This window comes from Flavobacterium columnare (assembly GCF_014844295.1).
GTDB classification, from domain to species: domain Bacteria; phylum Bacteroidota; class Bacteroidia; order Flavobacteriales; family Flavobacteriaceae; genus Flavobacterium; species Flavobacterium columnare.
The window spans coordinates 1,901,101-2,016,443 of record NZ_CP054494.1 but is presented as its reverse complement, the minus strand read 5'-3'; the positions used below and the strand labels follow the sequence as shown (position 1 = coordinate 2,016,443).

Sequence of the window (115,343 nt, the reverse complement as noted above, 5' to 3'; positions counted from 1 at the left end):
TGAACAAGCTTCACCAAACATTACACTTTTTGCTACTTTTTGTAATTGTGTAATGGCCATAATGTATGCTTCTTTCGGAACAGGCTTTCTTGAGCAACCCTTCAAAATTACTGGTTTATCAAGGTATTTACTGAAATCCATTCGTAGAATTTCTTCTATATATAAATTAACATCAATTTTATTTATATCACCAAGGATAATTTTTTTAGCGTATTTATCTAAGTAAGAAGCAACTAATATGGGGGCCCAAGTAGGTAAAATAGCATCCGAACTACAATAAATAGCGCAGTAATGATCTTTATATTGAGACCAATCGTGATTTTTTAAAGTTTCTCTAAAATCTTTTTCTTTTAACAAAAACCCTTCTATAAGCCATTGACTTAAATCAATCCCTGTTCTTACTCCATCGGGATAAAAATCCTCAAGATCAAACACTTCTAAGGAGCTATTAGTTACTTTATTTACAATTTCTTCCATATTTAGTTGCTGTGTTTAGTTTTCAGTCATCGTAAAACTGTCTACTACAACTGAAAACTAAATTTTTAATTAAAGCATTCCTAATTCTAACTTTGCTTCTTCACTCATTAAATCTTTACTCCAAGGTGGGTCAAAAGTAATTTCTACTTCACAAGACTTAACGGCTTCTAATTTTTCAATTTTTTCTTTTACTTCATTAGGAAGTGTTTCTGCTACGGGGCAGTTTGGAGATGTTAATGTCATAAGAATCTTTACATCCATATCTTCATTTACAAAAACATCATAAATTAAGCCTAATTCGTAAATATCTACGGGAATTTCAGGATCGTAAATTCGTTTTAACACTTTTACGACTTCTTCCCCTAAATTAATGTTATCGTTAAATTCTTCCATTTTTATTTCGTTTTGACTCTCATTTTTTCGAGTTTCAGTTAAATACTTTGTATTGGCACTACCTAGCCTAGCTGTGGCTTTAAAATTATTTTTTACTTAAAAATGCTAAAGCGTACATTTTTATTTGTTTAATCATAGATACTAAACCATTTGCTCGTGTAGGCGACAAATGTTCTTTTAAACCTATTTCGTCTATAAAATCTGTTTTAGCATCTAGGATGGCTTGTGCTGGTTGATTTGAAAATGTTCTAATTAATATTCCAATAATTCCTTTGGTTAAAATAGCATCGCTATCTGCTGTAAAAACGATATTCCCTTCTTTTTCTTCCGCATGAACCCAAACTTTAGATTGGCATCCTTTGATTATATTCTCCTCTGTTTTGTATTGTTCTTCGATTAGAGGCAATGATTTTCCTAGCTCAATTATGTATTCATAACGTTGCATCCAATCGTCAAACATTGAAAACTCATCTACAATTTCATTTTGAATTTCTTCTATGGTCATTCTTAATAGAATTTATTTCTGTTAATTATTCTTTGTTTATGTAAGAAACTAATTTGGATACAAATTTTTCAATTTCTACAGGTGGATGTCCATGATCAAATCCTGTTGATTGATATTCTTCTCCCTTTTTTGTTATTTTTAAATCAGCATGGGGTGCTCCATCGTGGTAACGCAATTCGGTAGGCGCTTTTATTTTTTCTAATTCTTTTAAATTAATTTGATCGAATAAGGTTTGCAACTCATCTATTTGTTTCGCCGTTAATTTGACCTCTTTAAAGTCATCTGCATCGCGATTTTCTGTATAACTTAAAGATTTTTGGGTCAGTTTGATTCTTAAACTATACCCTCTTGTATTAGCTGTGTATTCTACAAGCATTTCTTCTTGTTGATTCTTTTTTATTACACTTTCGGTGGATTCTGACGTTATATTGAGTTCTTTGTTTTTTTCATCTGTTATAGCAATTGTTTCAGATGTGGTTAGAGCTGTATTTTTACTTTTACAAGAAACTAGTAAAACTAAGATTGAAAATAAGGTGAGTGCATTTTTTTTCATCTGTATAAAGTTTTTAAGATAACATTATTTTTGCTTTTTTTACAGCTTCTACAAAGATATCTATCTCTTCTTTTGTATTATAAAAAGAGAAACTTGCTCTTACAGTACCTGGAATTTGAAAAAAATTCATGATCGGTTGTGTGCAATGATGACCTGTGCGAACGGCTATACCTAACTTATCTATAATTGTGCCAATGTCGTATGGATGGATTCCTTGAATATTGAAAGAAATTACAGAAGTTTTGTTTACTGAGGTTCCAAATATCTTTAATCCTTCTATTTTTAAAAGTTTTTCAGTAGCGTATTCTAAAAGTTCTTTTTCTTGTTTTTGAATGTTTTCAAAACCTATTTGGTTTAAATAATCAATGGCTGTACCCAAAACAATTCCATCGGCTATATTGGGTGTTCCTGCCTCAAACTTGTGGGGTAATTCAGCGTAAGTAGTTTTTTCAAAAGTTACTTCTTTAATCATTTCACCGCCTCCCATATAAGGAGGTAATTGGTTTAACCATTCTTCTTTTCCGTATAAGATTCCAACGCCGGTTGGTCCACAAATTTTGTGGCCAGAAAACACATAAAAATCGCAGTCTAGTGCTTGAACATCTGGTTTCAAATGAGGAGTCGCTTGTGCTCCATCTATTAAAACAGCAGCTCCTACTTGGTGTGCTTTTTCAATGATATATTCAATAGGATTTATCGTTCCTAAAGCGTTTGAAATATGATTAACTGCAACTATTTTTGTTTTATTAGAAAGGAGCCTGTCAAATTCAGACAAGATCAACTCTCCTTTTTCATTCATTGGTATTACCACTAATTGAGCCCCTGTACGTTCACATAACATTTGCCAAGGCACTATATTACTATGATGTTCTAATGCAGAAACCATTATTTCATGCTCTGAATTTAATAATGTTGTAAAACTACTGGCTACCAAATTAATTCCTTGGGTGGTTCCTGATGTAAATATGACCTCGTAATTATGTTTTGCATTAATATGCAATTGGATCTTATTACGAGATTCTTCATAAGCATCTGTTGCTAACTGACTCAAAGTGTGCACTCCACGATGAATATTAGCATTGATTTCGTTATAGTACTTCGAAATAGCTTCTATAACTACCTCTGGTTTTTGAGCAGTCGCTCCATTATCGAAATATATTAAGGGTTTTCCGTTTACTTTTTGATTTAAAATAGGAAAATCTTCTCTAACTTTTTGGATATCAAACATATTATTCAGAAAAATTCTAAAAGCAAAATTAGTTAATTAGTTAGGATATTTTATTAAAGTTTTCAAAAAGTTTCACCGCTCCCACTTCCACTAAATCCTCCTCCTCCAAATTCAACAGGGTCTTTTTGAATCGTATCAACTGTTGTATTCACTTGGGCATTCACTAAAATTACTTTTATTAAGTCAAAAGCCTTTGGATTTATACTTTTATCCTCTTTAAAAGTTATCCCAATCGTATTGTTTTTAATTTTTTGAATGAAAAAATAGACTATTGCAAACAATATTCCTCCTGCCAATAATAGAGCATATTCCATGGGTAAATAATCATGATAATATCTAATAGTTGCAAAGCTTAATCCAAGAGTTAATAGTCCTATCCATAAAAATGTTCTCTCTTTTTCTTTTAATCCATAAAAGATATAAAAAATTGGGATAACAAAAGTAGTAATGTAAAACAAGGAAGCTAAAGGGATCTCTTGGAGCTTAGAAAAATCGTCTTCTAATAAAATTTTGGATAATTCTCTAACTGAAAAATAGTTAAGTGATAGGTAAGCTAACAGTATACTAACTATTTTTGCTGTAAAAAACACATTTTTATAGATATAATAGTTTATGTATTGTGATATTTTTAATTGTATGCAGTAAATCCCTACTGCTGCAATAAAAAACAATAGAGCCAGTATAAAGGAAGAAATATTTTTTTGTATAATTGCCCAATATCCTACGTAACTTACTAAACTTACTAAAAAAATAAGAATAGATGGGGTATGCACATAACGTATAGTTGTAAAAGCGGTCGTTAGAATAATAGTTATAAAGATACAGTTTATATTTTCGCTAAATATACTTGTAGCAATTCCAAAGAATAATGTTATAGATACTATAAACGAATCATCTAATCCGTAGGAAAAATATTTTTGGTTGCGTAAAAATTCAGAAATGACAATTGTTATAATTCCTGCAATAAAAGCACACGCACCAAGCATTCTTGTGTTTTCTATAAACGAAAAAGCCAAACAAAACAAACCAAAAATAGAAGATAGTAAAAAGTTTCCTAGTATAAAAAATCCTATTCTAAGTAAAATATTAGAATTGGTTTTAGTTGTAATAGTTTTTTTTTCGAGTTCTTCAAACTGATTTTGATTGATAATTTCTAATTGGACTAATTTTCGTGTTTCTTCTAAAAGAAAATGATTTTGGATCGTATTGAAATTACTTGCTAGCATAAGCTTTCTTTTTAAAATTACGAATTTGTTTGATAAAAAACAGTATTGATCCCAGTACATAAAATGGCGTAAAAAGGGTTAAAAAAGTCGTAATTTGATCTAAATCAAAATAATATATTATTCTAAAAAATAATATATCAAAGCCTATATAACCATAAAACAAGGTAAATATATACCAAGAAATTGTTGCATATTGCAGACTTTTCTTGTAAAAAAAACAAGCCACAAACACTAAAATAAATGAATATAAAAACCAAAAGTTTTTTTGTGCAAACCCTATTAAACCAATTAAAAAAAGTAAATGCAATGCAAAAGTTAGGAAGACAGTACTAAAATGAACCTTTAAGTTGTTTTTTTCTGAATAATATTCCCAAATAAGTAAAAGACCTCCAAATATTAATCCAGAACTAAGTAAAAGGCTATCATTTAAAAAATCGTTTTCAAATAACGTTTGAATCTTTAAAGTTAATCCTATAAAACTTCCTAAAGCAGTAATACTTATTACAAGCGCGTTTTTATTATCAAAGTAATAAGCCATTCCTAAAGCTATAAATCCAGATATTAAGGAGGTTAAACTATAATCTGTATTCTTTATATGAAAATGATATTGAGCATACCCTATTAAGGTACATATCAGAATGGTTGTAAAAAGGACTAGATAATCATATAGCGGATTTTCAAAGGAAATTTTTTCTTTTGAAAATCCTTTAGCTTTTCTATAACTAAAACAGAAACATACTAGTGTAACAATGGCTAGCAATAGAAGCAAAATAGTATGCCCTATAGTATTAATATTCTTATATATAATAATTCCTATTCCACTTGTAAAAAATAAAATGGATAGATAAACCAAAAATAACAACTCATTTCTAACAGAAAAAATACCTAGCTTGTAATATTCTTTTATTGCCTGATACTGTTCTTGTTTGATAAAATTTTTCGTAAAAAGCAAATCAAAAATTTTAGTCATAAAAATCTATTTTTCCAAATATAAAGAAGAATCGATCTATTTTTATATAATCCTAAAAAACTTTATCTTGCAATAAATAAACATTTTTATGAAATACCCGTTAATAGAAGTGGCAAGCCCACTGAAAAGAGATAAAAGGGTATTCTATCTTCCTTAATTTAAACTATTATATACAGATGAAAAAAATACTAGGTATTATTACTTTAGTTCTTATAGGTATCATAGGGACTTTACTATTTCAAAATTACCCTAAACTGGATTTAATTTCTGGCTTTTCGGCAAAGAGTGTAGCTTCGGGTTATTTTCTAGAGAATCGTTCTTTATCTATTATTGAAAAAACCGACAATGATATTAATCTGATTGATTTCGCTAAAAATGAAATTAATGATCAAGGTAAATTTGCAGAGGCATCAGTCTATGGATTTAAAAAACGAAAAGCTATATATAGAGAAGGTCTAGGAGCTGTATTAGTAAATGATGATTACGATCCAAACCAACCTTATTTAGTTCCTAAAAGAATTTTTACGGTTAATAAGAACATTCCTTTCCCTTATGGTAATGGAGAACCTTTGAAACCCTTTTTTGCAAACATTGATTACGATCAATTAAACAAAGCTGTTTCTCAAGCATTTGAACCTAATAAAAAAGGGAAAAGATGTACTCGCGCGGTACTTGTGGTATATAAGGATCAAATTATTGCTGAAAAATACGCTCCAAATTTCACAAAAAATTCACGATTACTGGGTTGGTCTATGACTAAGAGTATTACGGGAACCTTATTTGGAATTCTTCAAAAACAAGGTAAATTAGATATTAATCAACCTGCTCCTATTACTGAATGGAAAAATGATGCGCGCAAAAACATTACCATTCATAATTTATTGCAAATGAACTCGGGTTTAGAATGGGATGAAAATTATGATAAGATATCAGATGCCACCAGAATGCTATTTCAAGAAAGTGACATGACAAAATCCCAAATAAAAAAGCCTTTGGTAGGTAAACCCAATGCCTCTTGGAATTACTCTTCAGGTACTACCAACTTACTTTCTGGAATTATTCGCAACCAATTTAAGACACATCAAGAGTATTTAGATTTTTGGTATAGTGCTTTAATTGACAAAATTGGAATGCATTCAATGATCATTGAAACTGACTTAACAGGTCATTATATAGGATCTTCTTATGCTTGGGCTACTGCTCGTGATTGGGCTAAATTTGGTTTATTATATCTACATAAAGGGAATTGGAATGGCCAACAGTTGTTTGATCCTAGTTGGTCTCGTTATGTGGCTACTCCTACTCCTACTTCCAATAATAAATATGGTGCTCAATTTTGGTTAAATGCCTCTGGAGCATTACCTGACTGCCCTAAAAACATTTATTATGCTGATGGTTTTCAAGGCCAACGTGTATTTATTATACCTTCCCACGATATGGTAATTGTTCGCCTAGGTTATGGTCATATTGATTTAAATGCTTTGGTAAAAGAAGTTTTAGGAAGTATAAAATAATTCAATATAAATAGAACTGCTCGAAAATTTAGAATATTTGTTATAATGATTGTCCAATAATTTTTTCTCGATCAAAGAAATTAAAATACATGTCTTCCTCTTTGATCGAGAGAAAACAAGGGATTTTTAAAATAATTTTATCGTATATTCTTTTTCTACACCTATAGATTTGTCTTTTCAATTATATTTATGGATTAGCTTTTTGGGGGGATTTTAACCCCAGATTACGCATTAGAAATTTATTAAAGTAAAATACTTACTCTGAATCTTTTATTTCTTGATTTCTTTTACAACACTTCTATCCAACCAACCTTCTTTTAAATCTGCTATTTGAATTTTATAGTAATTATCTAAGCTTTCAAGAATATTCACTTTGGTTCCAGCATGTAAAATAAAAGCATTACTTGCGGTAGCATTAGGTTCACTTTTTACATTAACTACATCAACAAAAACAATAGCTGGCTTTTCGTTTAGCAAACGATTTTGCTCATAAAAACCTGAAAAAAGGCTTAATAATACAAAAAATAAACCCAATAAAATTCCAGCAAAGAAAATTCGTTTTACAGTAGTTTGATACGAATAATAATAAACTATAAAACACACCAATGCGAAAACAGCTAAAATTATGGATATCCAAGCCCATGTGTCATAATGAAAAATGGAAGTGAAATCTGCTATAATTTTTGAAAAGCCTACTTGTGATACTTGTTGAATATCATCAATTGCCATTTTTTGTGCAAATGCTAAATTATTTTCTATCTCTGTATCATTAGGACTCAGTAATAAAGCCTTTTCAAAGTTAAAAACTGCTGGTGCTACTCTACTTAATTTATAATAACAATTTCCTAAGTTAAAATAAACTTCTGCTGACTCTTGTCCTTGTGCTAAAATAGTTTCATAAGATTGAATGGCATCTTGGTATTTCCCTTTTTGATACAAATCATTTCCTTTTTCAAACGGATTATTTGCCCAAATAAATTGAGAAAGGAACAGGAATATGTAGGCTATTTTTTTCATTTTATTTAACCACTAGGAACAATAAACAAACACTAAAGACATTGTTTATGTTCGTTATTTTAATTTATTTTTCAACTGTTTAAGAAAACAAAAAAATCATCTGTTCTAATAATTTTAATCTTTTTGTTCATTAAGAATTTAAAACTTCTCTTTACTGCTTTTAAGCTATCTGTTTTTCCAAATCAGAAATAATACTTACCGCCAGATTGTAATCATTTTGAATACTCGTATTCGTCGAAGGGGCGTATCGAGCAAACTCACAACTTTCTACCAGAGCTATAAATTGCGCTACGGTATCTTCGGAGGCCTTCTTCTGAACTAATAACTCTCTAATTTTATCTTTACTTATATCCGATGTTTCGATATGTAATTTTGCTTTTAGAAAATTATGCAACGCACGTTCTAAAGCAATATAAAAAGGCTCTTTATTTCCTAACTGCTTTTGAGCTTCGGATAAATATTTTTTAGCTAATTTATTTGATAGCTTAATTTTGTTTCCTATAACGTCTGCATTGCTTTTTTCTCTCTTACGACGGAAAGCTATAATGAGTGGAATAGCTAAAAATGGTGCCATTAACAAACTGTAAAAGAAACCCGAACCTAAGAAATCCGAACTATTTTTTGGTTGTAAATTGGTTTTAGTTTTAATAAATCCAAAAGCGGATACTGCTGTTACTTTTGATTTATTAGAACTCATTGTATTATTTGCCAAGAGGTTTCCTTTTTCTACAAATAGAGTAATTTCTTTGGATGTAATTGACTTATAGACCTTTGAACTCAAATCAAAATATGTAAAAGTCATTGGTTTGATTAAATATTTTCCCTCACTTTGTGGGATAATAGTATATGTATCTTGAATACTTCCTGTCATCCCTGAAAGTGGTGTTTGTACGCTTTCCTGATGTTGTGGATCATAGATTTCTAATGAAGAAGGTACTACAGGTTTAGGCAATGTAAATAACTTTAAATTTCCTGTTCCTGAAACGGCTATTTTAAGATCAATTGACTCGCCTGCTTTTACACTGGTTTTAGAAGGAATTACTTTAAAATCAAAATTTCCTACTGCTCCTGTAAAATCAATTGGTTTTCCTGCTTCAGGAAGAGGTTTGACTGTAACGGTTTTTGCTCCTGCTGAAACTTTTTTATGTCCCATAGTCATAATAGGACGACCAAAAAAATCAACCTCTCCAGAAGGAACCTCTACTTCTACATCTAATGTCAAAGGCTCTATAACTAGCTTGCCTGCTTTTTGAGGATATAAAACCGTTTTACGTAATACGGCATAACGATACATTTCGCCTTTAAACTTTCCTTCTTCTACTTGTAATTGTTTGATATCTATATTCTGACTCCAAAAGTTATTGTACTTAGGATTTTGTGTTTCCTGCCACCCCCCTACACCTGAACGATGACTCACATAGATTTTATAAACTACGGTAATAGGTTCATTAAGATACGGATTAGTATTAGAAATTTCAGCTACTAGGTGTACTCCTTCTTTCCCCATAGCAGCTGACGGTGGTACTTGTTGACGCTGTTGTTGGTAATAAGGACTACTTCCTCCGTAAGGGTCGTAAGGATCCCGTTCTTCAGGAACGGCATTACCAATAGTTATCTTGATTGCATTGGATTTATAAGTCTGTCCGTTTATTTCAACGGAAGCTCCTTTAATAACAAAGGTTCCCTTTTTAGTGGGTTGAAGAAAATACGAATAGGTTTTTTCATAGGATTTTCTTCCATTAATCCATGAATAACTAACTGATTGATTAGGTCCCCCTATTATTCGGAAACCATCAAATGCTGGAGGATCAAAATTATCTCCGTCATCATTCATTGTAAAATCAATTCGTAAACGCTCGTTTATACCCAAATTGTTTTTGCTCACATTAGTTACAAACTGAACTTGAGCAGTAATTTTCACACAAAATAAAATAAGTATAAAAAATAGTTTCTTCATTCTTTTAATTTTCTTTTCTACCAATCTTTTCCTTCCTGTTTTGGAGCTCCTTTTACTTTTCGAGCATTTACTCGATCTTGGATTTTTTTCTCCTCATTATTTACCGCATCTAACAAATTTTGCATCCTATCTTTAGGAACATTATTGGGTTTAGGCTGCGGATTATTCTGGTTTTGATCTTTGTCTTGATCTTTATTGTTAGGCTTTTCCTGTTTGTCTTTGTTTTTATCATTTTGTTTTTTATCCTTGTCTTGATTCTGATCTTGATTAGGCTTTTTATCAGGACTGTCCCCTTTTTTATCCTTTTTCTTGTCATCATTTTTTGAAGGTGGATTTTCCTTCAATAACTTCTTTGCTAAAGCATAATTATAACGCGATTCTTCATCCGCTGGATTATTGCGCAAAGCATTCTTATAGGCTTCAACGGCTTTATCATACGTCTTTTCTTTCATATAGGTATTTCCTAAATTATGATAAGCGTAATGTTTTTCATTTTTTGTTTTAGCAGTTTCGGCTGCTTTAGCATAGGCTGCTTTAGCTTCTGAAACTTGATTTTGTTTGTAAATTGCGTTTCCTAAATTATACGCTGATACTGCTTTTTTAGGATGATTGCTTTTTGAAACTCTAAAATTAGCTTCTGCTTCAACATATTGCTTCTTTTCAAATTGTGAAACGCCCTCTGGTAATTCAAAATCTTTTTTCTGTTGCGCAAAAATACTAACAGAAATTAATAAAACGATATGTAAAATAATTCTTTTCATTGACCCATCTCTAATCCCTCTTAAAAAGGGCATTTATTTTTTACTTTTTTCGTTAAACAAATCTAGTTTTTGTATCCATTTTGTTTTTGTTTCTAGAAGGAATACATCCACTAATAACAAGAAAAACCCAATACCTAAAAACCATTGAAACTGGGACTGAAAATTAGCCATTTCAGTAGCTTCAAATTGTGTTTTTTGAATATTGTTGAGTGATTTTCGCATAAAATCAACTACTTGTTTAGTATTTGTTCCATTAATATAACCTCCGTTAGCTGTTTTAGCAATTGATTCTAAAGCTTCTGGACGTAATTTAGTGGTAACTGTCTCTCCAGTTTTTTTGTCTTTATGATATTCTATCGAATGACCATTTCTAATAGGAATAGGTCCACCGTTTGGAGTTCCTACACCTATAGTAATAATCTTTATTCTTTTTTTACGTGCTTGTGCTGCTGCGTCTTGGGCTTTTTCTGAATGATCTTCTCCATCAGTTACCATAACCAAAAGTTTACTAGTATTCCCGCTTCCTTCAAAGTATTTTTCTGTTAATTGAATTGCTTCATCTAAATTACTTCCCTGCGATGAAATCATTCCTGGATTCATACTCTGTAAAAACATCTTAGCAGCGTTATAGTCAGTTGTAATGGGCAGTACAGGAAAGGCACTTCCTGAATAAGCAATAATCCCGATGCGATCGTTTCCTAAACCATTAATAATCTGAGAAACTAATTGTTTACTTTTTTCTAAACGACTTGGAGCTATATCCTCACAAAGCATACTTTTAGAAACATCTATAGCAAAAACAATATCTATTCCTTCCCGTTTTACTTTTTCAACTTGGGTTCCTATTTTAGGATTTACTAAACCTAAAATCAACAGTATTAATGCAAAAAGCAATATCCCGAATTTTAACGTTGGCTTAAACGTTGACTTTTCTGGGCTTAATTTTTTAACTAGTTCTGAATCCCCAAATTCTTGTTGTTTTTTTCTTTTCCAAAATTGATTCCACAGGAAAAGGCCTACCAAGAAGGGCAACAAGAAAAATAAATACAGATACTTTGATTCGTCTAATTCGTACATTTCTTTTCGATTGCAATTATAAACAACAATTTTTATTATATAAAACCTTTAAAAATTGTTTTTCTTAATATTAATTCAATTAATAACAACAAACCTGCCAACCAAACCCAAGGACGGTATTTTTCGTCATAATTAACAAATTTTAACTCATCAACTTTCGTTTTTTCTAATTTATTGATTTCGCTATAGATGTTTTCTAGACTGGAATTGTTTGTAGCTCTAAAATATTTTCCCCCTGTTTTTTGAGCGATATTTTTCATTAATTTTTCGTCAATCTGAACAGGCATCATTTTAAATAAAAACCCTCCATTAGGAGCATACGCATAGGGGAATAATGCATTTCCGTTTGTTCCTATTCCTATGGTATAAACTTTTATTCCTAAATCAGCTGCAATTTCAGCTGCAGTTTGAGGATCTAAAAGGCCTGCATTATTTACTCCATCTGTCATTAAAATGATGACTTTACTCTTGGTTTTGCTGTCTTTTAAACGATTAACAGCAGTAGCCAATCCCATGCCTATTCCTGTACCGTCCTGTAAAACATTATCGTATTTAATATCATCAATAGCTTGTAATACAACTGCTTTATCGCTTGTTACGGGTGTTTTTGTATAAGCTTCTGCTGCATATACAACCACTCCAATACGATCATTTAAACGTTCTTTGACAAAGTTTGAGGCTACTTGTTTTAACGCTTCCATTCGGTTAGGCTTTAGATCCTTAGCCAACATACTTCCTGAAACATCGGAAGCAATAACAATATCAATTCCAAAAGTACTATTGGTTTTATTACTGACATCTACTACTCGGGGTCTTGCCATGGCTACTATTAAGGCTCCTAACGCCAATAACCGCATAGCAAAAAGCAGAGGTTTTAACTTAGGCAAGACGGAGGTTGTATTTTGAAAACCTTTTAATGAACTTATTTTTAGTATTGGTTTTTCTTTTTTATTCATAAAGAAATACCATATTATTGTTAAAGGTAATAGTAAAAACAACCAAAAAAATTCGGGGTTTAAAAATGTTACATTCTTCATTATGGTGCTTTTTTAAGTTCAACAGATTGCAACATACGATTTGCTATTTTTTGCCCATTTTCATCTCCTTCTCTAAAGGCTACCATTAGTTGTTGCACTCCCCCATCTTGGCTAAACAATAGTATTTGATAAATCATTTGCTCTCCGTTTTTGATCAAACTTCCATATCCTTTTAGACCTTGTAATCCTTCTTTAGTTTTAAAATCTTCTTGTTTCACTACTACATTTTCACACTCTTGATTTTGTAACGTTTGAATCATTCCTGTCAAGGCTTGCCCTAAATCTACTTCTTTTTTTTGTTTGAATTCAGTTGATGAAATAGCCATATAAAAACCTTGTATTAAACTTCCGTAATCAAACATTTGAGTACTTTTTACGATTCCTGCTGTATCATTTGGAATGGCTTTAGAAACATCTGTACGTTTCAATACCTCTGGAGTTTCTACCACAATAGCAGGATTTCCGTATTCTGATTTTATCCAATCTGCATGAACTAATTCTTTAGTAGATGGACCTGTAAAACCATTTTTAATAAAATCAATCCCTTTGGTAATTCCAATAAAGATGAATGCTGATATGATTAAAAAACTTACAATTCCTGCAATGGCTGTTGTCTTTTTTTTGCGTTCTTGCTTTTTTCGAATTTCTTCTTGTTCTTTTTTCCATTTTACACTTGTTTCATCTACTACTATCGGTATGGATTTATGAATGTTGATGATACTTGATTCTATTTTTTTTCTGTCATCTGCTATTTCAAAATCCAAAGGTTTCGATTGAGCAAACTTTACTAAATCTGCTTGTTTTAACACTTTTTCTAAACTTTTAACCGTTTCTTGAGAAAGTTTTAATTTTCTTTTTTGAGCGGCTTGTTGTAACCCTAGAATAAGCTCTGAAGTCGTACTTTCTTTTGCTGGAATTTCAATTGCTTCTTCTATATATTCACGCACAATATCTGTTAACTCTGAATAATAGGCTTTAATTTCTCCTTTTGCTAAAAGTTCTTTTTTTTCTAGTCGTTGTAATAGGTCTATAGATTTTTCTATGGGTGTACTATATACAGGCTCTATTTCTGCTGTTTTTTGATATTTTTTATACAATTTGTATCCCAAAAATCCTAAACCAATTAAGGTTAGTAACCCAAGCAAATATTTCCACCAATTGCCCAGTGGTCTTTCTGCCTCAATAATGGGTTTAATATCATACATTTTTTGTTTTAAAGTATCTACTTTTACGTTAAATACTTCTACCTTGATACTCTCTGAAAAATAGGGTTTGTTATTAATTAGAATAGGCATTTTAGGTATTACAAACTTACCTGAATCGAATTGAACTAAACCGTATTTTTTTATTAGTTCCATTTTTGATTCTGCTTTTATGGTATCAATAGGATAGGACTCTACTACCTCGAAGGAACCAAAATTTTTATCTTTTGGAAAAGTAATATGCCTTTTTGTATTTGATTTGACTTTTAAACTTAAAGTGAATTGCTCTCCAATTTTGTTTTGTTTTCTATCAATAGTAGTTTCTATCTTTTGTGTAAAACCAAATGATGAAAAAAGCAATAATATGTATAGTTTCGCATTCATTAATTAACAGTTTTTGATTTCTGAATTATCTTTAGCAGTAGGAATACTTACAACAACTATTGAAATCAATTGATTTGATTCATTTTTTGTTTGATTCACTTCTAAATCAAACAGGTATGATTTTGGTTTTTCTATAATTCTTAAACAATGACTAGTTTCTCTTATTTCTTTCAAACAAAGTCTTTTTTTGTTTACAAAATCTTTTTTACTTTCAACGTCACCGTAATTTAATGCTGGTGAGCTGGGGAAACGAATAATCTGATCTAAGAAATGATTTGCTATATAATTGTGTTCCACTTTTTAATAAATAAAATGATACTGGATACAAAATGTATTACTCTTTTTGCTAATTTCTTGTTGTTTCTTTTAGAAAGAACAATTTTTCACTTATCTTGATTTGAAATAACCTAATAGTTTTGTTACATAACTTTCGTCTACTCTTGTGTGTACTGTACCAGCACCACATTTTGAGAAAATGTCCTTAAAATAATTCACTTTTTCTTGATAGTATTTTTCATACTGCAAGCGAACGTTTTTAGAACTTGTATTTATCCATTGTATAGCATCTGTTTCAGCGTCTTGCATGGCTACTAAACCGATATCAGGTATTTTTTCTTCACGGATATCAAATACTCTTACCCCTGTTATATCGTGTTTTTTACTGGCAATTTTCAATATTTTCTCATAATTATCATCTGTTATAAAATCTGAAATCATGAATACAATAGCTTTTTTCTTTTGGGTTGCGGAAAGAAACTCCAGAGCATTTCCTATATTAGTCTGTTTGCTTTTAGGTTCGAATTCAATTAATTCACGAATAATACGTAATACGTGTGATTTTCCTTTTTTAGGTGGAATGTATAATTCTATTTGATTCGAGAATAAGATTAAACCTATTTTATCATTATTTTGAGTTGCTGAAAAAGCTAAAGTTGCTGCTATTTCTGTTACTACTTCGCTTTTTAATTGATTTTTAGTACCAAAATTTTCTGAACCTGAAACATCAACCATTAACATCATGGTTAATTCTCGTTCTTCTTCAAAAACTTTTATGTAAGGTTCTTTATATTTAGCCGTAACATTCCAATCAATTGCGCGTACATCGTCACCATACTGATATTGACGTACTTCCGAAAAAGTCATCCCACGTCCTTTAAAAGAGGTATGATACTCTCCCGAGAAGATATGGTCACTCAGTCTTCTGGTTTTTATTTCTATTTTACGAACTTTTTTGAGTAAGTCTTTTGTTTCCATTTTTTAGGCAATAGGCAACGGTCATAGATTAATGGTAATTATTTATATAGTTCCTTTTTATGGCACTTCTATTTCGTTTACAATTTTATTGATAATATCTACTGTAGTTACGTTTTCTGCTTCAGCTTCATAAGTAATACCAATTCTGTGACGTAACACATCGTGTACTACCGCACGTACATCTTCTGGAATAACATAGCCCCTGCGTTTAATAAAGGCATAACATTTAGCTGCTACAGCCAAGTTAATACTCCCACGTGGTGAAGCTCCAAAACTAATTAAAGGTTTTAATGATTCTAATTTATATTTTTCTGGATAACGTGTTGCAAAAATGATGTCTAAAATATATTTTTCAATTTTTTCATCCATATATACTTCACGAACGGCTTCTTGAGCACGCAAAATTTGTTCTATAGACACTACTGGTTTTACTTTATCGAAACCTCCTTTTAGGTTCTGACGAATAACCATTCGTTCTTCTTCAATTTTAGGATAATCAATTATCGTTTTTAACATAAAACGATCTACTTGCGCTTCAGGTAGTGGATATGTTCCTTCTTGTTCTACTGGATTTTGTGTCGCTAATACTAAAAAGGGTTTATCTAATTTAAACGTAGTATCACCAATTGTTACTTGCTTTTCTTGCATTGCTTCTAATAAAGCTGATTGAACCTTTGCGGGCGCACGGTTGATCTCATCTGCCAAAACAAAATTGGCGAAGATCGGTCCTTTTTTAATTGAAAAGGCATTATCTTTAATATTATAGATCATGGTCCCTACTACATCCGCTGGTAATAAATCAGGAGTAAACTGAATGCGACTAAAGCTCCCGTAAACTGCTTGTGATAAAGTATTTATTGCTAATGTTTTTGCTAATCCAGGTACTCCTTCTAGCAAAATATGTCCTTGCCCTAAAAGTCCGATCAACAAACGTTCTACCATGTGTTTTTGTCCTACGATGACTTTGTTTATTTCCATCGTTAATAGATCAATAAAAGCACTTTCTCTTTCTATTTTTTCATTAATTGCCCTAATATCTAAAGTAGTGGTATTCTCTTCCATCGATTGTTTTTTTAAAGTCGTGAAATTAATATCTTATTCAATATGATGCAAATTGAAAATTTAATTGATTTTAGGGTGTTAACAATCAGTTAAATATTTTTTTTACCCCCTTATTAAGACTCATTTTATGAAAGCTTTTAGTATTTTTAAGTGATTTTTGAAAAATTAGAGATATGATTAACAAAAGACTCCTTATAAAAAACTTATTAGCTCATAACGACGAAAATAGCTTTTATGATAAAAAGAGACAGCTAAATCTTCATAATAAAGAAGGAAAGGCTAAATTTTTGAAACATATCTGTGCGCTATCTAATTCTAATCCGAATAATAATTCGTACCTAGTCATAGGTGTTGAAGACGAAAGTAACGAAATTGTAGGTGATGATTTTTTTGACGACAGTAGAATACAAAATTTGGTAAATGCTTTTCTTCTAAATCCTCCACAAATACAATATGAGAACATTCCTTTCCCTCATTTGCCAAAAGAAAAAGTGGTAGGATTAGTTACTATTAAGCCCAATCATAAAGTCTCTTATTTTAAGAAAGGAATAAACACAATAGAAACAGGAAGTACGTTTAAAAGAATTGGAAGTAATACAATCCCTACCCTTGATAAAATAGGCTATAGTAAACAAAATACGCAAACGGTTATCAGTATTGAAAACAATTCTAGAAATAGCATTGAACACACTTTAGAAGCCGTTTTAGATTTCATGAATGTTAAACATAAAGACATGGAAACTCAATACAAAGTTTTTAAAGAGCTTTTTATTGTTTGTTGGGCTGGTAATAAAAAGGAATGGAAAGGTAAAACCTATTTTTCAAGGGTAGACATTGAATTAATTAATGAGCAAATTAAACTCTTTTATTCTACACTAGACGAAGTTATTATAGAGTTTTCAGAAAATAATTTTACGATTACTGAATTTATACAATTAGGGCTTAATGATAAAACCAGTTATTATCCACTTGAAAAGGTTTATATTACATTTTTTGACAACGGGTATTATAAAATAGAAAATGAGATTCTTTTTGAACCCCCTCAGTTTAATAAAAAGTTATTATATCATATCTATAAAACAAACCTATTACTACTGGATAAAGTAAATCAAAAAGCCTCTCTTACAGATAGGGACCTTAAGAATCTTGAAAACCTACCACATACACTGATGCTCTGCTATTTGAATGGTTTTAAAAACGCAAAAGAGAAACTTATTGAGTCTAAATTTCTTTTAAAACCCTATCATAAAGTTTATATTTCTTTTAAAGAAGCTTTAAGAGTATTACGAAAAATGAAATATAGTCATTAGCTTATCTTATTTGTTGTCTATTTGTGATTGAAAAACAAAATAAGCTCTCTTAGAAGCTATTTCTTCCGCTTTCTTCTTAGAGGTGGCACGAGCTTTCGTTATAACCTCTCCGTTTAAATGTAACTTTACTGCAAAATATTTTACATTTCCAGCAGCATTATCATCATAGGTTTCATAATGGAAAGATTTTTTTTCTTTCTGACACCACTCAATAAAAAGACTTTTATAACTTATTACTTTGCCTTCTAAACGATCAATATCTACGTAGGGTTTTATTATTTTTTTTTGAATAAATTGTTCACAAAAATCAAATCCTTTATCCAAATATATTGCTCCAATAAAAGCTTCAAAAATATTTCCGTGTACATTTTCGCCAAAATGTTGTGCGGAAACTTTCGTTTCTACGAACTCAATTAATTTAAAATCTTTTCCTAATTCATTTAAATGTTCGCGTGAAACTATTTTAGAGCGCATTTTAGTCAAATACCCCTCGTCTCCATTAGGAACCTTACTAAATAGATGGGCAGCTATCACAGAACCTAACATTGCATCTCCTAAAAATTCAAGTCGTTCATAATTTATTGGATAACCGTTTTCATCTGTTTTATTCATAGATCTATGAGTAAAAGCGCGACGATAATGCTCAATATTTTCAGGTTTAAAACCTAAGATGAAAGTAATTTTTTTAAAAAAATTCCCGTCTTCAGGGTTCTGAAAACGGTTTTTTTTAAATATTCTCTTAATAATTCTCATACTATAGAATTATTCTATTTTTTTAAATAAAACACAAGCGTTATGACCACCAAAACCAAAAGTATTACTCATAGCCACTTTAATATCCCGTTTTTGAGCTTTATTTAAGGTAAGGTTTAAGTTTGGATCAATATTTTCATCCACTACATTATGATTGATTGTAGGAGGAATAATACTGTTTTTAATAGCTAAAATAGAAGCTATTGCTTCAATAGCTCCAGCAGCACCTAATAAGTGCCCTGTCATAGATTTAGTTGAATTGATATTAATATTTTTAGCGTGTTCACCAAAAACAGAACTAATTGCTTTTAGTTCCGCTACATCTCCAAGAGGAGTAGATGTACCATGTGTATTGATGTGATCTACATCTTCGGGCCTTAAACCTGCGTCTTGTAGTGTATTATTCATTACTGCTATAACTCCAATTCCTTCTGGATGAGGGGCTGTTAGGTGATAAGCATCAGAAGACATTCCGCATCCTCCTACTTCACAATAAATTTTAGCGCCACGTGCCTTTGCGTGTTCATATTCCTCTAACACCAATGCTCCTGCTCCTTCTCCTAAAACGAATCCATCACGAGTGGCATCAAAAGGCCTAGAGGCCGTTTCTGGACTTTCGTTTCTTGTTGATAATGCCTGCATTGAATTGAAACCTCCCATACCTGCGATAGTCACAGCTGCTTCGGATCCTCCTGAAACGATTACATCACACATACCTAAACGAATGTAATTGAACGCATCAACTAAAGCGTTAGCTGAAGAGGCACAAGCAGAAACCGTGGTGTAGTTAGGTCCCATAAAGCCATTTCGCATAGAGATATGTCCTGGAGCAATATCAGCAATCATTTTAGGGATAAAGAAAGGATTAAAGCGCGGCGTTCCGTCACCTTTAGCATAACTTAAAACTTCTTCTTGAAAAGTTTCTAGTCCTCCAATTCCTGCTCCCCAAATAACTCCAACACGATATTTATTAATTTTATCTAATTCCAAGCCAGAGTCTTTAATGGCTTCATCACTTGCTACAATGGCATATTGAGCAAATTTATCCATTCTTCTAGCTTCTTTTCTATCAATAAACTCCTCTACCTTAAAGTTTTTTACTTCACAAGCAAATTTTGTTTTGTGTTTTTCTGTGTTATAATAAGTAATGGGAGCCGCACCGCTTCTTCCATTAATTAGACCTTCCCAGTATTCTTGAAGGTTATTTCCAATAGGAGTTAAAGCTCCTAATCCGGTTACTACTACTCGCTTTAGTTGCATAGTTTAGCTGGTTTTGTTTTAATATAAAAAACCCCAAAGCACTTTTAATAATAACTAAAAGAAACAATGGGTATTACAGAATATGCTATATGATTGTAATACAATCAATGTTTGTACAAATCTAAAAAAGATTTTGATAAAGACAGTAAAAAATAAGAACATCTGTAAGCTTTTTTACTTACAGATGCCATTATTTATTATTTTTTAGCTTCTTCGATGTAAGAGATAGCTTGACCTACAGTAGCAATGTTTTCAGCTTGGTCATCTGGAATTTGAATATCAAATTCTTTTTCGAATTCCATGATTAGCTCAACAGTGTCTAATGAATCAGCTCCTAAATCGTTAGTGAAGCTTGCTTCAGAAACTACTTCGTTCTCGTCAACACCTAATTTGTCCACGATAATCGCTTTTACTCTTGATGCAATGTCTGACATAATCTTTAATTTTAAATTTTAATTAGTTGGCAAAAATAAAAAAATTATTTAATTACTCCTTTTTTGTTTCATAAATCTAACTACGAAATTATAAAATTAATTTTACAAAGAGGATGGTTTTTTTATTATTTCTCCTGAATTATTCTTTTTTTTGCAACTTTAAATATTTTTTAATTTCTGAAAGCCTATTTTTACTGCTATAACAACACATAAAAATATCATGAAAAAAATTGTACTATTTGCTTCTGGTTCAGGATCTAATGCTGAAAAAATCATATTGCATTTCAAAAGCAACCCAAAAATAACCGTAACACAAGTTTATTCTAACAATTTAAATGCTAAGGTTTTAGAACGAGCTAAAAATCATGGTATTCCAACGCTAACTTTCACAAAAGAAGATTTGAACTCAGGTTTTGTTTTGAATCAGTTAAACGAATCTACTCCTGATTTAATTGTTTTGGCTGGTTTTTTACTAAAATTCCCAGAAAACATCATTACTGCTTATCCCAATCGAGTTATTAATATACACCCAGCTCTTTTACCTAAGTATGGAGGCAAAGGAATGTATGGTATGAATGTACATCAGGCCGTTTTAGAAAACAAAGAAAAAGAAACAGGTATTACAATTCATTATGTAAATGAGCACTATGATGAAGGGGCTATTATTGCACAATATGCTACTAATATTGAAAATTGTAAAAAAGCAGAAGAAATAGCCACAGCAGTTCATCTATTAGAACACACTTATTTCTCTATTGAAATAGAAAAACTTTTAAATTCTTAACTCATAAAACATATACAACATGTCATACCAAGTACATATTTATACTGATGGAGCAGCAAAAGGAAATCCTGGACCTGGCGGCTATGGCTTGGTAATGGAACTGGTTGGAAGTTCTTATAAAAAAGAATTTTACGAAGGCTTTCGATTGACTACCAACAACCGAATGGAACTTTTAGCGGTCATTGTAGGGCTCGAAAAACTAAAACAACCCAATCAGCGTGTACTTGTCGTTTCTGATTCAAAATATGTAGTAGATGCTGTTGAAAAAAATTGGGTAATAGGCTGGGAAAAAACAGGTTTTAAAGGCAAAAAAAACCCAGATTTATGGGTTCGCTTTTTAAAAGTATACCGCCAACATCAAGTAGATTTTAAATGGATAAAAGGTCATAACAATCACCCACAAAATGAACGTTGTGATCAACTAGCGGTAATGGCATCGCAACTGAAAACACTCTCTATCGATCGTTTTTATGAAGGAGAAAGTAATAAATTAGTTTGAATGAGTCCGATTGGCTAATCAAAAGAGCAAAATATACTCTATTCATATTAGATAAATTAATTGTAAAATGATAGAAAGAAATTATGTTACTTGTTGTACAAAATTTCATCTTAAACCTTGCCTTAAATCCAGATTACACATTAGAAGTTTACTACAGATAAAATGACTTTCTTTGTTCTTTGAATCTAAAAAGTCTCATTTTTTGCCCTCAATGCGTCAAAACTACGCTGGCATAAAATAATGGCTCAGATTAATTTTTTGGGGATTAAGCAAAAAGTTTCTCCATTCTAAAGAGGAAGAATTTAGTATCCATCACACCTCTTTGATTAGCTCTGAAGAGTTTTATTTTTGAGTTAAAGGATTCAGCATTTGCGTTTGTATGTCTTTTTATGAAGAAGTTTACAATTGTTTCCAAATGATAATTTAAACTATTGGCAACGGTATTAAAGACAGTCATTTTTAATTCTTTGGTTTTGGATATCCAATTCAATATTTTTTGTTTAACCTCTTCTTTTGAGGTGTATTCATAAATATTTCTAAACTCTTGGGTGTGTTTATATGCCTGATGTATTAGAGGATAATGTTGGAACAATATTTGGGCTCGCACTTTTTGGGTTTCTGTCCATTGGTTGGGTTTCTTGGCAATGATATAACGACATCGAGCCAATAGTTGTTTGGGTGTGTCTTGGTTTTCAAAAGTTATTGGAATGTATTTTATTGCTTGCTCCTTTGCTTTTTTGATAGCTTGATTCTCTTTTTCAATCTCCTCCCAGCGATATTTTATCCTTAAATGCTGGAGAGCTTCCATTACCAACTTTACCACATGGAAACGGTCTGTGACAAGGTAACTTTCAGGAAAACACATTCTTGATGCTGATTGCATATTGTTTGCCATATCAAGTGTTATCGATTTTACTTGTTTTCTATGCGAAAGTGGAATTTTAGTAACCACATCAATAATGTCCTGACTTTTGGTGCCTTTTATAACCGCCACTAAGGATTTCTTTTTGCCTCTTCCTTGTTTATTGGTTACAAAAGTATACAGTTCACCTTTTGACAATCTTACTTCATCAATACTTAAATTCTCCCCAATATTTTCGGGGTAAATCAGATAATTTTCGGCATGTTCTAACTGTTTCCAACTTGTAAAACCACTGATTCTTTTTTTGTAATGTCTTCGCAGTAAATCAGCTTTAATGCCATAATAACTGGCAATGTTACTTATCGTATCTTCTCGGGTCTCTACCTGTACCTTTTAAAAAATCCGAAAGTTCAACAGTTAATTTGGAACCTTCTGCAATAAAAGAATAATCGCTTTTAATTTCTGACTTATCTACTGTATTTCGCCACCTACGTCTTCTGATACCTAAATAAACAGCCTTTCCTCGTATTGGAAAATCTTGTATCAAAGTACGCTCACAAAAGCCTTTTGACTCATATTCCTCTGAAATGAAACCTTCGGGAATAATGTTCTTTTCATCAAGATAGATATAAAAGCAATCCTTTTTTGTTTGAATATCTCCTAATTCTATAAAATCAACAATATCAAAATGACATAATAATTCTTCGGGTAGAAAAGCAGAAAGTATCGAAAAATCCATTTACTTTTTTTGTCGCAATTTACAATTACTCCCCATATTTTTTATGTGAGCCAAAATAATTCCGCGTCTTTTTATCTTATTTTCTCTTTTCATCTTCATCACAAAATACACCCCATAATCTGTTTTAAAGATATTTACTAACACATTTAGAATCAATCTATTTCTTTGAGTGATTACATACTACATCCCCAGAGAAAGAATAGATAAATGATCTCTAAAACGTATAAAGAAAATCTTCTTCTAGATAATTTTTAGAAAAAACTAAAACACAACACTAGGATACCTACTTCAGACTTAAATTGCAAATCTAGTATTCAAGTCTTTAGCTTTCCTTTTTTAGAAACTTTTAATAATAAATAATACCCTCTTATATAAAAAAGAAAGAGTATGTCCTAAAATTTTTCAATCTTTTCGAACCAAAGGAAGGTTCGAACAAAGCGAATAGTCGAAGCAAATCACATAACACTGATTCTGACTTCCCCTGTCGTCAAAAAGGACTAAACGTTAAGCTATTACTTCTTAAACACCGATAATTAATAACGTTTTGGATAATCTTTATTTTCCGAATACTTTTTTATTAAAAACAATCAATATCCCTACTCCTGTAGAGATGGCAATATCTGCTACATTAAAAATAGCGTTGAAAAAGGTAAAGTATTTTCCGCCAAAAACAGGCAGCCAAGACGGTAACTTGCCTTGCCAAATGGGAAAATAAAACATATCAACAACTTTCCCATACAACCAAGTGCCGTAAGGTTTATCTGAAAAAGGAATTGCTAATTGACCTTCGCTATGATCAAAAATAACACCATAAAAAACAGAATCTAGGATATTACCAAAAGCACCCGCTAAGATTAGCGAAATGGCTATAATTAATAAATTAGAAGCTTTTTCTTTTACTGATTGCCACAACCAATAACCAATTCCAAAAACTGCAAAAATTCTAAAGGTGGTAAGAATCAATTTACCGTAAATCCCTGGCAATTCAACTCCCCATGCCATACCTTCATTTTCTACAAAAAGAAATTTAAACCATTTAGCTACAACAACTTCTTCATGTAACATGAAGTTTGTCTTTACATATATTTTTGATATTTGATCTGTTAATAAAACTAGGAAAACTATTAAATAGGCTTTTTTTAGATTCATTTTTAAACTTTTGATGGGCAAAAATAAGGAATATTGTAATACAAAATAAGGAAACTTAAAGAAGATAAAAAACGCTCCATTAGGGAGCGTTTAGTCATTTGTTTTCGATATGTTATTTTTGCAAATTTTTAGCTTCGATACTCATCGTAGCATGTGGGACTAATTTCAAACGCTCTTTTGCAATTAATTTACCTGTTACTTTACAAATACCATACGTTTTGTTTTCGATACGAATTAAAGCATTCTTTAAATCTCGTATGAATTTTTCCTGACGAATGGCCAATTGAGAGTTAGCTTCTTTACTCATAGTTTCGCTTCCTTCTTCAAATGCTTTGAATGTAGGTGAGGTATCATCTGTACCATTATTCAAATCATTTAGATAAGCACTTTTTATAAGTTCTAAATCTGCTTTGGCTTTTTCTAATTTAGTCTGGATTAACTCCTTAAATTCCGCTAAATCTGAATCCGAATATCTAATTTGTTCTTCCACCATAATCTAATGTGTTTTGGGTTAATATCTGGTTTAGTTTGTTTCCGAAAAACTATTTTTATTTTGTTATATGAATTTTTGTTTTAAGGTTATCAAATTCAATTTCTGTGCCATTTTCTATGCTTTCAGCAAAAATTAATTCTTCTGTTAATGTTTCTGCTTGAATATAATCCAAATTGTTTGCTACAGCACTTTCTATTTCGTCTTGGTTTACCATTGTAACCTTAATTTTGTCTGTTACTTCAAAACCAGAATCTTTACGAATATTTTGGATACGATTTACTAATTCCCGTGCGATTCCTTCTTTTCTTAATTCATCGGAAATGGTAATATCCAAAGCTACTGTAATTCCTCCTGAGTTAGCCACTAACCACCCTTCTATATCCTGAGAGGTAATTTCTACATCTTGAATTGTTAAGATAACATTATTTCCGGAAATAGCAATACTTATTTCTCCTTTTGTTTCTATCTCTACTATTTGTTCTTGTGAAAAACCTTGTATTTCTTTAGAAATCAAACCCATATCTTTCCCAAACTTGGGACCTAAAGCTTTAAAATTAGGTTTAATCTGTTTAACTAAAACACCAGAAGCATCGTCTAAAAGTTGTATTTCTTTTACATTTACTTCTGCCTTAATCAAATCAGATACTGCTTCGATTTCCGCACGTTGTACTTCATCTAATACAGGTATCATTACTTTTTGAAGCGGCTGACGAACTTTAATCATTTCTTTCTTACGCAAAGACAATACTAAAGAAGAAACGGTTTGCGCCTTTAACATTTTGCTTTCTAACGATTTATCAACACGGTTTTCAACGTAAACTGGGAAATTTGCAAGGTGTACACTATCAAAAGTTTCTTTTTGTGTTGCCGCATTTAAATCTTTATACAAGCGATCCATAAAGAACGGTGCAATAGGTGCCGCTAATTTAGCTACAGTTTCCAAACAAGTATATAAGGTTTGGTATGCTGCTATTTTATCTGTTCCGTAATCACCTTTCCAAAATCTACGACGGCATAGGCGCACATACCAATTACTCAAATTTTCTTGAACGAAATCAGAAATGGCACGAGCTGCCTTTGTTGGCTCATAATCCGCATAGGCTTCATCTACTAATTGAATTAAGGTATGCAACTCCGATAAAATCCAACGATCAATTTCTGGTCTTTCTTCCAATGGAACTTCTGCTTCTGAATATTTAAATCCATCAATATTAGCATATAACGCAAAGAATGAATACGTATTGTACAACGTACCGAAAAACTTACGACGTACCTCAGCTACACCTTCAATATCAAATTTCAGGTTATCCCAAGGATTTGCATTAGAAATCATATACCAACGTGTAGCATCTGGACCATATTCTTTTAATGTTTCAAATGGGTCTACAGCATTACCCAAACGTTTCGACATTTTCTGCCCGTTTTTGTCTAATACCAATCCGTTAGAAACTACATTTTTATAAGCTACTTTGTCAAAAACCAAAGTTCCGATAGCATGCAATGTATAGAACCAACCACGTGTTTGGTCAACTCCTTCTGCAATAAAATCAGCGGGGAAGGATTGGTTTCCGTCTATCAATTCTTTGTTTTCAAATGGATAATGCCATTGCGCATAAGGCATTGCACCTGAATCGAACCAAACGTCAATCAAGTCTGTTTCACGATTCATAGGTTTTCCTGAAGGTGAAACTAAAACGATAGTATCTACTACATTTTTATGCAAGTCAACTAAGTCGTAATTGGTTTCTTCCATAGTTCCAATTTGAAAACCTTTGTATGGATTTTCTGTCATTACTCCAGCCGAAATTGCTTTTTCAATTTCATTGAACAACTCTTCCACTGAACCAATGCAAATTTCTTCTGTTTTGTCTTCCGTTCTCCAGATAGGTAATGGAATTCCCCAATAACGCGAACGTGAAAGATTCCAGTCGTTAGCATTTTTCAACCAATTTCCAAAACGCCCTTCACCCGTGGCTTTAGGCTTCCAATTGATGGTTTCGTTTAGCTCGAACATTCTATCTTTTACCTCCGTTACTTTGATAAACCAAGAGTCTAATGGATAGTACAAAATAGGTTTATCGGTTCTCCAACAATGTGGGTAACTGTGCACATATTTTTCTACTTTGAACGCTTTATTTTGCTCTTTTAATAAAATCGCTATTTCTACATCTACGGATCTTTCAGGAGCTTCGCCTTCGTTGTAATATTCATTTTTAACGTATTTGCCTCCAAATTCTCCTAATTGTGCTACAAACTTACCTTGTAAATCCACTAAAGGAACGGGATTCCCGTTCTCGTCTAACACCAACATAGGTGGCACTTCAGGAGTCGCTTCTTTAGCCACTTTCGCATCATCAGCACCAAAAGTAGGAGCGGTATGTACTATACCCGTACCGTCTTCGGTCGTAACGAAATCACCTGCAATTACTCGGAACGCGTTTTCGGGCGTTTGGTATGGTAATGCCCAAGGCAATAATTGCTCGTATTTGATTCCAACTAAATCGGCACCTTTACATTCTGCTAAAATTTGATAAGGGATTAGCCCCCTAGCTCCCGAAGGGGGAACATGTAGAAACTTATCTTCTAACTCTTTAAATTCATCATTAGTTTCTACCGACTTATATTTTTTATCAAATTGTTTTGAAACCAAGTTTTTAGCTAATATCACATTAACCGGTTCAAACGTGTATTGATTGAAGGTTTTTACTAAAACATAATCAATTTTAGGTCCAACGGTCAATGCAGTGTTACTTGGTAACGTCCAAGGAGTAGTTGTCCAAGCTAGGAAGAAAGCCTCCCCCATTCCTTCCGAAGAAGAAGAGCTCAAACCGAACGCATTTAACACGCTGTTTGTCCCCTCTTCGGGGGTTAGGGGGCTCTTGAATTGTGCTACAATAGTCGTATCGGTCACATCGCGGTACGAACCCGGTTGGTTTACTTCGTGTGAAGATAATCCTGTTCCTGCTTTTGGCGAATACGGCTGGATCGTATAGCCTTTGTATAATAAATCTTTAGTATAGATTTGTTTTAGCAACCACCAAACCGATTCCATGTATTTGGATTTATAAGTCACATACGGGTCTTCCATATCTACCCAATACCCCATTTTTTCGGTAAGGTCATTCCAAACATCGGTATAACGCATCACAGTACGTTTACAAGCTTCGTTGTATTCGGTTACCGTAATTGTTTTCCCAATATCTTCTTTGGTAATGCCTAATTCTTTTTCGGTTCCTAATTCTACCGGAAGTCCATGAGTATCCCAACCGGCTTTACGCTTTACTTGGTATCCTTTTTGAGTTTTATAACGACAGAAAATATCCTTAATCGCACGTGCCATTACGTGGTGAATACCTGGTAATCCATTTGCTGAAGGGGGGCCTTCAAAAAACACATACGGGGTAGCTCCTTCTCGTGAAGTTACCGATTGTTTAAAGACATTGTTTTTTTTCCAAAAATCAAGTACTTCAGAGGCCACTGTAGGCAAGTCAAGTCCTTTGTATTCGTTGAATTTCATATCGCTATTCTCTATATTAAAAAATCAATCGGCGAATGTAATGATTTATAAGGCAATAGCAAAAAAAAAGACATAATTAATACGATATATAGAATAATTACTAGCTCAAAAATTAAAAAAAATGTATTTTTACATTCATACTTAATGAGCTCCTAAATGATGAAAAAAAATATACTCTTTTTTCTTTGGTTGTGTACAATCATTTCCTACGCTCAATCAAACGTTGGGATTAACACCACAACTCCTACTGAAACGTTAGATATTAATGGTGATCTAAGAATAGAGAACTTACCTGATGGAAATAATGCGAACACTTATTCAAAAACATTGGTAACTAATAGCTCCAATACGATACTAATGGATGGAGGAGCCTATACTGACGGGCATGTGTTTTTAGATGTTTTATCTACTTTAGCGGTCTATTACTGGAATACGACAAGTACGGCAGGTTTTGATATGATTACACAAAATTTTACTACTATAAAACCCAATCAAGTTGTTGACATTAATTTAGACCTTCCTTTTAGAATTTCTGCGTTTGCATCAACTACTCCACCTGGGCACAACGGAACACCTTTAATTTTTAGCGCGGATACTCGTGTTGTAAAGACTTTTATTTACCTAAATGGGGGCTCTTATATCAATAAATTAATTGCAGCAAAAACTCAATATCTAAGTGGAAGTTTCAAAGAAACTGGAATTTATGGTACTAATTTGAGTTCTCAGATTTCATTACCTACACTGGGTACATATACAATTACGGTTCGTGTAGAGACTAATTGTATAAACGGATCTTCATTTAGAATAAACTACAATCCTAGTACTGTAGGAAAAACAAATTATTTAAAACTAACCTCAGTAAATTAAGAGACATGAAAAATATTATAAAAACAATTATTATTTTGGTTTCTAATTTTTCGATAGCACAAGTTGGAATTGGAACAGACACACCAACAGCAACTTTAGATGTTAATGGAACGACGAGGATTAGAACTTTAAATGATGGTTCTAACAGCACTACCTATCCTTATTTTGTCGTAGCAGATGCACTAGGAAATCTCGCAAAAGCAGACAGACCGTCTAAATTATTCACCTCTTTAGAGCCTACTTTTACTTTGGATACAAATATAACAAGCGATACGCAAATTACTAGTACTTTGTATAGTGCTACTGTAACTACAAGTGTAGCTAATCAGGTATTACAAATTAGCTGTTTAATTCCTTATCGTCTTTGTGATAATACCATAACCACTAACCCACCATTATATCATGCTTCTACTAGAGCCTTAACCTATGAATGTATTTTAAACACTGGGACTGACAATACAATTGCACATGAAACGGTTTTCTTTAGTGGAGGAAATCGTTTGAAAGAAACCCATTACTGCAACCTATCAGGAAATATCACAATTACCACACCCGGCACCTATACCTTACGAATAAATATAAAAGCCGACGCTCCAAGTGGTGCAGCTTATCGAGTTGAACACAATATAAGTAGTACCACAGGCAGGGTTTTTATTTACTCCAGTAATTAAATTAATCAGGTATGATAAAACTCTTTTAAAACCTCTAATGAATAAGGCTTTCTGAAATTTTCTATATGCAAGGCGTAAAAATCTAAGAGAACTTCTAAAAGCCTTTGACGTTTTAGATAATCCAATTTAAAATCGGTAGTATCATCAAAACTTGAACACATAAAAAGTTTTAAATTTTGCGAAGTTTCCTCATCTACAACATAAGACGTAACCTCTGAAACAAAACACCCTTCATTCAAATCAAAAAAAGGGAAATCATCATTAATTAAGTATGGATAAAATCCTAAAAACTTAGTTAATTCTATTAAAAAATTAAGATGGAAATTGACTGCATGATCGTGAGTATCCAGCCACACCATGGCCGTTTCTAAAAACAAATAAAGTGGTTCATTGCCTTCTTCTTCCTTAATCACATGATGCAATACTTCTGACAAAAACAAAACAATAGTACTTTTAACAATATCAAAAGGAATACTTTTATAGGGCACAGCTATCTTAATTTCTTTAAAATACTCTAGCCCTCCTTTATTTTTATGATCAGCCTCAATTTCAAGAATTGTTAAAGGTTGAAAGTAAGCAATACGCTGACTATTTTTTTTAGTAGAGAAAGCGGAAGGTACAAAATATGAAATTACACCTTGGCTTTGTGTAAAACATTTTACAATCAAAGATTTTTCTTGATATCGAATAGCACTTAAAACAATTGCTTTAGTTTTGGTTAGCATAAATTTTTACTTTCGATTTAAAAATTTTTTTTCTATTAAATGCCATGATAGATAAGCACATACATAGGTTGTTAACATTGTTATTATCCCCACAAACAAAGGGTTGTATTTTTGAAAATATTCAAAATACACAAACAGTTGTATTATGGGAAAATGATACAGATAAATACCATACGTATAATCCGCTTTTAGACTAAAGTTGTTTAAAAGAGGGAGCGAATACGCAAGAAACAATACCGTAACGCCTAACACAAAAGGAAAAAAGAGATCAATGTCTAAACCATACATTTGAATTAAAAATAAAAACCATGCTCCTATTAGAAACTTCCATTTGTTCTGAATAAAAAAATCAAAGTTCAGATAGATATAGATCCCCATAACAAAATAAGCTAATTTTCCTGGGAGTTGCTTTTCTAGTAATGGTAAATGCAAAAATTCTAACATTACATGAGAATATAAAATAGAAGCCAAGTAGATAAAGACTAATACTGTGTTTTTATTTTTGAATTTATTGATTAGATAAAACAGCATAGGTAGTACAATATAAAAACCTTCTTCTATTTTCATAGTCCATAAAGAACCATTTATAAAAGGAATCGGATTTGTAGTAAAAACACTTGGAAGGCACGGTTCTACAAAATTCAAAAAAAACAGATTCCAAAAAAAATAACGATAGGTCCTCCTATTGGTAAAATAATCCTGATAGGAAAGAGTGGAAAGAGCGGATAGAATTATTACAGAAAGGATTATTATTGTAATGTATGCTGGTAAAATTCTTTTGGCTCTTTTTAGAAAATACATTTTTAAATTAGGAGTATTCACTAAACTTTTAGTTACCAAAAAGCCACTTAAGATAAAAAAACCACTAACGGCTAAATTGGATTTACAAAAAAGACTTAAAAAATGCAATGATTTATCCTTTGTTAGCTCAGCTAAATGAGCCAACAGGATTATATTGGCCATTAGAAAACGAAGGAAATTAATACTATTCTTCCTTAGCATTATTTATCGAATAATTAAAAGTTTTTTAACAACGGTATCTTCACCTTCTTGATCTGAAACTAATACTACATAAACTCCTGATGATACTTTTGTTTTAGCAAAAGACAGGGTGTCCCACTCGATAGTTCCTCCTTGTGAGATGTTTTCAAAAACTAGATTGCCTTCTATATCGGTAATTTTAACATTGCTTTTATCTTTTAATCCTGTAATTCTAACCATTCCTTTATGTTCTGGTCTATAGGGATTAGGATAAATATAGGTATTAGAATAATCTTTAGTTCCTACTGTTGCTAAACTCTGATAAGAAACAGTTCCATTATTAGTTACAAAATAGACTTTACCTGTTGTTTGATCTATTTCAATATCATCTACTATATTACTGGGTAAAGGCGAATTTTCTTTTGTAAAATGTAATTTGGTCTGTTGCCCGTCTGGCGAAATTAAAAAAACACCTGATTCTTCGACTGAAACCCATTTGTTGTTTGCTCCATCTACTTCTATATCTAAAATATTAGATTGATAAAAAAGTTCTTGAGCGGTGCCGTCTTCTAATAAAATAATTTGTTTTGTATCTAGACTGGTATCCGTCAAAAAGGAATTAATATTTGGCAAATAACGCAAGCCATTAAAGGTGCCAATCCATAATTGATTATTGTTATCAAGGGCTAAAGAGCGAATATCATTATCTGGTAAACTCCCTTTTCCTTTAACATTGTTAATAATTATATTTTTGTTTAATTTTTCATTAAATCCTATCACTCCTGTTTTTAGCGTTCCCAACCATTTAGTTCCATTTTTATCAATTTTCATTGAAGAAAAATTTTCTTCTTTAGGGTTTACAGAAATGTTTTTAAATGAATAGCTTTTCCAATTATCATTTTTATCAAGACTAAAAAGCGCATTTTCTGCTCTGCTACTGGTAATCCATAAATTTCCATTTGAATCAAAGCTAGGTGTATTTACAAGAAGAACGTTAGGAATTAGTTCGTCTTTTAGTGGGGTATTTTCTTTATTATATAATTTAGTGGGAATAAAATTATCTAGTTTTAATAATCCGCTAAAAAAAGAACCTATAAATACTTCATTTTTATTTTTAGGGTTAAAAACAATACTCGACAGAGCTCTTGCCTCTAATAGATCTTTATAAGGTAGGTTTATCCATTTTTCATTAGAATAAACACTAATTCCTGATTTACTAGGACCTCCACAACAGTACCCATAAGGATTGTATTGGTTAGTATACCCTCCAAAAACTGCAAAAAGAGTACCGTCATTAACTTTTATTCTAAAAAAACGATTTTTTTCTGGGCAACTCGGTGTTAAATTAGCTACAAGTTGGGGATTATCGAAGTCTACTGAATACAAACCATTACTTTCTGTTCCTACATAAATTTTGTTGTTTCTAATAGATGAACTTGTAAAAAGTGATTGGAATTGATCTCTCCAAGCTAATTGCTTTATTACACTTCCATTTTCATCAAAAACATCAACATAGTTAGAGGAACTTATAATTAGTTTATCCTCGTTATAATGAACGTCTTTAGGTTTTTGTAGAACAGAGGTTATATAAGAAAGTGAATTATCTGACTTTAATTCATGTATAGCTCCTGTTTCTGAGACTATAATCTTTTTGGTTTTGGTGGATTTTAAAAAAAGCCAACTACCTGGTTGCAGCATACTCCATTGATTAAAATCAATCAAGAAAGGGTTACTTAACTTAGCAGTATAAAGACCCTTTGATTTTACAATTGCATAAATGGTATCATTAATTATTGAAGTGCTTACAATATCCTGTTCTGTCCCTCCTGTCCCTATAAAAAATGTATCTCCAAATTGGGAATTATCCATATCTAAAACGGTAATACCATATCCTGTTGATATATATATTTTGTTTTTGTATTCTTCAAAATGATTGATTCTTTTTTTGCTTGCTAAAATATTAGATTTTTCTTTTATTCCTTTTAAATAAAACATTGAACCATCTGTTTCATTGACAATAATAACCAACCCACTCAAGTGTCCCACAATGGTTTTATTATAGGTTGGACTGAAATGAATTTGCGTGATAGGCTCCCCTGATAGGCCTTCTATTGTTGATTTTTTTTCAGATTGGTTGGTATCTAAATTAGATGAAAAATAGGTGTTATCAGCAGCTATTAGTATCTTGTTCCCTACTAATTCAAGATCTTTAACTGCATTATAGGAATAATATCCGCTCCAAGGGTTGATTTCTTGAGCAAAAACGTGAGGAAAGTTTAAGAGTATAAATAAAAATGCAGTACAATTCTTCATGTCTTTCTGATTTCTTGCGACAAATATACTTTAAAAACAAGTTTTTTTGGGGTATAAATAAAAAAAGGCACTTGAAAAACAAGTGCCTTAAAATTATATAAAATTCAGGACTATACTACTCCTTGTGCTAACATAGCATCTGCTACTTTTACGAAACCAGCAATATTTGCACCTTTTACATAGTCTACAAAACCAGATTCATCTTTGCCATAAGTAACACACGCTTCATGAATATCACTCATAATACGTTGTAATCTTTGGTCTACTTCTTCTCTAGTCCAGCTTAAACGTAAAGAGTTTTGTGACATTTCAAGACCTGAAGTAGCTACACCACCTGCATTAGAAGCTTTTCCTGGAGCGAATAAAATTTTGTTTTTGATAAAAATTTCAACAGCTTCTGGGGTAGAAGGCATATTAGCTCCTTCAGCCACACAGATACATCCGTTATTTACTAATAACTGAGCCTCTTCTCCATTTAATTCGTTTTGAGTTGCACATGGCAATGCAATATCACATTTTACTTCCCAAGGACGTTTTCCTTCTACAAATTTAGCGTTTGGATACTTAGCTACATATTCATTAATTCTAGCGTATCTTACATTTTTAATTTCCATGATGTAAGCTAATTTGTCTGCATCGATACCATCAGCATCATAGATATATCCAGAAGAGTCAGAAGCTGTAACTACTTTAGCTCCTAATTGAGTAGCTTTTTCGATAGCATACTGAGCCACATTACCTGATCCAGAAACGACCACTGTTTTACCTTCAAAGCTTTCACCTTTTGTAGCTAACATATTTTGAGCAAAATATACATCGCCATAACCTGTAGCTTCAGGACGAATTAATGAACCTCCAAAAGTAATTCCTTTTCCTGTTAATACTCCTGTGAATTCGTTACGTAATTTTTTGTATTGACCGTACATATAGCCTACCTCACGACCTCCAACACCAATATCTCCAGCTGGAACATCTGTATCAGCACCAATATGACGTGATAATTCAGTCATGAATGCTTGACAAAAACGCATAATTTCGTTATCTGATTTTCCTTTAGGATCAAAGTTTGAACCTCCTTTTCCTCCACCCATTGGTAAAGTAGTTAAAGAGTTTTTGAAAACTTGTTCGAAAGCTAAGAATTTTAAAATACTTAAGTTTACAGAAGGATGGAAACGCAATCCTCCTTTGTATGGTCCGATAGCCGAATTCATTTGAATACGATATCCTTTATTAACTTGTGTTTGACCTTTATCATCTACCCACGCTACTCGGAACATAATTACGCGTTCTGGCTCTACCATACGCTCTAATAGTGTTTTTCCTTGGTACTTAGGGTTTGATTCAATAAAAGGTATAACTGTTTCTGCAACCTCTCTTACAGCTTGTAAGAATTCGGGTTCGTTTGGATTGTTTTTTGCAACTGCTTCAACAAAAGCTTCGATACTTTGCGACATAATTTTATTCTTTTATTTTCGTTTTAATATAAAAAAACGTTTTTCTGTTTGGTGAGCAAATATACATTTATCTGAATAATTTACATAGTAAAAATTTAATAAACTTCAAGCTTTTTTTTTAATATTTTCAGTAATTTATCTAGAAAGTGGATGATGTTTTTATATATTTGTCTAATCAAGTTAAAAATAAGTCTATGCAAAAAATATATCGTTTTGTTTTATTTTTTCTTTTAGGAATGAACTCTAATCTATTTGCTCAGTCTGGTTTTTCCAGTGAGCTAGGATTGGTGGTAGGACCTGTTGCCTTTCAATCAGATTATGGGGAACGCAATAATTTAGAAACAGACGCTGGAAATACAGGAATAGGGATTGGACTTGCATACTATTTAAATTTTGCCTACCGCTCGGATTGTAATTGTTACACACAAGACACCTACTTTAATGACCACTTTAAAGTAAGAGCCGAGTTATCATACAATAAGACCAAACTAAATCATTTTGGTAAATTAGCAGATAAGACTTCTATTGGTGGTAAACAATTAAATGCAATGGAAGGTTCTTCTTCAATAACCAACATTGGAGCGCAATTAGAATATTACCCCTTAAGCATTCGTGATTTTTCGGCTTATACTGGAAGTTTTGCACCATACATCAGTTTGGGTGCTCAGTATAGCTTTTTCAATCCTCAAGTCAAAACTTCTTATGGAGACGGAGTTCTTTTAAATCAGAACAATATTTTTCCAAAATATTGGAGCCCTTCTGACGGAAAACCTCACGGTTTTTCTAATGATTCTGGAAGTACTTGGTCTATTGTAGGAAGTGTGGGTTCTAGATATAAATTAAATTTAATGTCTGATTTAATAATTGACTTACGTTGGCAATATTTTAATTCAAACTGGGTAGACGGTTTGAACCCAAACCAAAAATTATATCCTGAAAACAAAGCCAATGATTGGTTGGTTTGGTTAAACTTTGGATATGTCTATTATTTAAATTAATAATAATTTGAGAAGCCTAAAAAAAGCCCTTAAAGGGCTTTTTTTAGGCTAATGCTTGTTGCAAATCTTCTATCAAATCTTGAATATCTTCAACACCCACACTCAAACGTACTAAATCGTCTGATATACCTATTTCTTTTCTTTTATCTTCTGGTATTGAAGCGTGTGTCATGAGAGCTGGATGATTGGCCAATGATTCTACACCTCCTAAAGATTCTGCCAAAGTAAACACTTTTAATTTCTTTAAGAAATCAACAGCATCTTGCTTAGCGCCTGATTTGAATGTAAAAGTTACCATTCCTCCAAAGCCTCCTATCATTTGTTTTTTTGCTACTTCATGAAAAGGATGGCTTTCTAAACCTGGATAATATACTTTTTCAACTTTGGGATGATTTACTAAAAATTCAGCAACTTTAACCCCATTTTCACAGTGACGTTGAACGCGCAAATGCAATGTTTTAATTCCTCTTAAAACTAAAAATGAATCATTGGGGCCTAAAGTAGCTCCTGTAGCAAATTGTTGAAAATGCAATTGGTTTCCTAACGCTTCATCTTTTACGATCAAAGCTCCAGCAATTACATCAGAATGCCCTCCTAGATATTTAGTAGCTGAATGCATTACGATATCCGCTCCTAAATCGAGTGGCTTTTGCAAATAAGGTGTTGCAAATGTATTATCAACAGCAAAAAGAATATTAGAATACTTTTTAATTATACCTGCAACAGCCTTAATATCAGCTAATTTCATTAATGGATTAGTAGGCGTTTCTACCCAAACTAAACGAGTGTTTTCATTAATTAATGATTCGAATTTTGGTAGATCATTCATATCTACAAAATGAAACTTGATACCTGACTCTTTATAAATACGGGTAAACATACGATAGGTTCCACCGTATAAATCATCCATAGCAATTACTTCATCTCCTGCTTTTAACCCTCTTAAAACACAGTCAGTAGCTGCTAAACCAGAAGAAAAAGCTAATCCACGTGTTCCGTTTTCTATACTTGCCAAAGCATTTTCTAAGGCTGTACGAGTAGGATTTGCTGCTCTACTGTATTCATATCCGTTATTTGGAACACCTGGATCATGTTGTGCAAAAGTAGAGCTATTATAAACAGGAGGCATAACAGCCCCTGTACTGGGGTCATGTTGTTGACCACCATGTATGGTTTTTGTATTAAATTTCATATATTTAAATTTTATTTTCAGAATAACATCGTATCGTCTTTTATCATTGGTATTTACATAAGCCAACTGCTAGTTTGCGGCAATTTTATCATTTTAGTTTAAAATCAAAAACAAACCGTTTTGTCTGAACAAAAATAATTAATTAAACACTTGTGCACCATTTTTTATAAAGGTTTCTTTTTCTGCAATTCTTTTATTTTATTTATGGAACTGATAAGCAAGCATTACAAACAAATCTTTTAAATACTTCTAAATATCTGAATCCTCTTTCTGAATATCGTCCCATATTTTAGCTTTATGCAAACAGACTTATTTTGGGATAAAACCGTGTGAAGTACAACAACATAATTAGGTTCTAGAACAACGAGAAACTCAAGTCTAATTTAAATGAAATGAGCCCGATAAAATACCGAGCCCATTATCATCAAAATTAAGTTTAAATTTGTCTAAAATTTTGAAACGGTTTATTTTTCGACAATTCTTTAAACATAGTTTGTAAAATCTTACAAATCAAATTTAATCCCTTGTGCTAAAGGCAAATCTGTTGTATAATTAATTGTATTTGTTTGTCTTCTCATGTACACTTTCCAAGCATCAGATCCAGACTCACGGCCGCCACCTGTTTCCTTTTCACCACCAAATGCACCACCAATTTCTGCTCCTGATGTACCGATGTTTACGTTAGCAATACCACAATCAGAACCTGCATGTGATAAGAACGCTTCTGCTTCGCGTAAATTATTTGTCATAATAGCTGATGATAAACCTTGCGCTACACCGTTTTGAATTTCAATAGCATTCATTACGTCTCCCGTGTATTTTAATAAATACAATACAGGCGCGAACGTTTCGTGTTGAACAATTTCGAAATGATTTTGAGCTTCGGCAATTGCTGGTTTTACATAACAACCGCTTTCGTATCCTTCGCCTGTTAATACACCACCAGGAACGATAACATTTCCTCCTTCTGCTACCACTTTTTCTAAGGCTTTATTATATGCTTCAACAGCATCTGTATCAATAAGTGGCCCTACATGGTTGTTTTGATCTAATGGATTCCCTATTCTTAACTGACCATAAGCTGCTACGATAGCATCTTTTACCTTATCATAAATATCCTCATGAATAATCAATCTACGAGTAGAAGTACATCTTTGGCCTGCTGTTCCTACAGCTCCAAAAACAGCTCCGATTACGGTCATTTTAATATCTGCATCTGGAGTAACGATAATTGCGTTATTTCCTCCTAATTCTAATAATGAATTTCCTAAACGTGCGGCACAAGCTTGAGCTACTATTTTCCCCATACGAGTTGAACCTGTAGCAGATACTAAAGGAACTCTTTTATCATGTGTCATTAATTCACCCACTTTATAATCACCATTAATGATACAAGAAATACCTTCTGGTAAATTATTTTCTTTTAAAACTTCAGCGATGATATTTTGGCAAGCTATTGAACATAAAGGCGTTTTTTCAGATGGCTTCCATACACATACGTCTCCACAAATCCAAGCTAAAGCTGTATTCCAAGACCAAACCGCTACTGGAAAGTTAAACGCTGAAATAATCCCTACTACCCCTAGTGGATGGTATTGTTCATACATTCTGTGTCCAAAACGCTCAGAGTGCATTGTTAAACCATGTAATTGACGTGAAAGACCTACTGCAAAATCACAGATATCAATCATTTCTTGCACTTCTCCTAAACCTTCTTGATAAGATTTACCCATTTCATAAGAAACTAATTTACCAAGAGGTTCTTTATATTTTCTTAATTTTTCACCAAATTGACGAACAATTTCTCCTCGTTTAGGAGCGGGCATCATTTTAAAAGTTTTAAACGCGGTAGTAGCCGCTTCCATTACTTTTTCATAATCTTCTTTTGTAGAAGCTTGTACTTTTCCAATTAATTGACCATCTACAGGTGAATATGATTCAATGATTTCACCATTAGCAAACCAATTAGATCCAGTTGATGTTCCTAAATTGATTTCTTTTACGCCTAATTGTTCTAACGCTTCAACAATTCCAAATTGTTGAGCTACTGCTGATTGTGTTATTGTTGACATTGTAACTTTTTTATCAAGTTTTGTTAAAATCGAATGCAAATTTATGATTTATTATCTAAAAAATTGAGTCCGTAATTATTAATCTTCAACAAATCGAGGATCTGTTTTCATAACATGACCACAATTTGTACAGGTTCTTTTTTCTAGGGAAGAATAAAATTCTTTAAAGTGAGTAAGAAAATCTTTTTCAATATCATTTAAGCTAAAATATACCTCGTGTAGTTTTTGGTTACAGTTATCACAAAACCATAATAAACCATCTGTTCCTTGGGGTCTTTTACGTTCTATTACTAGACCTATAGAACCTTCTGTTCGATTAGGTGAATGGGGAATTTTAGCTGGATGTAAATACATATCTCCTGCGGTTAGTATGATTTCTTTTTTTTCACCTTTTTCTTGAATGTAAACTACTATTTCTCCTTCTATTTGGTAAAACAACTCTTCTGTTTCGTTATAATGATAGTCTTTACGAGCATTAGGCCCGCCCACTATCATTACAATATAATCACCTGAATCAACATACAGATTTTTATTAGCTACGGGTGGTTTTAAAAGATGACGATTCTCTTCTATCCACTTTTTTAAATTGAATGGTTGTTGCACTGACATTTTTTATGTAAAATTATGAATAAAAAAATCCCGTTTATTCGGGATTTTATTTTTTTAGAATTCTTTAACTAAGTATATATAAGAAGGAAAGTGATCTGAAAAACCAGGCCCTTCGCTGGTATTTCTAAGAGCATATCCTTTGTATTGTCCTGTTTGTTGGATCATAAATGATTTATTATAAACACCTGCTTTCCAATATTTCCATGTTGAATAATCATTATTATGAGGTAATAAGGCTTCTGTAAAAATAATTTGATCAAAAAAATCCCACGCATCACGATGTGCTAAGGTGCCAATTCCTTTTTTCAACATTTTTTCTGCTGGATTATACAATCCTTGTGGTTTTACTTCTTCTATTTCTCCTTTGGCTCCTAAAATTTCTTTAACACTCTTATTGAATGGCCCGTCATTTAAATCGCCCATTGTAAAGATTTTCGCATTGGGATTAACGGTTTGTAAGGAGTCTATTATTTTTCTGTTTAATGCCGCAGCAGCTTCACGCAATGGACTGCTTGCTTTTTCTCCTCCGCGGCGTGAAGGCCAGTGATTTACTATAAAACTCATTTCTTCGCCATCAAGAGTACCTGTCATCAAAATTTGGTCTCTTGTATAAATTCTTTTCGTTTTAACATCTACACTATTTTCATCAGTATCTCCTTCATTTTTATCCTTATCTTTTGCTTTACTATCTTGTTGATCTTCTGAAATAATCAAAGGATAATTTTGATAGCTACTTGGATTAAAATGTTTTTTTTGATATAAAAATCCACAATCAATACCGCGACGATCTGGGGAATCAAAATGCACAATTCCGTAATTTAAATTAATCAGTAAGGGATGTTTAATAAGATCTTCTAAAACACGACGGTTTTCAATTTCTGCCACTCCCAATACTACAGGTGCATTTGTTTGCTTATCACTTGTACCTAGCTGTGAAATAACACGAGCTAAATTATCTATTTTTTTTGCGTAATTTTCAGGAGAGTAAACAAAGTCTTCGTCATTCGTATTAGGGTCATTTACAGTATCAAAGAAGTTCTCTAAGTTGTAAAATGCTATTGTATTAATAGCTACTCTTTTTGTCTGTGCAACGCCATCAATCGCTAATATCATAAAAAACAGACAAGTAATTTTAGTAAATTTCATACTTTTATATTAAAAAATCATTAAAACACAGAATATTTTCGGCATCAAAAGTAAATAATTATATCAAATGTCATACATTTGTTACCCTATTTTTAACGATTTAAATATAGGAAAAGTAAATTAATTTTTAATTTTATTTATGAAAAAACTAGTTTTTAGTACTTTATTGGTACTACAGGCAGTTTTAGTTTTTGCACAACAACCAACAGGAGTTTCAGGAAAGGTTATTGACTATAAAACTAATAAGCCTCTACAGAATGTAGTAACTACTATTGAAAACACTAATTTATCACAGTTAACCAACTCAGATGGTAAATTTTCTGTTAAAGGTGTTCCAGTAGGTAAACAACTTTTAAAAGTTAAAGGAGATGGCTACAAAGAACAGCTTCTATCTTTAGAAATTATTGCTAATCAAGTTTTAGATTTAGGGGTAATTGTTCTTGAAGATGATTCTCAAAATCAAGAACAACAATTAAGTTTAGTTACTTTAACAGAAAATGATTTGAGTGATGACAACAGCGGTTCGGAAAGCACTTCAGGTCTTTTACAAGCCACAAGAGACACTTATCAACAAGCTGCTGCATTTAACTGGGGAGGGGCTCGTTTTAGAATTAGAGGATTAGATAACGAATACGGGAATACTATGATAAATGGTGTTTCTATGAATAAATTATTCGACGGTCGCCCGCAATGGAGCAACTGGGGTGGTCTTAACGATGCCACTAGAAATCAAGAATTCACTATGGGAAGCACCGCTTCCGACTATACATTTGGTAGTATATTAGGTACTCAAGAAATAAATACTAGAGCTTCTTTGTACAGACCTGGAACACGAGTTTCGTTTTCAGGAACTAACACTAACTATAACTGGAGAGCAATGGGTACTCATGCTTCTGGTCTAGACAGTAAAGGGTGGGCTTTTGTTGTATCTGCTAGTAGAAGATGGGCTCAAGAAGGACATTTTGAAGGAACGGATATGGCGGCCAATTCATTATTTGCAAGTGTTGAAAAAAGATTTGGTAAAAAACATGTTCTAAACTTCACTTCTATTTATGCTCAAAATAGAAGAGGCCGAACTTCTCCTAATACGAACGAGGTAACTGATATCAAAGGATATAAATACAATTCATATTGGGGTTGGCAAGAAGGAAAAAAACGCAATAGTAGAGACCGTATCATAAATGAGCCTATTATGATGTTAAATCATTACTGGAAATTTAACGACAAAACGAGATTAAATACTAATTTAGCATTTCAATCGGGTTCTATTGCCAATGCAAGACTAGAATATCCAGGGGGTAATAATCCTGATCCTACATACTACAAAAAGTTGCCAAGCACTTATCTAAACTTAACAAATGAAAATACGGGTGCATGGATTCCAGATTACGCAAGAGCTGCAAACGCTTTAGCAGATTTTAAAAACAATGGTCAAGTTAACTGGGACGAAATGTATTATGCTAATACAAACCCTAACAATGTAGCTGGAAAAGCCTATTACTTATTGACTGAGCAAAGAAACGACGACACACAAATCACGGCAAATTCTATATTAAATTCTCAAATTTCTGAAAATATAAGCATTAATGCGGGTGTAAATTTCAAAAAATTAAAATCACATCAATATGCTGTAGTAACAGATCTTTTAGGTGCAAAATACACAGAAAACTTTGACCCTTTTTATGTTTCAAAAGGAAATTTTGCTCAATTTGACTTAAATAATCCTAATCAAAAAATTTATCTTAATGATATTTTTGGATATAATTATAACTTAAGAGCTACTGTAGTTGACGCTTTTACACAATTTAAATTTAACTTTAAAAAAGCTGATTTTTATTTTTCTCAAACTTTCTCTAAATCTGAATACGAAAGAGAAGGATTATATAAAAATGGAAAATATGCTTCTAATTCATTCGGAAAAAGCGAACGTCCTACTTTTGAAAACTACGGACTAAAAGGAGGAATAACATTTAAATTATCTAGTCGTCATTTACTAGACTTTAATGGTGCTTTTTTAACTAAAGCTCCTAACTTAAGAAATACGTTTGCAAATGCACGTTACAACAACAATGTAACGATTGATCTTGCTAGTGAAAAAATAGTAAGTGCAGACGCTAGTTATATCATCCGTACCCCTAAATTTAAATCTAGAATTACAGGATTTTACAATACCGTATCAAACGCAACTAATGTGGCTTTCTTTTTTGGTGAGGGCGTTGCTGATGAAGATACAAATGATGGTAACGAAGATGCTTTTGTTAGTGAAATCGTTACGGGTATGAACAGAAAAAATATAGGTGGTGAATTAGGTGTAGAATACCAAATTACATCAACAATTAAAGCTTCGTTGGCTGGTTCATACGGTGAATATACTTATGATAATAATCCAACTCTCAGAGTTAATAATGATGCTGCCGCAACAGAATCTAACAACTATCCTATTGAAGATTTTGGAAAAACATATTTAAAAGGATATAGAGTTGGTGGTATGCCGCAAATAGCAGGTTCATTTGGTTTAGAATATCGCAATCCTAACTTTTGGTACATAGGTGCTAATTATAACTATTTTGATCAAACTTATGTTGGTGTTTCGAATATTTTAAGAACAAACAATTTCACTATTGATGATAAAACAGGTATTTCTTACGATGGTGTTAATGAAACTTCTGTAAGAAAAGCACTTCAACAAGAAAGATTACCTGCTTATTTCTTGTTAAACTTAAATGGAGGTAAATCTTGGAGAGCAAAAGGAGGAGTTACCTTTGGATTTTTTGCTACAGTTAATAACGTTCTTGACAAAGTATTTAAAACAGGTGGTTTTGAACAATCAAGAAAAGCAACATTCCCTTTACTAAACCAAGACTCACAAAGTGGTATCAGAACTTTTGGTTCAAAATACTTCTACGGTTATGGAAGAAATTTCTTTGTGAATTTATATGTTAATTTCTAAAAACACAACTATGAAAAAAATTTTAAATTCAATTATTATTTCAGTTATCGCTGCTGGATTATTCATAGCTTGTGATAAAGAAAAGGATTTTGACATTCCTGAAATTAAAATTGCTTATTTATTTGAAAACTTTGAAGCAACAACATCAGGTTCAGGATCTACAGAAATACCCATCAATATTAAAGGTTGGTCTAATTATAATCTAAGTACAACAGGAACTAGATTATGGAATAGTCGTTTAGCAGACTCTAATAAATATGCTGAATTTTCATCTTACTATTCTGCGGCTAATACAACAGATGAAGCCTGGTTGATCATTCCAAGTACCAAATTAGATTCTGAAAAAGAAACTTTTTTCTCTTTCGACACTAAAGTTAGATTTTGGACAGGTAGTAATTTGACGGTTTTGATTTCTGAAAATTACGACGGTACAAAAACAGGTATAAATACAGCTACTTGGACTCCTTTAAACGTTAAGTTACCTACCTCTACAGAAGTAGATAAATTCATTTCAAGTGGGATCCTTAACTTATCAGCTTATAAAGGCAAAAACATCCAAATTGCGTTTAAGTACGCAGGAAACAAAACAAACGGTTTAACTACCACTTATCAGTTAGACAATATTAAACTTTTTATGAACTAAGACGTTATGAAAAATATAAATATTAAAAGTTTTTTGGTTTATTCGTTTATACTATGTACAAGTATAGCCTGTGTAAATGAAAAGTTCGATACCCCTAGTACGAATAACCTTTGTGAAACTCTAACGGCTAATAAAAAAGTTACCGATTTTACAAGTCAAGCTCCTACCAATGGTTTTACAACTCATAAATCAGATGATATCATTGAGGCAATCGTTACTTCAAGCGATGAAGGAGGTACTTTTTATAAATCCATTTCATTCGAATCAGTTGATAACGGATCTGGCACTGTAGGGTTTAGTATACCCGTAGATCAAAGCAATTTACATACTGAATTTGAGCCTGGAAGGAAAGTTTATATAAAAATGAATGGCTTATCTTACACTAATAAAAACGCTTCTACAATAATAGGTGAAATTTTTAATAATGAAACACCTAATAATACCGCAGACGATCAGGTTGGAAGAATTTCTTTCGTTACCTATAAAAATATTATCAAAAAGTCATGCGAAAACGTAGGAGAGGAAAGAATTGTTAAAAAACCTTTATTTATCAATCAAATATTAAATGATTCCTATATCAATAAATTAATTGAATTAAAGGATGTTCAATTTTTAGATGCTTCGGTTGGTAAAAAATACTTCGACCCTACTCTTAACAATTTAGGTAGCGCAACAAATCATTTAATAACAGATTTAAATGGTAATAAAATTATTGTAAGAATTAGTGAGTTTGCAAAATTTGCTAGTAAAACCATTTCAAACAAAAATGGTAAAATTAGAGGTGTCTTAACAAAATTTGGTTCTGATTACCAATTTATACCACGCACAGAAAGAGACATTCAGTTAACTGAAGACAGAAAAGAAGTGGATTTAGCTCCTGCTTTAGGAGGTTCTGCTTTAACATATTCTGGATCTTTTACAGAAAATTTTGACACCTATACTGCTGGAAGTGTTACAACCGGAACAAAAGATTTTCCTAAATATATTAATGACCCTTTATTAGGATCTAAATATTGGTATGTAACTAGCTTTAGCAATAATAAATACATCGTTATGTCTGCTTTTAACTCTGCATCTAGCGGACAAGAACAAAATAATAAATCTTATTTTATTATTCCTGTAGACTTTACAGCAGCAAATAGTATGTCATTTAAAACACAGGATCGTTTTAATACAGGAAGTGTTTTAAAAGTTTACTATTCTACTAACTATGTTCCTTTTTCAAAAGTAAGTGATGCTTCTTTGACAGACATAACTTCTAATTTTACAATTGCTTCAGGTACTTTAACAGGCACAACGAAACCTTTCGTTAATAGTGGTGTATTTAATTTCCCCGTTAATGTAACAGGCAATGGTTATATCATTTTTGAATATTCAGGAGGATATAGTTTTAGTCCAGCTAAAACAACTACAATTCACATAGATGACATCGTAGTAAACTAAATAAAAATAAATTTATTATAAAACCCGATTCTCATGAATTGGGTTTTTTTATTTCTATCATTTTATTGCTTAATTTTGTACCTCAATTAAATACAATGTTAGAAAAAGAAAAACATATTTTTGAAAAGACTGTAATTGTAGGTATCGTAACACAAAGTCAAAACGAAGATAAACTAAATGAATATTTAGATGAATTGGAATTTTTGACCTTTACTGCTGGTGGTGAAGTAGTGAAACGTTTTACACAAAAAATGGATAAACCCAATCCAAAAACTTTTGTTGGAACAGGAAAGCTTGAACAAATCAATCTATACATTAAAGAAAACGATATCAAAACGGTTATTTTTGATGACGAACTTTCGCCCGCACAACAAAAAAATATTACACGTGAATTAGATTGTAAAGTATTAGATCGTACCAATCTTATTTTAGATATATTTGCTCAACGTGCCGAAACTTCGTACGCCCGCACACAGGTTGAATTAGCACAGTGCCAATATTTGCTTCCAAGACTAACAGGTATGTGGACACACTTAGAACGTCAACGAGGCGGTATTGGAATGCGTGGTCCTGGAGAAACAGAAATTGAAACCGACCGCCGTATTGTACGCGATCGCATTGCGTTATTAAAGGAAAAAATTAAAACCATAGACAAACAAATGGCTATTCAGCGTAGTAATAGAGGTGCTATGGTTCGCGTTGCCTTAGTTGGTTATACTAACGTAGGAAAATCTACTCTTATGAATGCCGTTGGAAAAAGTGAGGTATTTGTTGAAAACAAATTATTTGCAACTTTAGACACTACAGTAAGAAAAGTAGTAATCAAAAATTTACCCTTCCTCCTTTCAGATACAGTAGGATTTATTCGAAAATTACCTACTCAACTAGTCGAATCTTTTAAAAGTACACTAGATGAAGTCCGAGAAGCTGATCTCTTACTACATATAGTAGATATTTCACATCCTGAATTTGAAGACCATATAGAGTCGGTTAATCAAATTTTACAAGACATCAAGAGTTCAGATAAACCTACTATTATGGTATTTAACAAAATTGATTCTTACCAACATTTAACCATAGCAGAAGATGATTTGATTACTGAAAAAACAACCAAACACTACACTCTTGAAGATTGGAAAAACACTTGGATGAATCGTCTAGGCGAAAATCATGCTTTATTTATTTCAGCCACTGAAAAACATAATTTCGAAGAATTTAGAGAAAAAATTTACGAAGCTGTAAGACAAATTCACATTACACGCTTTCCTTATAATAATTTCTTATATCCTGATTATAAAGAAGCTGATGGAGAATAAAATAAACGAGAAAGCATCCGAAAAAGTAAAACAATTAGTTTATAACTTTTACGTACATAATAATCTTGTATTCTAAAGTATTTCAATCTTTAACCAACAAGAACAAACCAATTAAAGAAAACCACAAGATTTACTTTTTTGGATGCCCCCTCTTTTTATTGTCTTTTTCACAAAACTCTAGAAGCATTTGTTGTTTATTCTTTTTTCTTAAATTAACTCCTTCCCTTTTTCTAACAATCAAAACTTTGCACTTTACAACTTATAATTGTAACTTTGCGCTCTAATTTTCAATTCGTTTATGAACAAATTATTGATTGTAGGAACAGTAGCTTTTGATGCTATTGAAACCCCGTTTGGTAAAACTGATAAAATTTTAGGAGGAGCTGCTACCTTCATAGGTTTATCTGCTTCTAATTTTAATTTACAATCAGCCATCGTATCTGTTGTGGGAGAAGATTTCCCTCAAGAATACATTGACTTATTAAAATCTAGAAACATAGATGTAAGTGGCTTAGAGATTGTAAAAGGAGGTAAAACTTTTTTCTGGAGCGGAAAATACCATAATGACCTAAATTCTCGTGATACATTAGTAACTGAATTAAATGTATTGGCTGATTTTAAACCTGTAGTTCCTGAAAATTTCAAGAATACAGATGTAGTAATGTTAGGAAACTTACACCCATTAGTACAATCAAGTGTATTAGATCAATTAACAGAAAAGCCCAAATTAGTGGTTCTAGATACAATGAATTTCTGGATGGATTGTGCTTTAGAAGAGCTAAAAGCAGTTATGAAACGAGTGGATGTAATTACAATTAACGATGAAGAAGCACGTCAGTTGTCTGGCGAATATTCTTTAGTTAAAGCCGCTGCTAAAATCCACGAAATGGGTCCTAAATATGTGGTAATCAAAAAAGGGGAACACGGGGCGTTATTATTCAACGAAAAAGAAGTCTTTTTTGCCCCTGCATTACCTTTAGAAGAAGTATATGACCCAACAGGTGCTGGAGATACTTTTGCTGGAGGATTTTCTGGCTTCATTACACAAAGCGAAAATATTTCCTTCGAAAATATGAAATCCGCAATTATTCACGGATCCAATTTAGCTTCTTTCTGTGTGGAAAAATTTGGTACAGAACGAATGGTTCGCTTAACGAAAGAAGAAGCCCAAAACCGATTAAAACAGTTTAAAGCTTTAACACAGTTTGATATAGAATTATCATAAATTTACGCCTCGATTTTTCGGGGCTTTTTTAATTAAATTTCAAAAAAACCGATGCTTTTCGGTCGTAATTACACACAACAACAACACAATGAGCGATGCAATTAAACACGAGTGCGGCATAGCACTTCTAAGATTAAAAAAACCCTTAGAGTATTACAAAGAAAAGTACGGCTCTGCTTTTTATGGGGTTGAAAAAATGTACCTGCTTCTTGAAAAACAACACAATAGAGGTCAAGATGGTGCTGGTTTAGCTAGCATTAAACTAGATGTAACCCCAGGAGTACGCTATATTAGCAGAATACGCTCTAACCAAGCACAACCCATTCAAGACATTTTTGCACAAATTAATTCACGCATCAATCAAGAATTAGAATTACATCCTGAATACAAAAATAATATAGATTTATTAAAAGAAAACACTCCTTATATAGGAGAAGTCTTCCTTGGCCACGTTCGTTACGGAACATTTGGAAAAAATAGTATTGAAAACGTACACCCTTTCTTACGTCAAAACAACTGGATGAACCGTAACTTAATCGTTGCTGGCAACTTCAACATGACCAATGTAAAAGAATTATTTAGCGATTTAGTCCGTTTAGGACAACATCCTAAACAAATGACAGATACAGTAACCGTTATGGAAAAAATTGGCCATTTTCTTGATGATGAAGTAACCGATTTATACCAAAAATGCAAAGAAGAAGGCCTCACCAAACAAGAAGCAACACCTGTTATTGCTGAACGATTAGACGTAGGACGTATTTTACGAAGAGCTTCTAAGAATTGGGATGGTGGATACGCTATGGCGGGCTTAATTGGACATGGAGACGCATTTGTTACGCGCGATCCAGCAGGCATACGCCCAGCATTTTATTACCATGATGAAGAAATTGTTGTAGTAGCCTCTGAGCGTCCTGTCATTCAAACCGTTTTCAATGTGCCTTTTGAGTCTATACAGGAAATTACCCCTGGACATGCCATTATTATAAAGAAAAATGGTCTCGTTATTGATGAAAAAATAAGAGAAGCTACTCTAAAAAAAGCCTGCTCATTTGAACGCATTTATTTTTCTAGAGGAAGCGATGCTGAAATTTATCAAGAACGAAAAAATTTAGGCAAATTAATTCTTCCACATGTTTTAAAAGCCATTAAAAACGACACAGATAATACCGTTTTTTCATATATTCCTAATACAGCAGAAACTTCGTTCTTTGGAATGATAGAAGCAGCTAATGATTTCCTAAATCAACGTAAAATAGATACTATTTTACAATACAAAGAACAATTATCCCCTGATAAACTAAAAGAAATTTTAGATGTAAAAATTCGATCTGAAAAAATTGCAATAAAAGACGCAAAACTCAGAACCTTCATTACAAATGACGATTCTCGCGATGACATGGTTGCTCATGTATATGATGTAACGTATGGAGTTGTGAAAAAATCTGATAATCTTGTTATTATTGATGATAGCATTGTAAGAGGGACTACTCTAAAAAAGAGTATTATTAAAATGATGGATCGATTAAATCCAAAAAAAATTATTATAGTATCTTCTGCTCCACAAATTCGTTATCCAGATTGCTATGGTATTGATATGGCTAAACTCGAAACATTAATAGCTTTTCAAGCTATGTTAGAATTATTAAAAGAAAACAACAAATACCATCTAGTAGACGAAGTTTACACAAAATGCAAGGCACAAGAGCACAAACAAGACTCTGAAGTTATAAATCATGTAAATGAATTATATGCTGAATTTACAGATGAACAAATTTCAGACAAAATTGCAGAAATGCTAAAAGAACCTAGTATAAATGCAGAAATAAAAATCATCTTTCAATCTGTTGAAAATTTACACAAAGCTTGTCCAAAAAATTTAGGCGACTGGTATTTTACGGGTCATTACCCTACAGATGGAGGAAATCGTGTTGTAAACAGAGCTTTTATGAATTTCTATGAAGGAAAAGATATGAGAGCGTATTAAAAGAATGTATTTCATCGGTTTTTTAAACACTTTGACGATTTTATTTTAATATAAGCTATACTCTACATAGCTTTGCACCACCATTACAATAAGTAGGTTAAGTTTATGGTAGATTTGGGGCAAAAAAGACAGAACTAAGTTCTGTCTTTTTTATTTTTAATACTTCTATCCCTACTTAAGAAAACAGTTATCCTTTTAGCAATCAATTAGATACCCAATTAATAGTTCCTCTCTTTTAACGATTATTTATCCCTTTTAACGATTATTTTTGGAAAACATACCCCTCTACACTAGATTTGGACTACCATTACAATAAGTAGGTTAAGTTATGGTAGATTTGGGGCAAAAAAGACAGAGCTACGTTCTGTCTTTTTTATTTTTAATACTTCTATCCCTACTTAAAAAAAACAATTATCCTTTTAGCAATCAATTAGATACCCAATTAATAGTTCCTCTCTTTTAACGATTATTTATCCCTTTTAACGATTATTTTTGGAAAACACACCCCTCTACACTAGATTTGAACTACCATTACAATAAGTAGGTTAAGTTATGGTAGATTTGGGGCAAAAAAGACAGAGCTACGTTCTGTCTTTTTTATTTTTACACCTCTATCCCTAGTTAAAAAAACAATTATCCTTTTAGTAATCAATTAGATACCCAATTAAAAATTCCTCTCTTTAACGATTATTTATCCCTTTTAACGATTATTTTTGGAAAACACACCCCTCTACACTAGATTTGAACTACCATTACAATAAGTAGGTTAAGTTATGGTAGATTTGGGGCAAAAAAGACAGAGCTACGTTCTGTCTTTTTTATTTTTACACCTCTATCCCTAGTTAAAAAACAATTATCCTTTTAGCAATCAATTAGATACCCAATTAATAACTCCTCTCTTTTAACGATTATTTATCCCTTTTAACGATTATTTTTGGAAAACATACCCCTCTACACTAGATTTGAACTACCATTACAATAAGTAGGTTAAGTTATGGTAGATTTGGGGCAAAAAAGACAGAGCTACGTTCTGTCTTTTTTATTTTTAATACTTCTATCCCTACTTAAAAAAAACAATTATCCTTTTAGTAATCAATTAGATACCCAATTAATAATTCCTCTCTTTTAACGATTATTTATCCCTTTTAACGATTATTTTTGGAAAACATACCCCTCTACACTAGATTTGAACTACCATTACAATAAGTAGGTTAAGTTATGGTAGATTTGGGGCAAAATGGGTGGAGAATTTCTCTACCTTTTTTTTATTAAAAAAGTCATTTACGCGAAAAAGGTATCTTAACGAGAATTTTATTTTCCATTAGATTCAAAGTGAACTGACAAAGACTGTCTGTTTTACTTTTCAAATTCAGAAACTTATCCAAATCTTAGTCATTTAACCACACAGTGTATCAATCAATTCTTAGTCAAAATAACACATTTTAAGTCGTGTTGTATTACTTCTTCTAAAAACTTCCATGATCACTTGATTTTTATTGAGATTTCTTCTTTCACAACTATGTCTGACGCGAATTTTGGATTAACACCTAATTACTCATTAGAAATTTATTACGGATAAAAATGTTTTTTAATCTAAACAAAGTAGTTATACCATTTAAACTTAAAATATACTGGATTTAAAAGTAAAGTTCTCGATACGTTTTTTTTATTTTAAAAACAACTCGAACAGACGGTTGAGTATATAATTGGAATCATCGTTCGTTCGAGCGCGAAGCGCATTGAGAACCAACACTAATTTTTGTTGCTTTTATAGATGTCCTATTTTTAAAAAGAAAATTCAAAGTTTAAACGATACAACAAATAATCTGGATTCAACCATAAAAAAAGAGGTTAAGCCTTACTCTATTTTTTGGGGCAACCTCTTAAAACCAAAAATTAAAAATGCTAAGTTTATCTATATATTTGGTTTTCTCGTTTTATATCGGCCATTTCTCCTTTAGCATCAATCACTATTGCTTTTATGTTTTGTTTCAAAGATGGTATGGTAAAATCATACGTTGGATAAGCCCAATCCCAGCTTTCTAAATCATTTCTTTTTAAATTAGATTCATTGGGTTTTGACCAACGCATGGCTGTTTGAGGTATATAATAGAGCTCTTGCGTTCCATTTTCGTAAGAAACAGTTATTTCAATCGGCATAGGTGTTCTCCCCAAACGTTCTAGGGTAACTTTTGTTGCCTGTTTTTCTTCAACTACTTCTTTTATTGCGTAATCAATAGTATTTGTTGTTTTAGTCCATTCTGTTAGGTACCAATCTAAATTGGCTCCTGTTATTTTTTCAGCTGTATGGATAATATCTGTTGGAGTTGGATGCGTAAATTTAAAATCGGCATAATAGCGTTTTAAAATTTTAATTAAATTTTCTTTTCCAACAAGGTATTCTAGTTGGGTTAAAAACAAGTTACCTTTGCTATAAGCCTGAATGCTATACGGTCTATTTTCATCATAATGATCTGCGTGAGTAGTTTGTGGTTGTTCTTTTCCTGATTTAACTAATGAAAAATATGCTTTATAGGAATCTTCATGAGGGTTTTGTAGTTTTTTATCTGCTATTTCATTTAACCCATAATTTTCTAACCAAGTGGTAAACCCCTCGTCCATCCAACTATATTTACTTTCGTTTGTTGCTAAAATATGTTGAAACCAAGAATGTGCCATTTCGTGAGCGGTAACCCCAATTAGACCTTCTTGGGTTCCTTCTCCTAAAATTAAGGTACACATTGCATATTCCATACCTCCATCTCCACCTTGTATAACAGAATATTGTTTATAAGGATATGAGCCAACTGTTTTATTGTATATATCCATTAACTGAGAAGTTTTAGGTTGTAAATTTTTCCAATTTTGAATAATTTCGGGTTTATTTTGATATAAAAAGTGTAGTGTAACACCATCAGGACGTATTAACTTATCATGAAGATATTCTTTATCTGCAGCCCAAGTAAAATCATGAACTTGAGGAGCTATAAAATGCCATGTTAGGGTTTTTGCTTTTTTAGGATATATTACTTTAAAACCATTTTCTTCATATCCTTTTCCAACTTCATTTGCATTTTGTAGATATCCGCTTCCTCCTAAGACATATTCTTTATCTATGGTAATTTTAACATCGAAATTACCCCATACGCCGTGAAATTCACGACCAATATAAGGGTCTGCTTGCCAACCATCTATGTCATATTCAGCCATTTTAGGATACCATTGTGACATAGAAAGTTCTATTCCTTCTTTGTTATTTCTACCACTTCTACGAATTTGAACAGGTACTTGTCCATCAAAATCCATTGTAAAGGTAGTGCTTGTTTTAGGCATAAGAGGTTTTGCCAAATTTACCTCTAAAATGGTACTTACACGTTTACTTATAACGGCTATACCGTCTTGCTTTAAATTATTTACATATAAATATCCTATTTCATTAGGTTTTAAAGCACTAATTCTACTTTCTTTTACTTCTTTACCCTCTACTTTTACTTTATTTACCATGCGTCCATCAGGATCTTTAATTGATTTTAAACGCGCATCCATGGGACTGTTAGGCTGAAAAGCATTGTTATACAAATGTATATATACTCTCTTTAAGGTGTCTGGAGAATTATTAGTATATAGCAATGTTTGTTTCCCTTTATATTGATAATTTTTCACATCCATATAAACTTCCATCTTATAATCTGCATGCTGTTGCCAATAACTGGGATTGGGATTTTTTTGCGCTAAAGCCAATAAAGGGAAAAAGAATAGTACGTATTTTTTCATATCTATTAAATAAAAAAGAAGGGATTAAATCCCTTCCAAATATACTAATTTAAACTAAGAGTTATTTTTTTGTAATTTTTTCAGCCATTTTTAAGGCATTATAAGCATTTACTATTTTACCGGATTTAGAAATTTTATCTAAAGTAGTAGGTTCAGCATTTTCGCCCGCTAGGGCAAAAGTGTTGGTTAAAGAAATCCCTGATTCTATTAAAATTTGTTTTACTTGAACAGCTTTTAATTCTGGGTAAAAAGCTCTTATTAAGGCTGCTACTCCAGCAACATTGGGCGATGCCATAGAGGTCCCTTGCAAATATTCATATTGATTATTAGGAACGGTTGCATATATTTTTACCCCCGGTGCAAAAACATCTACATTTACCTTTCCGTAGTTAGAAAAATTAGCCATTACTTTTGATCCGTACTCATAATTTAAAGCGCCTACTGTAATTACGTTATCTGCAAATTCGGGATTACTTCCTTCTGCATCATTAGGGTAATTAGGCTTTACATCAATATTTTCTGCATCATTCCCTGCTGCGTGAACAAAAAGTACATCTTTGGAGGCTGCATATTTAATAGCGTCATAAACCCATTCTTTATTAGGAGAAAAAGCTTTTCCAAAACTTCCATTGATTACTTTGGCTCCATTATCTACCGCATAACGAATAGCTAAAGCAATGTCTTTATCATATTCATCGCCATTAGGAACGGCACGTAATGCCATAATTTGAACGTATTCTGATGCTACACCATCGCCTCCTTTTCCATTACCTCTAGTTTGTGCTATAATTCCCGCTACGTGAGTTCCGTGTTTACCACTTTCTTTCTTAGGCCCTATAACATTGCTATTGCCATATTTTGTTTGGGTAATATCGTAAGGATTATCGCCTACTGGTTTACGTCCATCAAATTCTGTATTTAAATTATAATTTAATTGATCATAAACATAATCTTTATACTCTCCTATTTCAGTATCAAATTTTGCTTTATCTCCTCCCATGTTAGACAATACTTGCCCAATAATATTTTGAGATTGAAGCAATGTTTGATCTGTTGTTTTGATTGTTTTTACCTCAGCAAGAGTATAATTTTTCTTTTTTAAATACTCCGCAATGTTTTTATCTGCATTTACAATTGCGTCTATTTGAGTTTTTTGAGGTTCTAGCTCAGATTTTTTTTGTGTTAAAAGAGCTAAAGCATTTTCATATTGAACGGAACCATCATTCCCTTTTTTCACGATGCGGGTTAATTCTAACTGTTCGTTATCTGCATCCCCTAAAAAGTTCCATCCATGAATATCGTCTATATAACCATTATTATCATCGTCTTTTTTATTTCCTGGAATTTCTTTGGAATTTTTCCAAATGGCTGGTTTTAAATCTTCATGTTCAATATCAATTCCAGAGTCAATAACACCTACAATGATCTTATTTGCTTTTTTCCCTTTTAATAATTGATCATACGCTTTATCAACTCCCATTCCTGGAATCGTATCTTTAATAAGATCTAGATGACTCCAACGTTGTAAGTCTTTTTCCTTAATGGGAGTCATTTTTAAAGGCATTTGATCAATTTTTTTAGGATCAATGCTCACAATTCCTTTTGGCGCACTACAACTAGCAATCATCATTCCTATAGCACCCGTAAAAGTTATCGTTTTTAAAATTCTCATAAATATAATTTTAGGCTGTAAATATCTTATTTATATTAATATCAAAAAGTTGTTTTAACATTAGATTAATATATCCTCTAATTGAAAAGTTTCTTTTAGTCGAACGCCTTTTTCTGTTTTTTCAACTGTTATAATGGGATTATGTGCATCATGCTCCAACCATAAATAAAAGTTTTTTTCGGCTGCTTCGTTCAAAAATTTTTCTTTTTCGGATAGTGTTAACAGCGGGCGAGTATCATATCCCATTACATAAGGCAGAGGTATATGTCCTGCTGTAGCTAACAAATCTGCCATAAAAACGATTGTTTTATCTTTATATTGTATGTGGGGTATCATTTGTTTTTCCGTGTGACCATCAACATATAAAATACCAAAATTCAACTCATCTGAAATTCCATAGTCTGAATCAGACCTTTTTATAAAATTTAAATGCCCACTTTCTTGCATGGGTAAAATATTTTCACTCAAAAAAGAGGCCTTCTCTCTTGGATTGGGCTTAGTAGCCCATTCCCAATGGTTTTCATTAGTCCAATAGGTTGCCTTTTTAAATGCTACTTCATACCCTGTTCTATCTTTATTCCAGTTGACACATCCTCCACAATGATCAAAATGTAAATGGGTCATAAATACATCTGTTATATCCTCTCGATGAAAACCGTATTTAGCTAATGATTTATCCAAAGTATCCTCTCCCCATAAAGAATAATAACCAAAAAATTTTTCGGATTGTTTATTTCCCATTCCTGTATCTATCAAAGTTAACCGGTTTCCTTCTTCAATGAGCATACAACGAGCTGCTATATCTATTAAGTTATTAGAGTCTGCAGGATTGGTTTTGTTCCAAATAGCTTTGGGTACAACTCCAAACATAGCGCCTCCGTCTAATTTAAAATTACCTGATTCTATGGGATATATTTTCATAATGTTCAAACTTTATTTTTATATTCATACATGAAGCCATTGTTTTTGTATAGGCTTTGAGAAGATCTTTTTTATGTCTTTAATTTATGATTAGGAAAGTCAAATATACTAAAAAGATGTATGACGTTTCTCTTATGACTTTACTTACACAAAATAGATATTAAATGGTGTCTTTCTGCGGTATCTTTTCTTAGTGATTTATCAAATTTTGTTTTTTTATCTATTGAATAATTTCTAGAAATTCTAATTGAACTCCCCTTTCAAATGAGCTTTTTCAGTGTTATTTGAAACATTAAAATGGAGTTTGTTTTCTTTGATGTTCACGCTTTATATGATTCATACTGTATTATTTTTAATATTTGAATCATTTTATCATCTAAACAGAGTATTTTTTAATATTTACTTTTTCTTTATCCTTTTATTTCTATTATAAAATCTAACATATAATTTGGATTTCACATTAAGCAATAATTCCAGAATATAAAATTTCTAGAATAAGAATAGTTCTCATTTTTTTAATTCATTAAAAAGGTGCTCAAGTTTCTTATTTTTATTAAAACGATATGTTTTTTTTACGATCAGTTTCTGTATCGTATTAATTCGTTCTTTAGTTATAGGATGTGAGCTCAAAAATTCAGGAACTGATAAAGCTGTAGAGTTTTCTTCTTTTTCTAATGTGGTAAATAAATCTATCATGCCTTTGGGATCTATTTGATTAGCCAACATTAGTTTAAAACCTTCCTCATCTGACTGTGTTTCAAAGTTTCTGGAAAAGGAGAGCGAATACAAACTATCTGCATGCTGTCCTACCACAGACATGATACCATTTATATCTCCTAACATTACTGATAAAAAAAGATACCCTGATAAATCTCTGCATAATAATTTTATTGCATGCCTTTGGTTTACATGAGCTGTTTCATGACCTAGTAAGGCTACTAATTCTTCATACGTTTTTATCTTATCTAATATTCCTTTATAAACCACTATATTTCCATCAGGAAGAGCAAACGCATTTACTATAGGCGAATCTACTATCGTAAAATGTAATTTTTTAGTATTTTTTAATTTTAGTTGGTCTGCAAATTCTTGCAATAATTGAGACTCTTTTTCTTTTTTATTTTCAGTTAAAATAAATTGATTAAAAGCTGAAACTCCCAACTTGTCATCAAAACTTTGAGGTAATAAAACGGCGGCTTTTTCTCCTAACCAGGGAACTACATAAAAATAGCTAAAAATAACAGAAACAAATAAAATCATGGCTATAGAAATAACTATAATTAAATTTAAATTTCTAATTTTTTGATTCCAATCAAGTTGCTTGTTTTCAGACAAATATTGTTTAAATTCTTGTATGAATTTTTGATCCGTTATTTGAATGTTTTGCGAAACATCTAACTTGTAATGCAATACTACTAGATTGGATTGAAAAGTGTGATCCAATTCGTTAATAGACCAATTTAAACAACCTTTTTCTTTATTTTCAAAAAACAGGCAGTTTTTTCTAATATCTAAAAAAAGTTCAACGAAATGGGGTTTAGAAGAAACCCCATCATAATATATAGCTTGTGCCTTAGTTATTGTCATTATATTACTAAATCCATATCTAACATATCTTCCATATCCTCACCTGTAGCATCTTTATAAATCTCTTCTGTTTGATTAATCGTGCTAAGATCAATTGTTCCTTCTAATTGAATAGAGGACAATAGGAACTTCATAATGCGCATTTCAACCCAAGCTGCTCCTATACCAAAAGTAAACATGATAATTAACAAATTGACAATGGCTACCTTAAAAAGTTCTCCCCCAGTAATATTGGTAGAAATTTTTAATTCGTCTTCATCTTTGTACATTTTTAGGTTATTTATATAATATTCAATAATTTCTTTTTGCCACCAAAAACCATAAATACCAAGAGTAAACAAGGTTAAAAAATAACCTTTAATATTTAGTATCAAATAATCGCCCCCATTTCCCTCATACTCCATTTTTATATTTCCTAAACGAATATTTTGAAGAGTATATTTTCTTAAGTTAATTGTAAACCAAGAACCATAAATTCCAAATGTTATTACAGTAAGCCCAAACCATTTTAAGAAATTAATCATTAATTCCTTACGGTTTCCTCTATACCCAAAACGAATCCCTCTCCATGAAGTTCTAGACATTCTGTAACGATAAGACCCGTGTATAGCAAAAGGCACTATAACTAAAATAACACCTACTAAAAATAGGGAAGCAATACTTTCAAAACCTGCATGATAAATTAAACCTAAAAAAACCGCTAGACCTAAAAAAACCGCAATACTTGTTATATATCCTTTAAACATTTCTTTTCCTGTACCATGAAACTCAAAAGGACTCCCGTCTAAGGTCGTTTCACTATACAAATATTTCAACCGTTTTTCTTTTGCCCAAGGATGATAAAAGCCTAGTGTTACAGCATTTAATACCCAATTAAGAATTAAAATTCCAAAATACGTTTCGCCTTTCCCGCAAAAGTCCATACTGTAGCTTTTAGCTTGCTTTAATTTTTGATCCATTCTTTAAATAGTTAATTTGTTTTTGTAACGCAATATAAAGGAATTCAAGAATCTATCATAACTATTTTTTATTATAAAATTGATTACAAAAATGTTAGAGATTATGAAAAAGAATTTTTATGTTGTACCTTTGCAATTAATTTAGACAAAATCAAAATAAGAAATGATAAAAGTTTCAGAATCAGCAAGTAAGAAAATCATGGATATGATGAAAGAAGACGGCTTTGATGCTTCAAAAGATTTCGTGCGTGTAGGAGTAAAAAGTGGCGGTTGTTCGGGCTTATCTTATGAGCTTAAATTTGACAAAGAAACCACCGAAAACGACAAAATTTTTGAAGACAATAACGTTAAGATAGCTGTTGAAAAAAAATCATATTTGTATCTAATAGGCACTGTACTTGAATATTCAGGAGGGCTTAATGGTAAGGGTTTTGTTTTTAACAACCCCAATGCACAAAGAACCTGTGGGTGTGGCGAGAGTTTTTCTCTTTAATTTAAAACATATAGCATTGCAAACAAAAAGAAACCTTTTTCAAAAGATTATGGTTTAATGAAGCCCATTAATAAAGAATAAGTCTTTCTATAACTTCTAAAGAAGATGGAAAGATCCAAAAAAAGAAACGACTAAAGATTGTTAGATACCGTTTCTTCTTATAACAAAAGCTTCAGTTGGAGAATTTATTCTCGCTCTATTTAGCTTTTGATTTGAAGTATATTTCAATAGAAGAATTTGAAAATGAATGCTAAAATTAGTGATATATCAAAGTTAACAAGTGAATTAATAAAGTATCTGGATTCAGCTTTATAACTTTTAACTTTAAAAACATTATATACAAAATGAGTAAATATACCGAAGACGATTTAAAAATAGAACTAGAAAACAAAGAATACGAATACGGTTTTTACACTGATATCGAGTCAGAAACGTTTCCTGCGGGCTTAAACGAAGGTATTGTTCGAGCTATTTCTAAAAAGAAAAACGAACCGGAATGGATGACCGAATGGCGTTTAGAAGCATTTCGTATTTGGAATGAAATGACAGAACCAGAATGGGCTAACGTTCATTATGAAAAACCTGATTTTCAAGCAGTATCATACTATTCCGCACCTAAGAAAAAAGACAAATACAATAGTTTAGACGAAGTAGATCCCGAACTATTAGAAACATTTAAAAAGTTAGGAATCTCAATTGATGAGCAAAAACAACTAACAGGGGTTGCCGTTGATATTGTAATGGATTCAGTATCTGTAGCCACTACATTTAAAAAAACCTTAGCCGAAAAAGGTATTATTTTTTGTTCTATATCAGAAGCTATTCAAGAACACCCTGAACTGGTTCGAAAATATATCGGAACTGTTGTTCCTCAAAAAGATAATTTCTATGCAGCCTTAAATTCCGCTGTTTTTTCTGATGGAAGTTTTTGCTATATACCAAAAGGCGTTCGTTGCCCTATGGAGTTATCAACCTATTTCCGTATTAACCAAGGAGGAACGGGACAGTTTGAAAGAACTTTAGTTATTGCTGATCAAGGCAGCTACGTTTCTTATTTAGAAGGCTGTACAGCACCTAGTCGTGATGAAAATCAATTGCACGCAGCTGTTGTTGAACTCATTGCTCTTGACAATGCCGAAATTAAATACTCAACCGTTCAAAACTGGTATCCAGGAAATAAAGAAGGAAAAGGCGGTGTCTATAACTTCGTAACTAAACGCGGTTTATGCGAAAAGAATGCTAAAATTTCTTGGACACAAGTTGAAACAGGTTCTGCTGTAACCTGGAAATACCCGTCTTGCATACTAAAAGGAGATAACTCAATAGGCGAATTTTACTCTATTGCCGTTACCAACAATTTTCAACAGGCAGATACTGGAACGAAAATGATTCACTTAGGTAAAAACACCAAGTCAACAATCATTTCTAAAGGTATATCTGCTGGAAAATCACAAAACAGCTATAGAGGATTAGTACAAATTAGTTCTCGTGCCGAAAATGCACGTAACTTCTCTCAATGTGACTCTTTATTAATGGGTAACAACTGTGGCGCACATACCTTCCCTTACATTGAATCCAAAAATTCAACCGCAAAAATCGAACACGAAGCCACAACTTCTAAAATTGGCGAAGACCAAATTTTTTACTGTAATCAACGTGGTATCCCTACAGAAAAAGCAATTGCATTAATTGTAAATGGTTTTAGCAAAGAAGTATTAAATAAGCTGCCAATGGAATTTGCGGTAGAAGCGCAAAAATTATTAGAAATTTCTTTAGAAGGGTCAGTAGGATAATGAGCAATTCCGTAATTATAGTTGGTTCATCTCGTAAAAATGGTAATACCACCACAATTGCTGATGCTATTGCAAAGCAATATAAAATGGCTATTATTAATTTAAGTGATTACCAGTTTACTTATTACGATTACGAGAACAAAAATACAACAGATGATTTTCTTCCGCTAATGAAGAAAATCATACAAAAATATGACACCCTTCTATTTGCAACACCAATATATTGGTACAATATGAGCGGTATCATGAAGGTTTTTTTCGATCGCTTTTCTGATTTAATCCAAATTGAAAAAGATTGGGGCAGAAAATTAAGAGGAAAAAAAATGGCCGTAATTTCTAATTCGCATGATTTTGAAAAAGATTTAGACTATAATTTCTATATACCCTTTCAAAAATCAGCCGAATACTTAGGAATGCAATATATAGGAAATAAGCATATTAATGCCGATAATCCTAAGGAATTAAACAACGTAGAATTAGCTTTTTTATAAAATATAAACAAAATGCTTAAGATTAGTAACTTACATGCTTCGATAGAAGACAAAGAAATATTAAAAGGTATCAACCTTGAAATTAAAGCGGGTGAAGTTCACGCAATTATGGGACCTAATGGTGCTGGTAAGTCAACACTTTCTTCTATCATTGCTGGAAATGAAAACTATGAGGTTTCTCAAGGTGAAATTATTTTAGATGGTGAAGAAATTTCTGAAATGGCTCCTGAAGAAAGAGCTCATAAAGGCGTTTTCCTATCATTTCAATACCCTATTGAAATCCCAGGGGTTTCAGTAACCAACTTCATTAAAACAGCCATTAATGAAAAACGTAAAGCAAATGGTGAAGAAGAAATGCCTGCTAACGAAATGCTGAAAAAAATTCGTGAAAAATCAGAATTATTAGAAATGGATAGAAAATTCCTTTCTCGTTCCTTAAATGAAGGGTTCTCTGGTGGTGAAAAAAAACGTAATGAAATTTTTCAAATGGCTATGTTAGAACCTAAAATTGCCATTCTTGACGAAACAGATTCTGGTTTAGATATTGATGCTTTACGTATTGTGGCTAATGGCGTAAATAAATTAAAAAATGAAAACAATGCGGTTTTAGTAATTACACACTATCAACGTTTGTTAGATTATATCATTCCTGATTTTGTTCACGTACTAATGGATGGTAAAATCGTAAAATCAGGCACTAAAGAATTAGCCCTTGAATTAGAAGAAAAAGGATACGATTGGATTAAAAATGAGCTAGCATAAATTTTGTTTCAAGTTTCAGGTTTCAAATTATATGACTACAATAAATAAGTTTGAAAAATTAGAAATCTGGCAAGAAGCACAATTATTAGCCAAAGAAATTCATTTGATCTCAAAAGAAACGGAACTAAAAACTAATTTCAGATTTAAAGAACAAATTAAATCTTCTTCTGGTTCGATGATGGATAACATAGCAGAAGGTTTTGAAACAGATGGAAATATAGAATTCGGACAATTCTTATCTATCGCAAAAGGTTCAGTTGGAAAGTGCCGTTCTCAAATATATAGACTTTATGACTATGAATATATTTCAGAAGATAAATTCGTAGAATTAAAAAATAAATATGAAAATCTAAGCGATAGAATTATTAAAAATTTTATTGCTTATTTAAATAAGAAAGATTTCAAAGGAACCAACTTCCAATAACTTGGAATTTGAAACTTGAAACTTGAAACAAAAGAAGTATGGATTTAAAAGAAAAATTACTTTCCTCTTTTATGGCGTTTGAAGAAAAGGTAGATGTAACCACTGAGTTACACGACCTTCGTACTTCCGCATTGAAAAATTTTGAAGCTAAAGGTTTTCCAACAAAAAAAGAGGAAGCTTGGAAATACACATCGCTGAATACAGTATTAAAAAACGATTTTAGCATTTTTCCTAAAAAAGAAAATGCAGTTGAAATTAAGGATGTAAAAAAATACTTTATCAACAATGTAGACACTTATAAAGTAGTGTTTATCGACGGTGTTTTTAGTACTTTCTTATCCTCAACCACACATGATGGATTAGATGTTTGCTTAATGTCCTCCGCATTAACAAAACCTAAATATAAAATGGTTATTGACACTTACTTTAATCAGATAGCAAGTAAGGAAGAAACATTAACTAGTTTAAACACCGCTTTTGCTTATGAAGGAGCCTATATAAACATCCCTAAAAGCAAAGTAGTTGAAAAACCTATTGAAATTATTTATTTCTCAACGGGCGTTGAAAATGCTCTAATGATACAACCCCGTAATCTAGTTATTGTAGGTGAAAATGCACACGTGCAAATTATCGAGCGTCATCAGAGTTTAAACAAAAACCCTGTATTTACTAATTCAGTAACAGAAGTTTTTGCTCAAAAACGTGCCATTGTGGATTACTATAAAATTCAAAATGATTTACAATCCGCTAATTTAATTGATAATACCTATATTGCTCAAAAACAAGAAAGCCGAGTTTCTGTACATACATTCTCTTTTGGAGGAAATATTACTCGTAACAATTTAAATTTCTATCACCAAGGAGAACGTATTGATTCTACCCTGAAAGGAATTACAATTATTGGAGACAAACAACACGTAGATCATTACACATTAGTTCAGCATGCACAACCAAATTGTGAAAGCCATCAAAACTACAAATGTATCTTAGATGATCATGCAACGGGTGTTTTTAATGGCAAAATTTACGTTGAAAAAGAAGCACAAAAAACAGATGCTTTCCAACAAAACAACAACGTTTTATTAAGTGAAAAAGCATCTATAAATGCAAAACCACAATTAGAAATCTTTGCTGATGACGTAAAATGTTCACACGGGTGCACCATTGGTCAGCTCGACGAAAGTGCCTTATTTTATATGCAACAACGTGGTATCCCTAAAAAAGAAGCCAAAGCATTGTTAATGTACGCTTTTACCAGCGAAGTAACTTCAAGCATAAAAATACCTGAATTAAAAGAAAAAATTGGTAAAATAATTGCCTCTAAATTAGGTGTAAATATGGGATTTGATCTATAAAACACTTGTTCATTTTTATAAAATCTAATGGAAAAGTATTGGCTCAATTCTTACAAAATACTGCTCTAAAATATAAAAACCCCGTTTTAGCTATTCTTGCCAAAACGGGGTTTAATTCTAAAACTATAATGTATTGATTTTGCTAATCAACACCATTTTACTTAGTATAAAAAACAATTAATATTAGTTCAACCCTATATCATCTTTTCAATGTATACCCTCTTGCCCTTCTTGTTTTTTTACATCATCCGTTTTTTCATCCCATTTATCGGAATTCTCTTTTAAATCAGCAAACCAATCTCCCAAAACAGGCAATAATATTTCCGATGTTTTCATACAAGGGTTAAAAAACAAGGAATTGTCTTGTGTTTCTTTGCTTATAATCATATCATTTACATTTACCTTCTGAAAAAGATTCAAAACAACACCAATTAATAAAACTGATTTTAATACGCCAAAAGCTCCTCCTGCCAACGTATTCGCCCAACCTAAAAAAGCAAAACTAGCAATACTCGAAAGCAATTTTGCAATCAAATGAATTCCTAATACAACAAATGCCAAAGTAATAACAAATGCTGAAACTTGAATCGTTTTAGATGACCACAAAACATTTTCTTGTAAAATACCACTTACGAGATACGAAAACTTAATGGCAATAAAAATTCCTACAAAAAAAGCTACTAACGAAGCTAGCTCTACAAACAAACCATTTTTAAATCCTTTATAAAATCCAAAAACCAATAAAGCCCCTATAATAATATCTATAAATCCCATTTTATTTTTTTTCAAATATAACAAAAAGAGAAAACAAGAAAGAAAAAAGAGGGCTATCCTTTATTAGTATTATATTTGCAGAAAGAAGAAAATCTTTTAATCTTTCTTCTTTCCTCTATATAAAAAATGAGTCGAGATATACAATTAAAAAAGCGTTGGGAACAAATTGTTGCGTTCCTATCCAATAAATTTGCCGATGGTGACGAACTTGATTTAGATGCTATTATTTATCTAATAGGCATACAAGAATTAGGTAAATTTAACCAAAACTTTAAAAAAGATGAAAAAATCAATTTAATGCACATAGCTATCTGTAGGCTATTAGAGCCCTATGGGTATTACGAATTTGACTATTTTGATCAAGAAGGTTGGCCTCATTACAAAATAAAAGAAGAACTACCTCCGTTAAAAGCAGGTGAACAATCTGTTTTAATGAAAGAAGCTATTGTGAATTATTTTGTGGAAAAAAAAATTATTGAGTAATCAACACACACGAATGAATAATTAGAAATATAAATTAAACTATTCACTAATCACTAAAAAAAATTAAATTTGCACCTTTCAAAGGAGAACCGATGATAGATAAGATTAAAGAATACATTGCCGAAGCCCAAGCTTTTGATACACAGGATAAGGAAAAGTTAGAAGCATTCCGAATTAAGTTTCTTGGAAGCAAAGGACTAGTAAAAGACATTTTTGCTGAATTTAAAAATGTGCCAAATGATCAAAAAAAAGAATTTGGTCAAATGATCAATACATTAAAAAATACAGCCGAAGAAAAAGTAAAATCAATTCAAGAAGCTTTAGAAAGTAAAGAAGAAGTCAAAGGATTATATGGTGATTTAACACGTCCTTCCGAACCTATTAAATTAGGTTCAAGACATCCTATATCATTAGTTAAAAACCAAATTATTGATATTTTTTCAAATGTAGGTTTTAACGTTTCTGAAGGCCCCGAAATTGAAGACGATTGGCACAATTTTACCGCTTTAAATTTACCGGAATATCATCCCGCACGCGATATGCAGGATACTTTCTTTATTCAAACCAATCCAGACATATTGCTACGCACTCATACATCATCCGTGCAAGTGCGCTATATGGAAAATAACAAACCTCCTATTCGTACCATTTCCCCAGGACGTGTTTTTCGTAACGAAGCCGTTTCTTCACGTTCACACTGTATTTTTCATCAAGTAGAAGGTTTATATATTGATAAAGACGTTTCTTTTGCTGATTTAAAGCAAACTTTGCTTTATTTTACCAAAGAGATGTTTGGCAAATCTAAAATCCGTTTACGCCCTTCGTATTTTCCTTTTACAGAGCCAAGTGCTGAAGTAGATATTTACTGGGGATTAAAAAATGAAATAGATTACCGCATTACTAAAGGAACAGGATGGTTAGAAATCATGGGATGTGGAATGGTAGATCCTAACGTACTAAAAAATTGCGATATTAATCCTGAAGAATACAATGGATTTGCTTTTGGTATGGGTATTGAACGTATTGCTATGTTATTGTACCAAATTGGAGACATTCGTATGTTCTATGAAAATGATGTACGTTTCTTAGAACAATTTAAATCAAGTATATAATTACATAAAGTCAAATATTGAAAGTCAAAAGTCTGAAATAAAACAAGCTTTTGACTTTCTTCTTTTTAATATTAATACTAAAATGAAAAAAGACATTATAATCCCTAAAGTAGAAAATGTATTCTTAGCCGCTGTACAAGAATGGAATGATGATTTTATGGATAAAGTATGGAATGTTTACCTTATTAATGATTCTGATTTTGAATTAGAAAATATTATAGTCGTTTCTAAAGCTTACGGCAAAATAGACGGTGAAATGCGCAAAACATCTTTATTACGTCACGGATTTAAAACATTGCCAAGCGTTTCTGCTTTAAAAATAGAAATGATAGAAAGTAGTGTTCTAGCCCTTAATAATGAGTTTATGGTAACTTATTTCATAGGAAATACACTTTACGACAAAAAATTTACTTTTCGACAAAATACAATTAATGAACGTGCTACCGAAGAAGTTCCTATTTTATGGCAAAATGGAGTGGTAGTAAAGTAAATAAGACGATCTAAAAAGAAGATAATTCCTAATTTTATTTTGTTTAATCTTTTACTTTGGGAGAAAGACTAGGAGAAATCACATAATACCTTTTGTAATGTGACTTCTCCTATCATCAAAAAATAGATTAGATCTTATAAAATTCCTTTATACCGGTTCATTTATTATCTAAAAATCAATCTAATTTTTCTGTTAATTTTTTAAAGACTTTCTTTGCTTCTTTGTTTTCATACAAAACTTGATAAACTGCATCTAATATGGGAGTTTTAGCTTCATATTCTTGATTTAATGCCCAAGCACTTTTTGTAGCATAGTATCCTTCTGCAACCATACTCATTTCCATTTGAGCTGATTTTACAGTATATCCTTTACCAATCATATTACCAAACATACGATTCCTTGAAAAAACAGAATATCCTGTTACGAGCAAATCTCCCAAATAAGCTGAATTATTTATATTTCGTTTCATACGATGTACCTGTTTAATAAACCGCTTCATTTCTCGAATAGCATTGCTCATTAATACCGCTTGAAAATTATCGCCATATCCTAATCCATGAGCAATACCTGCCGCAATAGAATAAATGTTTTTTAAAACAGCCGCATACTCAGTACCTACAATATCATCTGATGTTTTAGTCTTGATATAATAACTAGAAAAATTGGTTGCTACAATCTTTGCTTTTTCCATATCACCACAAGCTATAGTTAAATAAGAAAGTCGCTCTAATGCTACTTCCTCTGCATGACAAGGACCTGTTATTACACCAATATTTTCGTAGGGTATATTGTATTTTGTATGAAAATGCTCTCCTACTATTAAACTACTTTCAGGAACAATTCCTTTAATCGCTGAAAAAATAACTTTCCCATCAAGACTCTCCGTCATTTTTTCGAGTTCAGCACTCAAAAAAGCAGAAGGTATTGCAAAAATTACATAATCAGCATCTTTTACAGCCTTATTAATATCGTTCGTTAGTTGTAATTTATTGATATCAAATGCTACAGAACTTAAGTAGTTTGGATTGTGTTTGTGTAATTTCAAATGCTCTAATGCGTAAATACTTCGCATGTACCAAGCAATTTGATCTACATTTTCACATAACATTTTTACGATTGCAGTAGCCCAACTACCACCACCGATAACAGCAAATTTGGGTTGTGTATTCATACTTTATTACCTCCCTATTCATTTTTAGTACGCCTAGGGCAAACGTTTTGTTATTTACCTATTAGAATGAGATAAAAAATTCTAATACGTAAACTTACTATTTTAAACAAGAAACCAAAGTTACAAAAAAAATGGCACGCATATTGGATAGTTCAGTTAGGAAACCTCAAAATCTTAATAGTATGAAAACAATAAAAATTTTTTTATTGATTATAATAATACCTTCCTTATTTCAGTCTTGTACTCATGAAACAATAATTGAAGACCATCATACTCCCAGTATTACAAACATAAGTTTACCAAAACTAATGGAAAGTTATGATTTATGGCATGTAGATTATAATGCTACAGAAGGTCCTGGTGACATTCCTTTCATAACACGTGCTTTTACTATTTCTTTTTTAAATGGGGCTTTATATGCTAACAATAACTTAACAGGTATTGGATCAACTGGCAACGGATTTGGAATAAGAATAGGAGCCTATAATTATTATCCTAATTCTATTCGTATTTTTCATGATGTATACGGAACATTTGAATTAGAAATAAGTCAATTAACAAATAATAAAATTAGGATACATGATCCTTTCCGAAAAGTAAGCTATTATTTAACGGGATACCAACGAAATAACTTTGGTTATAACAAATTATTTAATGATAACATTCATTACTTTTTACAAGAATATAAAGCTTGGGAAAAAGTGTACACTAGTAGAATAGGTGCTTTAAATGATTTTGATAAAGAAAATTTCATACAATTTCTAGCGGGCGGAACAAACAATCATTTTCGTTCTTCAAAAGACTTACGAGGGACAAATGTAAATAATATATACTGGGATTTTAATGGTTTATATGGTGTTTCAAACAATCTTAATCCTTATACTAAAAATTTAACATTAGATTATGATTTTTGGAACAATGAATCTTTTTCATTAAGCGTTATTAATGACCATCGAATTCGATTGTTTCATAACACAAGTGGTACAACGTATGAATTTGAAGGTAGAGGATTAGTACAATATCTTCGTTTGCCTGTTAGCAAAACAAAAACAGATGTAAAAAATAATTGGGTTAAAAGTTAAGTTACGTTTGTTTTTGGTGTTTAGTAAAAAAGCGCACATTGAATAAATCAAGTGCGCTTTTTGAAATTATATTCTGAACTAATTCAGAATATCAAAAACCATTTTAATAACTCATTTCTATAATGGCTCTTACTTTCTCAGGTGTAATGTTTTGTTTTTCTCCTAGTCCTTTCCATCCTCTTTCTTCAAAACGATTTACAATTACAGAAGCTGTTTCTGAATAATTTTCCGTGTTTTCAGACAAACGAGTAAGCATTCCCATCGTGTGAAAAAATTCAATTGTTTTTTCAATTGCTTTTTGAGCAATTTCATCATCAGATCCTGTTAAATTCCAAACTCTCTTTCCGTATTGAGTTAATTTTTCCTTTTTAGTATCAAACATTACTTTATACAAATTAGGTCCAATAATTGCTAAAGTTCTTGCGTGATCTATTTCGTACAAAGCCGTTAACTCGTGACCAATCATGTGAGTAGCCCAATCTGAAGGGACTCCTTTTTGAATCAAACCATTCAATGCCATGGTACAACACCACATAAAATTAGATGCTAACTTATAATCTGTTGGATTTTCAACTACAGAAGGACCTATTTCAACTAAAGTTTGTAAAATACTTTCCGCTATTCTATCTTGTAGCATACCGTCATGTGGATAAGTCAAATATTGTTCCATAACATGTGTAAAAGCATCTACTACACCATTTTGTAATTGGCGCTTAGGTAACGATTCTATTACAGTTGGATCACAAATGGAAAATACTGGAAATAAAGCACTACCTCCTAAAGTTAGTTTTTCTTGCGTTGCTTCAATAGTAATTACAGCACCCGAATTCATTTCAGATCCAGTAGCAGGCAAAGTTAAAACTGTTCCAAAAGGAATTATCTCATTAAGATCCTTGAACAATATTCGCTGACGAAGAATTTCTACCTCATCCCCCTGGTATTTAACAGCTCCTGATATAAATTTAGTCCCATCTATTACACTACCACCGCCAATAGCTAGGATAAAACCTATATTTTGTTCACGAATAACTTGAACCGCTTTCATCAAAGTCTCAAAACGAGGATTAGGCTCTATGCCTCCAAACTCAACTACCTCAAATTCCTTTAAAGCCGTTTTTACTTGATCGTAAATCCCATTTTTAAAAATACTTCCACCTCCATAAGTAAGTAAAATCTTAGTGTTTTGAGGCACTAATTCTGTCAATTTTTCTATTTGACCTTTCCCGAAAATATAATTTACAGGGTTGTATAACTCAAAGTTTGTCATGTTTTTTTATGTTTAAAAGCATAAAATTAGAAAACAATCTATCAGAAATATTATAAAATAAAGTTAAATCTTGACAAATCTTGACCCAAAAATTACAAACCTCTGCAAGACAAATAATTAAAAGCGCTAAACAAGATTAATCATTCATTTAAAAACAAAAAAAATCAATGCAAACAACAGAAAAAGATCAACTTATCCCTTTTTTATAGGCAATAAAAAACAGCTTTTTCTTTTACTAATTGCTCTTCATACTCTATAGATTTCAAAACTCAAAAACAGTAAAAATATAGAACGTTTTATTACTCCTATAAAAGCATGAGCTTCTATCGTATACTATTTTAAAAAGAACTTCTTAAAAATAAAAACATATTTTCTACTTTTGCGTAAAAATAACGCAAGATATGAGTATCTCACAAAACATACGAATAGCCGTTGACGGAGTTGTTTTTGCTTATGCAAATTCATCCTTATATGTATTGCTAATCCAGCAAAAATTTGGAACTGATAGATTACACTGGGCATTACCTGGTGGATTAGTAAAAGAAAATGAGTCATTGATAGATGCTGTAAAACGAGAACTCAAAGAAGAAACCAATGTTACCGTAAATTACATCGAACAACTTTATACTTTTGGTGATGATATTTATCGTGATTCAAGAAACCGTGTCATTTCAGTTGCTTACTTTGCTCTAGTAAATCCCTCTAAACTAAAACTCATAGCTAATACTGATGCTGATGCTGTAGCATGGATTAAAATAAACGAAATACCTAAACTTGCTTTTGATCACAATAAAATTGTAAACAAAGCCCTTGAACGCTTACAAGCTAAATTAACCTACCAACCCATCGGATTTGATTTACTCCCCCAAGAATTTTTATTTTCGGACTTAGAACATTTATATACATCTATCATAGGAAAAGAAATTGATCGACGTAATTTCAGGAAAAAAATTCTCAGTCTAGGCTTTATTGAAGAAACAGATCACATACATCATCCCAAATCAGGTCGCCCAGCCAAATTTTTTAAATTTAATGTAGCTAAATACGAGGAACTTTCTAAAGACGGTATGGTTTTCGAAATTAAGTTTGCTTAAAACATCTATATTTAATATACATAAAGTATTGAATTATTTAAAAATTCAGAACAATTGTATTTAAAAAATTACCACAGATACACAGATTAAAATCACTTAGGAAGTGTATGCTGATATTTATTTCTACCAAGTAGAAAGCTATTGGATTAATTTAAGAAGACGAACTATTACAAAATCTGTGCATCTTTCACAAATAAAATTTTTCCATTGTAGCAGGTAATACAATTCTTAAAAAACATTTATATGTTTTAAAAAATGTCATCTGTTCACCTATAAGCATCTTAAAAATCGACTTTGCGTAAAAAAAACACAAAATATTTTGTCAATAAAAAAATACATCTTATATTTGCGTAATATTAACGCAAACTTATAAAAATATGTTCGTATTAAATTTAGATAAAAGCTTTACTCCCTTTAGAATACAAAACCAAATTGAATGTCAAACATTCACTTTTTCTGGAGGAGAACCCCATATAAAAATTCAACCGTTTGATACCACTCAAAAAGTGATTATTACACATCGTGCAAATAGTTTTAACGATTTTGGATTAATCATTTTAACGATTGATGCCCTAAAAAGAATGGATGTAAAAGAAATTGAACTTTTCATTCCCTATTTTCCAGCAGCCAGACAAGATCGTGTGATGATTCCTGGCGAACCACTTTCGGTAAAAGTATATGCTGATATCTTGAACACTTTAAACCTTTCTAAAGTATATGTGTTTGATGCGCATAGCGAAGTAACTCCTGCGGTACTTAACAATTGCCAAGTCATTACCAATTATAAATTTGTTGAAAAAGTAATTGAAAACATAGGGCAAGAAGTAATTTTAATTTCACCCGATGGCGGTGCTTTAAAGAAAATTTACAAAGTATCTGAATATTTAGGTGGTGTCGAAGTGGTTGAAGCCAGCAAAAGCCGAGATGTTAAAACAGGGAAGCTGAAAGATTTTAAAGTATATACCGATGATTTACAAGGAAAACCTTGTTTAATTGTAGATGATATATGCGACGGAGGCGGAACTTTTATCGGATTAGCCGAAGCATTACAAAAAAAGCAGGCTGGCAAATTATATTTGGCCGTAAGCCACGGAATTTTTAACAAAGGATTCGATCAATTACAAATTTTTGAAAAAATCTTTACAACCAATTCTTTTAAAGATTTTGAAGAAGAAAAAGTTCAAACGATTAAGATTGAAATAGAATGAAATACACAATAGAAAATATAGATAAAAATCTGAAGTTCCTTTTCTTTTGGGGACATCAACCTTCAAAAGATGGAAGTATAACCAAAACTTGTTTTAGTCAATGGTGGCAGAGTTCATTTACTGTGGACGGGATTACCTATCCCACTGCCGAACATTGGATGATGGCACAAAAAGCAAAGTTGTTTAATGATGAAGAAATGTTTGATAAAATCATCAAGGCAAATTCTCCTCATCAGGCTAAAAAGCTAGGTCGATTGGTGAAGGGTTTCGACAATGAAATTTGGAATGCGCACCGATTTGATATAGTAGTTCAAGGGAATTACCATAAGTTCTCTCAAAATGAAGCATTGAAAGAATTTTTACGGAATACCAATGACAGAATCATAGTAGAAGCGAGTCCTGTGGATAAAATTTGGGGTATTGGTCTAACAGGTGATGATTCAAAAGCAGAAAATCCAAGATTATGGAAGGGTTTGAATTTATTGGGATTTGCATTGATGGAAGTGAGGGATAGATTAAATAATAAGTAATGGAAACAACTTTTTACAACCCACAAATATTTGTTATAAAGGATTTTTTAACACCAGCCGAATGTCAGTCGTTAATTGCTACTAGTGAAGTCATTGGATATGAAGAAGCCAAAGTTCAAACAGGTTTACACACGCAAACGATGCTAAAAGGAGTGCGTAATAATGATCGTATTTTATTTGAAAACCCAACAATGGCTGAGGAGTTGTATCAAAGAGCGTTGCCACATTTGACTTGCAAAATAGGTAATTATAGTATGATTGGTTTTAACGAAATGTTTCGTTTTTATCGATACGAAGTTGGACAACGATTCAAAATGCACCGTGATGGTAGTTACGAACGCAATGAAAATGAACGAAGCTTCTTCACTTTCTTAGTATATCTGAATGATGATTTTGAAGGAGGTGCAACCGAGTTTGAAGATATTGTTACCGTTCAATCCAAAACAGGTGATGCGCTAGTATTTTATCATCCGTACCGTCACGAAGGAAAAATACTTGAATCAGGAAAAAAATATGTATTGCGCACTGATATAATGTTTAGAAAAGAAGAAGAATAGTAAAAATAACATACAATTTGTCACTCCGATCTAAGGAGGAGTCACGTAATCTAGTTAAAAGCAAGTAGATGATACATTAAGTCAGCTATTCAAGAAAAGTTTATAAAAATTAAAAAACTTGCAAGCCTTGCGTTCTGATAACTATCGGAGTTGCGGTAAAAAAAAATGAAACGCACACTTCTTAAAGCAGACATCACAACAATACAAGCCGATGCCATTGTCAATGCAGCTAATACCTCTTTATTAGGAGGAGGCGGAGTAGATGGTGTCATTCACAGAGCAGGAGGCTCAAAAATCCTGGAAGAATGCATTCAAATAAGAAACAGACAAGGAGGATGTGAGGTTGGGCAAGCCGTAATAACCACTGCGGGAAATTTACCTGCTCAGTATGTAATTCATACCGTAGGTCCTGTATGGAACGGAGACAAAGAAGAAAAGAAAGCACTTTTGGCGCATTGTTATAAAAATGCTTTAGACTTGGCTGAGGCACACCTATGCAAAACCATCGCATTTCCCAACATCAGCACAGGAATTTATCGTTTTCCAAAGAAAGAAGCAGCTAGTATAGCATTAGAAACCATATATTCTTATCCTTTTAAAAATATAGAAGAAGTGCTTTTCGTTTGTTTTGATGATGAAAACTATGAATGGTATAAAGAAATGATATAAAATTAAATTCAACAGAGAAGCAGAGAACTTGAAAAACTTCGTCTGACTTCGTGAAAAACCGGCTCACATAAAAAATATGGGGAGTAATTGTAAATTGCGACAAAAAAAGTAAATGGATTTTTCGATACTTTCTGCTTTTCTACCCGAAGAATTATTATGTCATTTTGATATTGTTGATTTTATAGAATTAGGAGATATTCAAACAAAAAAGGATTGCTTTTATATCTATCTTGATGAAAAGAACATTATTCCCGAAGGTTTCATTTCAGAGGAATATGAGTCAAAAGGCTTTTGTGAGCGTACTTTGATACAAGATTTTCCAATACGAGGAAAGGCTGTTTATTTAGGTATCAGAAGACGTAGGTGGCGAAATACAGTAGATAAGTCAGAAATTAAAAGCGATTATTCTTTTATTGCAGAAGGTTCCAAATTAACTGTTGAACTTTCGGATTTTTTAAAAGGTACAGGTAGAGACCCGAGAAGATACGATAAGTAACATTGCCAGTTATTATGGCATTAAAGCTGATTTACTGCGAAGACATTACAAAAAAAGAATCAGTGGTTTTACAAGTTGGAAACAGTTAGAACATGCCGAAAATTATCTGATTTACCCCGAAAATATTGGGGAGAATTTAAGTATTGATGAAGTAAGTTTGTCAAAAGGTGAACTTTATACTTTTGTAACCAATAAACAAGGAAGAGGCAAAAAGAAATCCTTAGTGGCGGTTATAAAAGGCACCAAAAGTCAGGACATTATTGATGTGGTTACTAAAATTCCACTTTCGCATAGAAAACAAGTAAAATCGATAACACTTGATATGGCAAACAATATGCAATCAGCATCAAGAATGTGTTTTCCTGAAAGTTACCTTGTCACAGACCGTTTCCATGTGGTAAAGTTGGTAATGGAAGCTCTCCAGCATTTAAGGATAAAATATCGCTGGGAGGAGATTGAAAAAGAGAATCAAGCTATCAAAAAAGCAAAGGAGCAAGCAATAAAATACATTCCAATAACTTTTGAAAACCAAGACACACCCAAACAACTATTGGCTCGATGTCGTTATATCATTGCCAAGAAACCCAACCAATGGACAGAAACCCAAAAAGTGCGAGCCCAAATATTGTTCCAACATTATCCTCTAATACATCAGGCATATAAACACACCCAAGAGTTTAGAAATATTTATGAATACACCTCAAAAGAAGAGGCTAAACAAAAAATATTGAATTGGATATCCAAAACCAAAGAATTAAAAATGACTGTCTTTAATACCGTTGCCAATAGTTTAAATTATCATTTGGAAACAATTGCAAACTTCTTCGTAAAAAGACATACAAACGCAAATGCTGAATCCTTTAACTCAAAAATAAAACTCTTTAGAGCTAATCAAAGAGGTGTGGTGGATACTAAATTCTTCCTCTTTAGAATGGAGAAACTTTTTGCTTAATCCCCAAAAAATTAATCTGAGCCGAAAAACCTTTGTGTAACTCTGTGTAACAAGAAAAAAAATGAAAAAGGATATTTTAATGGAAATATTGTAAATAAAGAACCTGAAAAATTGAATTATAAAATTAAATATCACAGAGAAATAACTGAGAGAAGCACAGAATTTGAAAAACTTCGTGAAAAACGTTGTGCAACTTTGTGTAACAAGAAAAAAAATGAACTTACAATTAAAAAAATATACAGAACAATTACAAGAATGGCCACAAAGCGGACACCATATTATGGCGCAATATGACGAGGAAAAAATAATCGTTTATCAATCGTACCGACCGGAAATTGGAAATTTTGCAGTTAAGAATCAATTTTTTGGTGGCGCTTTTAGCCTCGACCGAATGACGTGGATTAAACCCAATTTCCTTTGGATGATGTATCGCAACGGTTGGGGAACAAAAGAAGGACAAGAAGTCGTTTTAGCCATTCATTTAAAACTAGAAGCTTTCGAAAAATATTTGGAAAATGCTGTCTATTCTTCCTTTAATCAAGTAGAAGGTATGTCTATGGAACAATGGCAGGAAGCAGTAAAAACATCCAATGTTCGTTTGCAATGGGATCCAGATCACGACCCTTACGGAAACAAATTAGAAAGAAGAGCCATACAAATTGGATTACGAAACGAGTTTAGTCGGTCATTTGCAAAGACGGATATACTTCAAATCGAAAATATAAGCCCATTTGTAGCTGAACAATACGAATTCGTGAAAAAGAATGAATTAGAACAACTTATCATTCCTGAAGAAAAACCACTTCGGTTTAAAAATGAAGAATTGAATAAAAAACTAAAATTACAATGAACGAAAAAGATATAAAAAATATAAGCAAATTTTTGAGTTTAATACTCAGACATTCACCCGAAACCATACATCTAAAGTTAGATGAAAATGGATGGGCAGATGTAGAAGAACTCATTACAAAATCGAACAAAAATCGGAAAGCATTGGACTTCGAAACACTTCAATATGTTGTTCAAACTAATGAAAAAAAACGATTTTCCTTCAATGATGATTTAACCAAAATAAGAGCCAATCAAGGACATTCCATTTCAGTCGATTTAGAACTACAACCACAAACCCCACCGGATGAATTATATCACGGAACAGTGGCGAAGTTTATGGATTCCATTTTAAAAGAAGGATTGCAAAAGATGAGTCGGCAACACGTACATCTAAGCAAAGACAAAGAAACTGCAATCAAAGTAGGAAGCCGTAGAGGAGCAGCGATCATTTTAAAAATCAATACCCACCAAATGGTAAAAGATGGTTATCTGTTTTATTGTTCCGAAAATGGCGTTTGGCTAACCGATGAAGTACCACCAAAATATATTCAGCGATGAGAACACTAGTTTTTGGCGACATACACGGAGGACTTCGCGCCTTGGAACAATTGATAGAAAAAGTAGGAATTACTCCAACTGATAAATTAATTTTTCTTGGTGATTACGTCGATGGATGGAGTGAATCTGCTCAAACGGTAGAATATCTTATTCAATTAAGTAAAAAACACCATTGCGTTTTTATACAAGGAAATCACGATTTGTGGTGCGGACGTTGGTTGAACTTGGGAGTATCAAACCCTGTTTGGGAAGAACACGGTGGGAAAGCAACCATTCAGAGTTATATCCAGTCAGGTTTACTAGCTTCAGCTGAGCATAAAACTTTTTATCAGAATCTCCAAGAATACCACATCGACGGGGATAACCGTCTCTACATTCACGCGGGTTTTACCTCTATGCACGGAGTAGAAAAGGAAGAAAACCGATTGGATTTTTGCTTTGATAGAACCCTGTGGGAAATGGCTTTGACAATGGACAAACGAATCAAAAAAGATTCCAAATTGTTTCCAAAACGATTAGTACATTACCACGAAATTTTTATTGGACATACACCTACTCTAAATTATGATGTTGATATTCCTATGCAAGGTTGCAATGTTTGGAATATCGACACTGGAGCAGGTTTTTCTGGGAAATTAACCTGTATGGATGTTGCAACTAAAGAGTTTTGGCAAAGTGATATTGTATGGGAATTATATCCAAATGAAAAAGGGAGGAATTAAATGAAAACAATATATAAATCACCAGAGGAAATTTCCAAGCGAGATAAAAATAAGCCATCTATATTCTTAGCAGGATCCATAGAAATGAACAAAGCAATAGATTGGCAATCCAACTGTGAAGAAAAACTTTCAGACCAATATACTATTTTTAATCCTCGAAGAAAATCTTGGGATTCTAGTTGGGAGCAAAAAATAGAAAATCCCGATTTTAAAGCACAAGTCCTTTGGGAATTAAATGCTTTAGAAGAATCAGATATCATAATAATGTATTTTGCAGAAGACACAAAATCGCCCATTTCCTTATTAGAATTTGGATTATATGCAAAGTCAAAAAAAATGAAAGTAGTTGTAGATAAAGCATTTTGGAGAAAAGGAAATATCGATATTGTTTGTGAAAAATACGGAATAGAACAATTTGATAATTTAGATATTTTAATAAATTCGTTAATCAAAAGAAATCAAATTAAAGAGAATCAAGAAGTATTATAAAAAATGATTCACAGTATTTTTTACATACTTTGATTTATTATAAATTTAAAAACCAGCCCCAGCGGGGCAATATATAAGTAAGAAAGAGAAAAAGTAACAACAACCAGCCCCAGCGGGGCGATACATCACTATGGCGGACTCCTACACACAAATATACATTCAGATAGTAATCGTAGTAAAGCGAAGAGAAAACCTAATACAAAAAACTTGGAAAGACGAGTTATACAAATATATAACAGGAATTATCACAGAAAAAGGGCAAAAACTAATCCGAATCAATGGAGTAGAAGACCATATACATATATTAATCAGTTTAAAACCCAGTATGGCATTATCCGATTTAGTTAGAGATATAAAAGCCAACAGTTCAAAATGGATAAACGAAAAAGGATTTTGTAAAAGTAAATTTGAATGGCAAAACGGATTTGGAGGATTTTCCTATTCAAAATCAGCAATAGAAAATGTGATAAACTATATAGATAACCAAGAAGCACACCATAAGAAGAAAAAATTTAGAGAAGAATATATCGGATTTTTAAAGAAATTTGACATTGAGTTTAAAGAAGAATATCTTTTTGATTTCTTTGACTGAAAAGATGTCGCCCCGCTGGGGCTTTAAAATCAGTAGAGAGTATTCGAGTTAGGGAGATTTCGCTCCTCTGGAGCTAGAAAAACGCAGAATTAATAGAGAATTGAGAATTTTATTAAGTAAATCCATTCACAATTTATAAATATATTATCAATGGAAAAAAGTAATGCCACAGGGATGACATATCCCTAAATAATGTCTAGCAATACAACCCAGCTGGATGGATACATTTTAACACTAACATAACCAGCCCCAGCGGGACGACATATCCAACGAGTAACAAAATATCTAACACAAAAAAGCCCCAGCGGGGAGATATATCCATAACGAGCAACAAAATATCTAACACAAAAAAGCCCCAGCGGGACGATATATCCATAACGAGCAACAAAATATCTAAAACAAAAAAGCCCCAGCGGGACGATATATCCATAACGAGCAACAAAATATCTAACACAAAAAAGCCCCAGCGGGGCGACATATCCATAACGAGCAACAAAATATCTAACACGAAAAGCCCCAGCGGGGCGACATATCCAACGAGCAACAAAATATCTAACACGAAAAAGCCCCAGCGGGACGACATATCCATAACGAGCAACAAAATATCTAACACGAAAAAGCCCCAGCGGGGCGACATATCCAACGAGCAACAAAATGTCTAACACAAAAAAGCCCCAGCGGGGCGACATATCCAACGAGCAACAAAATGTCTAACACAAAAAAGCCCCAGCGGGGCGACATATCACTATGAACCCACTACTTTTAACAGACGGCTACAAAGTAGACCACCGTCGTCAGTACCCAAACAACACTGCGTTAGTATATTCCAACTGGACACCGCGTAAATCCAGAATAGAAGGGGTAAACGAAGTCGTGTTTTTCGGCTTACAGTATTTCATAAAGAAATACATTATCGAAGATTTTCAAACCAATTTCTTCAACCAACCTAAAGAAACCGTAGTGTCACGTTACGCCCGACGTATCAACAACTACTTAGGCGAAAACCAAGTGGGTACAAAACACATCGAAGACCTACACGATTTAGGCTATATCCCAATGGTTTTCAAAGCCCTACCTGAAGGAGTGAGTGTGCCTGTTCGTGTGCCAATGTTTACCATGTACAACACCAAATCCGAATTCTTTTGGTTGACCAATTATTTCGAAACCCTATTATCTGCCGTGGTTTGGTTGCCTTGTACCTCTGCAACAATTGCCAAAGAGTACAGAAAAGTACTAGGTACTTATGCACAAGAAACTTCTTCCATACCCGAATTTGTCGATTGGCAAGGACACGATTTCTCGATGAGAGGAATGGGCGGAATAGAATCAGCGGTAATTTCAGGAATGGGACACCTGTTAAGTTTTACAGGAACAGACACCATACCAGCGATTGATGCTTTGGAAACCTACTATAACGCCAATTCCGATGCTGAATTGGTGGGAGGATCCGTAGCAGCAACAGAACATTCCGTAATGTGTATGGGAACCACCGAAGGCGAGTTTGAAACCTTCCAACGTTTAATCTGTGAAATCTATCCAAAAGGAATTGTATCCATCGTTTCGGATACTTGGGATTTATGGAAAGTCTTAACCGATTATATGCCTCGACTAAAAGAAACCATTTTAAGTAGAGATGGTAAAGTAGTCATCCGACCTGATAGTGGGAATCCAGTGCTTATTTTATGTGGTAACCCTGATGGAAAAACTGAACAAGAACGCAAAGGAGTAGTAGAATTACTTTGGGATGTTTTCGGTGGAACGACTAACGCCAAAGGGTATAAAGAATTAGCACCACAAATTGGAGCCATATATGGTGATAGTATTACGGTTGAAAGAGCTACTCAAATTTGTGAAAAACTAAAACAAAAAGGATTTGCATCGACTAATGTCGTGTTAGGAATTGGCTCTTATACCTATCAATATAATACTCGCGACACCTTTGGTTTTGCGATGAAAGCAACTTATGGTGAAGTCAATGGCGAAGGACGCGAAATTTTCAAAGATCCAATAACAGATGACGGTACCAAAAAATCAGCCAAAGGATTAATGAAAGTGGTTTTGGAAAACGGAATATATCAATTAATAGATCAAGTTTCTTGGGAAGAAGAACAACAAGGCGAATTAAAAGAAGTTTTCCGTGATGGGAAATTGATTGTTGATGATTCATTGTCCGAAATTCGAAACCGAATTAAAAAATAAGTTTTTAACCACAGATGCAAATGGTATTCAATTAGTAATAATTAATCGTTTATTTGTCACTTCGATAAAAGGAGAAGTCACATCACGAATATTATGCGAATTACTTTGTCAATCTAAGATTGTTTTCAAATAAGGTGAAATAAAGTTATACAATTTGAATATTGAATATCTGTGCATCTGTGGGTTCATTATTTAAAAATAAAATTAATGGAAGGAATCTTATATGTTGAAAATTTCATTTCGCAACCCCAAAATCTATTTCATAACTTAGAAGGAATTACGTGGGACGAACGAATGATATCTCGCTATCCCAAAATCCAACACGGATCAAGATAGAATGAGTTTGACTTTTAGGAAGATTAAATAAAATGGAAATCAATATAGAAAAAGTCCAAAGAATTATTGATAAACAAATTGGTTTAAATCTTATTTAATTAGTATATTTGAATTTATAAATCAATTGCAATGCAAAAGATTTCATTTTTATTTTTTTAGGATGCACTTTGTTTTCACTCAAACTAGTTGACACAATTCAATAATGAATATAGTAACAATGAAAGAATGAGCCAAATAAACCAAATGGATCTAGACCTACACGAAGCACTCTAAAACTGCATTCTAATAAAGAAATAGCTAGCAGAGTAATGGAAAATCTTAAAAACAGATAATGAATTTGGATACTTTGCAAAAGATTGCTTTTAAAAACATTTTGTTCCAAAGTCTAAATGCACAAGGCGTAATTCTAAAATAAGAAGATTCTAACGAAAGTAAAAGCGAGGATATTTAAGTGATCTCTTAAAATACCGACCAAAAAATACTAAAGTTATTAAATTCAGATCAAAAATATATTTACAAAAAAATAATTGCAAGAGGATTCAAAAAGAAATAAAAGAAGCCAAACTTGCTATAACAACTAATCAATTTACAAATGTACAAACAACTTTTACTTAGTATTACTTTGGGTTTACTTATAAGTTCATGTGGAACTAATCCTTATAAAGAAAGTAATAAAATATACGCGAAACAACTAAAAGTTTTACAGCGAAAAATAGCCGAAAAAGAAGCTATTACTCTACAAAAAGTAGAGACTAGCACCACTTCTTTGGACACGCTTTATACGAAACAAATCAAAACCCTAAAGGATTCTATCTCTAAATCTAACCCAACTTCGTCAGAAAATATAACTACAGAATGGGTTGGAACCGTAAACTTTAATCTAAGGAAACCAAATTTTGTAATTATACATCATACCGCACAAGATTCTTTAAAACAAACATTGAAAACCTTCACATTGGCCAGTACAAACGTTAGTGCACATTATGTAATCGCAAAAGATGGAAAAGTGGTCCAAATGCTAAATGATTACTTAAGAGCATGGCATGCAGGCAGTGGAGCTTGGGGAAGAAATAGCGACATTAACTCTGCTTCTATTGGGATTGAACTTGACAACAATGGACTTAAACCCTTTTCAGTACAACAGATCAATAGCTTATTAGCTCTATTAACAAAATTGAAGAAAGACTATAATATTCCTACACAAAATTTCATAGGTCATTCTGATATTGCTCCAACTAGAAAAGTAGATCCTAGTGCTTTATTTCCTTGGCAATTATTAGCTGAAAAAGGTTTCGGAATCTGGCCAGATGCACCATTAGAAACTGCACCCGCAGATTTTAATCCCGAAATGGCTTTACGAATAATTGGATATGATACTAAAAATTTGAGTGCCGCAATCAAAGCGTTTAAATTGCATTATATCAAAACAGAAATTGACTCGGTTATAGATCAAAAAACATTAAATACTATCTATGCAATCTTTAAAAAACAGTAACAGTGTTATCTAAATAAAAAAGGAGACTGTCCAAAAAGTAATAAATCAACATTATGCGATTTCTGCCTTTAGTGGAAAGATTGCGAATTTTTTAGACAGCCTCTTTTTTATTATTACTTAATTTATTTCCTATAGAACAAATTATGGTCAATATATTCCCAAACTTTGTTAGGCAACATAGGGATTGCATTTTTTTTGTTTTTAATACTTTCACGGATAAATGTTGAGGATATTTCAATGACAGGCGCATCTACTCGGTGAATTTTAGGGTGAGCCACAAATTGACTATCTAGTATTTCCGAGTTTAATCTTGGATAGACATAAATATTATGATTTTCTAAAATATATTCGTAATTTTTCCATTTATGTAGTGAATTTAAATTATCCTCACCCATAATCAAGGCAAACTCATGCTGTGGATATTTTTCCTGTAAATGTGCCAACGTATTGACGGTATAATTTGGTTGAGGCAATTTGAACTCAACATCAGAAGGCTTGATTTTTGGGTAATCTTCTGTAGCTAAATGAACCATCTGCAAGCGATGATAATCATCTAACAACGAACTCTTCTGCTTGTGCGGATTGTGCGGGGTAACCACCATCCAAATTTGTTCCAAATCAGAATGTTCCGCCATGTGACTCGCAATAATTAAATGCCCAATATGGATGGGATTGAATGTACCGAAATATAGTCCTATTTTCATTTTTTATAGTGAAGAGTAATTAGTTTTTGAGAGTTTTATAAAAAGCATTAATCATTTTTGACTCTTCTTCAATTAACAATAAAATTTCATTGTACAAATCTATATCTGTAATGAACATAAGTTCTTTAGCGATAATAAGCTGTGTTTCTAACTCATTTAAAGAGCCTCTTGAAATATCAATAAAATGGCTAAAAGATTTATCCGTATTCCTCCCATAACCTTCTGCTATATTTGAAGGTATAGATACTGCTGCTCTTTTAATCTGATTAGTTAGAGAGTATAATTCTTCAGGTGGAAAAAATCTAGTCAATTGGTACACTTTTACAACCAATGTAATTCCCTTTTGCCAAATCAATAAATCTTTATAAGAATTAATACTACCCATAAAGCTATTAATTACTCATTACTTTTTACTAATCACTATTTGGATACAAACCCCTTCACCAATTCATAAGCCTCTTGTTTGGCCACATCTAAATCATAATTCTTGATAACGGTGTCAAACTGAGGAGCGGTAGCTAATTCTACGTGAGCTTTAGCAATACGCATATTGATTTTATCTTCGCTTTCTGTCGAACGTTCTTTTAAACGACGTTTCAATTCGTCCACACTAGGTGGCTTTACGAAAACGGCTAGAGTTTGTTCTGGGAATTTCTTTTTGATACGCAAACCACCAGCAACATCAATATCAAAAATCACATTTTTGCCCATCGCCCAAATGCGTTCTACTTCTTTTTTCAGCGTACCATAAAAATTATCTCGGTACACCTCTTCCCACTCGACAAAGTCTTCTGCTTTAATATGTTTTTTAAAATCTTCGATCGACATGAAGTAATAGTCTTTTCCATTTACTTCCTGTCCTCTAGGTTCACGAGTTGCAGCCGAGATTGAAAATTCTAAATTCAATTCGTCAATACCTAATAAGTGTCTTACTATAGTGGTTTTTCCAGAACCTGATGGTGCTGAGAATACGATTAATTTTCCTTCTTTGTTCATTTCAATAAAGTAAAAAGTGATTAGTAATTAGTGATAAGTTGCATTTTTTATTTGAATGATTTTGAAAAAGAATTTATCATTTTTGATTCTTCTGTTATTAAACACATAATTTCATTATACAAGTCCCAATTAGTTAGAAAACCTAATTCTTTAGTAATATCCTATAAAATGGCTAAAAGATTTGTCGGTATTTCTACCATATCCTTCACTTATATTTGAAGGAATAGAAATTACGGCTCTTTTCAACTGGCTTGTCAAAGCATATAACTCTTCTTGTGGAAATGTTTCTACCAATTGATACACTTTAACGACTAAAATAATACCTTTTTGCCAAATCAATAAATCTTTATAAGAATTAATGGTATCCATAAATTGACTTTTTACTTGGTCACTCTTTACTAATTATTAATTTTATAAAACATTCAATACTTGTTCTTTTATTTTCTCCAATTCATCTTTCATCATTACGACCAATTTCTGCATTTCAGAATGGTTGGATTTTGAGCCCATAGTATTGATTTCACGTCCCATTTCTTGAGTAATAAATCCTAGCTTACGACCATTAGCCTCGGTTCCGTTCAGCGTTTCTAAAAAATAATTTAAATGATTTCCTAAACGTACTTTTTCTTCTGTTATATCATATTTTTCTAAATAAAATATCAATTCTTGCTCAAAACGATTTTCATCTATGCTTACCTGAAGTTCATCCAAAGCAGTACGTAATCTCGTCTTTACAGTCTCTATACGTTCTGCATCATAAGCTACAGCACTATCCATTAGTTGACGAATATTTCCTATTCTCGTTTTGAATTCATTTTCAAGAGCGAGTCCTTCATCTTTTCTAAATTGATTAATATTTATCAATGCTTCGTTTACTGTTTTTTGAATTTCAGCCCATTCTGTTTCGTCTATTTCTTCCCTTTCTGTTTTTAAAGCATCTGGCATACGTACAGCCATTTTCATTAATTCAGTAGGGTCTGCATCAACAAGTATTTCCTTCATTTGTGCAATATAAGCCTTTATGATAGGCCCATTTATTTTAGAAGTAGTTTCTTCTCCTGTTACTTCTATATATAATGAAAAATCAACTTTACCTCTTTCCAAACTTTGAGAGATTTGATTGCGTAAGCCCAATTCCATTTCACGATAAATAGAGGACATACGAACATTTAGATCCAAACCTTTACTATTTAAGGATTTTATTTCAACGGTAATCTTTTTGGTCGGCAATTGTAATGTTGCCTTTCCAAACCCTGTCATTGATAGTATCATTCTTTTTTATTTGGTGCCAAAGATAATTATTTTTAGCCGTAGTTACAGTTTCTTATATAGTTTTCAGGCGTAATTTTTAAGTGATAAAAATCATTTTTTTAGATATTTAAATGGGGTAATTTGGTACAAATTAAAATGAATAAATACGAAATCGTATCAACAAAGAATTTGCTTCAAACAAACATCAATAGGAATATACGATTTTTAGCAATTAACTAAATAGGTATTTTTATGAAAAAAACAGTGTTTTTAATTCCTTTAATAATTTTCGTAGGATGTAAGAAACAAGGGCAAGAAGATTTTTCTAAATCCACTGAAAACAAACAGACAAAGAGTGAATTATTAATCAAATCTTCTAGTTTTTTTAAATCCATTTCTACGATAACAGAAGAACCTATTCCTGAAGAAAAAATTAATTTAGGAAAAAAATTATATTTTGACTCTTCCCTTTCTAAAAACGGAACGATTAGCTGTAATTCTTGTCATAATTTAGAAAATTATGGAGTTGATAATAAAGCGTTATCTTTGGGTGATACTAAAAAATTGGGTGGTAGAAATTCTCCTTCTTCTATTTATGCTTCATTACATTCGATGCAATTTTGGGACGGAAGAGCTAAGGATGTGGAAGAGCAAGCGGGTGGTCCTTTACTGAATCCTGTGGAACACAGTCTTCCTAGTAAAGAATTTCTGGAAAATAAATTACGTGAAAATACTGAGTATGTAACTTTATTTAAGAACGTTTATCCAAATGAAAAAGAACCTATTACTTTTTCAAATATTACCAATGCAATTGGCTCTTTTGAAAGAAAATTACATCCAAAAAGTAGGTTTGATTCATATCTAGATGGCGATGAAAAAGCATTATCAGATAACGAAAAAGAAGGGTTAAAATCTTTTATGGATAATAACTGTGTAATGTGTCATAGTGGAGTTGCTCTAGGAGGACAGATGATTCAAAAATTTGGGATTTATGGAAGCTATACAAACCTAACTCATAGCAAGAAGGTTGACAAGGGAGTTTTTGAAAGAACTCAAAAAACAGGTGATGAATTCATGTTTAAAGTACCTAGTTTAAGAAATGCTGAAAAAACGTTTCCTTACTTTCATGATGGTTCAGTTACTTCGTTATCAGAAGCTATTAAAATTATGGGAAAAATACAACTGAATAAAAATTTATCAGAACAAGAAATCAATAATATTGAAGCATTTTTAAAAGCGCTTACAGCAGACGTAGATCCAAAATATAAAAAAGCATAACGTATAGATATCATTAAAAATCAACCAAAGGGTGTCTGAAAAATGATTTATTTTTCAGACACCCTCCTTTTTTGCGTTACAAGATATACCCCTATAAAAATTAAAAACGCAGAGCCTACCTTTATCCAACTCAATTCATCTTTCCCTAATCCAATAGCAAAAAGGGTTGCAAAAAAGGGCTGTAAGTAAATAAAAACAGCCACAGTAGTTGGTTTTAACTCACGCATTGATACTAAATTTAAAAGATAGGTCAAAAAAGTTGAAAACACGACCACAAAACCTATTTTTAGAAATGCAACGGTCGGAACATTTGACCATTCTACAGTTTGAAATTCATTCCATCCAAACGGAATAACCATCAAAAATCCGAATAGGTAAATCCATTTTACAAATGAAAAAGCATTATACTTATCCATTAATTTCTTAACAATAATCAGATAAAAACCATAAGAAACGGCATTAACAAATACTAAAAAATTCCCTAAAGTAGCATTAGAGGCGTTTTTTAAAGATTTTCCATATACTATAAGCGTTATAGTACCTGCTAACCCCAAAAGAATCCCCAGTATTTTTTGATTTTCCATTCGTTCTTTCATAATAATTGCTGAAAGAATTAATACAATCATAGGAGTGGTCACCATCAAAACAGCTCCCATAATAGGCGATGTGTAACTCAATCCTTTAAAAAAGGTCAACATATTAAAAGCCACTCCAAAAAAAGAGGCTGCTATAATTCTTGGAAAGTCTTTTTTATCAATTTTTTCTGTCTTTACAAATAACGTTGTTAACCAAAACAATACCATTGACCCCGCAACACGTAAAAAGATAAAACCAAAAGCATCAATATGTTTCGGCATTACATCTTTAGCAATAGTAAAAGTTACACCATAAATGATAGCTACACACCAAGCAGCAACCAACGCCCAAATTCTTTTAGTCATTATTTAAAAAGTTTACAACCTCGGTTACTACTTTAGCGCTATTTCCTACAAATATTTTTTCATCAACTAAAATCACAGGACGCGATAAAAAAGTATAGTGTTCTAGAATGTATCTTTTATAATCTGTTTCTGTTAAAACTTCATTTTTTAATCCCATTTCTTTATATAAAGTAGCTCTTTTACTAAATAAAATTTCATAATTACCTGCTAATTCCTTCATTTCATCAACTTGTTGAACTGTTAACGGTTCTGTCTTTATATCTTGTAAAATAAAAGTATCTAATTGTGGCAATGATTTAAGGATACGTTGACACGTACTACAGGTTTTAAGATAATATATTTTTCTCATAAAAATCTTTTTTGCAAAATTAAGGAAGTAAATTTTAAAGTCGTCTTATACTTTTTAAAAATATCGTCTGTAGAATAATCTTTTCTAGAAACTTGTTTTTTTAAAACTTCTCAAAAGAATTATTTTATAAATTTGATTATCAAAATTATATGCCACGTGGAAAATATATCGAATATTGCTCTTTTTGCCTTGCAATTTGTAAATCAAACTCATAGGAGTGTTTTTTTAACAGGAAAAGCAGGTACTGGAAAAACTACTCTACTAAAGGAAATTATTGCTACCTCTCATAAAAACACTGCAATAGTTGCTCCTACTGGAATTGCTGCTCTTAATGCCGGTGGAATTACTATTCATTCGTTATTTCAGCTTCCTTTTTCGGGATTTATTCCTGATTATGTTTCTGGTCATTTACAAAATGAATCTATCCGTTTAGAAAACAAAACAAGTTTAGATAAATTATTTAAGATGAGTGCTTCTAAAAAACAAGTACTTCGCAGTCTTGAATTATTAATTGTAGATGAAGTTTCTATGCTACGTCCTGACGTATTAGACGCAATGAATTTTATATTACAAAAGGTGCGCAGATCTGGTCAAGCATTTGGTGGTGTACAATTGCTCTTTATTGGTGATTTATGGCAATTACCTCCCGTAATAAAACAAGAAGAATGGCATTTTTTACAAAAGTATTATCAAGGTTCGTATTTCTTTTATTCAAAAGTTTTGCAAGATGAACCTCCTTTATATTTAGAATTAGATAAAATTTATAGACAAACAGATCATTTATTTATTGATATACTCAATAATTTAAGAAATAACACCATTACCTCACAGGATCTATTGATATTAAATAAATACGTCCAACCCAATTTTGATATAAAAAAGGATAAAGGCACCATAGTTATTACAACGCATAATGCCAAAGCAGACCGTATAAACAAGGAGGCTTTGGAGGCTTTGAGATCAGATAGTGTTTTTTACAAACCCCAAATTATAGGCGACTTTCCCGAAAAAATGTACCCTTTAGATTCTATTTTAGAGTTAAAAGTAGGAGCTCAAGTAATGTTTATAAAAAATGATGTTTCAATCGAAAAACGTTATTATAATGGAAAAATAGGCGTCGTTAAATCCCTCTCGAAAGAAGAAGTTTTGATAACATTTCCTGAAGAAAATAAAACCATAGAAGTTGATTTATATACATGGGAAAATATTCGTTATGAATTAAATAGTGATACACAAGAAATTGAAGAAAAAACAGAAGGAACTTTTAGCCAATATCCATTAAAATTAGCTTGGGCCATTACGGTACATAAAAGTCAAGGATTAACTTTTAAAAAAGCAGTATTGGATGTATCATCTGTATTTGCTCCAGGCCAAGCTTATGTAGCTCTTTCTAGATTGGAAAGTTTGGATGGATTAACACTGCTAAGACCTATTGAATTACATGGAATTCCATCTGATCAAGCCGTAATTAATTACGCTCAACATAAGGCTAATATGGCTATTTTATCCAATACATTAAATTTAGAAACTAAAAATTATTTACTTACAGAAGTTATAAAAGCTTTTAATTGTCATGATATAACACAATTATGGCGTAATTTTTTATTTTCATTCAAAGAAGAATTACCTAATTCTCCTAAATTAAAATACAAATCTTGGGCAGAAAAAGTACTAAAAGATTTATCAGAACTAACTGAAACTTCTAAAAAATTTATTTCTCAATTACAAAAAATAGGAAATCAACCAACCGTAGATATTGCTTTTTTAAACGAACGAAGTCAAGCAGGGTATCTATATTTTTTAAATAAATATGATATACAGTATAGTGAATTGTTATTAAAAATAGTAGAAATAAAACAACTAAAAAAGATAAAAACATTTATAGACGAATTATTACTTTTAGAAGAAGCACTCTTAAAAACCATTTTAAGGTTAAAAAAAATGCGCTTACTACTTAAAAATACACAAGAGGGAATTCCTCTTTCTAAAAAAAGTATGCAAACAGATGATATGCTGTATTACAAAATCAATAAAGTGGCACAACTTTCAGAACAATTCAAGCAAATTACAGGTCTTATTGATCAAGAATATACTCCTAATCTTTCTAGCAGTTCTAAAACTAAAAAGAAAGACAACAATGAAATAAAACAAAACACAATAGAAATAACACTTAATTTATGGAAACAGACTAAATCTATTCACGAAATTGCTAAAGAGCGAAAACTTACGAATCAAACCATTTATAACCATTTTTCTAAATTAATTTTAGAAGGGCAAGTTCAATTGTCTGATTTACTTCCATTGGAAAAAATAAAAGAACTCGAAATTGCTTTTGAAGGATACCAAGATGAAAGTTTAGGTTTATTAAAAGAACAGTTTGGAGAACAATTTACATGGGATGAATTAAGATTATATATAGCAGCTATAAAAAAGAATAAAAAAGATTTAACAATGCAATAATTTCTTCAGAAGTATTATACGAATGCAAACAAAAACGCAAACGTTCTTGTCCTTCAGGCACCGTAGGAGATAAAATAGGTTTTACATCAAACCCTGCTTGTTGTAATTGAGTAGCCAACCATTTCACTCTATCATTTCCCTGTATTATAGCACACTGTATAGCTGATTTACTATACACAAATAAAGGTTTTATTCCTAACATTTGTTTTTCTTGGTTAAAGCAAATGATATTCGCTTTTAAATTTTCAATCACTTCGGAATGAACGGTTAACATTTTATATGCTGTATAAATAGTAGCCACAGCATGTGGTGTAAGCCCTGTAGTGTAAATAAAGCTTCTAGTAAAGTTAATCATATAATCTTTTAACTTTTGAGAACCTAAAACAGCTGCACCATGACATCCTAGTCCTTTTCCAAAAGTTATAATACGGGCAAAGATCTTATCTTGCACCCCTAATAGTTGAGTTAAGCCTTCACCATGATCCCCAAAAACCCCCAAAGCATGTGCCTCATCTACTACTAGAAAACAGTTGTATTTTTCAATCAAAGCAATCAATTCTTCTAAATTAGGCGAATCACCATCCATAGAATAAACAGACTCTATAACAATATAAATATCTGCTGTTTCTATTGGATTTTTTTGAATGAATCGTTCTAAATCTTCTAGATCATTGTGTTGGAATTTATAGGATTTAGCGTTGCTTAATCGAATTCCATCTCGAATAGAAGCATGACATAATTCATCATATAAAATTACATCTCCCCTTTGCGGAACACTTTCAAAAAAACCAACATTAGCATCATAACCCGAATTAAATATTAGAGCGGATTCTGCATTATGAAATTGAGCAATAAGGTCTTCTGTTTCTGTATAAAGTAAATGATTTCCTGTTAACAAACGGGATCCTGTTGCTCCATTTATTTTAATTTTTTTTTCGAGTAATAACTCATGTGTTTTATCAAAAAGGATTTCTGATTTTGAAAAACCTAAATAATCATTTGAAGAAAAATCAATTAAAGACGACTGAGCATTAAGTGTTCGCAAAGCATTAATTTCTCTGCGATGGGTGAGCTTATGTCCCAACTTATTAGGAAATTTAACCATAGCTAAAATTCAACTCCTAAACGCTTCACGTTTTTAAGATTGTCAACATCAATAAAAAGGAAACCGTTACTATCTTTAATTTTAAACTTATAATCTGCGAAATAAATCTTTTTTATTTGCTCATGTTTTATCTCTACTTCTTCAAAAAGAGTTCCAATAGTAATATTATTTAGTTTCCACTTTTTATTGGTAATTGTAACATTTTTAAACTGATCATCTTGCATAGTCATTGTTAATCCATCGTATGTGAAATTAAAAATAGGAGGTTCATTTTTTTCTTGAATTTCTTTATCTAAAGTAATTGCCTTACCTAAAATAGCCTCTACTCTATCAGGATCTATTTTTGTACAAATATTAATTTTCTTACCCGTTTTAACATTTGTTAGCTGCAAGACACAACTAGTTTGAGCAAGCATTGTACTGGCTGTTAAAATTAAGAAACTAAAAAGAAAGTATATTTTTTTCATCAACAAAAATTTATTTACAGGATAAACGGATCTAAATTATAACGAACTTAAATCATTAGAAAAAACTAAAATAATAAAAAAAAGCCAAACATTACTGCTTGGCTTCTTTCTATCATATTATTATTTTAGTCAGCTAAAACAATAATTTTATTATCATTCATTTCAATAGTTCCTGAATTGATAGATAACCAAAATGTCTGTTCATTAACTTTGCTGAATTTATCCTTAAATTCTTTAGCAATTTTAATACTTGAACCTACAATTTTTACATTACCTTTTGCTAATAACGACACTATAGGAGCGTGGTTATTTAGCATTTGGAACTCGCCATTAACTCCAGGAACTGCTACCGAAGTAACTTCTCCTTTGAATAATGTAGCTTCTGGTGATACTATTTCTACAATCATCTTTTTAAATTTTGAATTTTAAATTTTGAATTTTAAATTAATTTATAATTCAACATTCAGCATTTAAAATATGTGATTATGCTTCAGCTAACATTTTCTGTCCTGCTTCGATTACATCTTCGATGGTACCTTTTAAGTTGAAAGCAGCTTCTGGTAAGTGATCTAACTCACCATCAATGATCATGTTAAATCCTTTAATAGTATCTTTAATATCTACTAACACTCCAGGAATACCTGTAAACTGTTCAGCTACATGGAATGGTTGAGACAAGAAACGTTGTACACGACGTGCTCTAGATACTGATAATTTATCTTCTTCCGATAATTCTTCCATACCTAAGATAGCAATGATATCTTGTAACTGCTTATACTTTTGTAGGATTTCTTTTACTCTTTGTGCGCAATCATAATGCTCAGCACCTAAGATTTCTGGAGTTAAGATACGAGAAGTAGAATCTAATGGATCTACCGCTGGATAAATACCTAGCTCAGCAATTTTACGTGATAATACCGTAGTAGCATCCAAGTGAGCGAAAGTCGTAGCTGGCGCTGGGTCAGTTAAGTCATCCGCAGGTACGTATACCGCTTGTACTGACGTAATTGAACCCTTTTTGGTTGAAGTAATACGCTCTTGCATAGCACCCATTTCTGTTGCTAATGTTGGTTGGTAACCTACAGCAGATGGCATACGTCCTAATAACGCAGACACCTCAGAACCCGCTTGTGTAAAACGGAAGATGTTATCTACGAAGAAAAGTACATCTTTACCTTGATCTGAACCTGCTCCATCACGGAAATACTCAGCAATAGATAAACCTGATAATGCAACACGTGCACGTGCTCCAGGAGGTTCATTCATCTGACCGAATACGAAAGTTGCTTTAGAATCTCTCATTCCTACTTTATCAACTTTAGTCAAATCCCATCCTCCATTTTCCATAGAGTGCATGAAATCTTCACCATATTTGATAATACCAGACTCTAACATCTCACGTAATAAGTCATTTCCTTCACGTGTTCTTTCCCCTACTCCTGCGAATACAGAAAGACCACCGTGACCTTTAGCGATATTGTTGATCAACTCTTGGATCAATACTGTTTTACCTACACCAGCACCACCAAATAATCCAATTTTACCCCCTTTTGCGTAAGGCTCAATCAAGTCGATTACTTTGATACCTGTAAATAAAACTTCAGAAGAAGTTGATAAATCTTCGAATCTAGGAGCTTGTCTGTGGATTGGTAATCCGTTAGCACCTTCTTTTGGTAAATCACCTAAACCATCAATAGCGTCACCTACAACGTTGAACAAACGACCGTAGATATCACCACCGATAGGCATTTGAATAGGAGCACCTGTAGCTACAACATCAACACCACGGCTTAAACCGTCAGTAGAGTCCATAGAGATAGTACGCACTGTATTTTCTCCAATGTGTGATTGTACTTCAAGTACTAACTTAGTACCATCTTGATTAGTGATTTCTAATGAATCGTAAATTTTCGGAAGTTCAACTTCTGCAGCATTGAAAACCACGTCTACTACGGGACCAATGATTTGCGCAACTTTTCCTATTACCTTAGACATACTTATGTATTTATTAAATAGCTATTTAGTTATAAAAAACGCTGTGTTTTTTCAGATTGCAAAGATAATTTTAATATTGTGAAATCCAATATAAAAATTTTGTTTTTTTTAAAATATAAATTCCACCCTTTATAGCATAAAAAAACCTCCTAATTTATTAGGAGGTTTTCATTTAAATCATTTCTCAATTAATTTACATAATTGCCCGTTGGAATAATTACTGGAAATAACGCTGGTTTTTTACCTAAATCTATCATTCGTAAAGTAGATTTATATTGTGCATTTATTGCTTCTATCATTTTATTAGCAATAAACGCATATCCTCTAGGACTTGGATGTACACCATCTAGTGAGAAAGCACCACCTGTAATAAAACTAGCAGTTAAACTGTAATTACCAAACTGCACGTTCCCTCTTACCAACTGATCCATAACGCTTTTTGCATCAAAAAACGCTAGGTTTTTAGTTTTTGCCGCATTTTCTATCACTTGGTTATAAGCGGCGGTAGCCCTAGCTATTTTGGATGCCTCATCAATTGTTAATACAGAAGCATCTTGTAAAGGATACGAAACCCCTCTAACTGCAAAATCACTCGGAACACCTGGTTCCATATTATTTGGAGGAGCAATTAAACTACTTGTAGACAACAAAATATAATCTCTTTCACTTATATTGTTTTTTGCATGACGCGCTCTACCATAAAGATTTCCCACAAAGGTTGCCGTTTGCAAACCTAGAACAGGAGCTAAATTATCTCTTATAGGACCAGACAAATCAACTAAAGTTTCATCAACAATTAACAATGGATTTGTCTTTTCGATTGTATTTGGATTATTATCGTCTTCAGAAATCACTTCAAACCTATTAGGAAGGCTCAAGGCTTTTGTAATTTGATTTACAACTCCAAACAACTGATTCAAAGATGCTGCTTTATCTTTAGACAAAGCAGGAACGGGATTATACGCTACAGTCGTAAAAAAAGGCAATGTATTTACATTTGGCAAATTAGCTACAATGCCTTTTCTTCCATTTAGCGTTAGAAGATCAATAGCATTATTAAATACATTTGCGAAAACTGCTGGATCTGTAATATCGTTACTAGCATAGGTTGCTGGATTAAGATTTCCTGTTTGATCTACCCCAATTCCTCCAGAAGTAGCATACGTCAGCACGTCGTTTCCTCCTATCCACAATGAGAAGAACGTGGGTTGTTGAGACAAGGCATCCGCCAACATAGTGGTTCCTGGAGAAGAAGCAAAACGTCTAAAATAAGGATTTCCCTGAACGCTACCATACCCGGAAAAACCAATATGATAGGATTTAGCCCCTGGTACAGATATATTATTAAATGGCCCTGAAACCACAGTAGTAGCTTCTGTTGTTTGAGTTCCTTGACTTGAAACTAAATTTATAACGGGCTTACTTGTGTCATTTCCCAAAAAACCTCTAAACACCAGACGAGGCGGAAACTGTGTTGGATCAATAGGAAAAGGAATCCCTCCAAAAAGCAACCCTCCCGTATTATCAGCCATTAATGGCGATTTAAAAACCCCTCCTCCAGCTGCTGCAAATTGCCTTGCCATTTGTTCTGGATAAGCATTTAATTGACCTGCAATAAACAATGATCCATCACTAAAACCAGCACCATAAGAATCACCAATGGCTACATACTTTGAAAAATTAGCTTCTCCTGCTGTTACAGGTATCTCTTTTACTCCCTCATCTTCTAGATTCGTTTCACATGCTACTAAAGCATACGATGCGAACAAAATCCATTGTATCTTTTTAATCATAATCTTTCGTTTTTCATTAAACATTATTATGGATTGATCGTCCATGAAATATAATATTGTTTTCCTATCATACCTGCTCCAGGCACTTGAATATAGTCCTTCCCAAACAAATTAGTACCCCCAATTTTTATAACCGATTTAAGAACAGGAATCGTTGTATTAACTTGTGCATCATACACATAATTTTCAGGAACATACGCATCTATCATTGTTGATTCCCATAAATAGCTAGAATTATAACGTGCATTTAGATTAAAGCCTAATCTCTTAAATATGTTTTCTGCTCCAAAAGATGCTTTTGCACGATGTTTGGGCGTATTAAACCCAGCTTCAAAATCAGGATCTAAGCTATCATCGTATTTAAAATCAGAATAATTATAACTTGCGCTCAAATTGAATTTACCAACTTTACGGCTTAGCCCTACCCCCATACCTAACGAAGTTACTTGTTTTTTAGAATTTGTATAAACTTGAAATAGACGAACATCTGTGTTTTGCAAAGCAAGTATTGCCGTTGGTAAATTTGTTCTCACATCACCATACAAAGGCGTTATTACATTCGAGCTACTAATAAAATCGTTATAAATATTATAATACGCATTCAGATCAAATGAAATTTCTTTAAAGATTGAACGATAGCCGACCTCAAAAGCCTGTACACGTTCTGGCTTAACTAACGACACATCGGCTACTTTCAGATCTGCGGGATTTAATGATCGCTTAAAGGCTGCCACTGAAGCTGCTGTAAATGATCTAGTATAAGCATCACGTCCTGTTACAACAACCGAACTACCATTTGAGTTTAATTTAATAGCTTCTGAATATTTATCTAAGTTATCTGGAGCTGATCCTACCAAGGCTAAGGGACCTATGTTTAATCCTATATATTGATCTTGTGTTGTCGGATTTCGGAAGCCTGTTTGGTAAGAAACTCTAAAATTATGTTGTTTCTCTTTTCCTCCAGCATACGATATGGATAATCTAGGAGAAATATTTCCATTAAAATTTTGTGACTTATCATAACGTATAGATGCCGTAAGTTTTACACGTTCATCAAAAGCTTTTTTCTGAATTTGTGTATACACCCCATATTCATCATAGGTAATAGGTTTTAACTTATCTGTAAAAATAGAACCTTCTGACTCCATAGTGTATCTACGAGCTGACCCTCCGATTTGAATTTCTGCAAATTTGATTAGATCTTTGAAATTATAATTCAAATCTCCGTGATGAATTCTAGAACGATCTACTAATTTAGCCCCTACGTTCAAGTCTGAACTTGATAATACTTTTTCTAATGCTTGATTAAAAGCTCCTGTTCCAGGTCTTAAACGAGGATTTCCACTTGGAGTAAGAGGTATTTCAAATGGAGTATTATAATCTGCAAAAGCGCGGGCTCTTTTATCTGCTTGATCTGTTGGCAGCCCTAGCAATGTACTTGACAATACATACGCAGTTCCATAATCCGTAAACCATGCCTTATCTGATTTTGCCTCTCTATTTATGTTCCAAGCTGCAAAACCTAAATTGTATGAATCGCCAGCATTTTCTCCTGATCTATAAATGCGAGCAAAGAAGTTATCTCCTTTTATTTCAAACTTAATTTGATCCATAAAGAAATTTTTTAGAGCATAACGATTTGCTCCTTGATACAAGGTGTTTCCTATCCCTACCTTATATTGTCCTATAAATTCAATATTTTTGGCAAATTTAGAATCTGAATTTACCCAAGGACGTATATGAATTGACGCATCAAATTTAGCACTGTTAATTTTTCCATCTGATAATTCTTTTTCCGCATATCCTGTTCTACTTACTTGTCCAACAGCAGGAATAAATGTACTAACTTCATCTCCATAAGTGTTTAAACCATCATAATTTCTGTTTAGTTCATGACCTATTCCTCCTGGTGTCAAACTACGTCTGTCATCTGCCATCCATTCTTTTGCTTCCATGTAAGAAAAGTTTACTTTGGCAGCGAAATGATCTGTAAATTTTTTAGCCGCTCTAATGCCTAAGTCAAAATAATTATTTGTACCCGCTACATCTTGAGTGGTTTGACCGTATTTGAAATAAGTTGAAAGACCTTCTTTGCTAAAAGGATTGCGACTATTCATAAACATAATCCCATTAAATGCGTTAGCTCCATAAAGAGCTGATGAAGCACCTGGTAAGACTTCTACACTTGCCACATCTAAATCAGAAATACCTAAAAGATTTCCAACTGCAAAATTTAGTGCGGGTGATGCGTTATCCATTCCATCTACTAACTGCATAAAACGGGTGTTTCCAATAGTAGCAAAACCACGTGTATTAACGGACTTAAAATTAAAACTGGAAGTATTGAAATGAATATCTTTTAAATTCTCCAACCCTTCATAGAAAGAAGGAGCAGTTGTGTTTTTCACTTCTCTTAATCCCATTCGCTCAATAGTTACTGGGGACTCCAAAATTTTCTCGGGAGCACGTGATGCTGAAACTACTATTTCATTTAAAGAAGTGGATTGTTCTACTAGAATAAAATCTAGTTTTTGATCCTTTGAACTTATAGTTAAAACTTGACTGGAATACCCCATCATTGAGACTTCTAGGGCAAAAGGAAACGGGCTATTGGTTTTTATTACAAACTTCCCATCAAATCCAGACGATGTTCCTGATACGGATCCTACAACTTTTACATTTGCACCGGGTATAGGCTGATTTTTATCATCAGTCACACTTCCTGTTATTGTATTTTGCGCAAAAGTAATTACGCTAAAAAACAATGTTAAGATAGAAAAATAGACTCTCATTGGTTGAAGGTTTTTGATTGGTTTACAGTTAGCAAAATACAATATTTTTTGAAAAAAAATTAAACAAAATATAAAAAAAGTATAATTTTTTATTAACTGTAGTAAAGAGTCTTAATTAGATACAAAATATTAAAATTATCCACTCTTTATCTTATATGATTTATAGATTGTATTGTTCTTTTAAAAAAATATTATTACTCTTTTATCCAACAAATTTGTTTAATCATTTATTTTGAGCTATCCTTAAGATCCTTAACTTTACAGTTTTTATATTATTTTGGACTTTATAATTTCTTTTAAAAAAATAATTTAATCCATAAAATGCTTTATCCGTCTATACTAAAAAAACTAGAATCGTACTGTGCTTATCAAGAGAGGTCTTATAAGGAAATCCAATTAAAACTGAAATTACTAAAGATAGAGGAGGAATTAATGGAGGAGTACATCATCTATCTGATTGAACATAATTATTTAAATGAAGAGCGTTTTGCTTGTTCATTTGCTAGAGGAAAACATAACTATAAAAAATGGGGTAGAATACGCATTACAAACGAGCTTAAATTACACGGAGTATCGTCCTATAACATTAAAACAGCTCTTAATGAAATAAAAGAGGAGGACTATCTCCAAAATTTCAAGGAATTAACCGAAAAAGAATGGAATAACACAAAAGAACCTCTCCTTCAAAAAAAGAAACGTAAGGTGAGTGATTTCCTCTTTAGAAAGGGGTATGAATCTTATTTGATTTTTAAAAAAATAGAAGAATTATGTACTCTAAACGGATAACAAAACACTTACTGCGTTTCCTCCAAATCCTACTGCATTAACTAATATCTTTTTGATGGATTTTGGTTTACTGGATATGTTTAAATAAGGAATTCCTATAAAATATTGAACTTGCAACATTAAAATAGCCATTTCTACACTTAATAAACCAGAGGCTCCAAAGGTGTGACCTAATTTCCATTTATTAGTTGTAAGTAAAGGTAATTTACTTTTAAATATTTTTTGGATGGCTTTGTATTCTGACGAATCCCCTTTAATTGTGCCTGGTGCATGCATAACAATAACATCAACAGCATCTAAAGACGTACTACCTAATGCCATTTGCATTGATTTTTGAAAACAAAGGGCTTCTTCGGAAATAGATATATTATGTTGTAATTCATCTGTTGCAAATCCAACCCCTTCAATATAAGCCAACGCATCAACTGTTTCGCTTGCGTCCAAGCAAATAGAACTGGCTCCTTCTCCTAATACCATAGTGTTTTTAGTTTTTTTCAAATCAAGTGCACGGCACGGATATTCTTGATTTTCTTTAGCATATATCTTAAGTGCATTCATTTGCGCAAGAGTAAAATCTGTCAAAGATGCTTCACTAGCTCCTACCAAAAACTTATCCATCATTCCTGCTTGTAACCAAGCTACGCCATTTAATAGAGCGTGTAGTCCCGTAGAACAGGTTATTGAATGTGAAATAGCCAACCCTTTATTCTTTAGGTCATGTGCCACCCAAGACGAAATATTCCCTAAAGTGGTTGTGGGCGAAACAAGTGTAGATGTCATACCTGTTTCTAAAAATTCTTTATGATAGTATTCCAAAAGCTGAGTTGCTCCTCTTGATGAACCTATATTGATTCCGAAATCATCTCCTTCTTTCCAACCCGCCTGTTTTACCGCGTTACGAGAAGTTAAAATTGCCATTAAAACAGTCTGATCTAATGATTTATATTTAAGATCGGATTGTTGTAAAATATCTAATTCAACTTTACAATCTGTGGGCATTTTAGCTATATATTCTTTTTTATTATTAAATTTTTCAACTGTAATACAAGTAGAATCTAATAAATAATTCCTCCAAATTTGTTCAGGTTGACTACCTAAAGCAGACATAGAAGCTAGAGAAGTGATGGCTATTTTTTGTTTCAAAATATAAAGTTTGGGCAAAGTTCGCAAAGTTTTTAAAAAAACACTAAAAAACTTTCTATTTTAACGTGTGTTCTTCAAATAAAACCTTCTCTTAATAACAATCAAGAGTATGGTTTTACTACTCTTTCAAATTCCTACAATTCCTTTATTTGAAACCATCTAAACCTATTATACTTCCGTCTTTTTTGAATTTCCTTTAGAAATCCTAAAAAATAATTTACACGATAAATTTACATAGAAAATCTCAAAATGGAATTCCCAACTAAAGATGCCGTTTTGAAAGAAACACCCCAAAAAAGGGTCGATGTCAATACGAAACTAGAATATGATTTTGAATCCATTTAATCTTATATTTGACAAACGGCTCAGCCTTCAAAACTGGCTTCTACTTCTATATACCAATTGTTATTACCTTGCACTGAAACTTATTTATTTTCAGCACTTTCGTTTATTTCTTTCGCTTTTGCTTTGGATCAAGTCAAAACCCTATAGAATTAATCCCCCCTTTTAAAAACAATAAAAAACAAAAACACCAGTGGTTTTTTATTTTTTATAACAAAATATTTGTTTTTTAAAACCAAACCCGCTATATTTGACTTAATCATATTTCCATAAATGGTTGTTATTATTAAAAACAAAATATGTCATGAAACCACAAAACCCAAACAATCCTACTCAAATTGGTTCATACCTAACAAAACCCACCCCAAAATCATTTTTTAACCTACTCTATACCTTTATAGATATATCCTTATGTATTTCTTAATTTTTTAAATATTTATAATTATGTCATTCAAAGCAAAATTAGCAGTAGCAGGAAAAGAGTACACAGTATTAAATGTAAACTACGGTTTATTTCAAGAAACAGACGCAACGGGTAGACCTTCTACTGTAACTAGAGGAGGAAAAATTGAATTAACAATTGAAGGTACTGCAGACACTTCATTCTTTGAGTGGATGACCAACTCATTTGAAAGAAAAGACGGAAGTGTAAAATTCTTTAAAAGAGACAGCGAAGCGGTTCTAAAAGAATTAAAATTCTCAGAAGGATACTTAGTAAAATTCAGAGAAAACTTTGATTCTACAGGCGTAAATCCACTAACTGAAACCTTTACCATTTCAGCTAAAAAAATTGAACTAGGTTCAGGAGCTTACGAAAACGAATGGGTATAATCCCTTCAAAAAGGCGTTCCCTAAAAACAACTTTTTAACCCCCAGTTCTTTGTTAGTTTCTCTAAGGAAATGACATTGGCTAGATCAATCATTGTATTACCTCCTAGGTTTTACACCGGTCAACCCTAGTCTAAAAAGAACTCCGTTAAATGATGGTTGCGATCTTTTGGGATCGCCTTTTTTCTTTTTTTTCTTTCAAATAAACAACCCTATAAAAAAACAAACATGTCCTTTTTAGCTAAATTAGAACTAGACGGAAACACCTATAACATACTCAGTTGCGACTATAATTTTACACAACAAATAGACGCTACAGGAAAACCCGAAGGAATGCCTCAAGGAGGCGAAATTAACATCCGTATAGAAAGCAACGGGAAATCCAACCTATTACAATGGATGCTCGACCACAGTCAAACCAAAAACGGCACCATTATATTCTTTAGAAGAGATGCCATGAGCAAACTACAAGAGTTAAAGTTTGAAAAAGCCTATTGTGTTTCCTTTTCGGAATATTTTGACGCTAAAAGCACTGAACCGCTACAAATTGCCCTACGTCTAATGGCCAAACGTTTTGTTCTAAACGAAGCTGCACACGAAAAGAAATGGAAAGATTAAACAACAACTAAACAACTAAAAAATACGCGATATGGATACTTTCAACAGCGATTATGGAAGACTCAACCATCCTGACGACATAGCAAAATACGCCTCATTACGTTCCTTTAAAGACTTTTTAGCCGACAAATCCAGTCCATTAGTCTACTGCACCCTTACCATAGAAGGCAAATCCTTCCTAGAAAAATCCCATTTTAACCTACAGTTCCATCAAAAAACCAACGAACACGACACCTTTACCCTAGATACCCGTGCCGATTCCCTAGACAACGAAGAAGCCTACATCATGGAACATTCTAAAAGCTACCTAGGAAAAACCATACACATCCACCTGCACCGATTTGGAGAAATAAAACAAACCTTTACAGGCATTATAACCCATTTAAACCTTTTAAAAAAAGACGGTTACGGCAGACTATATATTACAGGACACGCTCCTACCATTATGTTAGAACAAGGACTTGAATCCCAAAGTTTTGAAAACAAAACCCTAGAAGAAATCTTTCAAGACATAACCGCCCAATACCCCAAAGACACCCTTCATACCATTGTCCGAAACAACAACACCCAAAATGTGTTGCCTTACACCGTACAATACAACCAAACAGATTACCAATTTTTACAACAACTTGCCATACGCTATGGCGAATACCTGTATTACAACGGACAGAGCCTAGTGTTAGGCAACAAAGTAGGCCCTAAAATCATAAACCTAGACGAAAGTGTAGACCTAGTACACGTATCCTTTGAAATATCAGTAAAACCACAACAATTTACCTACACCACCTACGATGTAGAATCAGGCACCAGCCTACAACGAGATAGCGCCTCAGCTCAATTACAAAACAAAGTCAACCCCTACCAACTAGTAGCCCTAAAAGCCTCAAAAAACGTATTCCATAAAAAACCCAACAAGCTCCACAACCCCACGGGTATCAACAACCGAACCGATAAAGAGCTACAAGATGCCGTACGAAAACAAAAAGAACTCAGAGAAAACCTGATGATCGTAAAAGGCAAAAGCAAAGACCCCCAACTCAAACAAGGCGATCTAACCAAACTAGTTGATATAAACGACCGCCCTATGGAAACCTATCGCATCATAGAAATTCAACATTTTCATGATGGCAATAGCTATTACAACGAGTTCGTAGCCATTCCCGATTTATGGACCCCTCCTTATTTTGACGACAACACCTATCCTAAATGCGAAGAACAAACCGCACGGGTAGTAGACAACAACGATCCTATGAGCATGGGGCGTGTACGCGTACAATTTCCATGGCAAGAAAGAAAAAACCAAAAAACCCCATGGATTCGCCTAATACAACCCCACTCAGGAGCAGGCAAAGGATTTCATTTTATCCCCGAAATAGGCGAAGAAGTCCTTGTAGGTTTTGAAAGCGGCAATGCAGAAAAACCTTTTGTACTAGGCACTCATTATAACGGAAGCGAAACCAGTGGGTACCATACTAGCGGCAATGATGTAAAAGCCATAAAAACCCGTAGCGGTATAGAAACCCTTGCAAACGATGCCGAAGGAAGCTGGAAACAAAGCACCCCAGATGGTAACTACTTACAATTTGATGGACAAGGCAACGCTACACTTAATATCCCTGAAAATTTATTAATTAATGTAGGTGGAAATTTAAATATTCAAGTAGGTAAAAATTTAATGACCTCCGTAACGTTAGATAATATGGAAACCACAAACGGTAATAAAAACGTATCGGTAGGTATTGCATACGCACTATCTGTCACTACTAATTATATAGCTAATATCATGGGGTCTTTTAGAAAATATGTTAAGGGCGATATAGAAAGCCATACCGATAAAGAACATAAAACAGTTAGTTTAAAAGAACTCAATGTTTTTAGTGAAGGAAAAATGGAACACCATTCTGAAAGTGAAGTACAAAACAACAGTGCCGAAAAATCTAATTCACACTAATTATGAGTATAGAAATAATTGCCGAAGGAAATATAAACATGAGCAGTAAAGGAAAAACGGTTCTAAAGTCTAAAGAAAAAATTAAACATACTAGCAATACTAAAATAGTACAAAAAGGTAAAGATAAGGGAATTAGCTACAATACCAACAAACCTATAAATGAGAGTGATCATCCCGTGAGTTTTACAGACCTAACTATTAATATTTATTTTGACGGAACCCAAAACAATAAAAACAATACCCTTTCCAGGGAACAAAATAATGCTATTTATAAAGAAATGTCTAATAAAAAAGACGATAGCTATATGAACGACTATACCAATGTGGCGCGTGGTTATGATATAACAGAAGACAGCTCTTTACAAGGTAATGTTTATATAGAAGGGGTGGCTACAGAAGACGATCAAGAAGACGATAGTGCTTCATTAGCAACAGGGATAAGTAAAGAACAAATGATAGGCATAGGAACGGGGACCGGTATAGCCGAAAAAGTAGAAAAAGGATGTGTTAAAGCCGCTGAAAAAGTAAAAGAAAAATTTAAGACATTAAGAAAGAAAAAGCTTCGCATTTTATTTATCAATGTTTATGGTTTTAGTCGTGGTGCTACCACAGCCCGCCATTTTATACATATAGCCAGTACGCCATCTACAATAGAAGATGGTTTTAGGGGTATGCGTTTATGCTCGCCTTCTAAAAAATTACATAAAATTACGAAAGAACATCCGTTATACATAAAGCACGGTTTTTTTGGGTACCAGTTAGTCCAAAATAAAGTGATTCCAGAACGTATTGTTTTTAATTTTGTAGGCTTGTACGATACCGTTTCATCAGAAGGAGTTTATCATGATAATGATGTAGAAGTGCTAGGACTGGATGCAATACGCAAAGCTAAAATGGTTTTTCAAATTGCAGCCGATGATGAATACCGCGAAAACTTTGACCTCACTAATATAAACAGTGCTGGATTACACGGCTTAGAACTAACCTTACCAGGCGTACATAGCGATATAGGCGGTTCGTATTTACCGCATAGTATTGAAAATTCAGTACTATTTCAAGGAACAGGCGCTTCTAATAAAAGTAAAGCTGAAAAATATAAAGAAATTCTCATAAAAGAAGGTTGGTTTAACAAAAAACAACTCTACATTACAAGGGAACTTATAAGTTCCAGAGAAGCTGACTTTAAGTATAAACTAAAAGGAAAGCGTATGCTTGAAAACACCTATGACAAAATTCCTTTTAATATGATGGTACAAATTTCAGAGCAATTTGAGGTGAAGTATCAAAAGACATTAAAGGATACTAAAATAGTAATTACCGACCCTGTGGTTAAAAAAGCCTATGAGCAATTACAAACCTATGCCGCAAAATGTCAAAATTTCAGGAATGAATGTATTCGTACTCAGGATGCGGCACGATACATACGCTATTTAAACCAACCCAAAAAAATAAGTTATCTCGATTTTATAGCACTCCCAGTGCTTAAAGAACTTCGAAACAGGTATTTTCATTGGTCTGTACGCGCAGATGCATTTGGGCTTAATGAGCGTACAAATGCCTTAGGGATAGAACCTGGTCCACAAACTTTTGACAAACGCAAACGAGAAATACAAAATGGATAAATTAATACAACAAGCAATGGTACTATTACTTTTGCTTACTATAAGTTGCAATACGATGAAGAAAGAAGCACCACCGCAATGGACACCCGAGATGTGTCAGCCTAAAGAAACATTAGGAGAAAATACTAATATATATAGGGTAGAACTAGTAGAAGACGAAATATACACCCTTGAAGGAAAAATAGCCCACATGCCCTTTGGCGGTTCCTCTGGTGAATGGGGGGCTTCTGGTAAAAGTTATACAGATCAATACGGCACTCCTATAGGCGCTACTATTGTATATTATGCAGGCTATGAAGACAAGTTTTATAGGCTAGAGGCGAAATTTGACGTAGAAAAAATGAAAAAACTCGTAAAAGAAATTCATTATCCTGATGAATCTTTTTTGTACCAAGAAGATTTAAATCCTGATGAGCCTTATAAACCAGGAATGTTTAATTCGCTTATCTTTGGTTTTGCCCCACAAGGTATGGTGGTGGTATGGGCAGGGTATCTTGGAGCAAAAATAGAAGTAGGACGTTTTCAGGCAAAAGAAATTACAAACAAAGAAGAGGATAAAGCTTTTGAAAAACGATTGTTTGCCAGCTGGTCTATGAATAGAGCACAGGTAAAAGCCCGCGATTTTATGCCCAATGCCTCTTGTGCCCTATGGGACACTTACCGTAAGCGTTACCATATTGCCCTTAATGCTACCTCTGAAAACAAAAAATTTAAATTATTTTGTAAAGAATGGTGGTCTTTTAACGGTGAGTTTAAGTGCTATTTTAGACCCGAAATACTCACCCCTACTCCCGTGAGTAGAGCCTTGCCTAATGTAATTCTTGTAGATTGGGAAACGGGGTATAAAGATACGTATAGAGGATTGGTATTTTTAAACGAAGAGGCTATTTTTAATCATTTTAAAAACATCCCTGAGGGAAGTACCCATCGTTTTCATGTAAAAATAGCGGCTGATAATTCTGATATGGAGCTTTTTGTTGACAACACAAAAATAGAAGTAGATAGTATGCGTATATGGCCTAGTTATGAACCTGGCGAATACAAAGATTCCTATAAAGAAAATGAAAAATAAACAGCGTATAACACTACGAGCGGGTGGTTATATAACTATTACCACCAAAAAAGAAATAGTCTATCCTTTTGAAAAATATGTACTGCTAGATCAATACCCAAACGGTACTATTGATATTATAGCGTATCCTAAAGCTCCTACTATTATTTCATTAAACTGATAGAAGCGGATAATTATGGTATATCGCAAATAGTTTTTGGTAACGCAAACGAGAAATACAAAATGGATAAATTAATACAACAAGCAATGGTACTATTACTTTTGCTTACTATAAGTTGCAATACGATAAAAGAAGCACTAGGAGTAACTGGATTAGGATTCTGACTCCGCACGCAGAGTCGGGCAAAGGATTTCATTTTATCCCCGAAATAGGCGAAGAAATTCTTGTAGGTTTTGAAAGCGGCAATGCGGAAAAACCTTTTGTACTAGGCACTCATTATAACGGAAGCGAAACCAGTGGGTACCATACTAGCGGCAATGATGTAAAAGCCATTCATACCCGATCTGGAACTAAAATTATTCTAAACGATGCCCAAGGTTCTGTTTTTATAGAGGATCCTAGTGGCAACACTTGGACGATGGACGGTCATGGGAATATTAATGTGAATGCGCCAAAAAACATGATCATTACCGCAGGCGAAGATATGATTATTAATGTAGGCAAAAACATGAGCACAACTGTTGGTATGAATATCTCCGAAAGTGCAGGAATCAACAAAAACGAAACCATTGGAGCCATGAAAAATACTACAGTTGCAATGGATATGATGACGATAGTAATACCATTTAAACTTTGAAATTTCCTCATAATACTATTTTTTTAACCTTGAGACTGTCCAAAAAGTTCGCAATCTTGTATTTCGACCAAAGGGAGAAATCACATACTATTGATTATGAGACTCCTCCTTACGTAGGAGTAACAAACTGTATGTTGATTTAGACACTATCCTACAAAAACAATAAAAATTAGTGTTGATTCTCGATGCGCTTCGCGCTCGAACTAATGATGATTTCAATTATATACTCAACCGTTTGTTCGAGTTGTTTTAAAATAAAAAAAACAGAGGTAGTGTATTAAAAAGTGTGTAAAACATTTTTATAATCAATATTTCAATGTTCAAAATAAGATAAAGGAAAGAAAATACGTTCCGCTACGCTACACTTAATTTTCTTTCCTTTATCTTGTTTCTTTCTTTCTTTTTAATTCCTCTATATCTCTAAAAGCACTTACTGGATACTTGTATGTTTTATATTTTTTTTCCAATGCTACCGAACCCATTAAAGCAATAACTGAAGACACGTTCGGCATGGCTCCTCTCATTTTCAAAACACGCTTGTAATCTCTGTTCAACCGTTCAATCCAGTTGGTCGAATAAACCATTCTTTGAATTTGTGGCGGATAATCTAAATAAGTAAAATAAGCTATATTTCGCTCATTTTTGAAACTTTTTATGCTTGGATATTTACTTTCCCTCTTTTGAACAAAATTAATCAATTTTTCAAATGAAGCAATTGGTGTTGTGCTTTTTGTTTCTACTTGGAATATTTCCTTTTTGAGTTATACACTTAATATCTGTTTTATATTTTTTTGATAAATTGGTTTTGTATTTAGCATTCTTTCTATGGTTTTATGAAAAATACTTGTTTAAATTGAGAACGGTTTATTCTAAAACAAAACTCATCAAAATAAGCTTGAATATGCCATTTACTAACATGGGTTGGTATTGTCCTAATCCAAGATTTCAATTGCATTATTATAATATGTAATTCGTTGAAATTTCTTCCTTTATTACTTAATTGCTGTTCAATATTGTAAAGTTTTTTTAGAGGTTCATACCCTCTCCATTTATCGGTTACTATCTTTGCCGTTTGACTTATATGTTCTTCAAAAATTGGAGTTAGTGATTTTGAAGAATAGTCGTCAATAGATTTCACATAGACTCTTTTTATCTGATGTTTTTGGTTTAATTCTACTGCTATTACTGCTTTTTTCTTTTTAGAATCATAACTTCTTCCTTGTTTTGCTTCTTCTTTTCCACCCACAGTAAATTCGTCTACATGAACCAATTCTGACAAAGGATATTTCTGGCTACTTTGCATTGCTTTGCGCACTTTTTGCATAAAATACCAAGCAGTACCTTGGCGAATACCAAAACGTTTGCCCATTTGAATACTTGATACACTTTTACTACTAGTTGTCATTTCGAACACAATACAAAAAGCTTTATGTAAACCAAATTTAACCTTGTGAAACAACGTATTGGCAGTGGCACTTTCAACATGTTGACAATTATAACATTGGTAATTATATCCCGATTTTTCACATCCTTTTGTATGACCACACTTCATACAAATAAAACCATCTTTCCATTTTATTTGTGCTAAATATGCCTTACAAGATTCATCATTTGGCAATTCTTTTATAAAGTTTAGTATATTTTGTCCTTCAAATACTTCCATAATACATGATTTTAAAGACTTAAAGATACAGAAATTAAATGATTAACTCAATTTCCTTTAATTCTATTGCTATTTCTACTCGTTTTGTTCGTGGAAAAATAGCTAATATATTTCGTTTAAAATGAACCACACAGAGTTGATGTTTGGCATTAGGGAAGACTTTTGCACTAGCGTTTTCAATAGATGTTAAGCTGTCAGAGACCACTAATCCAATACTTTTTACACCTCTTGTTTTTAAGCTCTCCAACTCTTGTTGCCACAATAAAGCTCCTTCTGTGGGATGATTTACAATTGTTAAAACCTCCCTTGTTTCTTCTTCTTTAATACCTAAAATTGTGAAATAGCCTTCTTTCTTAACCGAATTATCTCGCCTTGTATGAACAAAAGTAGCATCAATATAAAGTACTAAATAATGTTCTTCTAAGTCTCTTTTAAGCCATAATTCAATTTCTTTTTTATTCTCCTTCATCAAGTAACTTATCTGCTGCTTGCTGTAATCTTTACCGTAAAGTTCTTCATAAACGTCGCTTACTTGCTCTGTTGTTTAACCTTTTCTATAAAGACTAAAAATGAGTTTTCGATGCTCTTCATCCTCATTTCTTAGAACTCCAAGCAATGCTGGATAAAAGGTACCTCTTCGTGTTCTTGGTTCCTTTAAAACCATTTCTTTGCCAAAACCATTAGTCGTTCTAGTTCTAAATCCATTTGCATAATCCGTGGGATTTTCTAGCGGATGCAATACCCGTTCTGACTTCATAAAGGTCTCTAAGGTCATTTGCATTAATAAATTCGTTCCATTTTCTGAATTTGCAACTTCCAATAATAATTCCGAAATTTGAGCGTGTGTAAAGTCCATAATTGTAAATTTTAATGGTTCATAATTTTAAAATTACAAAAAATTCTTTACACACTTTTTTTGTACAGTATCGAGGATAATCTTGGAACAATATTTGGGCTCACACTTTTTGGGTTTCTGTCCATTGGTTGGGTTTCTTGGCAATGATATAACGACATCGAGCCAATAGTTGTTTGGGAGTGTCTTGGTTTTCAAAAATTATTGGAATGTATTTTATTGCTTGCTCCTTTGCTTTTTTGATAGCCTGATTCTCTTTTTCAATCTCCTCCCAGCGATATTTTATCCTTAAATGCTGGAGAACTTCCATTACCAACTTTACCACATGAAAACGGTCTGTGACAAGGTAACTTTCAGGAAAACACATTCTTGATGCTGATTGCATATTGTTTGCCATGTCAAGTGTTATCGATTTTACTTGTTTTCTATGCGAAAGTGGAATTTTAGTAACCACATCAATAATGTCCTGACTTTTGCTGCCTTTTATAACCGCAACTAAGGATTTCTTTTTGCCTCTTCCTTGTTTATTGGTTACAAAAGTATACAGTTCACCTTTTGACAAACTTACTTCATCAATACTTAAATTCTCCCCTATATTTTCGGCATGGTCAAACTGTTTCCAACTTGTAAAACCACTGATTCTTTTTTTGTAATGTCTTGGCAGTAAATCAGCTTTAATGCCGTAATAACTGGCAATATTACTTATCGTATCTTCTCGGGCCTCGACCTGTACCTTTTAAAAAATTCAAAAGTTCAACAGTTAATTTTGGAACCTTCTGCAATAAAAGAATAATCGCTTTTAATTTCTGACTTATCTACTTTATTTCGTCACCTACGTCTTCTGATACCTAAATAAACAGCCTTTCCTCGTATTGGAAAATCTTCTATCAATGTACCCTCACAAAAGCCTTTTGACTCATATTCCTCTGAAATGAAACCTTCGGGAATAATGTTCTTTTCATCAAGATAGATGTAAAAGCAATTCTTTTTTGTTTGAATATCTCCTAATTCTATAAAATCAACAATATCAAAATGACCTAATAATTCTTCGGGTAAAACGCTGAAAGTATCGAATAATCCATTTACTTTTTTTTGTCGCAATTTACAATTACTCCCCATATGTTTTATGTGAGCCGATAAAACGCTTTATTATACCACATAATTATTTAATTTTGCCAAAACTTTAAGAAATTGTGGGAAGTAAAAATAAATTAAAACGTTTTAAAGAAAACGAAACTTTTGATAATGTTATTCAACCTACTCGTGATGAGGTGGTTAATGGCGTTTTTCCTTACAAAGGAAAATGGCGTTCAACATTTTTCAAAAATGACAATCCTATTATAGTAGAATTAGGATGCGGTAAAGGAGAGTATACCATAGGTTTAGCTTCAAGAAATCCAAATGTAAATTATATAGGAATAGATGTTAAAGGCGCTCGTTTTTGGAGAGGCGCTAAAACAGCCTTAGAAAGCGGTATGAATAATACGGCTTTTGTACGCACTCAAATTGAATTAATAGAAGGAGTTTTTGATACGCATGAAATTGATGAGATCTGGATTACATTTCCCGATCCACAAATTAAATATAAACGCACAAAACATCGTATGACTAACAGTGAGTTCTTAAAAATGTATAAAAGAATTTTAAAGCCCGATGGAATTGTAAATCTAAAAACAGACAGCGAGTTTATGCACGGATATACTTTGGGATTATTACATGGTGAAGGACATGAAGTGCTATATGCTAATCATAATGTATATAAAAACGAAGGTGCTCCTAATGAAGTTCTAGAAATACAAACTTTTTATGAACAACAATATTTAGAAATTAATAAAGCAATTACCTATATCCGTTTTAGAATTAAATAATAGCAAGAGACAAAAATATTTTTTTTGAAAACGAATTAAAAAAAAGAAATCAAGAAAATACTATTCTTATCAATATCAAGTTGCTCAACAAGTATTTCTACGAAGTTAGCAAATAAAAACTATCAAGAATTCAATGTCAATGATGATAGCGAAATAACGGTGTTAAAAAAGGATGATGCATTGCCAAATAATTCAGAATTTATTGAAGATGTCAAAATTGGAGATACTGGATTTACTGCTGATTTCGGATATGAAAAAGTTGTTACAGATGCAAAAAAATCAGCTCTAGACTACCAAAAGATAGTGATTATGGGCTGATTCACTTTTATAGACTAGGAGCATGATTAGATTACAAAATAAAAGATTCTATAATAGACAAATTAAGAAATGGAGAAGTTTCGTAATTAGAGTTTTTATGAAACTTTAGAAACTAAAGAAGAAATCAAAATTAATATCGAAAAAGAAAAAAATATTTCGTTAAAAGAAGTATTAATTTTAGATCTCGTTATGGGAAAGATCTGAAATTAAATTAATCGAAAACGATACTGGAGTGAGAGAATTTGATAAATAGAATAAACCACTAAATAACCGTTTTCCTAAATTATGGATCTTGTGATTTATTACAATTGTTAGTTTTTGAAGCTAAAAATTGCATACATTTGCAATAAAAAGTGTTAAAAACATGCAACTTTATAAAGCGATGATAGGTTTAATACAAGTCAAAAAGGAGCGATTTTAAAAATCTTATTTTTATTTAGAAAACACTTATTTAAAAGGAAAATAAAACACCTGATAATTATTTTAGATCAGGAAACAAGAGGGTTCTCTTGAACAAGCTCAAATAAACCAAACGATATAAAATGTCTATTCTTTTAGCCTTTTTTTTAGCCACTTTTTTTTCAAGTATGGGAGTTTTACCGCCAGGGATGCTTAACATGCGCGTGGCAGCTATCAGTATCAAGAAGTCTATAAAAAAGGCTAAAGAATTCATATTAGGAGTATCCATTATAGTAGCATTACAAAGTTTTTTAGGGTTTTATTTTGCTACCTTTTTTCAAGATCATCCACAGTTAACAAAAAATTTAAAATTAGTCGGAATCATTCTATTCATTGCATTAACTATATTCTTTTTAGGAAAAGGAATACAAAATGTAATACAAACTAGTAAATTAGAAACAAGTGAAACAAAAAGTAAAATCTCTCCTTTTTATCAAGGAATTACATTATCTACATTAAATGTTTTTCCCATTCCTTATTATGCTTTTTTAAGTTTATATTTTTCCGCATTCATACCTAATTTTTTTACACCCATCATAGGAATA

General features: G+C 32.5%; 109 protein-coding genes and 2 pseudogenes (2 of these 111 only partly in view). 51 read left to right on the top strand and 60 right to left on the bottom strand.

Annotation, left to right across the window (positions count from 1 at the left end; genetic code table 11):
- From HUE53_RS08785 to HUE53_RS08755, 7 genes are all read right to left on the bottom strand, one after another.
- A protein-coding gene (locus HUE53_RS08785; protein ID WP_014166707.1) for a DUF2480 family protein crosses the window boundary here: on the bottom strand, positions 1 to 477 show its 5' portion. It extends 30 nt beyond the left edge of the window; 477 of the gene's 507 nt are visible here — the first part of the coding sequence; it begins with the start codon at positions 475 to 477; the stop codon falls past the left edge of the window.
- A gap of 69 nt (positions 478 to 546) precedes the next feature.
- Positions 547 to 870 (bottom strand): SUF system Fe-S cluster assembly protein, encoded by a 324-nt coding sequence (locus HUE53_RS08780; RefSeq protein WP_014166706.1) that lies wholly within the window; start codon positions 868 to 870, stop codon positions 547 to 549.
- Between the two features lie 85 nt (positions 871 to 955).
- Entirely contained in the window at positions 956 to 1,375 is a 420-nt protein-coding gene (locus tag HUE53_RS08775) for a SufE family protein (RefSeq protein WP_014166705.1), read from the bottom strand.
- A gap of 25 nt (positions 1,376 to 1,400) precedes the next feature.
- Positions 1,401 to 1,928: a hypothetical protein gene (locus HUE53_RS08770; protein WP_014166704.1), complete on the bottom strand. Its 528-nt coding sequence runs from the start codon at positions 1,926 to 1,928 to the stop codon at positions 1,401 to 1,403.
- Positions 1,929 to 1,941: 13 nt separating this feature from the next.
- The gene (locus HUE53_RS08765; protein ID WP_065213811.1) at positions 1,942 to 3,156 is read right to left on the bottom strand and encodes an aminotransferase class V-fold PLP-dependent enzyme; all 1,215 of its coding nucleotides are present in this window, start codon (positions 3,154 to 3,156) and stop codon (positions 1,942 to 1,944) included.
- Positions 3,157 to 3,218: 62 nt separating this feature from the next.
- Positions 3,219 to 4,382, bottom strand: a complete 1,164-nt coding sequence (locus tag HUE53_RS08760) for a hypothetical protein (protein ID WP_192188423.1) — start codon at positions 4,380 to 4,382, stop codon at positions 3,219 to 3,221.
- Entirely contained in the window at positions 4,369 to 5,352 is a 984-nt protein-coding gene (locus tag HUE53_RS08755; RefSeq protein ID WP_014166701.1) for a DUF2157 domain-containing protein, read from the bottom strand. Before HUE53_RS08755 ends, HUE53_RS08760 begins: the two co-directional genes overlap by 14 nt.
- A 176-nt stretch (positions 5,353 to 5,528) precedes the next feature.
- Between HUE53_RS08755 and HUE53_RS08750 the strand changes: the two genes are divergently transcribed.
- Positions 5,529 to 6,866, top strand: coding sequence for a serine hydrolase domain-containing protein (locus tag HUE53_RS08750; RefSeq protein ID WP_065213814.1), 1,338 nt, complete (start codon positions 5,529 to 5,531; stop codon positions 6,864 to 6,866).
- Positions 6,867 to 7,136: 270 nt separating this feature from the next.
- On the opposite strand, the gene HUE53_RS08745 is transcribed toward HUE53_RS08750, so the two are convergent.
- The 9 genes from HUE53_RS08745 to HUE53_RS08705 all read right to left on the bottom strand — a co-directional run bounded on the left by HUE53_RS08745 (position 7,137) and on the right by HUE53_RS08705 (position 16,617).
- Positions 7,137 to 7,883, bottom strand: a complete 747-nt coding sequence (locus tag HUE53_RS08745) for an SH3 domain-containing protein (RefSeq protein ID WP_014166699.1) — start codon at positions 7,881 to 7,883, stop codon at positions 7,137 to 7,139.
- 160 nt (positions 7,884 to 8,043) lie between these two features.
- Positions 8,044 to 9,840: a BatD family protein gene (locus tag HUE53_RS08740; RefSeq protein WP_065213815.1), complete on the bottom strand. Its 1,797-nt coding sequence runs from the start codon at positions 9,838 to 9,840 to the stop codon at positions 8,044 to 8,046.
- A gap of 17 nt (positions 9,841 to 9,857) precedes the next feature.
- Complete coding sequence (locus tag HUE53_RS08735; protein ID WP_041253599.1) at positions 9,858 to 10,601, bottom strand: tetratricopeptide repeat protein; 744 nt, start codon at positions 10,599 to 10,601, stop codon at positions 9,858 to 9,860.
- 33 nt (positions 10,602 to 10,634) lie between these two features.
- Entirely contained in the window at positions 10,635 to 11,678 is a 1,044-nt protein-coding gene (locus HUE53_RS08730; RefSeq protein WP_077225481.1) for a VWA domain-containing protein, read from the bottom strand.
- Between the two features lie 35 nt (positions 11,679 to 11,713).
- Positions 11,714 to 12,715, bottom strand: a complete 1,002-nt coding sequence (locus HUE53_RS08725; protein ID WP_014166695.1) for a vWA domain-containing protein — start codon at positions 12,713 to 12,715, stop codon at positions 11,714 to 11,716.
- Entirely contained in the window at positions 12,715 to 14,301 is a 1,587-nt protein-coding gene (locus HUE53_RS08720; RefSeq protein WP_014166694.1) for a BatD family protein, read from the bottom strand. The genes HUE53_RS08725 and HUE53_RS08720 overlap by 1 nt, the downstream gene beginning before the upstream one ends.
- Positions 14,302 to 14,304: 3 nt before the next feature.
- Positions 14,305 to 14,598: a four helix bundle protein gene (locus HUE53_RS08715; RefSeq protein WP_014166693.1), complete on the bottom strand. Its 294-nt coding sequence runs from the start codon at positions 14,596 to 14,598 to the stop codon at positions 14,305 to 14,307.
- A 90-nt stretch (positions 14,599 to 14,688) separates the two neighbouring features.
- Positions 14,689 to 15,555 carry a DUF58 domain-containing protein gene (locus HUE53_RS08710; RefSeq protein ID WP_014166692.1) on the bottom strand — a complete coding sequence of 289 codons (867 nt, stop codon included), beginning with the start codon at positions 15,553 to 15,555 and terminating at the stop codon, positions 14,689 to 14,691.
- Positions 15,556 to 15,612: 57 nt separating this feature from the next.
- A complete protein-coding gene (locus HUE53_RS08705) occupies positions 15,613 to 16,617 on the bottom strand; it encodes an AAA family ATPase (protein ID WP_014166691.1) in 1,005 nt (334 codons plus the stop codon).
- 173 nt (positions 16,618 to 16,790) lie between these two features.
- On the opposite strand from HUE53_RS08705, the gene HUE53_RS08700 reads away from it, so the two are divergent.
- Positions 16,791 to 17,927, top strand: coding sequence for an ATP-binding protein (locus tag HUE53_RS08700; RefSeq protein WP_014166690.1), 1,137 nt, complete (start codon positions 16,791 to 16,793; stop codon positions 17,925 to 17,927).
- 6 nt (positions 17,928 to 17,933) lie between these two features.
- Here the strand turns inward: HUE53_RS08700 and rnc are convergent, their stop codons facing one another.
- From rnc to HUE53_RS08685, 3 genes are all read right to left on the bottom strand, one after another.
- The gene (gene rnc / locus HUE53_RS08695) at positions 17,934 to 18,680 is read right to left on the bottom strand and encodes a ribonuclease III (RefSeq protein ID WP_014166689.1); all 747 of its coding nucleotides are present in this window, start codon (positions 18,678 to 18,680) and stop codon (positions 17,934 to 17,936) included.
- Between the two features lie 9 nt (positions 18,681 to 18,689).
- Positions 18,690 to 19,940 (bottom strand): beta-ketoacyl-ACP synthase II, encoded by a 1,251-nt coding sequence (gene fabF / locus HUE53_RS08690; protein ID WP_014166688.1) that lies wholly within the window; start codon positions 19,938 to 19,940, stop codon positions 18,690 to 18,692.
- A gap of 197 nt (positions 19,941 to 20,137) precedes the next feature.
- Positions 20,138 to 20,374, bottom strand: coding sequence for an acyl carrier protein (locus tag HUE53_RS08685; protein ID WP_014166687.1), 237 nt, complete (start codon positions 20,372 to 20,374; stop codon positions 20,138 to 20,140).
- Positions 20,375 to 20,594: 220 nt separating this feature from the next.
- On the opposite strand from HUE53_RS08685, the gene purN reads away from it, so the two are divergent.
- Entirely contained in the window at positions 20,595 to 21,158 is a 564-nt protein-coding gene (purN, locus tag HUE53_RS08680) for a phosphoribosylglycinamide formyltransferase (RefSeq protein ID WP_138425303.1), read from the top strand.
- Positions 21,159 to 21,177: 19 nt separating this feature from the next.
- Positions 21,178 to 21,657: a ribonuclease HI gene (rnhA, locus tag HUE53_RS08675; protein ID WP_014166685.1), complete on the top strand. Its 480-nt coding sequence runs from the start codon at positions 21,178 to 21,180 to the stop codon at positions 21,655 to 21,657.
- Between the two features lie 265 nt (positions 21,658 to 21,922).
- Here the strand turns inward: rnhA and HUE53_RS08670 are convergent, their stop codons facing one another.
- From HUE53_RS08670 to ileS, 5 genes are all read right to left on the bottom strand, one after another.
- Positions 21,923 to 22,840, bottom strand: a complete 918-nt coding sequence (locus HUE53_RS08670) for an ISAon1 family transposase (RefSeq protein ID WP_454951484.1) — start codon at positions 22,838 to 22,840, stop codon at positions 21,923 to 21,925.
- A gap of 34 nt (positions 22,841 to 22,874) precedes the next feature.
- A complete protein-coding gene (locus tag HUE53_RS08665) occupies positions 22,875 to 23,258 on the bottom strand; it encodes an ISAon1 family transposase N-terminal region protein (protein ID WP_014165862.1) in 384 nt (127 codons plus the stop codon).
- A 555-nt stretch (positions 23,259 to 23,813) separates the two neighbouring features.
- The gene (locus HUE53_RS08660) at positions 23,814 to 24,407 is read right to left on the bottom strand and encodes a lipoprotein signal peptidase (protein ID WP_014166684.1); all 594 of its coding nucleotides are present in this window, start codon (positions 24,405 to 24,407) and stop codon (positions 23,814 to 23,816) included.
- A 112-nt stretch (positions 24,408 to 24,519) separates the two neighbouring features.
- Positions 24,520 to 24,900, bottom strand: coding sequence for a TraR/DksA family transcriptional regulator (locus tag HUE53_RS08655; protein ID WP_014166683.1), 381 nt, complete (start codon positions 24,898 to 24,900; stop codon positions 24,520 to 24,522).
- A gap of 55 nt (positions 24,901 to 24,955) precedes the next feature.
- Entirely contained in the window at positions 24,956 to 28,417 is a 3,462-nt protein-coding gene (ileS, locus tag HUE53_RS08650) for an isoleucine--tRNA ligase (protein WP_107317393.1), read from the bottom strand.
- Between the two features lie 156 nt (positions 28,418 to 28,573).
- Here ileS and HUE53_RS08645 point away from each other — a divergent pair, with 156 nt between their 5' ends.
- A complete protein-coding gene (locus HUE53_RS08645) occupies positions 28,574 to 29,284 on the top strand; it encodes a hypothetical protein (RefSeq protein ID WP_146917108.1) in 711 nt (236 codons plus the stop codon).
- A gap of 5 nt (positions 29,285 to 29,289) precedes the next feature.
- Positions 29,290 to 29,955 (top strand): hypothetical protein, encoded by a 666-nt coding sequence (locus tag HUE53_RS08640; protein WP_014166680.1) that lies wholly within the window; start codon positions 29,290 to 29,292, stop codon positions 29,953 to 29,955.
- Positions 29,956 to 29,960: 5 nt separating this feature from the next.
- Here the strand turns inward: HUE53_RS08640 and recO are convergent, their stop codons facing one another.
- From recO to gdhA, 4 genes are all read right to left on the bottom strand, one after another.
- Positions 29,961 to 30,680: a DNA repair protein RecO gene (recO, locus tag HUE53_RS08635; protein WP_014166679.1), complete on the bottom strand. Its 720-nt coding sequence runs from the start codon at positions 30,678 to 30,680 to the stop codon at positions 29,961 to 29,963.
- A 6-nt stretch (positions 30,681 to 30,686) separates the two neighbouring features.
- A complete protein-coding gene (locus HUE53_RS08630; RefSeq protein ID WP_077225483.1) occupies positions 30,687 to 31,682 on the bottom strand; it encodes an acyltransferase family protein in 996 nt (331 codons plus the stop codon).
- A 3-nt stretch (positions 31,683 to 31,685) separates the two neighbouring features.
- A complete protein-coding gene (porZ, locus tag HUE53_RS08625; RefSeq protein ID WP_192188422.1) occupies positions 31,686 to 33,974 on the bottom strand; it encodes a type IX secretion system anionic LPS delivery protein PorZ in 2,289 nt (762 codons plus the stop codon).
- Between the two features lie 110 nt (positions 33,975 to 34,084).
- Positions 34,085 to 35,428, bottom strand: a complete 1,344-nt coding sequence (gdhA, locus tag HUE53_RS08620) for an NADP-specific glutamate dehydrogenase (RefSeq protein WP_014166676.1) — start codon at positions 35,426 to 35,428, stop codon at positions 34,085 to 34,087.
- A 194-nt stretch (positions 35,429 to 35,622) separates the two neighbouring features.
- Here gdhA and HUE53_RS08615 point away from each other — a divergent pair, with 194 nt between their 5' ends.
- Positions 35,623 to 36,426, top strand: coding sequence for a THC0290_0291 family protein (locus tag HUE53_RS08615; RefSeq protein WP_041253296.1), 804 nt, complete (start codon positions 35,623 to 35,625; stop codon positions 36,424 to 36,426).
- 43 nt (positions 36,427 to 36,469) lie between these two features.
- Here the strand turns inward: HUE53_RS08615 and HUE53_RS08610 are convergent, their stop codons facing one another.
- The 4 genes from HUE53_RS08610 to HUE53_RS08595 form a co-directional block, all read right to left on the bottom strand.
- Positions 36,470 to 37,618, bottom strand: coding sequence for a cystathionine gamma-synthase (locus HUE53_RS08610; RefSeq protein ID WP_192188421.1), 1,149 nt, complete (start codon positions 37,616 to 37,618; stop codon positions 36,470 to 36,472).
- 503 nt (positions 37,619 to 38,121) lie between these two features.
- On the bottom strand, positions 38,122 to 39,690 hold the full coding sequence (gene amaB / locus HUE53_RS08605; RefSeq protein ID WP_014166673.1) for an L-piperidine-6-carboxylate dehydrogenase: 1,569 nt from the start codon (positions 39,688 to 39,690) through the stop codon (positions 38,122 to 38,124).
- Between the two features lie 78 nt (positions 39,691 to 39,768).
- Positions 39,769 to 40,299 (bottom strand): 3-hydroxyanthranilate 3,4-dioxygenase, encoded by a 531-nt coding sequence (locus HUE53_RS08600; RefSeq protein WP_014166672.1) that lies wholly within the window; start codon positions 40,297 to 40,299, stop codon positions 39,769 to 39,771.
- A 54-nt stretch (positions 40,300 to 40,353) separates the two neighbouring features.
- Positions 40,354 to 41,445: an endonuclease/exonuclease/phosphatase family protein gene (locus HUE53_RS08595; protein ID WP_014166671.1), complete on the bottom strand. Its 1,092-nt coding sequence runs from the start codon at positions 41,443 to 41,445 to the stop codon at positions 40,354 to 40,356.
- Positions 41,446 to 41,584: 139 nt separating this feature from the next.
- Between HUE53_RS08595 and HUE53_RS08590 the strand changes: the two genes are divergently transcribed.
- The 6 genes from HUE53_RS08590 to HUE53_RS08565 all read left to right on the top strand — a co-directional run bounded on the left by HUE53_RS08590 (position 41,585) and on the right by HUE53_RS08565 (position 51,009).
- Complete coding sequence (locus HUE53_RS08590) at positions 41,585 to 44,395, top strand: carboxypeptidase-like regulatory domain-containing protein (protein ID WP_192188420.1); 2,811 nt, start codon at positions 41,585 to 41,587, stop codon at positions 44,393 to 44,395.
- A gap of 10 nt (positions 44,396 to 44,405) precedes the next feature.
- The gene (locus HUE53_RS08585) at positions 44,406 to 45,038 is read left to right on the top strand and encodes a choice-of-anchor J domain-containing protein (protein ID WP_158308451.1); all 633 of its coding nucleotides are present in this window, start codon (positions 44,406 to 44,408) and stop codon (positions 45,036 to 45,038) included.
- Between the two features lie 6 nt (positions 45,039 to 45,044).
- Positions 45,045 to 46,481 carry a DUF5689 domain-containing protein gene (locus tag HUE53_RS08580; protein ID WP_192188419.1) on the top strand — a complete coding sequence of 479 codons (1,437 nt, stop codon included), beginning with the start codon at positions 45,045 to 45,047 and terminating at the stop codon, positions 46,479 to 46,481.
- A gap of 95 nt (positions 46,482 to 46,576) precedes the next feature.
- Positions 46,577 to 47,797, top strand: a complete 1,221-nt coding sequence (gene hflX / locus HUE53_RS08575) for a GTPase HflX (protein ID WP_014166667.1) — start codon at positions 46,577 to 46,579, stop codon at positions 47,795 to 47,797.
- Between the two features lie 298 nt (positions 47,798 to 48,095).
- Positions 48,096 to 49,022, top strand: coding sequence for a PfkB family carbohydrate kinase (locus tag HUE53_RS08570; protein WP_107317396.1), 927 nt, complete (start codon positions 48,096 to 48,098; stop codon positions 49,020 to 49,022).
- Between the two features lie 88 nt (positions 49,023 to 49,110).
- A complete protein-coding gene (locus HUE53_RS08565) occupies positions 49,111 to 51,009 on the top strand; it encodes an amidophosphoribosyltransferase (RefSeq protein WP_065213822.1) in 1,899 nt (632 codons plus the stop codon).
- 1,911 nt (positions 51,010 to 52,920) lie between these two features.
- Here HUE53_RS08565 and HUE53_RS08560 read toward each other — a convergent pair.
- The 5 genes from HUE53_RS08560 to HUE53_RS08540 all read right to left on the bottom strand — a co-directional run bounded on the left by HUE53_RS08560 (position 52,921) and on the right by HUE53_RS08540 (position 59,922).
- Positions 52,921 to 54,783: a M1 family metallopeptidase gene (locus tag HUE53_RS08560; RefSeq protein ID WP_014166664.1), complete on the bottom strand. Its 1,863-nt coding sequence runs from the start codon at positions 54,781 to 54,783 to the stop codon at positions 52,921 to 52,923.
- Between the two features lie 61 nt (positions 54,784 to 54,844).
- Positions 54,845 to 56,455 carry a S8 family peptidase gene (locus tag HUE53_RS08555; RefSeq protein ID WP_014166663.1) on the bottom strand — a complete coding sequence of 537 codons (1,611 nt, stop codon included), beginning with the start codon at positions 56,453 to 56,455 and terminating at the stop codon, positions 54,845 to 54,847.
- 60 nt (positions 56,456 to 56,515) lie between these two features.
- Positions 56,516 to 57,376 carry an MBL fold metallo-hydrolase gene (locus tag HUE53_RS08550; protein WP_065213823.1) on the bottom strand — a complete coding sequence of 287 codons (861 nt, stop codon included), beginning with the start codon at positions 57,374 to 57,376 and terminating at the stop codon, positions 56,516 to 56,518.
- Positions 57,377 to 57,883: 507 nt separating this feature from the next.
- A complete protein-coding gene (locus HUE53_RS08545; protein ID WP_097609521.1) occupies positions 57,884 to 58,963 on the bottom strand; it encodes a M48 family metallopeptidase in 1,080 nt (359 codons plus the stop codon).
- Positions 58,963 to 59,922: a YjgN family protein gene (locus HUE53_RS08540; RefSeq protein ID WP_014166660.1), complete on the bottom strand. Its 960-nt coding sequence runs from the start codon at positions 59,920 to 59,922 to the stop codon at positions 58,963 to 58,965. Before HUE53_RS08540 ends, HUE53_RS08545 begins: the two co-directional genes overlap by 1 nt.
- A 163-nt stretch (positions 59,923 to 60,085) precedes the next feature.
- On the opposite strand from HUE53_RS08540, the gene HUE53_RS08535 reads away from it, so the two are divergent.
- The 6 genes from HUE53_RS08535 to sufD all read left to right on the top strand — a co-directional run bounded on the left by HUE53_RS08535 (position 60,086) and on the right by sufD (position 65,240).
- Positions 60,086 to 60,415, top strand: coding sequence for a HesB/IscA family protein (locus HUE53_RS08535; protein ID WP_014166659.1), 330 nt, complete (start codon positions 60,086 to 60,088; stop codon positions 60,413 to 60,415).
- Positions 60,416 to 60,759: 344 nt separating this feature from the next.
- Positions 60,760 to 62,208, top strand: a complete 1,449-nt coding sequence (sufB, locus tag HUE53_RS08530) for a Fe-S cluster assembly protein SufB (RefSeq protein ID WP_014166658.1) — start codon at positions 60,760 to 60,762, stop codon at positions 62,206 to 62,208.
- Positions 62,208 to 62,699, top strand: coding sequence for a flavodoxin family protein (locus HUE53_RS08525; RefSeq protein WP_014166657.1), 492 nt, complete (start codon positions 62,208 to 62,210; stop codon positions 62,697 to 62,699). The genes sufB and HUE53_RS08525 overlap by 1 nt, the downstream gene beginning before the upstream one ends.
- 12 nt (positions 62,700 to 62,711) lie before the next feature.
- The gene (sufC, locus tag HUE53_RS08520) at positions 62,712 to 63,461 is read left to right on the top strand and encodes a Fe-S cluster assembly ATPase SufC (protein ID WP_014166656.1); all 750 of its coding nucleotides are present in this window, start codon (positions 62,712 to 62,714) and stop codon (positions 63,459 to 63,461) included.
- Between the two features lie 31 nt (positions 63,462 to 63,492).
- On the top strand, positions 63,493 to 63,885 hold the full coding sequence (locus HUE53_RS08515; protein ID WP_014166655.1) for a four helix bundle protein: 393 nt from the start codon (positions 63,493 to 63,495) through the stop codon (positions 63,883 to 63,885).
- Positions 63,886 to 63,923: 38 nt separating this feature from the next.
- Entirely contained in the window at positions 63,924 to 65,240 is a 1,317-nt protein-coding gene (sufD, locus tag HUE53_RS08510) for a Fe-S cluster assembly protein SufD (RefSeq protein WP_014166654.1), read from the top strand.
- Between the two features lie 207 nt (positions 65,241 to 65,447).
- Here sufD and HUE53_RS08505 read toward each other — a convergent pair whose 3' ends face one another.
- Entirely contained in the window at positions 65,448 to 66,014 is a 567-nt protein-coding gene (locus HUE53_RS08505; protein WP_097609516.1) for a CvpA family protein, read from the bottom strand.
- A 126-nt stretch (positions 66,015 to 66,140) separates the two neighbouring features.
- On the opposite strand from HUE53_RS08505, the gene HUE53_RS08500 reads away from it, so the two are divergent.
- From HUE53_RS08500 to HUE53_RS08490, 3 genes are all read left to right on the top strand, one after another.
- Positions 66,141 to 66,497 carry a hypothetical protein gene (locus tag HUE53_RS08500; protein ID WP_014166652.1) on the top strand — a complete coding sequence of 119 codons (357 nt, stop codon included), beginning with the start codon at positions 66,141 to 66,143 and terminating at the stop codon, positions 66,495 to 66,497.
- A 92-nt stretch (positions 66,498 to 66,589) separates the two neighbouring features.
- Positions 66,590 to 67,609, top strand: a complete 1,020-nt coding sequence (pheS, locus tag HUE53_RS08495) for a phenylalanine--tRNA ligase subunit alpha (protein ID WP_014166651.1) — start codon at positions 66,590 to 66,592, stop codon at positions 67,607 to 67,609.
- Positions 67,610 to 67,691: 82 nt separating this feature from the next.
- The gene (locus HUE53_RS08490) at positions 67,692 to 68,099 is read left to right on the top strand and encodes a hypothetical protein (protein ID WP_065213826.1); all 408 of its coding nucleotides are present in this window, start codon (positions 67,692 to 67,694) and stop codon (positions 68,097 to 68,099) included.
- 175 nt (positions 68,100 to 68,274) lie between these two features.
- On the opposite strand, the gene HUE53_RS08485 is transcribed toward HUE53_RS08490, so the two are convergent.
- Positions 68,275 to 69,270, bottom strand: coding sequence for an NAD(P)H-dependent glycerol-3-phosphate dehydrogenase (locus tag HUE53_RS08485; RefSeq protein ID WP_014166649.1), 996 nt, complete (start codon positions 69,268 to 69,270; stop codon positions 68,275 to 68,277).
- Positions 69,271 to 69,452: 182 nt separating this feature from the next.
- Here HUE53_RS08485 and HUE53_RS08480 point away from each other — a divergent pair, with 182 nt between their 5' ends.
- The gene (locus tag HUE53_RS08480) at positions 69,453 to 70,352 is read left to right on the top strand and encodes a nicotinic acid mononucleotide adenyltransferase (protein WP_192188418.1); all 900 of its coding nucleotides are present in this window, start codon (positions 69,453 to 69,455) and stop codon (positions 70,350 to 70,352) included.
- A gap of 103 nt (positions 70,353 to 70,455) precedes the next feature.
- Here the strand turns inward: HUE53_RS08480 and HUE53_RS08475 are convergent, their stop codons facing one another.
- Positions 70,456 to 71,619 (bottom strand): iron-containing alcohol dehydrogenase, encoded by a 1,164-nt coding sequence (locus HUE53_RS08475; RefSeq protein ID WP_014166647.1) that lies wholly within the window; start codon positions 71,617 to 71,619, stop codon positions 70,456 to 70,458.
- Positions 71,620 to 72,020: 401 nt separating this feature from the next.
- On the opposite strand from HUE53_RS08475, the gene HUE53_RS08470 reads away from it, so the two are divergent.
- From HUE53_RS08470 to tnpA, 12 genes are all read left to right on the top strand, one after another.
- Positions 72,021 to 72,713, top strand: a complete 693-nt coding sequence (locus HUE53_RS08470) for an NUDIX hydrolase (protein WP_014166646.1) — start codon at positions 72,021 to 72,023, stop codon at positions 72,711 to 72,713.
- A 377-nt stretch (positions 72,714 to 73,090) separates the two neighbouring features.
- Positions 73,091 to 73,921: a ribose-phosphate diphosphokinase gene (prs, locus tag HUE53_RS08465; protein WP_014166645.1), complete on the top strand. Its 831-nt coding sequence runs from the start codon at positions 73,091 to 73,093 to the stop codon at positions 73,919 to 73,921.
- Positions 73,918 to 74,451, top strand: coding sequence for an NADAR family protein (locus tag HUE53_RS08460; RefSeq protein WP_014166644.1), 534 nt, complete (start codon positions 73,918 to 73,920; stop codon positions 74,449 to 74,451). Before prs ends, HUE53_RS08460 begins: the two co-directional genes overlap by 4 nt.
- A complete protein-coding gene (locus tag HUE53_RS08455) occupies positions 74,451 to 75,008 on the top strand; it encodes a 2OG-Fe(II) oxygenase (protein ID WP_192188417.1) in 558 nt (185 codons plus the stop codon). The genes HUE53_RS08460 and HUE53_RS08455 overlap by 1 nt, the downstream gene beginning before the upstream one ends.
- 165 nt (positions 75,009 to 75,173) lie before the next feature.
- Entirely contained in the window at positions 75,174 to 75,677 is a 504-nt protein-coding gene (locus tag HUE53_RS08450; RefSeq protein WP_107317400.1) for an O-acetyl-ADP-ribose deacetylase, read from the top strand.
- A gap of 112 nt (positions 75,678 to 75,789) precedes the next feature.
- Complete coding sequence (locus tag HUE53_RS08445) at positions 75,790 to 76,173, top strand: ISAon1 family transposase N-terminal region protein (RefSeq protein ID WP_014165862.1); 384 nt, start codon at positions 75,790 to 75,792, stop codon at positions 76,171 to 76,173.
- On the top strand, positions 76,166 to 77,125 hold the full coding sequence (locus HUE53_RS08440; protein ID WP_454951481.1) for an ISAon1 family transposase: 960 nt from the start codon (positions 76,166 to 76,168) through the stop codon (positions 77,123 to 77,125). Before HUE53_RS08445 ends, HUE53_RS08440 begins: the two co-directional genes overlap by 8 nt.
- 214 nt (positions 77,126 to 77,339) lie before the next feature.
- Positions 77,340 to 77,975, top strand: coding sequence for a DUF4291 domain-containing protein (locus HUE53_RS08435; protein WP_065213837.1), 636 nt, complete (start codon positions 77,340 to 77,342; stop codon positions 77,973 to 77,975).
- A complete protein-coding gene (locus HUE53_RS08430; protein WP_065213838.1) occupies positions 77,972 to 78,514 on the top strand; it encodes an RNA 2'-phosphotransferase in 543 nt (180 codons plus the stop codon). The genes HUE53_RS08435 and HUE53_RS08430 overlap by 4 nt, the downstream gene beginning before the upstream one ends.
- Positions 78,511 to 79,236 (top strand): metallophosphoesterase family protein, encoded by a 726-nt coding sequence (locus HUE53_RS08425; RefSeq protein ID WP_077225497.1) that lies wholly within the window; start codon positions 78,511 to 78,513, stop codon positions 79,234 to 79,236. The genes HUE53_RS08430 and HUE53_RS08425 overlap by 4 nt, the downstream gene beginning before the upstream one ends.
- Complete coding sequence (locus HUE53_RS08420; protein WP_014166638.1) at positions 79,237 to 79,725, top strand: nucleoside 2-deoxyribosyltransferase domain-containing protein; 489 nt, start codon at positions 79,237 to 79,239, stop codon at positions 79,723 to 79,725. It abuts the gene before it with no gap.
- Positions 79,726 to 79,855: 130 nt separating this feature from the next.
- Positions 79,856 to 80,317 (top strand): IS200/IS605 family transposase, encoded by a 462-nt coding sequence (tnpA, locus tag HUE53_RS08415; protein WP_065213840.1) that lies wholly within the window; start codon positions 79,856 to 79,858, stop codon positions 80,315 to 80,317.
- Positions 80,318 to 80,513: 196 nt separating this feature from the next.
- On the opposite strand, the gene HUE53_RS08410 is transcribed toward tnpA, so the two are convergent.
- Complete coding sequence (locus HUE53_RS08410) at positions 80,514 to 80,954, bottom strand: hypothetical protein (protein ID WP_192188416.1); 441 nt, start codon at positions 80,952 to 80,954, stop codon at positions 80,514 to 80,516.
- A gap of 110 nt (positions 80,955 to 81,064) precedes the next feature.
- Here HUE53_RS08410 and HUE53_RS08405 point away from each other — a divergent pair, with 110 nt between their 5' ends.
- The 3 genes from HUE53_RS08405 (at position 81,065) to HUE53_RS08400 (ending at position 84,347) form a co-directional block, all read left to right on the top strand.
- Positions 81,065 to 82,516, top strand: coding sequence for a nicotinate phosphoribosyltransferase (locus tag HUE53_RS08405; RefSeq protein ID WP_192188415.1), 1,452 nt, complete (start codon positions 81,065 to 81,067; stop codon positions 82,514 to 82,516).
- A 207-nt stretch (positions 82,517 to 82,723) separates the two neighbouring features.
- A complete protein-coding gene (locus HUE53_RS14455; RefSeq protein WP_256380903.1) occupies positions 82,724 to 82,852 on the top strand; it encodes a hypothetical protein in 129 nt (42 codons plus the stop codon).
- Between the two features lie 592 nt (positions 82,853 to 83,444).
- A complete protein-coding gene (locus HUE53_RS08400) occupies positions 83,445 to 84,347 on the top strand; it encodes an N-acetylmuramoyl-L-alanine amidase (protein ID WP_192188414.1) in 903 nt (300 codons plus the stop codon).
- A gap of 122 nt (positions 84,348 to 84,469) precedes the next feature.
- On the opposite strand, the gene nadD is transcribed toward HUE53_RS08400, so the two are convergent.
- From nadD to HUE53_RS08375, 5 genes are all read right to left on the bottom strand, one after another.
- On the bottom strand, positions 84,470 to 85,051 hold the full coding sequence (nadD, locus tag HUE53_RS08395; protein WP_041253293.1) for a nicotinate (nicotinamide) nucleotide adenylyltransferase: 582 nt from the start codon (positions 85,049 to 85,051) through the stop codon (positions 84,470 to 84,472).
- A gap of 19 nt (positions 85,052 to 85,070) precedes the next feature.
- A complete protein-coding gene (locus HUE53_RS08390; protein WP_014166634.1) occupies positions 85,071 to 85,436 on the bottom strand; it encodes a four helix bundle protein in 366 nt (121 codons plus the stop codon).
- Positions 85,437 to 85,471: 35 nt separating this feature from the next.
- Positions 85,472 to 86,047 (bottom strand): guanylate kinase, encoded by a 576-nt coding sequence (gene gmk, locus HUE53_RS08385; protein WP_014166633.1) that lies wholly within the window; start codon positions 86,045 to 86,047, stop codon positions 85,472 to 85,474.
- 150 nt (positions 86,048 to 86,197) lie between these two features.
- Positions 86,198 to 86,416 (bottom strand): four helix bundle protein, encoded by a 219-nt coding sequence (locus HUE53_RS08380; RefSeq protein WP_014166632.1) that lies wholly within the window; start codon positions 86,414 to 86,416, stop codon positions 86,198 to 86,200.
- A gap of 42 nt (positions 86,417 to 86,458) precedes the next feature.
- Entirely contained in the window at positions 86,459 to 87,319 is an 861-nt protein-coding gene (locus tag HUE53_RS08375) for a YicC/YloC family endoribonuclease (RefSeq protein ID WP_014166631.1), read from the bottom strand.
- A 231-nt stretch (positions 87,320 to 87,550) separates the two neighbouring features.
- Between HUE53_RS08375 and HUE53_RS08370 the strand changes: the two genes are divergently transcribed.
- Positions 87,551 to 88,576, top strand: coding sequence for a cytochrome-c peroxidase (locus tag HUE53_RS08370; protein ID WP_192188413.1), 1,026 nt, complete (start codon positions 87,551 to 87,553; stop codon positions 88,574 to 88,576).
- Positions 88,577 to 88,623: 47 nt separating this feature from the next.
- Here the strand turns inward: HUE53_RS08370 and HUE53_RS08365 are convergent, their stop codons facing one another.
- Together HUE53_RS08365 and HUE53_RS08360 are read right to left on the bottom strand one after the other, a co-directional pair.
- On the bottom strand, positions 88,624 to 89,517 hold the full coding sequence (locus tag HUE53_RS08365) for a DMT family transporter (RefSeq protein ID WP_138425337.1): 894 nt from the start codon (positions 89,515 to 89,517) through the stop codon (positions 88,624 to 88,626).
- Complete coding sequence (locus HUE53_RS08360) at positions 89,510 to 89,866, bottom strand: arsenate reductase family protein (protein WP_077225502.1); 357 nt, start codon at positions 89,864 to 89,866, stop codon at positions 89,510 to 89,512. The genes HUE53_RS08365 and HUE53_RS08360 overlap by 8 nt, the downstream gene beginning before the upstream one ends.
- 156 nt (positions 89,867 to 90,022) lie before the next feature.
- Between HUE53_RS08360 and HUE53_RS08355 the strand changes: the two genes are divergently transcribed.
- Complete coding sequence (locus HUE53_RS08355; RefSeq protein ID WP_192188412.1) at positions 90,023 to 92,326, top strand: helix-turn-helix domain-containing protein; 2,304 nt, start codon at positions 90,023 to 90,025, stop codon at positions 92,324 to 92,326.
- Here HUE53_RS08355 and HUE53_RS08350 read toward each other — a convergent pair.
- From HUE53_RS08350 to HUE53_RS08325, 6 genes are all read right to left on the bottom strand, one after another.
- Positions 92,289 to 93,431, bottom strand: a complete 1,143-nt coding sequence (locus HUE53_RS08350) for an aminotransferase class I/II-fold pyridoxal phosphate-dependent enzyme (RefSeq protein ID WP_014166626.1) — start codon at positions 93,429 to 93,431, stop codon at positions 92,289 to 92,291. The genes HUE53_RS08355 and HUE53_RS08350 overlap by 38 nt on opposite strands.
- 2 nt (positions 93,432 to 93,433) lie before the next feature.
- Complete coding sequence (locus tag HUE53_RS08345) at positions 93,434 to 93,898, bottom strand: hypothetical protein (RefSeq protein ID WP_065213849.1); 465 nt, start codon at positions 93,896 to 93,898, stop codon at positions 93,434 to 93,436.
- A gap of 125 nt (positions 93,899 to 94,023) precedes the next feature.
- Complete coding sequence (locus tag HUE53_RS08340; RefSeq protein ID WP_014166624.1) at positions 94,024 to 94,305, bottom strand: F0F1 ATP synthase subunit epsilon; 282 nt, start codon at positions 94,303 to 94,305, stop codon at positions 94,024 to 94,026.
- 76 nt (positions 94,306 to 94,381) lie between these two features.
- On the bottom strand, positions 94,382 to 95,893 hold the full coding sequence (atpD, locus tag HUE53_RS08335; protein ID WP_014166623.1) for a F0F1 ATP synthase subunit beta: 1,512 nt from the start codon (positions 95,891 to 95,893) through the stop codon (positions 94,382 to 94,384).
- A gap of 188 nt (positions 95,894 to 96,081) precedes the next feature.
- The gene (locus tag HUE53_RS08330) at positions 96,082 to 97,686 is read right to left on the bottom strand and encodes an SGNH/GDSL hydrolase family protein (protein ID WP_041253591.1); all 1,605 of its coding nucleotides are present in this window, start codon (positions 97,684 to 97,686) and stop codon (positions 96,082 to 96,084) included.
- Positions 97,687 to 97,712: 26 nt separating this feature from the next.
- On the bottom strand, positions 97,713 to 100,478 hold the full coding sequence (locus HUE53_RS08325; RefSeq protein ID WP_065213850.1) for a TonB-dependent receptor: 2,766 nt from the start codon (positions 100,476 to 100,478) through the stop codon (positions 97,713 to 97,715).
- A gap of 321 nt (positions 100,479 to 100,799) precedes the next feature.
- Here HUE53_RS08325 and HUE53_RS08320 point away from each other — a divergent pair, with 321 nt between their 5' ends.
- Positions 100,800 to 101,264, top strand: a complete 465-nt coding sequence (locus HUE53_RS08320; protein ID WP_014166620.1) for a regulatory protein RecX — start codon at positions 100,800 to 100,802, stop codon at positions 101,262 to 101,264.
- Here the strand turns inward: HUE53_RS08320 and HUE53_RS08315 are convergent.
- Positions 101,253 to 102,407 (bottom strand): beta-ketoacyl synthase N-terminal-like domain-containing protein, encoded by a 1,155-nt coding sequence (locus HUE53_RS08315; protein ID WP_041253292.1) that lies wholly within the window; start codon positions 102,405 to 102,407, stop codon positions 101,253 to 101,255. The genes HUE53_RS08320 and HUE53_RS08315 overlap by 12 nt on opposite strands.
- A gap of 786 nt (positions 102,408 to 103,193) precedes the next feature.
- Between HUE53_RS08315 and tssD (HUE53_RS08310) the strand changes: the two genes are divergently transcribed.
- The 7 genes from tssD (HUE53_RS08310) (at position 103,194) to HUE53_RS08280 (ending at position 109,637) form a co-directional block, all read left to right on the top strand.
- Entirely contained in the window at positions 103,194 to 103,580 is a 387-nt protein-coding gene (gene tssD / locus HUE53_RS08310; RefSeq protein ID WP_014164869.1) for a type VI secretion system tube protein TssD, read from the top strand.
- Between the two features lie 225 nt (positions 103,581 to 103,805).
- Positions 103,806 to 104,195 (top strand): type VI secretion system tube protein TssD, encoded by a 390-nt coding sequence (gene tssD / locus HUE53_RS08305; RefSeq protein WP_014164870.1) that lies wholly within the window; start codon positions 103,806 to 103,808, stop codon positions 104,193 to 104,195.
- A 31-nt stretch (positions 104,196 to 104,226) separates the two neighbouring features.
- Complete coding sequence (locus HUE53_RS08300; RefSeq protein ID WP_107317678.1) at positions 104,227 to 106,146, top strand: type VI secretion system Vgr family protein; 1,920 nt, start codon at positions 104,227 to 104,229, stop codon at positions 106,144 to 106,146.
- Positions 106,147 to 106,148: 2 nt separating this feature from the next.
- Complete coding sequence (locus tag HUE53_RS08295) at positions 106,149 to 107,768, top strand: phospholipase effector Tle1 domain-containing protein (RefSeq protein ID WP_192188411.1); 1,620 nt, start codon at positions 106,149 to 106,151, stop codon at positions 107,766 to 107,768.
- Complete coding sequence (locus tag HUE53_RS08290) at positions 107,761 to 108,840, top strand: DUF2931 family protein (RefSeq protein WP_192188410.1); 1,080 nt, start codon at positions 107,761 to 107,763, stop codon at positions 108,838 to 108,840. The genes HUE53_RS08295 and HUE53_RS08290 overlap by 8 nt, the downstream gene beginning before the upstream one ends.
- Positions 108,830 to 109,000, top strand: a complete 171-nt coding sequence (locus tag HUE53_RS08285) for a hypothetical protein (protein ID WP_165688643.1) — start codon at positions 108,830 to 108,832, stop codon at positions 108,998 to 109,000. The genes HUE53_RS08290 and HUE53_RS08285 overlap by 11 nt, the downstream gene beginning before the upstream one ends.
- 115 nt (positions 109,001 to 109,115) lie before the next feature.
- A complete protein-coding gene (locus HUE53_RS08280; RefSeq protein ID WP_192188409.1) occupies positions 109,116 to 109,637 on the top strand; it encodes a phage baseplate assembly protein V in 522 nt (173 codons plus the stop codon).
- A gap of 380 nt (positions 109,638 to 110,017) precedes the next feature.
- On the opposite strand, the gene HUE53_RS08275 is transcribed toward HUE53_RS08280, so the two are convergent.
- From HUE53_RS08275 to HUE53_RS08250, 5 genes and pseudogenes are all read right to left on the bottom strand, one after another.
- Positions 110,018 to 110,335 (bottom strand): transposase, encoded by a 318-nt coding sequence (locus HUE53_RS08275; protein ID WP_225556130.1) that lies wholly within the window; start codon positions 110,333 to 110,335, stop codon positions 110,018 to 110,020.
- A 63-nt stretch (positions 110,336 to 110,398) separates the two neighbouring features.
- Positions 110,399 to 111,300, bottom strand: a pseudogene (locus tag HUE53_RS08270) (IS1595-like element ISFlc1 family transposase).
- A 34-nt stretch (positions 111,301 to 111,334) separates the two neighbouring features.
- Positions 111,335 to 112,081, bottom strand: a pseudogene (locus HUE53_RS08265) (IS256 family transposase).
- A 175-nt stretch (positions 112,082 to 112,256) separates the two neighbouring features.
- Positions 112,257 to 112,817, bottom strand: a complete 561-nt coding sequence (locus tag HUE53_RS08255; RefSeq protein ID WP_262892209.1) for an ISAon1 family transposase — start codon at positions 112,815 to 112,817, stop codon at positions 112,257 to 112,259.
- 164 nt (positions 112,818 to 112,981) lie between these two features.
- A complete protein-coding gene (locus HUE53_RS08250; RefSeq protein ID WP_225556129.1) occupies positions 112,982 to 113,254 on the bottom strand; it encodes an ISAon1 family transposase N-terminal region protein in 273 nt (90 codons plus the stop codon).
- Between the two features lie 92 nt (positions 113,255 to 113,346).
- On the opposite strand from HUE53_RS08250, the gene trmB reads away from it, so the two are divergent.
- The 3 genes from trmB to HUE53_RS08235 all read left to right on the top strand — a co-directional run.
- Entirely contained in the window at positions 113,347 to 114,021 is a 675-nt protein-coding gene (gene trmB / locus HUE53_RS08245; protein ID WP_075348569.1) for a tRNA (guanosine(46)-N7)-methyltransferase TrmB, read from the top strand.
- A 180-nt stretch (positions 114,022 to 114,201) separates the two neighbouring features.
- Positions 114,202 to 114,339: a hypothetical protein gene (locus tag HUE53_RS08240; RefSeq protein WP_155761341.1), complete on the top strand. Its 138-nt coding sequence runs from the start codon at positions 114,202 to 114,204 to the stop codon at positions 114,337 to 114,339.
- A gap of 542 nt (positions 114,340 to 114,881) precedes the next feature.
- Positions 114,882 to 115,343 carry the 5' portion of a LysE family transporter gene (locus HUE53_RS08235; protein ID WP_014165681.1) on the top strand. It continues 165 nt past the right edge of the window, so 462 of the gene's 627 nt are visible here — the first part of the coding sequence; it begins with the start codon at positions 114,882 to 114,884; its stop codon lies beyond the right edge, outside the window.

What these genes read in the sequence shown, in the direction of transcription:
- HUE53_RS08780 (WP_014166706.1), bottom strand. Translation starts at nt 870, where the DNA reads ATGGAAGAATTTAACGATAACATTAATTTAGGGGAAGAAGTCGTAAAA.
- HUE53_RS08775 (WP_014166705.1), bottom strand. Translation starts at nt 1,375, where the DNA reads ATGACCATAGAAGAAATTCAAAATGAAATTGTAGATGAGTTTTCAATG.
- HUE53_RS08770 (WP_014166704.1), bottom strand. Translation starts at nt 1,928, where the DNA reads ATGAAAAAAAATGCACTCACCTTATTTTCAATCTTAGTTTTACTAGTT.
- HUE53_RS08765 (WP_065213811.1), bottom strand. Translation starts at nt 3,156, where the DNA reads ATGTTTGATATCCAAAAAGTTAGAGAAGATTTTCCTATTTTAAATCAA.
- HUE53_RS08760 (WP_192188423.1), bottom strand. Translation starts at nt 4,382, where the DNA reads ATGCTAGCAAGTAATTTCAATACGATCCAAAATCATTTTCTTTTAGAA.
- HUE53_RS08755 (WP_014166701.1), bottom strand. Translation starts at nt 5,352, where the DNA reads ATGACTAAAATTTTTGATTTGCTTTTTACGAAAAATTTTATCAAACAA.
- HUE53_RS08750 (WP_065213814.1), top strand. Translation starts at nt 5,529, where the DNA reads ATGAAAAAAATACTAGGTATTATTACTTTAGTTCTTATAGGTATCATA.
- HUE53_RS08745 (WP_014166699.1), bottom strand. Translation starts at nt 7,883, where the DNA reads ATGAAAAAAATAGCCTACATATTCCTGTTCCTTTCTCAATTTATTTGG.
- HUE53_RS08740 (WP_065213815.1), bottom strand. Translation starts at nt 9,840, where the DNA reads ATGAAGAAACTATTTTTTATACTTATTTTATTTTGTGTGAAAATTACT.
- HUE53_RS08735 (WP_041253599.1), bottom strand. Translation starts at nt 10,601, where the DNA reads ATGAAAAGAATTATTTTACATATCGTTTTATTAATTTCTGTTAGTATT.
- HUE53_RS08730 (WP_077225481.1), bottom strand. Translation starts at nt 11,678, where the DNA reads ATGTACGAATTAGACGAATCAAAGTATCTGTATTTATTTTTCTTGTTG.
- HUE53_RS08725 (WP_014166695.1), bottom strand. Translation starts at nt 12,715, where the DNA reads ATGAAGAATGTAACATTTTTAAACCCCGAATTTTTTTGGTTGTTTTTA.
- HUE53_RS08720 (WP_014166694.1), bottom strand. Translation starts at nt 14,301, where the DNA reads ATGAATGCGAAACTATACATATTATTGCTTTTTTCATCATTTGGTTTT.
- HUE53_RS08710 (WP_014166692.1), bottom strand. Translation starts at nt 15,555, where the DNA reads ATGGAAACAAAAGACTTACTCAAAAAAGTTCGTAAAATAGAAATAAAA.
- HUE53_RS08705 (WP_014166691.1), bottom strand. Translation starts at nt 16,617, where the DNA reads ATGGAAGAGAATACCACTACTTTAGATATTAGGGCAATTAATGAAAAA.
- HUE53_RS08700 (WP_014166690.1), top strand. Translation starts at nt 16,791, where the DNA reads ATGATTAACAAAAGACTCCTTATAAAAAACTTATTAGCTCATAACGAC.
- rnc (WP_014166689.1), bottom strand. Translation starts at nt 18,680, where the DNA reads ATGAGAATTATTAAGAGAATATTTAAAAAAAACCGTTTTCAGAACCCT.
- fabF (WP_014166688.1), bottom strand. Translation starts at nt 19,940, where the DNA reads ATGCAACTAAAGCGAGTAGTAGTAACCGGATTAGGAGCTTTAACTCCT.
- HUE53_RS08685 (WP_014166687.1), bottom strand. Translation starts at nt 20,374, where the DNA reads ATGTCAGACATTGCATCAAGAGTAAAAGCGATTATCGTGGACAAATTA.
- purN (WP_138425303.1), top strand. Translation starts at nt 20,595, where the DNA reads ATGAAAAAAATTGTACTATTTGCTTCTGGTTCAGGATCTAATGCTGAA.
- rnhA (WP_014166685.1), top strand. Translation starts at nt 21,178, where the DNA reads ATGTCATACCAAGTACATATTTATACTGATGGAGCAGCAAAAGGAAAT.
- HUE53_RS08665 (WP_014165862.1), bottom strand. Translation starts at nt 23,258, where the DNA reads ATGGATTTTTCGATACTTTCTGCTTTTCTACCCGAAGAATTATTATGT.
- HUE53_RS08660 (WP_014166684.1), bottom strand. Translation starts at nt 24,407, where the DNA reads ATGAATCTAAAAAAAGCCTATTTAATAGTTTTCCTAGTTTTATTAACA.
- HUE53_RS08655 (WP_014166683.1), bottom strand. Translation starts at nt 24,900, where the DNA reads ATGGTGGAAGAACAAATTAGATATTCGGATTCAGATTTAGCGGAATTT.
- ileS (WP_107317393.1), bottom strand. Translation starts at nt 28,417, where the DNA reads ATGAAATTCAACGAATACAAAGGACTTGACTTGCCTACAGTGGCCTCT.
- HUE53_RS08645 (WP_146917108.1), top strand. Translation starts at nt 28,574, where the DNA reads ATGATGAAAAAAAATATACTCTTTTTTCTTTGGTTGTGTACAATCATT.
- HUE53_RS08640 (WP_014166680.1), top strand. Translation starts at nt 29,290, where the DNA reads ATGAAAAATATTATAAAAACAATTATTATTTTGGTTTCTAATTTTTCG.
- recO (WP_014166679.1), bottom strand. Translation starts at nt 30,680, where the DNA reads ATGCTAACCAAAACTAAAGCAATTGTTTTAAGTGCTATTCGATATCAA.
- HUE53_RS08630 (WP_077225483.1), bottom strand. Translation starts at nt 31,682, where the DNA reads ATGCTAAGGAAGAATAGTATTAATTTCCTTCGTTTTCTAATGGCCAAT.
- porZ (WP_192188422.1), bottom strand. Translation starts at nt 33,974, where the DNA reads ATGAAGAATTGTACTGCATTTTTATTTATACTCTTAAACTTTCCTCAC.
- gdhA (WP_014166676.1), bottom strand. Translation starts at nt 35,428, where the DNA reads ATGTCGCAAAGTATCGAAGCTTTTGTTGAAGCAGTTGCAAAAAACAAT.
- HUE53_RS08615 (WP_041253296.1), top strand. Translation starts at nt 35,623, where the DNA reads ATGCAAAAAATATATCGTTTTGTTTTATTTTTTCTTTTAGGAATGAAC.
- HUE53_RS08610 (WP_192188421.1), bottom strand. Translation starts at nt 37,618, where the DNA reads ATGAAATTTAATACAAAAACCATACATGGTGGTCAACAACATGACCCC.
- amaB (WP_014166673.1), bottom strand. Translation starts at nt 39,690, where the DNA reads ATGTCAACAATAACACAATCAGCAGTAGCTCAACAATTTGGAATTGTT.
- HUE53_RS08600 (WP_014166672.1), bottom strand. Translation starts at nt 40,299, where the DNA reads ATGTCAGTGCAACAACCATTCAATTTAAAAAAGTGGATAGAAGAGAAT.
- HUE53_RS08595 (WP_014166671.1), bottom strand. Translation starts at nt 41,445, where the DNA reads ATGAAATTTACTAAAATTACTTGTCTGTTTTTTATGATATTAGCGATT.
- HUE53_RS08590 (WP_192188420.1), top strand. Translation starts at nt 41,585, where the DNA reads ATGAAAAAACTAGTTTTTAGTACTTTATTGGTACTACAGGCAGTTTTA.
- HUE53_RS08585 (WP_158308451.1), top strand. Translation starts at nt 44,406, where the DNA reads ATGAAAAAAATTTTAAATTCAATTATTATTTCAGTTATCGCTGCTGGA.
- HUE53_RS08580 (WP_192188419.1), top strand. Translation starts at nt 45,045, where the DNA reads ATGAAAAATATAAATATTAAAAGTTTTTTGGTTTATTCGTTTATACTA.
- hflX (WP_014166667.1), top strand. Translation starts at nt 46,577, where the DNA reads ATGTTAGAAAAAGAAAAACATATTTTTGAAAAGACTGTAATTGTAGGT.
- HUE53_RS08570 (WP_107317396.1), top strand. Translation starts at nt 48,096, where the DNA reads ATGAACAAATTATTGATTGTAGGAACAGTAGCTTTTGATGCTATTGAA.
- HUE53_RS08565 (WP_065213822.1), top strand. Translation starts at nt 49,111, where the DNA reads ATGAGCGATGCAATTAAACACGAGTGCGGCATAGCACTTCTAAGATTA.
- HUE53_RS08560 (WP_014166664.1), bottom strand. Translation starts at nt 54,783, where the DNA reads ATGAAAAAATACGTACTATTCTTTTTCCCTTTATTGGCTTTAGCGCAA.
- HUE53_RS08555 (WP_014166663.1), bottom strand. Translation starts at nt 56,455, where the DNA reads ATGAGAATTTTAAAAACGATAACTTTTACGGGTGCTATAGGAATGATG.
- HUE53_RS08550 (WP_065213823.1), bottom strand. Translation starts at nt 57,376, where the DNA reads ATGAAAATATATCCCATAGAATCAGGTAATTTTAAATTAGACGGAGGC.
- HUE53_RS08545 (WP_097609521.1), bottom strand. Translation starts at nt 58,963, where the DNA reads ATGACAATAACTAAGGCACAAGCTATATATTATGATGGGGTTTCTTCT.
- HUE53_RS08540 (WP_014166660.1), bottom strand. Translation starts at nt 59,922, where the DNA reads ATGGATCAAAAATTAAAGCAAGCTAAAAGCTACAGTATGGACTTTTGC.
- HUE53_RS08535 (WP_014166659.1), top strand. Translation starts at nt 60,086, where the DNA reads ATGATAAAAGTTTCAGAATCAGCAAGTAAGAAAATCATGGATATGATG.
- sufB (WP_014166658.1), top strand. Translation starts at nt 60,760, where the DNA reads ATGAGTAAATATACCGAAGACGATTTAAAAATAGAACTAGAAAACAAA.
- HUE53_RS08525 (WP_014166657.1), top strand. Translation starts at nt 62,208, where the DNA reads ATGAGCAATTCCGTAATTATAGTTGGTTCATCTCGTAAAAATGGTAAT.
- sufC (WP_014166656.1), top strand. Translation starts at nt 62,712, where the DNA reads ATGCTTAAGATTAGTAACTTACATGCTTCGATAGAAGACAAAGAAATA.
- HUE53_RS08515 (WP_014166655.1), top strand. Translation starts at nt 63,493, where the DNA reads ATGACTACAATAAATAAGTTTGAAAAATTAGAAATCTGGCAAGAAGCA.
- sufD (WP_014166654.1), top strand. Translation starts at nt 63,924, where the DNA reads ATGGATTTAAAAGAAAAATTACTTTCCTCTTTTATGGCGTTTGAAGAA.
- HUE53_RS08505 (WP_097609516.1), bottom strand. Translation starts at nt 66,014, where the DNA reads ATGGGATTTATAGATATTATTATAGGGGCTTTATTGGTTTTTGGATTT.
- HUE53_RS08500 (WP_014166652.1), top strand. Translation starts at nt 66,141, where the DNA reads ATGAGTCGAGATATACAATTAAAAAAGCGTTGGGAACAAATTGTTGCG.
- pheS (WP_014166651.1), top strand. Translation starts at nt 66,590, where the DNA reads ATGATAGATAAGATTAAAGAATACATTGCCGAAGCCCAAGCTTTTGAT.
- HUE53_RS08490 (WP_065213826.1), top strand. Translation starts at nt 67,692, where the DNA reads ATGAAAAAAGACATTATAATCCCTAAAGTAGAAAATGTATTCTTAGCC.
- HUE53_RS08485 (WP_014166649.1), bottom strand. Translation starts at nt 69,270, where the DNA reads ATGAATACACAACCCAAATTTGCTGTTATCGGTGGTGGTAGTTGGGCT.
- HUE53_RS08480 (WP_192188418.1), top strand. Translation starts at nt 69,453, where the DNA reads ATGAAAACAATAAAAATTTTTTTATTGATTATAATAATACCTTCCTTA.
- HUE53_RS08475 (WP_014166647.1), bottom strand. Translation starts at nt 71,619, where the DNA reads ATGACAAACTTTGAGTTATACAACCCTGTAAATTATATTTTCGGGAAA.
- HUE53_RS08470 (WP_014166646.1), top strand. Translation starts at nt 72,021, where the DNA reads ATGAGTATCTCACAAAACATACGAATAGCCGTTGACGGAGTTGTTTTT.
- prs (WP_014166645.1), top strand. Translation starts at nt 73,091, where the DNA reads ATGTTCGTATTAAATTTAGATAAAAGCTTTACTCCCTTTAGAATACAA.
- HUE53_RS08460 (WP_014166644.1), top strand. Translation starts at nt 73,918, where the DNA reads ATGAAATACACAATAGAAAATATAGATAAAAATCTGAAGTTCCTTTTC.
- HUE53_RS08455 (WP_192188417.1), top strand. Translation starts at nt 74,451, where the DNA reads ATGGAAACAACTTTTTACAACCCACAAATATTTGTTATAAAGGATTTT.
- HUE53_RS08450 (WP_107317400.1), top strand. Translation starts at nt 75,174, where the DNA reads ATGAAACGCACACTTCTTAAAGCAGACATCACAACAATACAAGCCGAT.
- HUE53_RS08445 (WP_014165862.1), top strand. Translation starts at nt 75,790, where the DNA reads ATGGATTTTTCGATACTTTCTGCTTTTCTACCCGAAGAATTATTATGT.
- HUE53_RS08435 (WP_065213837.1), top strand. Translation starts at nt 77,340, where the DNA reads ATGAACTTACAATTAAAAAAATATACAGAACAATTACAAGAATGGCCA.
- HUE53_RS08430 (WP_065213838.1), top strand. Translation starts at nt 77,972, where the DNA reads ATGAACGAAAAAGATATAAAAAATATAAGCAAATTTTTGAGTTTAATA.
- HUE53_RS08425 (WP_077225497.1), top strand. Translation starts at nt 78,511, where the DNA reads ATGAGAACACTAGTTTTTGGCGACATACACGGAGGACTTCGCGCCTTG.
- HUE53_RS08420 (WP_014166638.1), top strand. Translation starts at nt 79,237, where the DNA reads ATGAAAACAATATATAAATCACCAGAGGAAATTTCCAAGCGAGATAAA.
- tnpA (WP_065213840.1), top strand. Translation starts at nt 79,856, where the DNA reads ATGGCGGACTCCTACACACAAATATACATTCAGATAGTAATCGTAGTA.
- HUE53_RS08410 (WP_192188416.1), bottom strand. Translation starts at nt 80,954, where the DNA reads ATGTCGCCCCGCTGGGGCTTTTTCGTGTTAGATATTTTGTTGCTCGTT.
- HUE53_RS08405 (WP_192188415.1), top strand. Translation starts at nt 81,065, where the DNA reads ATGAACCCACTACTTTTAACAGACGGCTACAAAGTAGACCACCGTCGT.
- HUE53_RS14455 (WP_256380903.1), top strand. Translation starts at nt 82,724, where the DNA reads ATGGAAGGAATCTTATATGTTGAAAATTTCATTTCGCAACCCCAAAAT.
- HUE53_RS08400 (WP_192188414.1), top strand. Translation starts at nt 83,445, where the DNA reads ATGTACAAACAACTTTTACTTAGTATTACTTTGGGTTTACTTATAAGT.
- nadD (WP_041253293.1), bottom strand. Translation starts at nt 85,051, where the DNA reads ATGAAAATAGGACTATATTTCGGTACATTCAATCCCATCCATATTGGG.
- HUE53_RS08390 (WP_014166634.1), bottom strand. Translation starts at nt 85,436, where the DNA reads ATGGGTAGTATTAATTCTTATAAAGATTTATTGATTTGGCAAAAGGGA.
- gmk (WP_014166633.1), bottom strand. Translation starts at nt 86,047, where the DNA reads ATGAACAAAGAAGGAAAATTAATCGTATTCTCAGCACCATCAGGTTCT.
- HUE53_RS08380 (WP_014166632.1), bottom strand. Translation starts at nt 86,416, where the DNA reads ATGGATACCATTAATTCTTATAAAGATTTATTGATTTGGCAAAAAGGT.
- HUE53_RS08375 (WP_014166631.1), bottom strand. Translation starts at nt 87,319, where the DNA reads ATGATACTATCAATGACAGGGTTTGGAAAGGCAACATTACAATTGCCG.
- HUE53_RS08370 (WP_192188413.1), top strand. Translation starts at nt 87,551, where the DNA reads ATGAAAAAAACAGTGTTTTTAATTCCTTTAATAATTTTCGTAGGATGT.
- HUE53_RS08365 (WP_138425337.1), bottom strand. Translation starts at nt 89,517, where the DNA reads ATGACTAAAAGAATTTGGGCGTTGGTTGCTGCTTGGTGTGTAGCTATC.
- HUE53_RS08360 (WP_077225502.1), bottom strand. Translation starts at nt 89,866, where the DNA reads ATGAGAAAAATATATTATCTTAAAACCTGTAGTACGTGTCAACGTATC.
- HUE53_RS08350 (WP_014166626.1), bottom strand. Translation starts at nt 93,431, where the DNA reads ATGGTTAAATTTCCTAATAAGTTGGGACATAAGCTCACCCATCGCAGA.
- HUE53_RS08345 (WP_065213849.1), bottom strand. Translation starts at nt 93,898, where the DNA reads ATGAAAAAAATATACTTTCTTTTTAGTTTCTTAATTTTAACAGCCAGT.
- HUE53_RS08340 (WP_014166624.1), bottom strand. Translation starts at nt 94,305, where the DNA reads ATGATTGTAGAAATAGTATCACCAGAAGCTACATTATTCAAAGGAGAA.
- atpD (WP_014166623.1), bottom strand. Translation starts at nt 95,893, where the DNA reads ATGTCTAAGGTAATAGGAAAAGTTGCGCAAATCATTGGTCCCGTAGTA.
- HUE53_RS08330 (WP_041253591.1), bottom strand. Translation starts at nt 97,686, where the DNA reads ATGATTAAAAAGATACAATGGATTTTGTTCGCATCGTATGCTTTAGTA.
- HUE53_RS08325 (WP_065213850.1), bottom strand. Translation starts at nt 100,478, where the DNA reads ATGAGAGTCTATTTTTCTATCTTAACATTGTTTTTTAGCGTAATTACT.
- HUE53_RS08320 (WP_014166620.1), top strand. Translation starts at nt 100,800, where the DNA reads ATGCTTTATCCGTCTATACTAAAAAAACTAGAATCGTACTGTGCTTAT.
- tssD (WP_014164869.1), top strand. Translation starts at nt 103,194, where the DNA reads ATGTCATTCAAAGCAAAATTAGCAGTAGCAGGAAAAGAGTACACAGTA.
- tssD (WP_014164870.1), top strand. Translation starts at nt 103,806, where the DNA reads ATGTCCTTTTTAGCTAAATTAGAACTAGACGGAAACACCTATAACATA.
- HUE53_RS08300 (WP_107317678.1), top strand. Translation starts at nt 104,227, where the DNA reads ATGGATACTTTCAACAGCGATTATGGAAGACTCAACCATCCTGACGAC.
- HUE53_RS08295 (WP_192188411.1), top strand. Translation starts at nt 106,149, where the DNA reads ATGAGTATAGAAATAATTGCCGAAGGAAATATAAACATGAGCAGTAAA.
- HUE53_RS08290 (WP_192188410.1), top strand. Translation starts at nt 107,761, where the DNA reads ATGGATAAATTAATACAACAAGCAATGGTACTATTACTTTTGCTTACT.
- HUE53_RS08285 (WP_165688643.1), top strand. Translation starts at nt 108,830, where the DNA reads ATGAAAAATAAACAGCGTATAACACTACGAGCGGGTGGTTATATAACT.